The organism is Dyella solisilvae (assembly GCF_003351225.1).
Taxonomy (GTDB): domain Bacteria; phylum Pseudomonadota; class Gammaproteobacteria; order Xanthomonadales; family Rhodanobacteraceae; genus Dyella; species Dyella solisilvae.
In genome coordinates, this window is sequence record NZ_QQSY01000002.1 from 57,120 (window position 1) to 147,990 (window position 90,871).

The following is a 90,871-nucleotide window of genomic DNA, read 5'->3' on the forward strand; positions in this document are numbered from 1 at the left end:
CTTGCTCCAGGTGGGGTTTACCGTGCCATGCGGCGTTAGCCCCGCACGCGGTGCGCTCTTACCGCACCCTTTCACCCTTACCACGCGCACCCGAAGGCGCCGTTCGGCGGTCTGCTCTCTGTTGCACTGGCCGTCAGCTCGCGCTGCCCAGGCGTTACCTGGCACCTTGCCCTATGGAGCCCGGACTTTCCTCGACGCGCTTGCGCGCGACGCGACTGTCCGGCCGACTCCGGCGCGCATTGTAATGGAACGGTGGGCTCAGGGGGCCTGAGAAATGGACAATCGACTCCTGCGGGAACGCACCTTGCGCGCGACCGTGAGGCCGTATCGTCGCTGTCCTGCAGATCTTTCTCGCACGGCGCGCGCTCGTACAGCCGGGCTGGAGACTGGGGCTAGCCCTCGTACAACAGCTTGCGCGGCGCGCCGCTGATGGCGGCAGCCAGCTTAGCCGCCTTCGCCGGCGGCAACTCCTCGCGGAGGATGGCGAACACGCGCCGTCCCTCCGCCTCGCGTGCATCGGCCTCCTCGCCCCGCCCCGCCACCAGGATCACGCACTCACCGCGCTGCTGGTCGGGATCGTTCGCCACGCGCGCGGCCAGCTCGCCGAGCGGCACGCCGATCACTGTCTCGAACAGCTTGGTCAGCTCGCGCGCCAGCACACCCTCGCGCGCCTCGCCGAAGACATCGCGCATGTCGGCCAGGCTGTCGGCCACGCGGTGCGAGGACTCATAGAAGATGAGCGTGCGCGCATCACCCGCAAGTTCCTGCAAGCGCGTGCGCCGCGCCGCCGCCTTGGGCGGCAGGAAACCCTCGAACACGAAGCGGTCGCTGGGCAGGCCCGCCACCGACAGCGCGGCGATGGCCGCGCAGGCGCCAGGCACGGGAACGCAACGAATGCCAGCCGCGCGCGCTGCACGCACCAGGCGGAAACCCGGATCGCTGATCAGCGGCGTCCCGGCGTCCGAAATCAACGCCACGGATTCGCCGCCCTGCAGCCGCCGCACGATCTGCTCGACGACCTCGCGCTCGTTGTGCTCGTGCAGGGCCACCAGCGGCGTGCCGATGTTGTAGTGCATGAGCAGGGGACGGCTGTGCCGCGTGTCTTCCGCAGCGATCACCGCCACCGAGCGCAAGGTTTCGACGGCGCGCGCGGAAAAGTCATCGCGATGACCGATCGGGGTGGCGACCACCCATAGCTGACCCGGCTGAATCTGTGACATCTTGCTGTTTCCTGGACAATGAGGCGGCAACTCAATGGGCTATCATCGCCCATCCGCCGACCACGTCGTCAAAAAAAGCTCGAAGGGATTTGGCCATGCGCTTTACCCGCGCCGCAGGTGTCGCCCTGCTGATTTCTCTGGCACTCACCGCCTGCGTACCCCCGACCGTGGAGCGGTCTCCCGCCGAAATCGCCGCCAGCCAGCAAGCCGACGCGCTGCAGCAGCAAGGCAAGTACGACGATGCGGCGCAGTCGTACCTCGCGCTGGCACAAACGGGCAGCAACCGTGACCACTATCAGCTGCTCGCCGCCGAGGCCTACCGCCAGGAGGGCCAGCTCGAGCGCGCCACGCCGTTCATCGACACCATCCGCCGCCAGCGCCTGAGTGGCGACGAGCCGTCGCGACTGGACCTGTTGCAGGCGGAGCTGGCGCTCAAGCACAACAACGCGCCGCGCGCCCTGCAGCTCACCACGCAACCCAACATCAGCGTGCCGCCCAGCCTGCAGCTACGCCTGCTGGAATTGCGCTCGCAGGCCATGCAGCAGACCGGCGACCTCTGGGGCGCCGCGCGCACGCGCGTCGAAATGGACGGCCAACTGCGCGGCCTCGACCAGGCGCAGAACCGCAAGGAGATCGTCACACTGCTGACCCAGCTCGGCGCCGATCCGCTCAAGCAGCGTGCGGCCGCCATGCAGGCAAGCGACCGCATGTTGCCGTGGGTCAACGAGGCGCTGAGCCAGCTTGGTGTCGCGGTGGCGCGCCCGGCGCCGACGCTTGAGCAGGAAGTCGGCACGATGATGCCGGGCGAAGGCGCCAACGTGCGCGAAGGCTTCAAGATGCCGGCGCATGTCGCGCTGATCCTTCCGGCCAGCGGCAACCTCGCCGCCGCCAGCGCCGCGGTCGCCGAAGGCTTCTTCGCCGCGTATGCCGACTCCGGACGCAACCACACGCCGCGTCCGCCGGTGCGCGTGTACGACACCGGCGGCACGCCCGCCGGCGCCGTCAAGGCCTACCAGCAGGCTGTGACCGATGGTGTGCAGCTGGTCATCGGCCCGCTGACCCGTGGTGAAGTGTCCGCCCTGTTCGGCCTGCCGCAGCTGCCGGTGGCGCTGCTCGCCCTGAATCACCCGGACGACAAGAGCTTGCCCGCGAGCGGCGTCAGCGAGTTCGGACTGCTGCCGGAAACCGAAGGCGCCCAGGCGGCCGACCACATGGCAGAAGGCGGTCTGCTCAATGCCTACGTGATCGTCAGCAACGACGACTTCGCGCAGCGCGCGGCCAAGGCGTTCCGCGCCGAGCTGGAGTCGCGCGGCGGCAAGGTCGCCGGCATGGGCAACCTCGCCGCCAGCGGCGTCAACTACGCCAGCACCATCAGCGGCCTGGGCATGCCGACCGACACGGGCGATGCCGGCGCCAACAACAACACCGGCGTCTTCATCAGCATGCGTCCGCAGCAGGCCCGCCTGCTGCTGCCCCAGCTCAAACTCGCGCGTGTGAACCTGCCGGTGATCGGCACCTCGCACATCTATGCCGGCACGGACGACGCAGGAGCCAACCGCGACCTCGAAGGCGTGGAGTTCTGTGACGCGCCGTGGCTTTTCGACGTGCAGCCAGGCCTGCCGAACCGTAGTGACATCGCCGCGCAGCTGCCGACCGCGCGCGGCACCTCGGCGCGCCTGTTCGCCTTTGGCATGGATGCGTGGAACCTGGCGCCCTACCTCGACTGGCTGCGCGCCCACCCTGGCAGCTACCTGCCGGGCGCCAGCGGCCAGCTCACCGCGGACCAGTTCGGCCGCATCCGCCGCGTGCTGGTGTGGGCCCGGTTCCAGGACGGCCTGGCCCGCCCGCTCAACGGCAGCCTGCAGATGGACAACGCGCCGGCGCTGGCGCCGCCTGTGGATGACAAGCAGCCAGCCACCAGCGATCAGCCCACCGGTCACTGATGCGCGCCGCGGGCGCCGTCTTTGAGCAACGCGCCTGCACGGAGCTGCAGCGCGCGGGCCTGAAGCTGCTCGCGCGCAACTACACGACCCGCTACGGCGAACTCGACCTGGTGATGCTCGACGGCGGCGCCGTCGTATTCGTCGAAGTCCGACATCGCCTGACCGCCACGCGTGGCGATGCGGCCGCCTCGGTCAATCGCAGCAAGCAGGCGAAACTGATCCAGACGGCCGAACTCTGGCTCGCCAGCCAACCCCAGCACGCCCATCGCTCCTGCCGCTTCGACGTGGTGACCTATGATGGTCCCGCCGAGCAGGTCACCATGGCCTGGTGGCGCAACGCATTCGAAGTCGGCTGATCGTGAACCGCGCCGCCGCCCGCGAGCGCATGTCATGACGCGCACCTGTTGATCCAGGCGGAATCGGTGGAACGGCAAGCGCCAGGGATCGGGAGGGACCGGCGCTCAGGCCGAACATGGGCGCCTGAGCCGACGAGAACCCCTGTTGGCAGCCTGGGATCGAGTGCACCAAGCCACGGACATGCAGGAAGGCCGATGACGTCCGTACACATAAGAAAGGCGAACATCGATGACGCGCCGGCGGTCTTCGCGATCCGCCGCGAGGCCATCCTCGCCCAATGCCGCGACCATTACCCGCCGGGCGACCTGGCGATCTGGACGTCAGGCGAGCTGTCCGCGGCGTTCGCCGCACGCGTCGCTGATCAGTTCCTGGTCGCGCTCGTCGACGGCCAGGTGGTTGGCAGCGGAATGATCGACCTGTCGACGGGCAAGATCGACGCGGTATTCGTGCACCCGGCCTGCATGCGGCATGGCGTCGGTCGCGCCGTGATGGAGCATCTGGAAACCCTGGCTCGCGGCGCCGGGCTTCCGGCCATTCACCTGGAGTCCACGCTCAACGCGGCGCCGTTCTATCGGGCACAGGGTTTCGAAGGGGAAAGCCAGTCCCTGTACCAGTCGTCCCTGGGCGTGAGCCTTGCCTGCGTGTGCATGGTCAAGCACCTGTAGGGGCGCCCGGAACCACGGTCCCATTCGTCATACGGCGTCACCTGCCCCCAAGCAGTTTGGGCAGGACACGAGGCTCCGGCTTCTACGGGCGCGGGCCGCTTCTCGACGAATTGCACATGAATCGTCATGCACACTGACCCGCGTCACCGGGCGCCAGGGGAGTCGCCATGCTTCGGGCTCTGCTCAAGTTGGGCAAGTGGACGTTTCTCGTTGTCCTGATTTTCCTGGTCTCCCTGCTGGCCATCCGCGCCTGGGATTCGCAACGCGGGGCGCCGCTGGCGACCTGGCAGACCTACGTGCCGCACGAGCTGACGGCTGCCCAGATCGATGCCACCGACTGGCCCGGCTACCTCGCTGCTGAGCAACGCGTGTTCGACGAAGTGCGCCGCCAGGTGACCGAGAAGCTGAAGCCCTCCGAGCGGGTCCTCACCAACCGCTACTACGAAGGCGCGCCGATGTACCCCGGCCACTTTGTTCACGACTGGAATCGCTCCTACGTGCTCGAACCGGCGGGCAAGCCGGTGGGCGCCGTCGTGCTGATCCACGGCCTCACGGATGCGCCGTACAGCCTGCGCAACATCGCCGAGCTCTATCGTGCACGCGGCTTCGTGGCGATCGGCCTGCGCGTGCCGGGCCACGGCACGGTGCCCGCTGCGCTGACCAAGGCGCAATGGCCCGACTGGATGGCCGCCACTCGCCTTGCCATGCGCGAAGCTCGCCGGCGCGTCGGCCCACAAGCGCCCATCCACATGGTCGGTTACTCCAACGGCGGCGCGCTGGCGGTGAAATACACGATGGACGCCATCGAGCAGCACGATCTGCCGATGCCCACCCGACTTGTGCTGCTGTCACCGATGATCGGGGTGACGCGCTTTGCGCGCTTCGCCGGACTTGCCGGCTTGCCCGCCGTGTTGCCGGCGTTCGCCAAGGCCGCCTGGCTCGATCTGCTGCCGGAATACAACCCGTTCAAGTACAACTCGTTCCCGGTCAACGCGGCTCGACAGACTTATCTGCTGACCGATGTGGTCCGCCGCCAGCTGCAACGCCTGGCCCGTGATCACCGCCTGTCGGCCCTGCCACCCATGCTCACCTTCCAGTCCGTGGTCGACGACACCGTGAGTGCGCCGGCGGTGACGCGCACGCTTTACGCGCAGCTGCCGGACAACGGCAGCGAGATCGTGCTGTTCGACGTAAACCGCAACCGTCGCTTCGACTCGCTGCTCAGCGAAAGCTCGCGGCAGGCCTTGCAGAACCTGCTGCCGCCCGCGCCGCGCCTCTACCGGACCACCGTGGTCACCAACGCGGCCGAGAACGACAGCCACACGGTGGCGCGCATTACCGAGCCGCGACAGGTGCAAGTGATGGTGACGCCGCTTTCCATCCTGTACCCGGACGACATCTTCTCGCTGTCGCACATCGCCCTGCCGTTTCCACCGAACGATCCGCTCTACGGCACCAAGCCCGACCCATCCGAGAACTTCGGCATCCATCTCGGCACCCAGGCGCCGCGCGGCGAGCGCGGGGCGCTGGTTCTCGACCTCGACGCGGTGCTGCGGATTTCGTCCAATCCGTTCTACCCGTATGTGCATGAGCGCATCGATGGCGTGATCCCCAGCTCCACTGCCGGCCAGACCCCATCGCCAACGGCTGCCCGCTGAGTCGCGGGCCAGGCTACGCCCGAGGACGGCCCGCAGTGGGATACTTCGGGCCATGAAGCTACCCGACGCCCTGCTTGCCGCCCTTCGCTCTCATTTTGCCGAGGGCTCCTTGACGACCGACATGGCCGAGCGTCTCGCCTACGCCTACGACAATTCGCGACGCAACGCGCTGCCGGATGCCGTGGCCTTTCCCACCACGCACGAACAGGTCGAAGCCCTGGTAGGTCTCTGCCGCGAGCATCGCGTGCCGGTGATCGCCCGTGGGCGCGGCACCAACACTACCGGCGCCACGGTGCCGGTCGATGGCGGCGTGGTGGTGAGTTTCGAGCGCATGAACCGCATCGTGCGCATCGACCCCGACAACCGTCTGGCCGTGGTGGAACCCGGCGTGCTCAACGGCGACCTGCAGCAGGCGCTCAAGCCGCATGGTTTCTTCTGGCCGCCTGACCCGACCTCATCCCCCTGGTGCAGCGTCGGCGGGAACCTCGCCTGCAATTCAGCCGGCCCACGCACCGTGAAGTACGGCAGCCCGCGCGAGAACACGCTGGGGCTGCGTGCAGTGGCCGGCACAGGCGAGGGCTTCCGTTGCGGCACCTACACCAGCAAGGGCGCCACCGGCTACGACCTGACGCGCCTGCTGATCGGCTCGGAAGGCACGTTGGCGCTGATCACCGAGGCCACGCTCAAGCTCACGCCCAAGCCCTCGGGCCTTCGCACCATGCGCGCCACCTACCGTGACGTGGGCGCCGCCGCCCGCGCCGTCGCGCGCATCATGGCCCAACCGGTGACGCCCTGCGCGTTGGAGTTCATCGACGACGTGGCATTGAAGCTGGCGCGCGACCATGGCGGCGACAGCGTGCCGGTGGCTGGCGCGATGCTGATGATCGAGGTCGATGGCGAGCCTGATACCTTGCCCAGCGCGGTCGAGGCCGTGTCGCGCGCCGCGCGCGGTGAAGGTCTGGAAGAACTGAAGGTCGCCCAGACCGCCGAAGAGACACAGGCGCTGTGGTCGGCACGCAAGGCGTTGTCGCCCGCGCAACGCACGATTTCGCCGAACAAGATCAACGAGGACGTGGTGGTCCCCGTGAGTCGTCTGCCCGAACTGGTGGATGGCATCAAGGCGCTCGCGAAAAAACATGACGTGCTGATCGTGAGCTTCGGCCATGCCGGCAACGGCAACCTGCACGTTAACCTGCTGCCACGCGACGACGCGGAGCGCGAGCGCTCGCACGCCTGCCTGGCCGAGGTGTTTGCCCTGGTCATCGCACTGGAGGGCACGCTGTCCGGTGAGCACGGCATCGGGCTGGTGAAACGGGAGTTCATGCCGCTCGCGCTGCAGCCGACGACGCTGCACCTGATGCGCAACGTGAAGGCCGCCTTCGACCCGGACGGCATTCTCAATCCGGGGAAGTTGTTGCCGTAGCCGCCTTCCTTTTAGCAGCGCACAGTTCGAGGGCGTCGCCAGTTTGGCCCCTCACCACCCTGAAGGTGGCAATGCCCTGCCCTCTCCCCAGAGGGGGAGGGAAAAAAGGCGGCACATCGTGACGCATTTTTTTGGGGCGAGCCGCAGTCCCTACCTCCCTCTCCCCTGTGGGGAGAGGGTTGGGGCATTGCCACCTTTACGGTGGTGAGGGGAGAGTGCTTGCGAAGGAAGCGATTCGAAGCGCGCTCTGAAACGGTATTACGGCAAGACCACCCCCTCACCCTGCCCTCTCCCCAACGGGGAGAGGGAAAAAGCGGGTGCTACCCCGCGCGCCTGGCGAAGATCAGATGCAGCCCGAAGGCCACGAACACCGCGCCCGCCAAACCATCGATCCAGCGTGAGAGCCTGAGGTAACCGCGGCGCATCGCCGGCAGCGCGAACACGCCGGCCACGAAGGTGAACCACAGCAGGGTTTCCACCACCACCATGCTCCACAGGCCCCAGCGCGCGGCCCGGCTCACGCGGTCGCCGACGAAGGCGGAGAACACGCTGCCGAAGTAGATCACCACCTTCGGATTGGACAGGTTGGTCAGCAGACCGGCGCGCAGGGTCGCCAGGTCGCTCTGCTGGAGCACCGCCCGCGGTTCGGCGACGCCGGCGGCAGGGGCGCGCCACGCGCCGCGCAACATCTTCAGGCCCATCCAGGCCAGGTAAAGGCCGCCGGCCACGCTGATCAGGCGCTCAAGCCAGGCCAGCCGCTGCAGCACCAGCTGCAGGCCCGCCAGCGCCAGGGCCGACCACACCAGCACACCGAGGGTGATGCCAAGCACGCCGAACATGGCCTGCCGGCGCGTGCGGCTCACGGCCGTCTGCGACACGAAAAAGAAATCGGGACCGGGGCTCAACAGCGCCACCAGATGCACCACGGCGATGGTCAGGAACAGGCTCACATCTCTCTCCACAATGACGGAACCGCAACTTTTCGCGGCGGCGCAGCTTGTCGCCGCCACGGCGGTTCCTCTAGGCTGCCGCTATTTTGGCATGGCCCTGGCGCGCCCAAGGCCTTCTGCAGGGGATCCCCGGATCGCCAGCGGGCCTGGCGCATGCCGGGCCTGGCGGCGGTCGCGCGTTCTCGGCTCGACATCCACCGCCCCGAACCAGACAAGCACGCTGATGAGCCTTCGACTTCGCCTGATTGCGATGAACTTCCTGCAATTTTTCGTGTGGGGGTCGTGGCTGCTCACCATCGGCGCGTACTGGTTCCAGACCAAACAATGGTCGGGCGCCCAGTTCGGGGCGATCTTCTCGACCATGGGCATCGCCTCGCTGTTCATGCCGTCCATCGCCGGCGTGATCGCGGACAAGTACGTCAACGCGGAGAAGCTCTACGGCATCTTCCACCTGTGCGGCGCGGCGGTCCTGTTCTGCGTGCCGATGATCCAGTCGCCCGGCCTGATGTTCTGGGTGATGCTGGTCAACATGATGTTCTACATGCCGACGATCTCGCTCTCGATCGCGGTGGCGTACAACGCGCTCAAGAGCGACGGCAAGGACATCGTCAACGACTATCCGCCGATCCGCGTGTGGGGCACGGTGGGCTTCATCGCCGCGCTGTGGACAGTGAGCCTGCTGCGCCTGGAAACCTCGTCGGGCCAGTTCTACGTCGCCTCCGGCGCCGCGCTGCTGCTGGGCCTCTACGCCTTCACGCTGCCGCCCTGCCCGCCGCGCTTCGAGCGCAAGGCCAACCAGTCGTGGCTGGACACCTTCGGCCTCACCTCGTTCAAGCTGTTTCGCGACACCCGCATGGCGGTGTTCTTCATCTTCGCCATGCTGCTGGGCGCGGCGCTGCAGCTGACCAACGCCTACGGCGACACCTTCCTGCACGACTTCGCCAAGATGGATGAGTTCAAGGATCTGGTGGCGGTGCGCTACCCGGCCATCATCATGTCCATCTCGCAGATCTCCGAAACGCTGTTCATCCTGGCCATCCCGTTCTTCCTGCGCCGCTTCGGCATCAAGACCGTGATGCTGATCAGCATGCTGGCCTGGACGCTGCGCTTCGGCCTGTTCGCGTTTGGCAACCCGGGGCCGGGGCTGTGGATGATCGTGCTGTCGTGCATCGTGTACGGCATGGCGTTCGACTTCTTCAACATCTCCGGCTCGCTGTTCGTGGAAGGCCAGAGCGATCCCTCGATCCGCGCCAGCGCGCAGGGCCTGTTCATGCTGATGACCAATGGCGTCGGCGCGGTGCTGGGCAGCTCGATCAGCGGTCTGGTGATCGAGGCGTTCTTCACGCACCCGGACCAGAGCAAGGACTGGCCTGGCATCTGGATCACCTTCGCCACGTATTCACTGGTGGTCGCGGTGCTATTCATGCTGCTGTTCAAGCACCGGCACGACCAGGGCGAGGCGCAAGTACTGGCGGCCAACGCCGGTCACTGAACCGGCGTTCCTACAAGGGTCCGGATAGCCCGGTACAATGGGCGGATGCAGATCGGCCCCTACCGCATCGACCCGCCGCTGGTGCTCGCGCCCATGGCCGGGGTCACCGACAAGCCTTTCCGCCTGCTGTGCAAACGGCTGGGCGCAGGCTTGGCCGTGTCGGAGATGACCAACGCCGATCCGCGCTTGTGGCAGACGCGCAAGTCGCGGCAACGCATGGATCACGCCGGCGAGCCCGAACCGGTGAGCGTGCAGATCGCCGGCTACGATCCGGTCATGCTGGCCGAGGCGGCGCGCTACAACGCCGACAATGGCGCGCAGATCATCGACATCAACATGGGCTGCCCGGCCAAGAAGGTATGCAACGTGTGGTCCGGCTCCGCGCTGCTGCAGGACGAGCCGCTGGTGGCGCGCATCGTCAAGGCGGTGGTGGATGCGGTGGACGTGCCGGTGACGCTGAAGATCCGCACCGGCTGGGATCGCCAGAACAGGAACGCGCTCACCATCGCGAAGATCGCCGAGGATGCCGGGATCGCCGCGCTGGCCGTGCACGGCCGCACGCGCGCCGACAAGTACGAGGGTGAGGCCGAGTACGAAACAATCGCCGCGGTGAAGTCGGCCATTCGCATTCCCGTGCTCGCCAATGGCGACGTGCTCACGCCGCCACAGGCGAAGCACGTGCTCGACGTCACTGGCGCCGACGCGGTGATGGTGGGTCGCGGCGCACAGGGCCGGCCATGGATCTTCCGCGAGATCGCGCATTACCTCGCCACTGGCGAAACGCTTCCGGAGCCAACTCCGGCGGAGGTCTGCGACATCCTCGTGCACCACCTGGAACAGCTCTATGCCTTCTACGGCGAGCTGCAGGGTGTGCGCATCGCGCGCAAGCACCTGGGCTGGTATGCCAAGGATCGCGCCGAGAACGCGGCCTTCCGCCATGTGGTGAATCGCGCGGAAAGCGCCGTCGAGCAATTGCTGCTGACGCGCGAGTACTTCGCCGCCCTGGCCGACGACGCGCGCCTGGCCGCCTGACCACGCGGCCGCGACCACGGTCGCAAACCCTTGCGCGCCAGCCTGGGGCATCATCGGTATCCCGTCGATGGTCACCCAGCCCATGGCCCTGCCACGCCGCCTGCCATTTTCGCGTTCCGTGTACGGCTTGCTCAGCCGCGTACTGCTGGTCGCGACCCTGCTGCCGCTCGGAGGCTGCGAGGCCACGCTGTTCGCCGGCCTCAACGCCACCGACCAGCACCACGACATCAGCGAACGGCACGCCATCCCGTTCGACCCCGCGCACGGACTGGCGCTCGACGTCTATGCGCCCGCCCATGCCAGCCACGCGCCGGTGGTGGTGTTCTTCTACGGCGGTGACTGGGCCCGCGGCCAGCGTGCGTGGTACCGCTTCGTAGGCACGGCGCTGGCGGCCCAGGGCGTGGTGACCGTGATTCCCGACTATCGCAAGGTGCCGCAGGTGACCATGGACGGCTTCATGCAGGACGCCGCTGAGGCCGTGGCCTGGACGCACGCGCATGCCGGCGAATTCGGCGGCAGCGCGGACGATGTCTTCGTGATGGGGCATTCCGCAGGCGGCCAGATCGCCGCGCTGCTCGCCACCGACGCGCGCTGGCTTGGCGCCTACGGCATGCGCCCGGCGCAACTGGCCGGTTTCATCGGCCTCGCCGGCTGCTACGACTTCGTGCCGGTGCCGCCCGATGACAAGGACATGATCGCCGCCTTCGGCCGCAGCGCCGACCAGCAGCGCCTGGGGCAGCCGGTGTCGTTCGTGCACGGCGAGGAACCGCCGATGCTGCTGTTGCAGGGCACGGAGGACCATGAGGTTGAGCCCTCCAACGCGATCTCGCTGGCCCACGCCATGCAGCTGCGGCACGAAGACGTGACCCTGCGGCTCTATCCCGGGGTCGGCCACGGTGCGGTGCTGTTTGCCCTGTCGCGACCAATGCAGGGCGATGCGCCCACCCTGCAGGACGTGCTCGACTTCGTGCTGCTGCATCCAACCCCCCGCAGCCTGGCCCTGGGTGACATCGGCGAACGCTGATCGCGACTACCCGTCCACGCTCGCGGGGGTAAGCTCGTTCCCCCGGATGCGGACCGCGGAGCGCCATCGTGAACAGCATCGTGACCGGCGAATTCCCGTATATCCACGGCTTCTCTTCCGAGGAGCAGTCGCGACTGATGCGCCAGGCGCGCATGTTCGAGACCGTCCTGTTCAGCCGCATCGACTACAGCGAATCCACGCGGCTGCTGGAAGTGGGCTGTGGCGTCGGCGCACAGACGGAAATCCTGCTGCGCCGTTTTCCGAACCTGGACGTGACCGGCGTGGACCGCTCGGAGGCGCAGCTGGCCGCCGCCGAACAAAACCTCGCCCAGACCGCCTGGTGCAGTTCGCGCTACACGCTGCAACAGGCGGACGCCACCGACCTGCCCTTCCCCGACCGCAGTTTTGACGCGGCCTACCTGTGCTGGGTGCTGGAACACATGCCCAGCCCCGCACGGGTGCTGAGCGAACTGCGCCGCGTGATGAGTCCCGGCGCCGTCGTCTACGTAACCGAGGTGCTCAACTCCTCGTTCTTCCTCGATCCGTATTCGCCCAACCTGCTGCGCTACTGGATGGCCTTCAACGACCACCAGTACGACAGCGGCGGCGACCCGTTCATCGGCGCCAAGCTCGGCAACCTGCTGCTGGCCGGCGGCTACCGCGATGTGCAGACCGAGGTGAAGAGCTTCCATCTCGACAACCGCCAGCCTGGCAAGCGCAAGCAGATGATCGAGTTCTGGGAGGAACTGCTGCTGTCGGCGGCCGACCAACTGGTGGCCACCGGCAAGGTGGACACCGCGACGGTCGAGGGCATGCGCCAGGAACTGCAGGCCGTGCGCAACGATCCGAACGCGGTGTTCTTCTTTGCCTTTGTGCAGGCGCGGGCGCTGGTCTACTGAGCGGCGGGCATCGCCACGGACTTGCTTTCGGCCTGGACTAGGCGGGCCACGCGGCCCGGCGAGAGCCGAGCCCCGTCCATCCCCCCAGGCCCTCCACTCGTCCCCGAGGAGCTTCGGCTCATCACCGCACGCTTGTACTGTCCTGAAGGGAGCGCACAGTGACCGCTCCCCACCGATCAGGAGCCTGCCATGCGCCGCCGCGATCTGCTCAAGGCCGCCATCACGCTGCCGCTGTTGCCCTGGCTGACCACGCCGGCCTTTGCATCCGGCGGCAAGCCGCAGGCGCTGGCCGGTCTGCGCGCACGTGTCCGTCCCGGGCAACCGGGCTGGCCCTCAGACGCGCAGTGGGCCCAGCTGAATCAATCCGTGCATGGCCGCCTGCAACGGCTGCGCTCACCGTTCGAGGGCTGCGCCGGCAACGACGACGCCTGCCGCGAGGCGCTGGCGCAGATAAAGAATCCCTTTTTCCTTGGCGACGAACCCGCCCTCACCCAAACCAGCGGCTGGGTCGACGCCTGGACCTCGCGCCCCAGCGTCTACGCCGTGGCAGCGCAGGACGCCTCGGACGTGGCCGCCGCCGTGAACTTCGCCCGGACACATCACCTGCGCCTGGTGGTGAAGGGTGGCGGGCACAGCTATCAGGGTACGTCCGACGCGCCCGATTCCCTGCTCATATGGACCCGCCACATGAATGCGGTCACCCCGCACGATGCCTTCGTACCGCAGGGTTGTGAGGGACGACAGGCGCCGCTGCCGGCCGTCTCCGTGCAGTCCGGCGCGATGTGGATCGATGCCTACGATGCGGTGACCACCCATGCGGGTCGCTACGTGCAGGGTGGCGGCTGCACCACCGTCGGCGTGGCTGGACTGGTGCAGAGCGGCGGTTTCGGCAGCTTCTCCAAGAACTTCGGCACCGCCAGCAGCAACCTGCTCGAAGCCGAAGTGGTGACCGCCGACGGCCGGGTGCGCGTGGTCAATGCCTGTCAGGATCCCGAGTTGTTCTGGGCCATCAAGGGCGGTGGCGGCGGCAGCCTGGGCGTGGTGACGCGACTGACCTTGCGCACCCACGACCTCCCCGACACGTTCGGCGCGGTGTTCGGTGCGATCCAGGCCGAGTCGGACGACGCATATCGTGCGTTGATCGCGCGGGCCATCGGTTTCTATCGCGAGGCTCTGTTCAACCCGCACTGGGGCGAGCAGCTGGTGTTCCGCGGCGACAACGTGCTGCGCCTGTCGATGGTGTTCCAGGGTCTGGACCAGGCGACCGCCGAGAAGATCTGGGCGCCGTTCCTGGCCTGGGTCCGCGCGCGAAAGGACTGCCACTTCAAGGAGGAGCCGCGCGTGATCACGCTGCCCGCCCGCCATTTCTGGGACGCGGAGTTCTTCCGCCAGCATGCGCCGCAGCTAGTCGTGTCCGACAGTCGCCCGGGCGCGCCGCGCAATCACATCCTCTGGGCCGGGGACCAGGGCCAGGTCGGACAATTCCTGCACGGCTATCGCTCGGCGTGGTTGCCTCAATCACTCCTGGGCGAGACCCGCCAGGCTGCGCTGGCGGACGCCCTGTTTAACGCCACCCGCCACTGGGGCGTGTCGCTGCACTTCAACAAGGGCCTGGCCGGCGCGCCCGACGAGGCGCTGTCGCGCTCGCGCGACACCGCGACGAATCCGGGCGTGCTTGACGCCTTTGCCCTGGCCATCATCGCGAGCGAGGGAGACCCCGCCTTCCCGGGCATGCCCGGCCCCGGTCCGGACCTGGCGAACGCCCGCGCCGAAGCCGCCCGAATCGACCAGTCGATGGATGCCCTGCTCAAGGCAGCCCCCAGCGCGGGTTCCTACGTCTCGGAAAGCAATTTCTTCGAGCGCGACTGGCAAACCGCCTTCTGGGGCTCCAACTACCCCCGACTCGCCGCGGCCAAGCACCGTTACGACCCCGAGGGGCTGTTTTTCGTGCGCCATGGCGTCGGCAGCGAAGGCTGGAGCGAGGACGGCTTCACCCGCACGTCCTGAGCGCATCCGCGTGCGGCGGCGGATCGGCGACCCTGCGCCACGGGCCGCTGCGACCAGCGTGCGCTATGCTCCGCCCGCGCCAGCCGTCCAAACAGTGGTTGGCGCATCCGCAAACCGCCCCCAGATAGGGCCGCAAAGCCTTCCAAATGGCTGAATCGGCATGAAATCGTCATGTCCGCCCACCATGCTGAGGCTGCAAAGCGGGGGTGGGCCGTGTATCATGCGCCACCCCCTTTATCTCTTTATCCGTAAGGAAGGATATAACCCGCGATGAGCAACTTCCTCTTCACCTCCGAGTCGGTCTCCGAAGGCCATCCGGACAAAGTCGCCGACCAAATCTCCGATGCCGTCCTCGATGCGATCATCGCGCAGGATCCGCGTGCGCGCGTGGCCTGCGAAACGATGGTGAAGACGGGCGTGGCGATCGTCGCCGGCGAAATCACCACCAGCGCCTGGATCGACCTGGAAGCGCTGACCCGCAAGGTCATCACCGACATCGGCTATGACTCCTCGGACGTCGGCTTCGACGGCGAGACCTGCGGCGTGCTGAACCTGATCGGCAAGCAGTCGCCGGACATCAACCAGGGCGTGGACCGCAAGAAGCCGGAAGAACAGGGCGCTGGCGACCAGGGCCTGATGTTCGGCTACGCGACCAACGAGACCAAGGACTACATGCCGGCCGCGATCTACTACTCGCACCGTCTGGTCGAGCAGCAGGCCAAGGTCCGCAAGAAGAAGAACTCGCCGCTGCCGTGGCTGCGCCCGGACGCCAAGAGCCAGGTCACCCTGCGCTATGAAGACGGCGTGGCCACCGCCATCGACGCCGTGGTGCTGTCGACCCAGCACGACCCGAACGTGAAGCAGAAGGACCTGATCGAGGCCGTGCGCGAGCACATCCTCAAGCCGGTGCTGCCGGCCAAGCTGCTGCACAAGGGCACCAAGTTCCACATCAACCCGACCGGCAAGTTCGTGATCGGCGGCCCGGTGGGCGACTGCGGCCTGACCGGCCGCAAGATCATCGTCGACACCTACGGCGGCTGGGCCCGTCACGGTGGTGGCGCGTTCTCGGGCAAGGATCCGTCGAAGGTGGACCGTTCGGCCGCCTACGCCGCCCGCTACGTGGCCAAGAACATCGTGGCCGCCGGCATCGCCGACCGCTGCGAAGTGCAGGTGAGCTACGCCATCGGCGTGGCCGAGCCGACCTCCATCTCGGTCACCACCTTCGGCACCGGCAAGATCGCCGACGAGAAGATCGAGAAGCTGATCCGCAAGCACTTCGACCTGCGCCCGTACGGCATCATCAAGATGCTCGACCTGGTGCACCCGATGTACCAGCAGACCGCCAGCTACGGTCACTTCGGCCGCACCCCGTACGAAGTGAAGGGTCCGGACGGCAAGACCTACACCGCGTTCTCGTGGGAAAAGACCGACAAGGCCGAGGCGCTGCGCGCCGATGCCAAGCTGAAGTAAGCGACACGCTTGCCTCACACGAAAACGGGCCGCGCAAGCGGCCCGTTTTCTTTTGCAGGCTTTGTGGCAGAAGCACACCCGGAGTTCGAAAAGCCTATCGTCCCGGGAACCCTGCGCCGCTGTGAAGCCACCCCGCTGCGGTTACCCACAACGCGCGCATCAACGGGGCACGCATCATCGCGTGTAACGCATCGATCCGCCCGTGCCCTCAGTGCGTCCCGCCACGGCAGGACACCAGCTCGGGCCGTACCGCCGCGAGCCTGGGCTCAGGGCTCCTTGGGGATGCTGCGCGAACTGGCGGACGCCAATGGCTTCTTGGCGGCGCTGCGCTTGGCGGAGGTCGGGCACTTGGCGCCCTTGCGCGGGGTGCAGGTGGTGGCGGCAACCGTGCCCACCTTGCCGTGGCGATGATGACGACGCGCCGTTTCCGGCACTGTCTCCGCTTCGGCCGTACCGATCGGCGACAGCGCTTCCAGCACCCGCTTCGTACGGCTGGCGCCCGCAGGCGTACCGGCCGCCTGCGCGACCAATGCCGCCGGCGTCTCGTGGTCCTCGAAGCCGTCGTCGAGCAGTCGCGCCATCAGACGGTCACGCGTGGCAGCGGTATGCCCGCCCATCACCACACCGAAGATACGTTGGCCGTCGCGCACCGCCGTCGAGGCCAGATTGAAGCCCGAGGCGTTGGTGAATCCGGTCTTCAGGCCATCCATGCCCGGATACTTGTCCATCAGGTTGTTGTGCCCGCGCACCAGGCGGCCACGGAACATGAATTCCTTGGTCGCAAAATAATGCGAGTACTGCGGGTAATCGTGGTACAGCGCCATGGCCAGCTTGGCCATGTCGCGCGCGGTGGTGGTGTCGTTCGGATCGGGCAGGCCCGACGCGTTCGCGAAATGGGTGTTGCTCATGCCAAGGCGGAGCGCCTGCGCATTCATCGACTCGACGAAATCGCCCTCGGTACCACCCAGGCCCTCGGCCATCACCGTGGCCGCGTCGTTGGCCGACTTGGTGATCATGCCCAGGATGCAATCTTCGACGCTGATGGTCTGGCCGTTGCGCAGATCAAGCTTGGTCGGCGCCTTGGAGGCGGCCCAGGCCGACACCGGCAACTCCTGGTCGAGCTTGAGCTTGCCCCCTTCCAGCGCCTGGAAGGTGAGGTACAGCGTCATCATCTTGGCCAGCGAGGCCGGGTGGTTCTGCTCGTCGGGATTGACCGCGGTGATCACCTGGCCGTCGGCCTCGTTGATCACGATGGCGCCGTAACCGGTGGCGGCATGGGCTACGCCCATCAGGCTGCCGGCGCCGCACAGCGCCAGCACGGCCATCAGGCTGCGTAGCCAGGGCAACGCCCGGCCCGCTGTTTTTGACTTGATAGCCACCGTGTTTCCTCGCTCCCGGCTGCCGCCTGACACGCGCTGCGCGACCTCGACACGCAAGCACCCGTCACCGGCAGAGACAATACTTGAATTACCCAACCTAAGTCCATGTTTCTATGGACGATAAAAACAGCAACGGCGCCCAGGGCGCCGTTTGTCGTCGATTTGACCGTGAAGGTTGTGTCTACGATGCCTTGGAGTTTGCCCGCAAAAGGCTGACGGTGGAAGTGTTTTTTCCCGTCAGAACAACAACTTTTTGCGCTCAAGAAATCCTGACAGCTGCCGACGGCTCCCCGGCGACATCCGCCCTTCGCCTACAATGGGGGTATGTCCCTGATCCAACTCCAGCGCGTCGATTTCAGCATCGGCGGCCCGCTCCTGCTCCAACAAGTCGACCTCTCCATCGAAGCCAACGAGCGCGTCTGCATCGTGGGCCGCAATGGCGAGGGCAAATCCACCCTGATGAAGCTGATCGCGGGGGAGCTCAAAGCCGATGACGGCGAAGTGCGCGTGCAGAACGGCATCGTCGTCGCGCGCATGGCGCAGGATGTGCCGCAGGCCACGGCCGGCAGCGTATTCGACGTGGTCGCCGAAGGCCTGGGTGACCTCGGCCAGTTGCTGGCGCGCTACCACCACCTGCTCGCCGAGGGCGACCTCGACGCGCTGGGCGACGTGCAGGCGCAGATCGAGGCGCGCCATGGCTGGGATCTCGACCGCCGCGTCAGCGACGTGATCGAACGGCTGGAACTGCCTGCCGAGACCGACTTCGCCGCGCTATCCGGCGGCATGAAGCGCCGCGTACTGCTGGCGCAGGCGCTGGTGCGCAAGCCGGACGTGTTGCTGCTCGACGAGCCCACCAACCATCTGGACATCGAGGCGATCGGCTGGCTGGAGTCTTTCCTCCGCCAGTTCGAAGGCAGCATCGTGTTCGTCACCCACGATCGAAGCTTCCTTCGTGCGCTTGCCACACGCATCGTGGAGATCGATCGCGGCCAGCTCACCGACTGGCCCGGCGACTACGACAACTACCTGCGCCGCCGCGAGGAACGCCTGCACGCCCAGGCCCAGGCCAATGCCCTGTTTGACAAGAAACTGGCGCAGGAAGAAGTGTGGATCCGCCAGGGCATCAAGGCGCGCCGCACCCGCAACGAAGGCCGCGTGCGCGCGCTGAAGGCCTTGCGCGTGGAGCGCGCCCAGCGGCGCGAACTGTCTGGCAACGTGAAGATGACGCTGGCCAACGCGCAGGCCTCGGGCAAGAAGGTGATCGACCTCGAGCACGTGCACCAGAGCTACGGCGGTCGCGTGCTGATCGACAACCTCGGCAGCACCATCATGCGCGGCGATCGCGTGGGCATCATCGGCCCGAACGGCGCCGGCAAGAGCACGCTGCTGAAGATCATGCTCGGCGAGCTCAAGCCCGAGCGCGGACACGCCACGCTGGGCACCGGCATCCAGATCGCCTATTTCGACCAGCACCGCGTGCAGCTCAACGACCAGCTCAACGCGCTGGACAACGTGGCCGAAGGCCGCGAGTACATCGAGCTCAACGGCAGCCGCAAGCACATCATCGGCTACCTGCAGGACTTCCTGTTCTCGCCCGAACGCGCCCGCGCGCCGATCACGCGCCTGTCCGGTGGCGAACGCAATCGACTCCTGCTCGCCAAGCTGTTCGCCCAGCCATCCAACCTGCTGGTGATGGACGAACCCACCAACGATCTCGACGTGGAGACGCTGGAGCTGCTGGAAGAACTGCTCACCGAGTACCAGGGCACCCTGCTGCTGGTCTCGCATGACCGCGAATTCCTCGACAACGTGGTGTCCAGCACCCTCGTGCTCGAGGGCGGTGGCAAGGTCGGTGAATACGTGGGCGGTTACAGCGACTGGCTGCGCCAGCGTCCCGCGCCTGCTGCCCCAACGGCAAAGTCTGCTGAAACGAAGCCCGTGGCTGCCTCCCTTGCCCCGGCGCCCGTCGTCGAAGCGAAGAAGAAGCTCAGCTACAAGGACGCCCGCGAGCTCGAGCAGTTGCCGGGCCGCATCGAAGCGCTGGAAGCGGACATCGCCACGCGCACCGAGGCGATGAACGACCCGGACTTCTTCCGCCAGGACAACGCCGCGGTGGTCAAGGCCAACGAAACACTGGCTGCGCTCCAGCGCGATCTCGACGCCGCGTATGCGCGGTGGTCAGAGCTGGATGGTTGACAGCATGGGTCGCGCACAGGGTGCGCGACCCACTCGCCTCAACCCGTGTTCTGCAAACCCTGCGACACGCCGTTGACGCAGGCGACCAGCGCTGTCAGCAACGCTTCGTCGTTCTCCCCGCCGGCCCGCCAGCGCTTGAGCAGGTCCACCTGTAGCAGGCTCATCGGGTCGACGTAGGGGTTGCGCAGGTCGATCGACAGCGCCAGCTTCGGTTCGTGCTCCAGCAGGCTGTCGCTGCGGCGCAGGCGCATCAGCCACTCGCGGGTGCGCTCGAACTCCTCGCGGATCAGGCCGAAGAACGGCTCGTGCAGCGGGCCGGCCAGTTGCGAGAATGCCTCGGCGATGCCCAGGTCGCACTTGGCCAGCACCATCGCCACGTCGTCCAGCATGTTGGCGAAGAACGGCCAGTCGCGGGCCATCTCGATCATCTCGGCTTCGCCGAACGCGTTGGCGCCATATTCCAGCGCCGTGCCCAGCCCGTACCAGCCCGGCAGGATCGAGCGGCACTGTGTCCAGGCGAACACCCATGGAATCGCGCGCAGGTCCTGCACGCCACGCATGCTTCGCCGCCGCGAGGGGCGTGAGCCCAGGGTCATGCGCTCGATCACATCGATCGGCGTGGCGGTGCGGAAGTAGTCCACGAAACCGTCGCGGTCGACGAACGCGCGATAGTGCTGTCGACTGCGCGCGGCCAGTTGCCCCATGCGCTCGCGCCACACATCCTCACGCGGTTCCTGCGTGCGCGGCCGCATCGAAGAGCGCAACACGGCGCCCACCGTCTGCTCCAGGTTGCGCAGGGCCAACGCGCGGATGCCGTACTTGCGGTGGATCACCTCGCCCTGCTCGGTGACACGCAGCACGCCGGCCACGGAACCGCGTGGCGAGGACATCAGCGCCGGCGCAATGCGCGCGCCGCCGCGGCTGGCGGAACCACCACGGCCATGGAAGAACGCCAGCTGGATGTCCGCTTCCGCCGCTACTTCGAGCAGCTCCACCTGCGCGCGCTGCAAACCCCAGCGCGACGCCAGCGTGCCGCCATCCTTGCCGCTGTCGGAGTAGCCGAGCATCACCCACTGGCGATCGCCACGCGACGCCAGGTGCTCGCGATACACCGGATCGTCGAGCAGGGCGCGCAGCGTCGCCGGCGCGTTGGCCAGGTCGTCGACGGTCTCAAACAGCGGCGCGATATCCAGCGGCACGCGACCATCCTCCACCAGCCCGCCATGGCGCGCCAGCGCCAGCACGGCGAGCACGTCCGCGGCCGAGCGCGCCATGCTGATGATGTACAGACCCAACGCCTCGGCGCCATAACGTCCACGCGCGTCACGCAGCGTGGCGAACACGTCGCGCAACGCGACCACCGCCGCATCCTCGCTCTGCGTCGGCGCCTCGTCGCCACCGGCCAGGGGACGCAGGAGAGTCGCCTTCTCAGCCACGTCGCGGGCGGCCCATTCGGCGTCGCCCAGCAGCGCGGCCAGGGCATCGTCGTGCACGCGCGAATCCTGCCGCACATCGAGGCGCGCCAGGTGAAAGCCGAAGGTGCGCACGCGCCAGATCAGGCGGCGCACCGCATAGGCGCCGGCATGCAGGCCGCGATGGTCGATCAGGCTGGCCGCGACCAGATGCAGGTCGTCCAGCAGCTCCGCCACCGAGGTGTAACCCTCCGGATGATCGTCGTCATGGGTAGCTTCCAGGCGCGCAGCGATGACGGTGAGCAGGCTGCGGTACGGCATGTCCGCATGGCGCGGGCGAACCTTGGCCGCCGCCTCGGGGAAGCGCACGCGGTAGTCGAACAGGCGGGTCGCCAGCGCGCTGTCGACGTCGACCCGATCCTCCGTCTGGCTGAGCAGTCGAGCCAGACCGGCGATGTCCTCGATGTAGTGCTCCAGCACGTGCGCGCGCTGGGTCGCCAGGCTCGCCGCGATGGTCGCCGCGCCCACATTGGGATTGCCATCCATGTCGCCGCCCACCCAGGTGGCGAAGCTCAGCACGCGCGGAATCGGCACGGCGACGCCGTACACCGTCTGCAGCGCATCGGCGAGCGACTCGTACAAGGCCGGCACGATGCGGTAGATCGGGTTGGCGAGGTAGAAGCCGACGTGGTGATGTTCGTCCTGCACGCTCGGGCTGATCGGCGAGGCTTCGGCCGTCTGCCAGCCGGCGCTCAGAGCCATGAAGATGCGGTCATCGTCCTCCTTGCGCTCCTGCGGCGTGCGCGTGGGGTCGAAGTTGTCGACCAGCGCGCGCACGATGGATTGTTCCTTCTCCAGCAGCGAGCGGCGCACCGCCTCGGTCGGGTGCGCCGTGAAAACCGGTTCCACTTGCAACCGTTCCAGCCATTCCAGCAACTCGCCGGCTTCAACGCCCTGCGCCTTCAGCCGCATCAGCACGTCGAGCAAGGACTCCGGCTGCGGCGCCCCGCCCTCGCGCTGGTAGTCGCGACGACGGCGGATGCGATGAACGCGCTCGGCGACGTTCACGACCTGGAAATACGCGGCGAACGCACGCGCCAGCGACTCGGCATGTCCCGTGTCCAGCCCGGTGAGCAGGCCCGCCAGCAGGTCCAGGGGCGCGTCTTCCTCGCGCCGTTCGATCGCCGCCATGCGGATGCGCTCGACTTCCTTGAGAAACGCGGGGGAGATCTGCTCGGCCAGCATGTTGCCGACCTGGGCGCCGAGGCGGCGGACGTCTTCGCGCAGGGGCGCGTCGTGCGGAGCGAACTCAGGACTGCGGTGCTGGTTCATCAATGCCACGTTTCGGATGTCTGGACGTCCAAGACTAACCGAAGCGAACACGTTTTGTGCACTGCCACAAATCAATCGGCCTTCAGGCGCCGCGATCCCTGCGGGAGCAGGAACCCGTCGTCCTTCGCGTCGACTCATTCGGATCACTTGTAACCTTTGCTCACGATCCAACCAAAGGTCGGGATCACAGGCACGGGACGAGCGGGAGCATCATCCGCGCCGCCCGTTGGCGCCGCCGCTCGGCCGCACGGCATACCCGAACTTCCTGGCGCGCAGCGTCTCGCGCCCACTGAGCCAACGCTGTCCGTGCACGGGCCACCCCCGCCCGCCCTCGAACAAAACGGCCACCGCCTGACGCTATACTTGAAGGCTCCGTCGAGGGGCGCTGCGACCGGCGAGCTGACGCGACCGCACATGCCTTGTGCCGTCCCCGCTCTTTTGGCCAGGCTCGACGGATTCTTTCTGTAACGGCGCCCGGACCACGATGCGGCCTTCAGGTCGCAACAGCCGGAGCTAAGCCATGAACGCAGTTACCAAAGATTCCGCCCAGCAGGACTACAAGGTCCGCGACATCTCGCTGGCCGACCTCGGCCGCCGCCGCATCCGCATGGCGGAAGAGGAAATGCCGGGCCTGATGCAGATCCGCGCCCGCTACGCCCAGGACAAGCCGCTCAAGGGCGTGCGCCTGTCGGGCTCCCTGCATTGCACCAAGGAAACCGCCGTGCTGGCCGAGACCCTGCGCGAGTTGGGCGCCTCGGTGCGCTGGGCTTCCTGCAACATCTTCTCCACCCAGGACGACGTCGCCGCGGCCATGGCCGCCGGCGGCCTGCCGGTGTTCGCCTGGAAGGGCGAGACGCTGGAGGAGTACTGGGAATGCACGCTGGACATGCTGACCCATCCGGGTGAGCTCGGTCCGCAGCTGATCGTGGACGACGGCGGCGACGCGACCCTGTTCATCCACAAGGGCGTGGAGCTGGAAGACGGCAGCGACTGGGTCAACACCCCCAGCGGCAACCACGAAGAGCAGGTCATCAAGGACCTGGTCAAGCGCACGGCGTCCGAGCGTCCGGGCTGGTTCAAGAAGGTGGCGGCCGAGTGGAAGGGCGTCTCCGAGGAAACCACCACCGGCGTGCACCGCCTCTACCAGCTCGCCGAGAGCGGCAAGCTGCTGGTGCCGGCGATCAACGTCAACGACTCGGTCACCAAGTCGAAGTTCGACAACCTCTACGGCTGCCGCGAGTCGCTGGCCGACGGCATCAAGCGCGCCACCGACCTGATGGTCGCCGGCAAGGTCGCCGTGGTGTGCGGCTACGGTGACGTGGGCAAGGGCTGCGCCCATTCGCTGAAGGGCTTCGGCGCTCGCGTGATCGTCACCGAGATCGACCCGATCAACGCCCTGCAGGCTGCGATGGAAGGCTTCCAGGTCACCACCGTGGAAGACACCCTCGGCATCGCCGACATCTACGTCACCACCACCGGCAACAAGGACATCATCACGCTCGAGCACATGGCGGCGATGAAGAACAACGCGCTGGTGTGCAACATCGGCCACTTCGACAACGAGATCCAGATGGACCGCCTCAACGCCGCCAAGGGCGTGACGCGCGAGACCATCAAGCCGCAGGTGGATCGCTACACGTTCGAGAAGACCAGCCACAGCATCTACATGCTGGCCGAAGGCCGCCTCGTGAACCTGGGCTGCGCCCACGGCCACCCGAGCTTCGTGATGTCTAACAGCTTCTCCAACCAGACGCTGGCCCAGCTCGACCTGTGGGCGAACAAGGACTTCTACGACAAGAAGGTCTACCGCCTGTCGAAGAAGCTGGATGAGGAAGTGGCGCGCCTGCACCTGGAGCAGATCGGCGTGAAGCTGACCCGCCTCACCGCCGACCAGGCCGCCTATATCGGCGTGCCGGTCGATGGTCCGTACAAGCCGGATCATTACCGCTACTGAGCAAAGGCTATCGAGCCGATGCAAAAGGGGTCGCCTTCGGGCGGCCCTTTTTCTTTGGGCCTCCAGGCAAGCCCCTAGCCGGGCGAGCACAGTGAGCAACGCAGGTTTCCGCACACCTTCCTACGCTTCATTCCTGGTAAGCCGGATGGTGCGTGGATCGCGGCGAACGCCCACAGGGGCACCGAAAGGCATTTCTGCCTCACGCCTCATAACCACGATCTTTGCGAAAGCAAAACGAAACACAATGTGCGCAGAACGCCCAAAGGGCCTCCCTCAAGGCCATTCCTGCCTTACGCGCCCACGCCCGTCATCCCAGCGAAAGCTGGGATCCAGTGACTTTGGCTCTTGGTTCTGTGCATGGCGTTCCCGCCAGCGTGCCGCCTACGCGGCGGGCGCTTCGACCACCGTGAAGGTGGCAATGTCGCTTGCCGGCGCTCGAGTCACTTTTCTTTGCTGGCCCAAAGAAAAGTAACCACCGTAAAGGTGGCAATGCCCAAAGAAACGGCCTGACAGGCTCGTAGCGATATGCCGGATATAAGCCTGGCCGACCAAGGCCAGCCGGATCGGCTTCGTGGTACCTCAAGGACAGCGGCTACTCCGCAACGCGCCGTAGCGGAGAAGGGGCGCAGCGCTGCATTGCCTACAAGCCCTTATGACAGCCGCGAGCCGGATTCGTCACGTGCTACCTCATGGACAGCAGCTACACCGCGGGGCGTCGTCGTACTTAGGACTTAAAGCAAGGAGCCCGACGCCTCACGCTGCACGGCTCTTGGCTCCCTCTCCCCTTCGGGGAGAGGGGTGGGGCATTGCCACCTTTACGGTGGTGAGGGCTGGGTGCTCGCGACAGCCTTCCTATCTGATTTTCCACCGGGTGCTGGAATCAAATATCGCACATTCCGTTTACCGAGCCACCGGCCCACACCCCATCATCCCCAACAACCCATGCATCACCGGCCAGTGCATCAGCCACGGCGCTGCAAGAGTTAGCACGCCTGCCCCCAGCACCAGCAGCGCCGCTCCGCGCCGCGGTCCTGGCTGCTGCAACCACCGCCCCATCCGCGCCCCCGACCACGTGAGCGGCAACATCACCGGCAAGGTTCCCGACCCAAACACCGCCATGGTCAACGCGCCATGCCAGGCGCTGGCCTGCAGCCATGCGGCCGCGAGGACCGTGGTGCTCAGGCCACAGGGCAGCCAGCCCCAGAGCATCCCCGCGGCCAACCGACGCCATGGCGTATTGGCAGGCAGCAATCGTCGCTGCAGCGGTTGCAGCCAACGCCATACGCGCGCGCCCGGCCGCGCGATCCAGGCCAGCCGGCCGCGATGGTCAAGCAGTCGCAAGGCCACGACCACCAGCACCATACCCACCAGTGCCCGCATCGTCACCGCCAGACCCGGCAGTTCCAAGAAGTGCAGCACGCCGCCGCCAATGCCACCGACGATCGCGCCGGCCAACACATAACCGCCAACGCGCCCGAGGTTGAGCTGCAGGGCGGCGCCCCAGCCGGCGCGTGGCGACCACATCGAGAACCCGGTGGCGATGCCGCCGCACATCGCGGCGCAATGCACACCGCCGAGCAGGCCGGTTAGCAGGACCGCCGAGAGCGCCAGCACGTCAACCTGCATGGTCGCGATCCTTCGCTGCGCGGCGATCAACAGGGTCGTCGCGCAGGATGTCCAGCGCCGGCGTCTCCATGTCGTCGAACTGCCCCTTGCGTACAGCCCACACGAACGCGCCGATAGCCAGCGCCAGCAACATCAGGCTCAAGGGAATCAGCATCAGCAGGATGATCATGAGGAGACCTTCGATGCCTTGAGGCGCATGAGGCGCAACGCGTTCGTGGTCACAATCAGCGATGACACCGCCATGCCCAGCGCGGCCAGCGCAGGCGTCACCTGCCCGGTGATGGCCAGTGGCAGCGCCAGCAGGTTGTAGCCGACCGCCCAAGCGAAGTTCTGCCGGATGATGCGTTGCGTGCGGCGCGCCAACTCCACCGCGGCGGGGATGCGCATCAGGGATGGGGCGGTCAGCACCATGTCCGCCGCACGCTGGGCCAGAGCCGCGCCCTCACCCATCGCGATCGACACGTCGGCGCCGGCGAGCACTGGAGCATCGTTGAGGCCGTCACCGACCATGGCGACGACGCTTCCCTTCTCCTGCAGACCGCGCACGAGCGCGAGCTTGTCCTCGGACGTTTGCCGCGCGTGCGCCTGCTCTACCGGCAGCCGGCTCGCCAGCCGTTGCACTGCCGACTCACCGTCCCCGCTCGCCACGTGAATCCGAAGCCCGAGTTGCCGCAAGGCCTGGGCCGCCTCGCGCGCTTCGGGGCGCAGACGTTCCTGCAGCATGAAGCGTGCGAACGCCTGATGGCCGTCGCCCAGCCACAGCTGGCCGTCGTCCGGGCGATCGGCGGCGAAGCGGGCGTGCCCCAGATACCAGGTTGCCTCAGCTACGCGCCCGCGGAGTCCCTGGCCTTCATGCAGCCGGATGCCAGTCGCGTGGTGCGTTACCGCCACCGCTGCGAAGGCCGCCGCTATCGGATGCCGGCTATCGCGCTCGAGCGCCGCCGCAATTGCAATCGCCTCGTCGGGATTCATCCCCGCGAACGTCTGTACGTCAACCAGCGTCGGCTGCACTTGGGTCAGCGTGCCGGTTTTGTCGAACACCACGTCCGTCGCCTTTGCCAGACCTTCGAGGCCGTCCGGCCGTAGCGACAGCACGCCCATGCGCGCGAGCGCGCCATGGGTGGCGGCCAATGCCGCCGGCACGGCCAGCGACAGCGCACACGGACAGCTGATCACCAGCAGCGACAGCGTCACCTCGAACGCCCGCGATGGGTCGTACCAGCGCCACCCCACGTAGATCAACACAGCAGCGGCCAGCAACGCAGCCACGAACAAGCTGCCAACGCGATCGGCCAGCCGCGCGATCGGCGGCCGATGTGCCTGCGCCTGCTCCACCAAGCGGGTCAGCTGCGACAAACGCGTGCCGCTTCCGACTTGGGTGATGCCGATGCGCGCCGGCGTCTCGCGGCAGATCGTGCCCGCATATACGGGTTCCCCGGCAGACTTGTCGACGGGACGCGATTCGCCGGTCAGCAAAGCCTCTTCGAACACCGCGTGTGCATCGTGCAAGGCGCCATCGGCCGGCGCCGTTTCGCCTACCGCCACACAGACCACGTCGCCCACCTGCAACGAAGTCAGTGGCACAGACTCGCGCGTGCCGTCGGCGCGTTCGCGCACCGCCAGGCTTGGTCGCGCACGCGCAAGGGCATCCACCTGCGAGCTGGCGATACCCCGCGCACGCTGTTCCAGCACACGCGCGCCCAGCAGCAGGAACACGAACATCGCCGCGGCGTCGTACCAGACATGGGCCCCGCCGCGCAGGGTTTCCACCATGCTGGCCAGGTATGCCAGCAAGGTGGAACTAGCCACCAGCGTGTCCATGCCCAGATACCGCTGCTTCAGCTCGCGCCAGCAACCGGCCAGAAACGGCCAGCCCGCGTAGAACACCACCGGCGTGCACACCAGGAAAGTCACCCAGCGGAAGAAGTCGCGCGTGGACCACGCCATGTGGTGATGAAAGTCCAGGAACAGCGCCTCGGACAGCATCATCGTCTGCATCGCGCCAAGTCCCGCGATGCCCAGGCGCAGGAGCCAGCGCCGTCGTTCCTGCAGACGCTCGCGCTCATGGACAGCGCCACCAGCGAGGTACGGGCGGTAGCCGAGCATGGCCAGACGCTGCAGCAACTGGGACAGGCGTATTTGTGAAGGGTCCCAGCCTATGCGCACGCGCCCGGTTACCGCGTTGGCGCCGGCGTCGAACACTCCGTGCTCGCGCTGCAGTGCGCGATCGATCAGCCAGGCGCAGGCGGCGCAGCGCATGCCATCGGTCAGCAAGGTGATTTCAAGACCACCCGCCACCGGGAAGGCGTGCTCGGCCAGGAGATCCTCGCGGTCCCATCCTGTCAGGTCGGGAAGGTCAACGTCGACGCGCGCCCCTGCGGCGCTACGCAAGCTGTAGTAGTCACCCAGCTCCGCCGATCGGATCCACTGGGCGGCCGCCGCACAGCCAGTACAGCAAAACGACTGGGTCGCGCCATCCACGTTCAGCCGAAGCGGCCCCGGCGGCAACCGCTCGCCACAGTGATGACAGGTCGTAGATGCCGCCCCGCCGAGGAGATCGACCGCGCAATCCACGATTACGGCATCAGGCGGATGGAGTGAGCCTTGGTGGTCCAGCGTCCCTGCAACAACCACGTCGCGTTATCCGGCGCGAGCTGCACTGTCCAATCGTGGTCGCCATCCAGCGACCCGACCCCACGCCAGCCAAGCTCGCTCGGCGTCAGCTGAAACGTGCGCCCAGCGACCGAGGGATCGGCAGACGCAAGCGTAAGGATCAATTTGCCACCGCGGGGGAAGTCTCCGTCCATCGGCAGGGCCTCGATCATGTCGCCCTTGGTGCGCAACACGAGCCCCTGCGTCGACACTGTCGTGGCCAGCTCGCTCGCTTCGGCCGAAACCAGCAGCTTGCCGACCCGCGTTACCTTGCCAACCGTTTCGTCATCCTCCCGGCCCGGATGGACCGCCGCGAACAGCAAGGCAAAGCCGATCGCTACAGAGGCCAGTGGCAAGCCCACGAGCATCCACACCGTGGGTTCGCGCCAGGCACCAGATGTTCGATTCATGGCAGTGGTCCAAAGAAGCTGCTGTTGATCGTGGTGTCGGCATCCTCGTCGACCCCACGCACGCGGAATTTCACTTCATGACGTCCTGTCACCTCCGATGAAGCGCTGACCGTGACTGGCACGGAAACCACTTCGCCGCTCTCGGCCTGCACGGTCTTGGGGCCACCGCGCAGGCTCAAGTCCTGCAGATCGGCGCTGCTGATGTCGAGGACGAAGCGATGTGGCGCCTGGTCCTTGTTGACGAGCTTGATGGTGTAGCTGTTCTCGATACGGCCGTCGGCAGCCTGGCTATACATGGCGTTGCGATCGCGCAGCACCTCGGCGAGCAATGGCGTTCGGTGGGTGACGCCATAGAGCCAGCCACCCATGAGGACGAGCAGCAGACCACCGTAGACGAAAATACGCGTCCGCAGGACGCGAGTAGGCTTGCCATCGAGGTGATTCTGCGTGGTGTAGCGAATGAGCCCATGTGGGTAGCCGAGCTTGCCCATCACCTCGTCGCACGCGTCGATGCAGGCGCCACAGGCAATGCATTCGTATTGCAGGCCGTTGCGAATGTCGATGCCGGTGGGACACACCTGCACACAGATGGTGCAGTCGACGCAATCGCCCAGCTGCTCCAGGCTGAACTTGGGCAACGGTTCGGCGCTGGCGCCGGCGCCGGCCAGCGCGATGGTCCCGCCTGCTTGCGCGCGGTTGTCGGCCGCAGACGGATGCTGGCTGGCGCGGAACACATAGTCGTAGGCCGTGATCTGATCGAGCAGGCCGCGTGCCCGCTCCAGGACACTGGCGAGACCACGCTTGCGTGGTCCACGCGGCTCGCCGCGCATCGGGTCATAGGCGATGATCAACGTGTTGCGGTCGAACATCGCACTCTGGAAGCGCGCGTAAGGACACATGTACTTGCAGACCTGCTGGCGCAGGAATCCGGCGTTGCCCCAGGTGGCGAAGCCATAGAACAGGACCCAGAAGGTCTCCCAACCGCCCCAGCCGAAAGGCGCGCGTTGCGCCAGGTCCACGATCGGACTGAAGAAGCCCACAAAGGTGAAGCCCGTCCATAAAGAGAACACCGCCCAGAGCAGGTGGCGCCCACCCTTGCGCAGGATCTTCTCGCGGCTCCATGGGCCGGCATCGAGCTTCATGCGCTTGTTGCGGTCACCCTCGCACCAGCGCTCGATCCACAGCGAAACCTCGGTCCACACCGTCTGCGGACAGGCGTAGCCGCAGAACAGTCGGCCTGCCAGCGCGGTGAAGAAGAACAGCGCCAGCGCGGCAATGATCAGCAACGTGGAGAGGAACAGGAAATCCTGGGGAAGGAACATCCAGCCGAACACATGGAACTTGCGCGCAGGCAAGTCCAGCAGTACCGCCTGCCGTCCGTTCCAGTGCATCCAGGGAAACAGGTAGAACATGCCGAGCAGCCAGACCATGGCGGCCACTCGCCATCGGTTGAAGCGCCCGGACACGTCGCGCGGATAGACCTTGCGCTCGCTCACGTAATAGGAGCTGCTGTCGTCGATGACGTGCAGCGGGATGCGACGACTCATGGGGCGTTACCCGAGTGGAATCCGCGCTTCACCCGGCAGGAAGGTCGAAGCAGGATCCAGGTGAAGAGGCTGGACGAGGCCGTCGCCAGCCAGAACAGGAAGAAGCCGAGGGAATAACCCAATTCGCGACTCAGGCGCAGCGACGGGAAGGTTATTTCCCTCAGCCGCTCGGGATCCACGATGGTGAAGAACGCTGTCGTGATGACCCCGGCGACGAAGAAGCTCGGCCAGAGAATGGCGCCGACGCGCTGCGAGGCAGGCGTCGGCTCCTGTTCCGGAGGCTTGCTGGAACGCGCGGTCATTACTCGGCAATGACCGCGCCGGCCGGCGGCGGCTCCTTGTGCGGCGACAACGTCCACACGTAGGCGCCAACCAGTCTCGTGCGGATATCACCCAGTACGGGCTTCCATGCCGGCATCGCGCCCTGCCGCCCCTCGTTCAGGGTCTTGTGCAAGGACGCCTGGCTGCTGCCGTACAACCAGTAGCTGTCGGTGAGGTCGGGGGCGCCCATCATCTGGTTGCCCTTGCCCTGCGGTCCGTGGCACGCGGAGCAAATGCCGGTGAACAGTTTGCCGCCACGCTCCACCGCATCCTGCGGCTGGCCCGGGCGGGACAACGAGAGCACATAGGCGATGGTGTCATCCACTGCAGTGGCGCCGCCCTGGGCCGTCAGTGTGGTGGCCCACGACGGCATCACCGCGTGACGACCGTCCTGGATGGTTTCCAGGATACGGCTGGGCGTACCGCCCCAATGCCAGATGTCGTCGGTCAGGTCCGGGAAGCCCGTGGCGCCGTGCCCGCTGGAACCGTGGCAGGCCGCGCAGCGATTGATGAAGATGGCGCGCCCCATGGATACCGCGGCCGGATCCTTGGCCAGCACGTCGATCGGCTTGCCGGCGTACAACTTCAGCGTGTCATCGATGCGCGCATCTTCGGCCGCCGATTCCATCGCCCACTCGGACTTGGAACTCCAGTGGCCGTAGCCCTTCAGGCTGCCCACGCCGTACCAGACCAGATAGCCACCTGCAAAAGCGATGGTCAGATAGAAAAGGTTGATCCACCACTTCGGCAGTGGCTTGTTGTACTCGGTGATGTCGCCGTCCCACACATGCCCGGTTTCGTCGGGCTTGGGATCGTTCGGTCCGCGCCGGGTGTTGCCCTTGAGCAACCAGGCGCAGCCGATCAGGTTTAGCACCGCCAGCGCCACCACGTACCAGGTCCATCCGGAAGTCATGGCGTTTCCTCCTTGTCGTCTTCGAGGGGCATCTGCGCGGCGGCGTCCAGCGCGGGCTTGTTGTCCGGGCGCCACAACCAGATGCAGCTCCCTACGAACAACAGCAGCAAAATCGCGGTTATCAAGCCAGGCACCATGTCACTCCGCTCCCTCTGCCACTTGCATGTCGGCCTGCGACACATGGGTGCCCAGCGCCTGCAGGTAGGCGACCACGGCGTCCAGCTCGGTCTTTCCTTCGACCGCCGCCGCGGCGCCGGCGATGTCGGCGTCGCTGTACGGATCACCGATACGCTTCAGCGCACGCATGTGCTGCGCCACCTCCGCGCCATCCAGCTTGGCCTTGGCCAACCACGGATAGGCCGGCATGTTCGACTCGGGCACGACATCGCGCGGATTGTTCAGGTGCGCGCGATGCCAGTCGTCCGAATAACCGCGCAGGCCGACGCGAGCCAGATCCGGCCCGGTGCGCTTGCTGCCCCACTGGAACGGATGGTCGTAGACCGACTCGCCAGCCAGCGAATAGTGGCCGTAGCGCTCAGTCTCGAAGCGGAGCGTGCGAATCATCTGCGAATGGCAGCCGTAGCAGCCCTCACGGAGGTAGACGTCGCGCCCCGCCAGCTCCAGCGCGGGATACGGCTTGATGCCCGGCAGCGGTTTGATGGTCTCGGCCTGGAACATCAGCGGCACGATTTCGGCCAGTCCGCCAAAGGACACCGCGACGGCGACCAGGATGGCCATCAGGCCGATGTTCTTTTCAATCTTTGCGTGTGTTTGGCTCATGTCTGTTCCTTCAGGCACGGGCGTCGGCGGCATCGGGCGGCATCACCGCCAGCGGAGCCGTGCTCGCTTCCGCGAGGCGGAAGGTCTTGAACACGTTCCAGCCCATGACAAACATGCCGGACAGCACGATCAGCCCGCCGCCGAGACGGAACAGGTAATACGGCTTGGTCGCGTTGAGCGCCTCGACGAACGAATAGACCAGGGTGCCGGTCTCCGGGTCGGTGGCGCGCCACATCAGGCCCTGGGTGACGCCCGCGATCCACATCGAAGCGATGTAGACGACCACGCCAACGGTGTGCAGCCAGAAGTGCGTATCGATCAGGCGCGTCGAGTACATCTTCGACAGGCCGAGCACGCGCGGCAGCATCGCGTAGATCGAACCGATCGAAATCATCGCGACCCAGCCGATGGCGCCCGAATGCACGTGGCCGATGCCCCAATCGGTGTAGTGACTGAGCGAGTTGACCGTCTTGATCGACATCATCGGCCCCTCGAACGTGCTCATCATGTAGAACGAGAGCGAGACGACGAGGAACTTCAGGATCGGATCGGTGCGCAGCTTGTACCAGACGCCCGACAGGGTGAGGATGCCGTTGATCGCGCCGCCCCACGACGGCGCCAGCAGCACCAGCGAGAACACCATGCCCAGCGACTGCGCCCAGTCAGGCAGTGCGGTGTATTGCAGGTGGTGCGGACCGGCCCACATGTAGACGGCGATCAGCGCCCAGAAGTGCACGATCGACAGGCGATAGGAATAGATCGGGCGACCGGCCTGCTTGGGCACGAAGTAGTACATCATGCCGAGGAAGGCGGTGGTCAGGAAGAAGCCCACGGCGTTGTGGCCGTACCACCACTGCACCATCGCGTCGACAGCGCCGGAGTAGACCGAGTAGGACTTGAACCAGCCCGCCGGCATGGCGAGGTTGTTGACCACGTGCAACAGCGCGATGGTGATGATGTACGCGCCATAGAACCAGTTGGCCACGTAGATGTGCTTCACCTTGCGCTTGGCGATGGTGCCGAAGAACAGCACCGCGTACGCGACCCATACGATGGTGATCAGGATATCGATCGGCCATTCGAGTTCGGCGTACTCCTTGCCCTGGGTCAGGCCCATGGGCAGGGTGATTGCAGCGGCGACGATGACCAGTTGCCATCCCCAGAACACAAACGACGCCAACTTGTCCGACAACAGCCGGACGTGGCAGGTGCGTTGCACCGTATAGAGGCTGGTGGCGAACAGCGCCGAACCGCCGAACGCGAAGATCACCGCATTGGTATGCAGCGGACGCAGCCGGCCATAGCTGAGCCACGGCACATCAAAATCAAGGCCCGGCCAGTACAGCTGCGCGGCGATGATCACGCCGACCAGCATGCCGACCACGCCCCAAACCACAGTCATGACGGCAAATTGCCGGACGACCTTGTCGTTGTAACTCCCCTCGATGCCCACCATGAGGCCCGCTCCTAGGCTGGATTGAACGCGGGGGAGTCTGGCGGTCGTTCAGATTTGTACTTTTGATCCACATCAAGCCCAGCCGGGTGCGATTTGTCGCAGATCAGGTCTGAGGTAGCTCTGCGGTAGCCCCTGGCACACGCGGCCCCAGCAAATATCTCTTTATCGCGAGGAAGAGATATATATAATCGGATCACCGCTACCCCAGGACCCGCGCAATGCCCTCCATCAGCTTTGAGTTCTTTCCGCCCAAGACCGAGGAACAGCGGCTGCAGCTCGACCAGGCGGCCGGCCTGCTCAAGTCGCTCGGACCCGAGTACGTGTCGGTGACGTTCGGCGCTGGCGGCTCAACGCTGAGCTACACCGGCGAAACCGTCGCCCGGCTGCATAGCGAGCACGGCCTGGATGTGGCGCCCCATCTGTCCTGCGTCGGCGGCACTCGCGCCGAGCTGGCCGAGCTGCTGGATAGCTACCGCGCCGCCGGCTACCGCCGGATCGTCGCGCTGCGCGGCGACCTGCCTTCGGGCATGGCCACCCCTGGCGACTTCCGTTATGCCGCTGAGCTGGTGCGCTTCATCCGCGAGCACTCCGGCGACCACTTCCATATCGAAGTGGCGGCGTATCCGGAGATCCATCCACAGGCCGACGATGCGCTGGCCGACCTGCGCCATTTCAAGGCCAAGGTGGATGCCGGCGCCAACGGCGCCATCACCCAGTACTTCTTCAACGCCGACGCGTATTTCCGCTTCGTCGAGGACGTGCGGCGGATGGGCGTGGCGGTGCCGATCGTGCCGGGCATCATGCCGATCTCCAATTACTTCCAGCTCAAGCGCTTCTCCGATGCGTGCGGCGCGGAGATCCCGCGCTGGATCAGCAAGCGGATGCAGGCCCACGGCGACGACGCCGCTTCGATCCGCGAGCTGGGCGCCGATGTGGTCGCGCAGTTGTGCCGCCGGTTGCTCGACGGCGGCGCGCCGGGCCTGCACTTCTACACCTTGAACCGTGCGCGGGCGACCCGGGCGATTCTGGACCGGCTGCACGGTTAAGGCACACGGGCGGGCGTAAGCTCGCCCGATGATCAGGTACGGGTTGGCGCTGCTGCTTCTGTTGCCGATGGGCGTGCGGGCCCAGGACGTCATCCATCGCTGCGTCAGCGCCGACGGCCATCCGGTGTTCACCGACCAGCCCTGTGCCGCGCTGCAAGCCACCCCCGTGGCCGACCCGCGCGAAGCGCCGGCTCCACCTGCAGCAACGGAGGCCTCGGCTTCACCGCCTCCAGTTTCGTGTTCCACTACCGTCGCCGACCTGCGCCAGGGTGTGCTGGATGCCTTCGCCAGCCGTGACCCGAACCGCCTGGCGGGCCTGATGCTGTGGAGCGGCTATGGCCGCAATGCGGTGGTAGCCGACATCCGCTCGCTCGGAGGACTGATGCAGCATCCGCTGCTGGATGTCGACGACGACGTGGAGCCGGCGCCAGCCCCGCCCAGTTCAAGCGACCTCACCCGCCTCCCCGATGCCCCCGTCGCGTCGCCGCCGCCCAACACCAGCGGGGAACGCCAACTGGTGGTTCGCACCGCCGCGGAAGATGGCAGCGGCGTGGCGCGCGAAACCCGATTCAGTGTGGTGAGGCGCTCCGGCTGCCTGTGGCTTCGGGGATCCGGCTAACACACCGCCACCGGGTTATCATGTGGCGATTTTGTCCCTGGAGCATCGACATGGCGCAGCAGTACCCCGACTGGATCTGGCAGAACGGCGTGATCAAGCCCTGGCCCGAAGCGACCACGCACGTCATGGCCCACGCGCTGCATTACGGATCCTCGGTGTTCGAAGGCATCCGCAGCTACGCGACGCCAGATGGCGCGGCGATCTTCCGCCTCACCGACCACCTCAAGCGGCTGTACCAGTCGGCCAAGATCTACGACATGGCCCTGCCCTACACGCAGGACGAGCTGGCCGCCGCGTGCCGCGAGGTGGTGCGCAAGAACGGCCTCAACGCCGCGTACCTGCGTCCGGTCGCCTACCGTGGCCTGGGTGGCTTTGGCCTGTCCGCCGAGACGCCGATCGACGTCGCCGTCGCCGCGTGGCCGATGGGTCCCTACCTTGGCCCCGAGGCTCTCGAGAACGGCATCGACGCGTGCGTGTCGAGCTGGCAGCGCTTTGCGCCCAACACGATTCCGGCCGGCGCGAAGGCAGGCGGCAATTACCTTTCCGGCCAGCTGATCGCGCGCGAAGCGCGCCGCCTGGGCTTCGGCGAAGGCATCGCCATGGCCTCCAGCGGCCTGCTCAGCGAGGGCGCCGGCGAGAACCTGTTCCTGGTCTTCGATGGCGTGCTGCACACGACCCCGGCCAGCGCCTCCATCCTCACCGGCATCACCCGTGACACGCTCAAGACGCTGGCCCGCGAGGATGGCATCGAGGTGATCGAGCGAGACATCCCGCGCGAGTACCTGTACCTGTGCGACGAACTGCTGATGTGCGGTACCGCCGCGGAAATCACCCCGATCCGCTCGGTGGACGGCAAGAAAATCGGCAGCGGCAAGGCCGGTCGCGTCACCCGTCGCCTGCAGGAGCTGTTCTTCGGCCTGTTCAACGGCAAGACCAACGACCAGTGGGGCTGGCTGGAACCGCTGTAAGTCGCTTTGGTTCCGGCAGGAGCGCACAGAGTGCGCTCCTGCCGCCGCGCAGCCGCGATCAGGAAAACACGAGGCTGGCGATCGCCCCGTTGGTTTCGGAACGCGGGCGCATCGACACTTCCCAGCCGTAGAGGTCGCACAGGCGGCGCACGATGGCCAAGCCCAGGCCGGCGCCGCTTCCACCGGCGCCCTCACCACGCACACCGCGCTGGAACAGCCGCTCGGCGTCCTCCGGCTTGATGCCGGGACCCGTATCGATCACCTCGATGCGGTCGCCGCGCACCTCGACCGTGACCATGCCCTCCAGCGTGTACTTGATCGCGTTGCCGATCAGGTTGGTCAGCGCCACCGCCAGCACCGAGGCTGGCGCATTCACGCTCACCCCCTGCTTGACCACCAGCTCGATGTCGAGCGGTTTGTCGCGCATCTGGGGACGCTGACTCTCGATCACGTCGCTCGCGACCTTCGCCACATCGGTGGTTTCGCCACGCGTGGGTCCACGACGCTCCGCGCGCGACAGCAACAGCAGCGCCTCGATCAGCTCGGTGGCCTGGCGGGAGGAACGCTCGATACGCTTGAGGCGTTCGCGCAACTTGTCGGTGAGGTCAGGCGAACCTTGCAGCAGCTCGGTGGTGCTGGCGATGACCGCCAGCGGCGTGCGCAGCTCGTGGCTGACGTCGGAATTGAACTCGCGGTCGCGTTCGACCATGGCGGTCAGGCGCGAGGAGTACTCGTCCAGCGCCAGCGCCAGCTCGCCCACCTCGTCGTCGGCAAAATGCGGCGCCAGCGGCTCGGCCTTGCCGTTCTTGCGGAAGTCGCGCAGGCGGCGCGCCAGCTCGCTCACCGGCTTGAGCACCTTGCGCGAAAGCCACAAGCCAAGCACCAGCGACAGCAGGCCAAACAGGAACACCGCGCCGATCACGCTGAAAAGCAGCTGCTGCTTCCCCAGTTCCTCGCGCGTCACGTCGTAGCGCAGGAAGCTGATGATGCCGTTCTCGCGGAACACCGCCAGCTTGTAGTGATGGCGCTGGCCATCGCCATCGGTTTCGTAGATGTCATGCACGCCGGTGGACAAGTTCTGCCACGACAGCGGCGCCTTGTAGAGCGTGCGGTCGCTCAGCACCGTGCCGGTGAGCAACCGCGAGCCGCTGGGCGCGCCGGGGTGATCATGCGCCTGCTGATTGGCCCAGCGCGCATCGTCCATCAGGCTGGAATTGACCAGCTGATCCTCGACGCGGGTGCGGATATTCAGCGCGGCCAGCGCAAACAACGCGCTGAGGCCAAAGCCGAACAGCGCGAAGGAGACGACCAGGCGGAACCTGAGCTTACGCCTGGACTGCATCCGGTTCGACCATCCGATATCCGATGCCGTGCCGCGTGTGGATCAGCGGCTTTTCGAACGGCTTGTCGATCGCGGCGCGCAGACCGTGGATGTGCACGCGCAGCGAATCGCTGTCGGGCAGTTCCTCGCCCCACACGCGCTGTTCCAGGTCCTGGCGGGTCACCACCGAAGGGCTGGCTTCCATCAGCGCCTGCAATAGTTTCAGGCCGATCGGGTTGAGCTGGATCGACTTGCCCTCGCGAGTCACCGTGAGCGTGTCCAGGTTGTAGGTGAGATCGCCCACCTTCAGCACGCGGCTCTGCGGACCCTTGCCGCGACGGGCCAGCACTTCCAGACGCGCCGCCAGCTCCTGCAGCGCGAACGGCTTGGTCATGTAGTCGTCGGCGCCGGATTCGAAGCCGGTGAGCTTCTGTTCCAACGCGTCGCGCGCGGTCAGCATGAGGATAGGCGTCTGCTTGTGCGCCTCGTGGCGCAGCTTGCGTGCGACGTCCAGACCGTCCATGCCTGGCAAGGTCAGGTCGAGCACGATGACGTCGAAGTCATGCACCACGGCCAGATGCAGGCCAGTGACGCCATCCCCGGCAAAGTCGACCACATGGCCGCGGTCTTCCAGATAATCGCCGATGTTGGTCGCGATATCGCTGTTGTCTTCGATCACCAGTACGCGCATGCGTCCTCCATACGCAGCCGGCATAGGGGCCGGCCGAGGGCTCAAGCTTAACAATTAACAAGCCAGCACGGGGGAAAAGGAGCCCGGCGGGGGCCGAGCTGGAGGGCGGCCGGGAACAGGCAAGAAAAAAGCCCAGGCGGGTCGACTTGACGTCGTTCGCCTGGGCCCAAGCTACTGCCCCGATACCGAAATCTGCTGTCACCAGACCTTGCGGTTGAAGTGCCAAGCAAATTGCAGTGGGGCTTTTATAGGGGCGCTGCGGTTACAGAGTAGTTAACCTGTACTCACGCCGATGTTAACTTCAGTGCCCGCCGACCGGGTTCTGTTGTTGCTTGGAATCCTGCAGGTAGCGCTGCGTCATGCCCTCTTCCTCCTGCAGCTGACGCTTGGTCTTGCACACCGTCTTGGGAATGTGGGAGCCCATTGGCTGGACTTGCTCGCAGATCTCGCGGTCGGCGTCGTTGTGCGTGAGGATCGCGTTCACCTCGGACTGGTGGTTGTAGAGCTGCACCTTGGACGCCTGGTCCATTGCGTCGACCGTGCCGAACTTGTCGTACAGGCCTTGCATGTCGCTGAGATCGCGATTGACGGTGTCCTGATCGCCCTTGCCTACGGACTCGAATCGCCCCCCGGGCGCCATCTGCTGGCGGACGTGATCGGCCACAGCGGCGAACTCGTCCTTGGTATTTGCCTTGACATCGGGCTTGGCCTCCTTGGCTTGCACGGCCGCCACCTGCACCAGAATCACCATCGCCGCCACGATCGGCAGCCAGAGTCTTTGCTTCATGCCTCCTCCCAACCTGCGGCATCCCCCCTCGGGATGCATCCCACAGGAAGGGCCGATCCTATGCGGGGGGAACGAGCAGAGCCAAGTGTCTTCGGTAGTAGGCCTGAGCGTCTCGCCGTCGTGCTGCTGACGGAGCGCCACGCAAAGCGCGGCGGGCGCACTGCGTAAGCGTTAACGCTAGACCACGCGCTGGGCGCGACGATGCACCTTGGCGCTGACGCCGCCCGCCTCCGCTTCCAGCAAGCCGATGATGGCCGCCGCCACGTCCACACCGGTCGCAGCCTCGATGCCCTCCAGACCAGGCGAGGCGTTCACCTCGAGGATCAGCGGGCCGCGCTTGGAACGCAGCATGTCGACGCCGGCAACCCCCAGGCCCAGCGCCGCCGCGGCCTGCACCGCAATCCGGCGCTCCTCCGCACTCAGCGTCGCCGCACTGGCGGAGCCACCGCGATGCAGATTCGCGCGGAACTCGCCTGGACTGGCCTCGCGCTGCATCGCGGCGACCACTTTCCTGCCGACCACGAAGCAGCGCAGGTCGCTGCCCTTCGCCTCGCCGATGAACTCCTGCACCAGGAAATTGGCGTAAAGGCCACGGAAGGCCTCAATCACGCTCTGCGAGGCGCTTTTTTTCTCCGCAAGCACCACGCCGGTGCCCTGGCTGCCTTCGTTGAGTTTGATCACGTGGGGCGGGTCGCCCAGCATGGCCAGCACGTCGGCCGTATCGTCGGGGTTGTCGCCGAACACGGTGGCCGGCATGTCCAGCCCCTTGGCCGACAGGATCTGCAGGCAGCGCAACTTGTCGCGCGCGCGCAGCACGGCGTCCGACGAGTTGGGCGTGTACACCCCCATCATTTCCAGCTGGCGCAGCACCGCAGTGCCGTAAAACGTGCTGGTGACGCCAATGCGAGGAATCACCGCATCGATCCCGTGCAGCGCCTTGCCCTTGTAGCGGATGGACATGTTGCCGGGCGCGATGCGCACGTAGCAGCGCAACGGATCGAGCACGCGCACCACATGACCACGCTCGCGCGCCACGTCGACCAGGCGCTGGGTGGAATACAGGCGGGTGTTGCGGGAGAGGATGGCAATCTTCATGGAACACCCGTCGACACGATCGGCAACGATCGCGGCTGCGTATAGGAAAGCGCGGGATCGACCGCGAAACGGCCGAGCAGCGCAGTGCGGCCCAGCAGCATGGGAAACAGCATATGTCGCCGATCGGTCAGATTGATGTCGACCGGAAAACACTCGCCCGCGAGCTGCACCTCGGTACGGATGAACCAGCGCAGGGTCCGCCGCCCCCCGGTGTCGGTGACTGCGCGCCGGTCCAGCGCTGGCGCTTCGCAGGCCACTCCGACGCGGTGCCGGCTGCCGACATTCACAGCGAACCGCAACCACGTCTCGCCATCGCGCTCGAAGCTTTCCAGAGCGTCCACGTGCAGCGAACTGCTGCGCGCTCCGGTGTCGAGCTTGGCCTTGAGCCGGGGGATGCCGAGCAACGGCAACGCCAGACGCTCCCGCCAGCCGAGGGTGATCACATCCGCCATTATCAGCGCACGCCGCAGGGTTACGTGAAAGGAGCTCGGTGGGGTCGGGAGCTTGGGAGACTGACTCTAGTGTGGAGCGGGTGAAGGGAATCGAACCCTCGTCAGTAGCTTGGGAAGCTACAGCTCTACCATTGAGCTACACCCGCAGCGCCCGGCGATGGTAACCCGGGACCGGCGGCATTTGGAACCGCTGGCCAGCCCAACACGGGATAAACCGGACATGGCGGCGCGCTGAATCGTCAGCGGCAACCGACCTGCCGGGTTCTTGCAGCCGCGCGACCGATCATCCGCATAATGTGCCCGTCGACGCCCGTACGCGCCTGCGCGTTACCACGGGGGACGATTCGATCGCGCGACGACGTCGCGCCTTGCTCTGGAGATTTTCGATGCGTGTGCTTCCTGCTTGCCCGACATCGCCGAAAGGCTGGCGATGGCTGGCTGCCGTCCTGCTGATCGGCGCCAGCTGCCTGGTGCAGGCGCAAACCCCGCCGCCGCCCGATGACGGCGGCGCCGCTGGCGACCCGCCCTCGCGCGTAGCGCGCCTGTCCTACCGCGAGGGCGACGTGGGCCTGCTGCCTGCGGGCGAGAAGGATTGGGGCGACGCCAGCCTCAACCGGCCGCTGACCACCGGCGATCGTCTGTCCACCGGGCAGAACGCGCGCGCCGAACTGGAGCTGGGCGGGGGCACGCTGCGCATCGCCGACGATTCCAACTTCGGCTTTCTCAGCCTCAACGACCAGTTGAGCCAGGTGGAGCTCACCCAAGGCACGCTCAACCTGTCGGTCCGCGGCCTGGCCGAGGGCCAGAGCTACGAGATCGACACGCCCACGGTCGCCCTGGTGGTGGATCAGCCGGGCAACTATCGCGTGGACATCAGCGAGGACGGCAAGTCGACCCGGGTCACCGCTTTCGAAGGCCGGGCCACGGTTTACGGCGAGGCCAATGCACAGCGCATGGTCGCCGGCGGGCGCAGCTACGAGTTCGCCGATTCCTCGCTCGGCGAGGTGACCATCAGCGATATCGACGGCGGCGACGACTTCGACGCCTGGTGCAACAGCCGCGACCAGCGCTACGGGCGCTCGGAGTCCGGCCAGTACGTTTCGAACGAGGTGGTGGGCTACCAGGACCTGGACCACTACGGCAACTGGCAGTCCGACCCCCAGTATGGCCAGGTCTGGTACCCGGCCGATGTCGCCGTGGGCTGGGCTCCGTATCGCGATGGCCACTGGGCCTATGTCGCGCCCTGGGGTTGGACCTGGGTGGATGACTCGCCTTGGGGCTTTGCGCCGTATCACTACGGCCGCTGGGCCTATGTGGGTAACCGCTGGGGCTGGGTTCCCGGACCGGTGGGCGTGCGTCCGGTGTATGCGCCGGCCCTGGTCGCCTTCGTGGGCGGTGCCGGCATCGGCGTGTCGGTGGGTGTCGGCGGCGGCCCAGTGGGCTGGTTCCCGCTCGGCCCGGGCGAGGTTTACAACCCCTGGTACCACGCCAGCCGCAACTACTACACCAGCGTCAACGTCGCCAACATCTACGCGCGAAACGACCGCAACCTGGTGATCAACAACATCAACAACCATTACGGCTACTTCCGCGATGGCCGGCCGATGCCGAACGAGCGGTACTTCAACCGCGAAGCGCCGCATGCCTTTACCGCCATGTCCAGCCAGGATTTCGCGGCCGCGCGCAACGCGCAGCACCACATGATGGCGTTCGATCCCGGCCGTTTCGCCGCCGCGCCGGTGATGCCCCGTGGCGCCGGCGTGCAACCCGTGCACACCAGCTTCGCGCCGCCCCGCGCGGCGGGCGAACGCAGCCTGCCGGCTGGCGGGTTCCAGCGTGACGTCGTCGCACGCAATGCGCCGATGGCGCCGTATGCCGGTCGCACGGCTGGCGCTCCCCGCCCGACTCAGGGACCGACCAACGTCCGCATGCTCGACCCATCCAACGGGGGCGGCCGCCCGGCCATGGCCGGGCGCACCGAGATGCCGGCCATGGAGCGCGCCCAGCCCGACATGCGCAATGGCGGCAGCGTCCGCCAGCCGATGGCGCAGGACAACGAGCCGCCGGCCGTGCGTCAGGGCGAACTGCCTTCGGCGCGCTACGCCCGGCCGCAGTCCTACGCTGATCGCCCGGCGCCATCTGACCGTGCGGGCTCCGGCAACCAGCCGCGCCCGGGCGTCAGCTACATCCCCAGCGCCGAGCAGGACCGGGCGGTCCGCGCGCAACCGCAGCCCGGCAACCTGCCCAGCACACCGCGCTTCGAACGGGCACAGCCGTCCCAGGGCGGCGAGGACAACGCTCAGCGCTACCAGCGTGAAAACGCCAGCCCTCGCCAGGCGCCGCAGGAGTCACGCTATGTGCCGCCCCAGCGCGAAGCCCAGGCGGCAGGTGGCTATCAGCCGCCGCAACGCAGCTACGAGCCGCCCCGTGGTTACGAGCCTCCTCGTGGCAACCCCACGCCTCAGCCTCAGGCCCAGCCACACCCGGCCCAGAACGGCGGTCAGCAGGCGCATCCGCAGGCCAACCACGACGACCATCGCGCCCAGCACAAGGACGATCAGCACAACTGATCGTTCTGCACCACCAAGAGACCCCGGGAACATCCCGGGGTCTTCTTTCCCCCGCAAGCGGGAGTCCCGTGCCATCGCCCGCCGTGACGTGAAAGACGGCTGGCTCGCGCTTTTCGGGGGGATGGCGCACGGCGGCGCGGACATTTCATAAACCGGGGCCCGCCGTGGGCCGGCCCCTTCACTCTATGCCGGCAAGCCGGCCGCCAGCGGCTACAATAGGCGAATGCATATCACGCTCAACGGCAGCCCCAGGGACTGCGCCACCGCCACGACCGTCGCCCAGTTGCTTCAGGACGCCGGTTACGGCGCCCGCCGCGTCGCGGTGGAAGTGAACCGCGAAATCGTCCCTCGCAGCCTGCACACCAGCCATGAGCTGGCCGATGGCGACCAGGTCGAGATCGTCCACGCCATCGGCGGCGGCTGATCGCCCCGCTCCCATCACGGCGTCAAACTCGCTGGCGCCCGCAGCCCAAGACACCACGATGAACACCAAGACGTTCGACACCGCCGATCCGCTCGTCATTGCCGGCAAGAGCTATGGCTCGCGCCTGCTCACCGGCACCGGCAAGTACAAGGACTTCGACGAAACCCGTCGCGCCACCCAGGCCGCCGGCGCCGACATCGTCACGCTGGCGATCCGCCGCGTGAATATCGGCCAGGACGCCAGCCAGCCGAACCTGCTCGACGCATTGCCGCCGGAAGAGTTCACCCTGCTGCCGAACACCGCCGGCTGCTACAACGCCGTCGACGCGGTGCGCACCTGCAAGCTCGCCCGCGAGTTGCTGGACGGCCACAAGCTGGTCAAGCTCGAAGTGCTCGGCGACCAGCGCACGCTGTTCCCGGACGTGGTGGAAACGCTGAAGGCGGCCGAGACGCTGGTGGCCGACGGCTTCGACGTCATGGTCTACACCAGCGATGACCCGATACTGGCCAAGCGCCTGGAAGAGATCGGCTGCGTGGCGGTCATGCCGCTGGCGGCGCCGATTGGCTCGGGCCTTGGCATCCAGAACCGCTACAACCTGCTCGAGATCATCGAGAACGCCAAGGTGCCGATCATCGTCGACGCCGGCGTGGGCACGGCCTCGGATGCCGCCATCGCGATGGAGCTTGGCTGCGACGGCGTGCTGATGAACACCGCGATCGCCGGCGCCAAGGATCCGGTGCTGATGGCCCATGCCATGAAGCTTGCCATCGAAGCCGGACGCGCCGCCTTCAAGGCCGGTCGCATCCCGCGCAAGCGTTTTGCGTCTGCGTCCAGCCCGATCGACGGCACGATCGGCTAAGCACGACCACACACGCTAGCCATCCCCGCCCAGGCGGGGATCCAGCGACTTTCCCGGCGTCCGAGACGCCGGACTCAGGCCATTGCAGGAATGATGCGGGGAGATGCAACATCTCTCAACGTGCGCGTCATCGCCCTGCCCTCACCCGCCTCGCGGCGGGTGGAATGTACGTTGACGGACTACCCATGAGCCACGACCACGACGACGCCAGCAAGCCCGAATACATGCGCCGCATCCGCAGTTTTGTGCTGCGCGAAGGCCGCATGACGCCGGCGCAGCAGCGCGCCTTTGACGATCATTGGGCGCGCTTCGGCATTGATTACGCCGGGACCCCGCAAGATTTTGGCGAACGTTTTGGCCGCACCGCGCCCCTGGTGCTCGAGATCGGCTTCGGCAATGGCGAGGCCCTGGCCTGGGCCAGCGAACACGACCTCGAACGCAACTTTATCGGCGTGGAGGTGCACGGTCCTGGCGTGGGTCGCCTGATGAATGCACTGGCTGCCCGCGACGCGCGGAACGTGCGCCTCTACAAGCACGACGCGGTCGAGGTGCTCGAGCATGAGATCCCCGAGGGCTCCCTCGCCGAAGCGCGCATCTGGTTCCCCGATCCCTGGCACAAGAAGCGTCACAACAAACGGCGCATCATCCAGCCAGAATTCGTCGCCCTGCTCGCTTCGCGCATGGCGCCAAACGGCCTGCTGCATCTGGCGACCGACTGGCAGCCCTACGCCGAGCACATGCTCGACGTGATGGAAGCGGCGCCCGCATGGCGCAACGCCATCGGCGCCGGCCAGTATGCGGAAAAACCCGATTGGCGCATCGAAACCCATTTCGAACGCCGCGGCCTGAAGCTTGGTCATGGCGTGTGGGATCTGCTCTATAGAACCTGATCTCCTGGCTACCGCATTCCGGATACCACCGGAAACGGGCGCCCCCACAGAGGCATGAATGAAGAAGGCCGCGAAAGCGGCCTTCTTCATGTCAGCGTCAAATCCGTCCCGCCATCAGTCGTAGGCCATGGTGAATGTGACGGACGTATTAGCCTTTCCGGCGCCCACCCTGTCACCTGTCTGGTAATAGCGGGCCTTCAACGGAATGCTGTAGTTGCCACCGACGTTTTGGTTGTACCCATGGAACGTGATTGGCGTACTCAGAGGCAACGCGGCCGTACCCTTGTTGTCGAGCAACTGGATGCCGACGCCGGTGGCAGTCGAACTTCCGTCCAGCGCCACGACCGAGTTCGCGCTGTTGACCACGCTGGTCACCGGATCGATCTGGTACTGAATGCTATCCATGCCGGCCGGGCAATCATTCAGGCTGATGGAGAACCCCGTAGCGCTCGTGAACGTGTCCGGCCCGGTCATTTCCGAGTTCATGTGCGTGCCCATGGGAACCACCACATCCGGTGTGACGCAGGCGAGTGACAACGTCTTGACGCTCGTCTGGGTCAGCACCAGCTGAGCTGCGTTGAGGCTGTCGTACCAGACATCGATCGTCGGACTGGTGAATACCTGCGTGCCGTTTCTGATCGGTCCGATGGCAATCAATTGGACACTAAGGAACGATCTCAAGAGATACGGCTGCGTGCTGTTGGCTGTCCGCCAGTCGGGCTGCCCCACATATGCCCAGGCTTCAGGACTGCCCGTGCTTCCCCAATACCAGGCGCCACGGATGCCCACCCCGGGAAGATTCGGCAATGCGTAGATGTTGGGCATGCCGGAGGGCTGCAAACCCGGAATGTTCCATTGCCATTTCATATAGAACTGGGCGTCGCAAAGAATGCTCGCCGTCCCCGCGCCGCCCTGCACCCAGCCGGAATCCCAAAGCACGGAGCCACGGCTAACATTCCTCGGAACGGTGATTTCGGCAGGCAGCGCCACGGTGCTGATCAAGGTGTTGCCCGCCACGAATGAACAGGCGGCTTGTGTTTCGCGGCCGAAGCCGATCAAACCCATGAGGGCGACAATGAATAAGACCATGCGCCGGATGCGTTTGGCCTTGGGGGCAGATGCTGAGTGCGTCTCCGCATCCATTGGCGATGGAGCACCCGCGTGCCTCCCCGCCCTGTTATAACCATTGAAAAGTACGATGCTCATGGCGCTCCTCAGCCTCAATGACCCATGGCATCGATCGATGCCATGACCGACTTCCTGTCACGTTTTGTGCGAACCGGAGGGGTGTACTGGTCCGGTATTGCACATCCTCGGTGTCGCCCCAGCGCACCACGAGCGCACCGCTGGCCTGTTGTCCCGGACAAGGAATTTCGAACCCTGCCCCTATCCTTCTGCCGCCCACTCCGGGGATCACTGCGTCAGCTGGCAAAGCTCTTTGGTCTCGAGCCCGACCGTCCGTACGGGCGCCCACGCCAATCAGAGCTGCGTCATTCGTAGATCATGGTGAAGGTCATTGATGTGTTGGCTGGCCCGACGCCGACGCTGCTTCCGGTTTGGTAGTAGCGGGCCTTCAGCGGAATGCTGTAGCTCCCACCCGCATGCGGATCGTAACCTTCGAAATTCACAGCTCGCCCCAAGGGAAAGCTAGTCGTGCCTGAACCATCGAGGAGCTGGACGCCCACACCTGTAGCCGAGGAGCTGCCGTCGAGCGCGACCACGGATTGCGTCGCGTCAAGTACCGTTGTCGCGGCATCGATGCGGTAAGCGATGCTCGTCATGCCTGCCGGACAGTTGTTGAGATCAATCTGAAAGCGAACCGCCGCGGTCGTGTATCCCTCGCCCATGAATTCCGATTGCATGTGTTTGCCTAGCCGAACCACGACATTCGGCGTCGTGCACGCCCGCGGAACGATGGCCGCGGACGTAATGACCAGCGAATCCCGGACGACCCCTGGAAGGTCCAGCGCCATGGCGCCGTCGGTGGTCACTCCCAGGGTTGCTTGCGCGATTTCGCCATCAAACATTCCTGTCGTCGTAACGGCATCCGTCTTGACGACCGCAACCGCGAACTTCCCTCCCAGCCTCACGACCCCGTGTGAGCCCGACTGGTTCGTGCACCCCCAACCAACCCAGGGAATGGGCCTGGTTCCGCCGTCCGGCGTCAGCACGTCTTTCCAACCCAAATAGCCGCAACCACCAGCCAAGGCATTGAACGCAATGGCGATACCGATGCCTGGCACGTTGGTTTGATATACCTTGTATGCCGTGGCCCCATTACCCGGAGTCGTGCCATATGACACGGGACTGAGAGTTCCGCCACTCAGAGTCGGCAAGGCGTAACTGCCCACAGTCTCCAAGTCAAAGTCACACGTAAAAGAACCAATGTCGCTCGACATCGTCCACGGAACCAGGGTCGCACCGACAGGAGCATCGCGAGGAACGGCAACAGTGGATGGCAAGGTCACGATGGTTGTTACGCCACCACCAGAACAATGGCTCGCGGCAGCCCACGCCGACTTCGCCCCACCCAGGAAAAATGCGAAAGCCAGGAGGGAAATCAGAAGAGAACGGCACACTAGTTTGCTTTCACGAAAACGCATATGACCCGACCTGGTCCCGTTATGGGCTCGCCTGAGCCCATGAGACGACCTCAACGACACACCGCATCCATGCTTTCAACGGTTAACGACTTCTCACCCTTATCGCGTTCCGGCAACTGGTAATTCACCCGACACTGGCGCGCCTCCTCGTCCCCCCAACGCACCGTCAGCTCGCCTCCCCGCTCACCACCGCGCACGAACAGCTGACCGCCCTGGCCGACCGCACCTATTTCCCGGCCCTCTGGATCGAGCACTTGCGCACCAAATGGGACTCCCTCCCCATCAACCCTTGAAACTCGGATGAGCACCGCCCGGCCGCTGGACGTCTCAAACTTGAGAGGAACGACCGCACCCGCGCGGGGCGCCGTCTGCAGGCGCGTCGTCTGCAATTCCACGTCGTTCGACGTGCCGGTGGGATCAAGCGTGACGTCATTCAGCCGATAGGGGGTGAGGTTGGCGGCGATTGCGTAGCCACGCGCATCAACCTTCGCCTGACCACTGCTCGATACGCGAGCTCCCTTGGCATCGCGAGCTTCGACCACACCGATGGCGCCATTGAGATCCAGCTGCGGCGACAACGTAAGTCCGCCGGGATGCGCCACGAGGCCACCGGAAGCGCTTATCGAAGCCTGCTGGTAATGACCTGAGTAGGAGTACCCGGCATTGAGGTTGGTGCGTGGCCCCTGCCAACTCAGCGTGCCGCTCGCGGTACTCCGGCTGCCGGCGCCGCTTTGATCGGTGTAGGACGCGTTGGCGCCGTAGTTGAACTGACTGTCCTTACCAAACGTCCCCGTCACACCCACGCGATCGTTGTTTCCCAAGGCATCATCGTAAGTCGCGGAGAACTGCAACATCGGCGCCCGGCGCGATGACGGACCGCCCAGCGGCACCGAGAGGTTGATGCCGAACTGACTGTCGTAGTGCGATCCGTTGTACATCGGACCGGTCGTGTACGTGCGGCCAGCCGTGATGCCGAAGTTAACGCGCCGATAGGAGTTGCTGTAGCCAAGCTGGTACGTCGTAGCGCTCGGCATCCCGTTCCAGTACGAATTTCGCGATCCGTTGAAGTAAAGCTGCCCGTACCTGTTACCGAAATTTTGACTGACGGTGACATTGAGGCGCTCCCTCGCCCGCATCATGTGCACCGTATCAAGGCGACCGGCTTGCTGCGATTCCAGCATGTCCTGCGTGACGACTGCATCGGCCAGCGACAAGAAATTGCCATTGGAATAGCGGTACGACGCAAGCGCGAACGTGGTTCCTGAGCTTTGGATGGCCTTGGAGTACGAGAAGCGGGTGCTATATCCGGACAAGGATTCCGTGCCCTGGAACGAGGTTCGCGATCGCGTGACATCCAGCGCAAAGGCCCCGACAGGCGTGTTGACCGCGGCGCCGCCAAGGTACGCGTGATAGAGATTGAGATAGGTCGACTGCACGCCACCGTACAGCGTCATCCAGTTGTTGATGCCACGCTGATACGTCCCCTCCACGAAGTAAGGCTTGTCATGGCGAAGCGCTGTGTTATGCACCTGGCCATCGGTGATCGACCAACGACCGATGCCCGGCCTCAGCAGCATCGGCACGGCCGAATAGGGTACGAGGAAGCTGCGAACACTGCCGTCCGCTTCAAACACCGTGACGGTGAGGTCGCCGCCGTAGCCAGTGGCGTAAAGGTCGTCGATGACAAAGGATCCCGGCGCCACCGTGGCCTGGTACAGCAAATTGCCGTTCTGTCGCACTTCCACGCGCGCCTGTGTATTGGCCGTGCCACGCACTACCGGCGCATAGCCCTGCTGGGAATCGGGCAACATGCGGTCATCGCTGTACATCGTGATGCCTCGAAAGGGCGTGGTGTCAAACACAATGCCCTGCGTGTAGCCGTCGCCAATGGTGAGCTGTGCCTTCCACAACGTGATGTCGTGGGTGGCGGTGGTGTTGATGTTGGTCCAACGCGTACGTGCCGCTCGCTGGTCCCATTGCCCCGTTTCCTGGCTGCGAAGACGCCATCCCTTGACGTTCATGCCGAGGTTAAGGCCGAGAAAGGCGCTGATGTCATGACTGCTGTATCCGCCGGATGGCGCTGAAACAAAGGTTCCGCGCTGCACAGGCACATACCTGCCGTCGGCCGTCAGCATGTAGTTGCCCATGCTGTCCGCCACGTAACTGCCACCGGGACCCGCCAGGTAGTACTGCGCGCCTTGCACCTGGACCCGGCTTCCATCGTAAGCGATGGCGGAGCCACCATTCGTCAGGCGGACTCCACCGTAGCTCTGATCAAGCGAATACGCGTTGAAGCTGTAACCCATCAAGAAGGCGGATTCGCCGTGGTCCCATAGATCCTGGCTCACATAGCCACGCGCATGGCGCAACATTGCCTCCTGAGGGATGGAGACATCGAGCCGCAGGTCGCCCACGTCCATCCTGACCATGGCGTCGGGACTGATCTGATTGATGGTGATGCAAGCGCTCTGCGCGTTGACAACCCCGGGGTCCAACCGGCCCGTTTCAACGCCCATCTGCAGCAGCGTGGCGTAGTCGAAGCAGGGATATGCATCGTTGCTGTTTTGGGTGGCGCGGAACTCAATGTCCTTGCGCGCCACGCGGCCATCATTGACGAAAATATCGACGTTGTAGTGGCCAGGCAGAACGGGGTTGCCCCTTTCAAAACGTGACACGTCGATTGTCTGGCTTGCACCGGTGAATGCGGTGCTGAACTCCACGACCGCGGCGCCAGATGCAGGTTCCAACGCCGGACCGACCAACGAAGAAGCAGCCCGCACGGCGACCGGCGCCGTACCCAGCGCCACCATCACAAATCGCGCCAGGGCGTGGACGCGAGGCAATGACGAGCGTCGAACGCCCACTTGATAGGCGCGTGCTTGCTTGTCGCGGATCGCATTCATCAGTGTCACTGCTCTTCTTTGGGCAAACAGCTCCTGTCCGGACACGCGCATCGCGAACCCGGAAAGAGTCTTGTTGGACGGAAGCCCCTAGCTGGCGGGCTTCAAAGAACGACGTGAGTCAATTGAAATTTGACCTTTCAAACAGCGCAGGCCAACGCGGCCCACTTCTACTCCAGGCATCAGCGCGTGAGACTGACCTCGCGCGGGTTGAATCCCCCGAAGTCGTTGATCACCGTAACGACCAGCTTGCCGCTGGCATCAGGCGATCCCGCCACGGGAAAGGTTCCCTTACCCTTGGCGGGGCACATGCCGCCTTTGTTGACCGCCTGCAACGGCTGCGCGCCCTTGAAGGACATATCGCTGAAGGACACGTTGAACGCCGTGTCATTCGTGCATTCCACTGTGTAGCCCTTGGGACCGGGCACGAGACGCCATGTGACCTGGTCGGGCGCTGAGTCGGACGACCCTTGAAGACCCTTAGGGCGATAGAACAACTTCAAGCGCGACCTCACGGCGAGCTGCATGTAGTTATCCCCAGCGTCGCTGCCGGCCTTGGGCTTGGGCGGAATTTCGAGGACGTTGAGCCAGAAGACCGACTCGCGATCCTGAGGCAAGCTGTTGGCCCCGGTGAACATGATGCGGAGCGTCTGGCCCTTGCCGGGATCGACGCGCGCCATAGGCGGCGTGATGAGAAACGGCGCCTTGCTGGATTCGGCGCGCTCGCTCGCATCGCCGCTATCCACCCAGGCCTGGATGAGGCGAGCCTCTTTGCCGTCATTGACCAAGCTTAGCGATACCTCGCGCTGATCGGCGGGATACACCACGCGCGTACCATTGATGGTCACGCCAGCATTAGCCGAGCTGAGGCTCGCAGCAATAGCTGTCATGGCGCCCACGGCGCGGCTGAAGGCTTTCATTGCACTGCTCTCGGAGCTTGTAAGTAACGGAGTCCACCCAGTAGTCCGACAAGGCCGGCGCACCAGCCTTGCCGCTAACGCGCGCGCAGACCAATCAGTTGTACTGCATCGAATAGGTCAGGTAGGTGTTGACTTCGCCGGGGGTGGCTGCGCCGCCGACAGCGAGGTATTGGGCGACGTAGTTCAGTGTAGCGCTACGGGTTGGGTTGATTTTCGCAGCCGGTTGGTTGTTCTCGTCGATTAGAGTCTTTCCGGGGAGCACATTGCCGTCAGTGGCCAACTTGATCGGCAGCATGTTTTCAGGATTGACGAGACGTACTTCCACATTGGTCGCGCCGCTAGCGGCCTGGTTGATGAGCGCACCAGTCTCCGTGTCAAGCGGGGTTTGCGTGCTCTCGATCCATAGGGCGGCGGTCTTTCCCGCCGTGCAGTTGGGGCCTGCGAGGTTGAGTGAGAAGTTGGTATCGCCGGCAGTCATGCCGCTCTCGGACAAAGAAGAGCTGCTCACTGTCGGAAGAGCCACGGCAATGTTTTTGGTGCCAGTCGCGGCTCCACCACCGGTTACTACGCACGTGGTGTCTGTAATAAGGCCTGTGAAGGTAATGGTTCCGTCCTCGGCACTAGCGACCACCGGGGCAAGCGTCACGAAGCCGAGCACGGCAACCATGGCAGTTTGGATGAGCGTCTTCTTCATAACCTTTGTTGATCCTTCACATAAGTAATGGGGCAGTGGATTCGCAGACGAGCCAAACGAGGGAAGTCCGAAATTTGCCGGACTTCCATGTCGACATCGTGGGGTTCTCTTCCTGGCGGCCCCGAGCGGGCTACGTCGCCATTTCGCGGTCGCTACCACGAAACATGGCCATTGTTCATTGATTGGCCAACGGGTTCTTTAGGACGAATCTGAGATATGCGTTTGATTTCGAAGCACCCAGGGCTTTTGTGCGCTCGCGCAGGGGTACCGGCAGCCGGCCCGAGTTCACGCCCTGCGGGCTGCCGCGCTTATACTCGGCGCATCTCAATGAGCATCGTGCCGCCGCGTGAGTGAGCCTTCGCGCCATCCCATCTCATGCCTCCCTCCCGGGGCAGCCCTGACACCAGGTGCAAGCGAAGGAGACGCCTGCTAGTGGGACTCGCACTCACCCCCGAAATGATCCTGGTGCTCGGGCTGGTGGGCTTCACCATGCTCATGCTGGTGCTGGAGTGGATCCGCGCCGACATGGTGGCCCTGCTGGTGGTGGTGGTCATCGGCCTGACCGGCCTGATCCCGTCGGACCGGGTCTTCAACGGGTTTGCTGGTAACGCCGTCATCGCGATCATCGCGATCATGATCATGGGCGCCGGGCTGGACCGCGCCGGCGTGCTGACCCTCACCGCCAGCTTCGTGATGCGCATGGCGCGGGGCGTGGAGTCGCGCCTGGGCGTGGTGATCAACCTGGTGACCAGCCTGTTCAGTGCGGTGATCCCCAGCCAGGCGCTGGCCGCCTTGATGATCCCGGTGACCAGCCGCCTGGCCGCGCGCACCGGCGTACCGCTGTCGCGCCTGCTGCTGCCGATGGCCTTCTGCATCCTCACCGCGACCAACACGACGCTGATCGCCAACTCGCCGTTGATCGTGCTCAACGACCTGGTGGCAAGCGCCAACGCCAATCTGCCGGCCGGCGCGCACACCATTCCGAAATTCGGCCTATTCAGCGTGACCCCGGTGGGCTTGGTGCTGGCCTTGGCGGGCGTGGGCTTCTTCTACTTCTTCGGCAAGAAGCTGCTGCCCGAACGTGAGGACGAGCGCCTGAAGGTGACGCCCGGCCGTACGGAGAGCTACTTTGCCGATACCTATGGCATCGTCGGTGAGACGGCCGAGCTGACGGTGACGGCTGAGAGCCCCCTGGTCGGTATGAGCATCGGCGAAGTCGAGCAGTTGTATGGCGCGCCCTTGATCCTGGCCATCAAGAGCGGCAACGACGCGCGCATGGCGCCGCCCGCTGACCACGTGATTTGGGTGGGTTCCGTGCTTGGCGTGCTGGGCCCCCGCGAACAGCTGGGCCAGTTTGCCAACAACCAGCTATGCAAGCTCAGTCCGCGCATGCGTCAGTTGGGTGAGCTGTTCAACCCGAGCCGGGCGGGCATTTCCGAGGCGGTGATTCCGCCCAGCTCACGCTTTCTCAAGCAGACCGTGGGCGAGCTGCGCCTGCGCAAGCGCTACGGCATTTCGGTGCTGGCGGTGAACCGCGGCGACCAGGTTTATCGCGACGACGTGCGCTCGGTGAGCTTGCGCGCCGGCGACACTCTCGTGCTGCACTCGAGCTGGCGGGACCTGGGCCTGGCGAGCGAAGACCGAGATCTCGTGGTGGTCACCGACATCCCCAAGGAAGAACAGCGCCCGGGCAAGATCTGGCAGGCCGTGTGTTTCTTCCTGTTGGCCAAGGGTCTGGCTCTCTTCACCCACCTCGACCTTTCCGTGGCGATGATGACCGGCGCCATCGGCATGCTGCTGACCGGCGTGCTGAACATGGACGAGGCGTACCGGGCGATCAACTGGAAGACCATCTTCGTCACCGCCTGCCTGATTCCCCTGGGCTGGTCGATGGACGCCACCGGCGCCGCCGCCTGGCTGGCGCAGGGCGTGCTGCAACACCTCGGCCACACCTCCCACTGGGTCCTGCAGCTGGCTCTGGCCGTGCTCACCTTGATGTTCTCGCAGGTGATGTCCAACGTCGGCGCCACGGTGATGATGGTGCCTATCGCCATCAGCGTGGCCGTCGCCACAGGTGGCAATCCATCGGCCTATGCGCTGATTGTCGCCGTGTCGTCGTCCAACACGTTCCTGCTCAGCTCGGGGCATCCGGCGTTGATGATGGTGGCGGGTCCTGGCGGCTATCGCGGAAAGGATTTTCTGCGAGTCGGTTTGCCGCTTACCGCCATGATTCTGGTGTTGACGTTGGTGGTGATCAATTTGATGTATCACTAAGCCCACGCTTCGACTTGTCTCTTGTTCTCTCCAAGAAACGGCCTCGCGCAAATCAGCTGCCCCGTGGTTAGTCACTGCGCCACCGATCGCTGTCCGGAGTCCGAACGGAACAAGAGTCCGTAAATCAGGAATGGCCGAACCATCCCATGCAAGGTCGAGTGCCCGCAAATGCAGTCGAATTCGACTGAGCGAACCCTACGCTCCAAGCGATATGGGACGACCTGTTCCTAACCACCAACGCGGCGCACGCCGCAAGCAAAGCAAGCCAGCCTAGCCTCGACCCGTACCGGTCCATCCCTAACGTTACGACCATGATTCGAGAGCAATGCAGAAGAATCTCGGCCACCAAACGCACTGATTTATCTGCGACTTCAGCCGGTCAGTGCAACACATCGCTGGAAACTTTCGGCCGGTGTTTCAAAGTTGAGCGTCTGCCTCGGTCGCTCATTCAACTCCCGCGCCACAGCATCGAGTTTAGCCTGGGAGTAGACCGAGAGGTCCGTCCCTTTCGGAAAGTATCGGCGCAGCAGGCCATTGGTGTTCTCGTTCGCACCCCGTTGCCACGGATGTTGCGGGTCACAGAAGTAAACCTGGATGTCGGTCGCCAACGTGAAGCGTTGGTGGTCGGCCATCTCCTTGCCGCGATCCCACGTCAGCGACTTGTAGAGTTCCCTAGGCAGCTTGTGGGCGTGCTTGATCAGCCCGTCGATCACCGTTTGTGTGTTTCGGCTTTCGACCCTCACCAGCATGACCAAACGCGTGTAGCGCTCGACCAGCGTGGCGATCTGGCTGCTGTGGCTCCCCATCAGCAGGTCGCCCTCCCAATGGCCAGGTACGGCCCGGTCCTCGACTTCGGCTGGACGTTCGCGGATCGAGATCATGCCAGTGAGCTGGCCGTGGTTCGGCGTCTTCTGCGAGTGGTGGCGTGAGCGGCGCATCGCGCGAGTACGTCGCAAATGGGCCTGCAGCTCTTTTTTCAGGGCGCCGCGGGCCTGAATGAAAAGGGTGCGATAGATCGTCTCGTGCGAAACCCGGTGCTCCTCGTCGTCGCCAGCACGCTGTTGGAGCCAGCCCGCAATCTGCGCCGGTGACCATCGCCGTTGCAACTTGGCGGCCACCACCTTAGACAGCACGCGATGCTTCTTCAGCATGCAGACCTTGGGCCAACGGGCGCGCTCCCATGCCTGTTGATCGGCCTGGGTGGCCCGGGGTAGCTGTCCCGACCGCCGTTTCGATGCAGTTCGCGGCTTGTCGTCGATGGCGCGCGATGAAGCTGCGAGGCGATAGTCCTGAGCGAGTGTCCCAGCACCACGGATCGTGAGATCTCTTCGCGTTCGGTCAGCGTCAGGGTGCGGGCGGAACGATGGCGCGGAACCGGTCGAATGCCACCGGTTTGCGCTAGCAACCGGCGGATCGAAGAATGCCTCCGGTCCAGCAGCCGGGCGATCTGATGAAGCGACTTGCCCTTCTGCCAGAGGTCCCACAACAAGGACATCTGGCCTTCCGTAATAGGCCTGCGAGGTCTGCGTGCCATGCAACACTACTTCCGCTTGGCGCCTATAGTGTGTTGCGTTGACCGGCTGAAGTCGCATCTCTTTGAGGACGTGGGCGCTGGCTCGTGTCGAGCTTGACTACTTACAAAGCATGCGTGCAACTGGACGTCAGAACGCCGGATTCGAATGCCAACGCCATGCACTTTCAATAATCGTATCCAACCCACTATGTCGAGGCTCCCAACCCAGCTCCGTCTTAGCTTTGGCGCTGGCGGCGACCAAAACGGCTGGATCCCCCGAACGACGAGCACCCATTTCAAACGGCACATCACACCCAGTGACACGCTGCACTGTAGCTATAACCTCGCGCACGGAGAAACCTTGGCCGTTGCCCAGATTGAAAGCGTGTGCGCCGTCGTGCCCATTTAGATAATGAAGGGCCCGTAGATGAGCATCCGCGAGATCATCAACATGTACGTAGTCCCTGACACATGTACCGTCCGGGGTGGTGTAATCGCCTCCGAACACCTTTAGCCTGCCGCCTTGGCCGAGCACGGATCGAAGAACATTCGGTATCAGGTGCGTCTCGGGATGATGGGCCTCACCAATATCGCCGTCCGCGCTGGCTCCGGCAGCATTGAAATATCGGAGCGCCGCAGATCTCAAGCCGTAGGCAGCCGCGGCGTCGGATAGCACACGCTCGACCATTAGCTTGCTCGCACCGTATGGACTCATCGGCAACTTCGGGTGATCCTCATCAATCAGAGGGCTTTGAGGTTGCCCGTAGACAGCGGCAGTCGATGAAAACACCAAGCGTCGGACGTCGCGCGCGCGCATGGCCCGCAAAAGGTTAACCGTTCCTGTTACGTTGGTCGCGTAGTATTCATACGGCATGGTCACGGATTCGCCGACCAAAGAGAGGGCACTGAAGTGCATTACTGCATCGAACTGCGTTCGCGAAAAAATTAGACTAAGTGCACGCTCGTCGAGCAGATCCGCAACCGCCAAATCTCCCCACTTCACTGCCTCGCGATGACCGGTTCGCAGATTGTCGAGGACGGTCACTTCGTGCCCGGCAACGCTGAGGCACTTGGCCATATGACTACCTACGTAGCCAGCGCCGCCGCATATCAATACATGCATGGTCTCGCTTCTCCCCTGCCCTCGTACGCGAAGCGTGGTCGGGCCAAGCTGCCTGCCACATCGCAGGCACGACGATGATATTTCTTCTTGCCTTTCTTGGCTCTATGCGACGCACTCGCCCCTCCACCAGCCGCGTGGGCTACATCTTGGAACCGTCGATCAGCGATGGCGGAGCCCGCTTTGTCAATCGCTACGCGCCGTACTCGCTAACCAGCGATCGCGACCTCAACAGCTTCAACGACAGAGTGGGCAAGGTAGCCGAGCAAGAGCCAGTCGTTGACCGCGGCCCGGCCGGATGGGTGGAGTCCATTGGACCTGAGCTGGCTTCTGCTGCCCACACCTCGACATGGCTGCGTGAGCAATCACCTTGCCACGGACGCTTGGCGAACCAAAAGGCGCCGGATGCCAGTGTTCGCCTTCGTGGCGGTGGAGATGAACAGCCCTGGAAAGATGGCTAGGCAGCGCTACAGCCAGAACGAGGCTATTGGTCCAGCCACACCTCGCCGTCGGTGACGCGCACCGGCACCGTGCGCAGGTGTTCACCACGACACGGACCACCAGTGCACAGGCCGTCGAGGTCCTGGAATGTGGCGCCATGCGCCGCGCAGATCAGCAGGTTGTCCTTGAGCAGGAACTTGCCCGGCGCCCAGTCGAGGCGACGTCCGGCGTGGGGGCAAATATTCATATAGGCGCGCACCGCGTCATGGCGTCGCAGCACGATCACGCTTTCTTCGCCGTCGCGCAGGGCGGCATCGACGGCGATCGCGCCGCCATCGGGAATATCGTCCAGTCGGCAAAGCGCCTGGTCGGGAGTTGCTGTTTCCATTGGCACTTGCCTCTTGAGCCCTGAGGCTCCATCGTTACGCACGTAAGTCGTTGATTTTACCACACGGATTTTTAACACATGCGTTTCTCGCTGCCCATGCCGCGTCGCTCTCGCCATCCGCTGGTCCGTGCCCTGTCCCTCATTTTGGGGCTCGCCATGGTGGGCGTGCTGATGGTGTTTGGCTTGGTCGTGGCCGGGGTGCTGCTGGTTGGCGGCGCCGTGGTGTTCAGCCTGCGTCATTGGACGCGCAAGCGCGCCACGGTAGCGGCTGCCGCCAACGGTCGCCAGCACCAGCCCGAGGTGATCGAAGGCGAGTTCGTGGTGTTGCGCCACACGCGCCACGCTACCCGCTGAGCCTCGTTGCACGCCCTTGAGTAGCGCACTCGGTGCGCGAAAGGGTTGCGGGCGCGCCGAAGAACGACCGTGTGGCCGCGCGCAGGCTGCGCTCCTGCCAGGAAGCAGGCCGACATCGCGCAAGAACCGGATGGTGACTGTGACGGGCGGACCGTAGGCTAGCCCTGTCGCATCACGGATACCGCCATGAATGCCCGCATCGCTACTGAGTCTGTGCTGGAGAAAGTCCGCCTGCTGATCGAGGGGGCGGACGAGACGCCTACCCTGCAGGTGCTGGCCGATGCCGCCAGCCTGAGCCCCAGCCATTTGCAACGTGCCTTTCGCCGCCGCTACGGCATGAGTCCGGCCGAGTACCATCGCGCGCGCCGCTTTGGTCAGTTGAAGACGGCTCTACGCAATGGGGCGGCAGTAACGGATGCGGTCTATGACGCGGGCTTTGGTTCGGGCAGCCGCGTGTACGAACACAGCGACCGCCTGCTCGGCATGACGCCGGCCAGCTATCGCGCCGGCGGCGCGGGCGCCGACATTCGCTACACGACCACCGACACGCCGCTGGGTCGCCTGCTGGTGGCGACCACCAGCCGTGGCATCTGCTCGGTGACGCTTGGCGATACCGATGCCGAGCTGGAAGCGCGCCTGGCCGGGGAGTTCCCACTGGCAAACCGCCAGCGCGTCGATGCGGGCCGCGAGGAGTGGCTGGATGCGGTGATCGCACGCATTGCTCACGATCTCGGCTGGAGCCAGGCCGACGCGCCCGAACTGCCACCGCTGGACGTGGCCGCCACGGCCTTCCAGTGGCGCGTGTGGGAGGCGCTGACGCGGATACCCAGCGGCGTCACCAAGAGTTACGGCGCACTGGCCACGGAACTGGGCATGCCCAAGGCTGCGCGTGCGGTGGGCCGGGCATGTGGCAGCAACCGCCTTGCACTGATCGTGCCTTGCCACCGCATCGTGCGCGAGGACGGTTCGCTCGGCGGCTGGCGATGGGGCGTGGAGCGCAAGCGTGAGCTGCTTGCCGGAGAGCACCAGCACAGCCGTCCGGTGAGGCGCTCTGTCGCCTGAGGAGGCCATGCAGACTCGACGAGGCGACTCAAGGCGTTGACCGGCGCGTCGCGCCCTGCTGCAGAATGGTTTGAAAGCTGCTCAACGCTGCCTTGCAAACGCCTCGCTTCCGCCCCTGGCGTGGCCGGACTAACGTGGCTCTCCCTGTAAACTATGGCCGGCATCCGTCCCCGCGATGCGTCCCCTGCGCACCCTGTCATGAACGACTCTGCCACGACCACCGCCACTGCCGCGGCGCCCGCCGCTTTTGCCGACACTCGCGTGATGGTGCCGCTGGCGCTGTTCGCGCTGTACATCATCTGGGGCTCGACGTATCTGGGCATCCGCATCGCGCTGGAGAGCTATCCGCCCTTCCTGCTGGCGGCCATCCGCTTCCTCGGCGCAGGCATCGCCCTGTTTGCCTTTCTGCGCCTGCGCGGCGTGGCGCTGCCGACGGCGCTTCAATGGCGCAATGCGGCGTTCACTGGCGTGTTGCTGCTTGGATTCGGCAACGGCCTGGTGTGTTTCGCCGAACAGCATGTGAGCTCGGGCATCGCCGCCGTGGCGGTGGCCAGCATGCCGTTGTTTATCGCCGTGTTTGCCGGCATGTACGGTGAATGGCCGACGCGGCGCGAGACCATTGGCCTGGTGATCGGCTTCATCGGCGTGGTGGTGCTCAACCTCGGCGCCGGGCTGTCGGGCTCGCGCATCGGCGCGCTTGCACTGTTGGTGGCGGCGATGAGCTGGGCGTTCGGTTCGGCGTGGAGCCGTCGCCAGGACATGCCCGCTGGCCCGATGAACACGGCCGCACAGATGCTCTGCGCCAGTGTGGCGATGCTGATCGTCGGCTTCGCGACGGGCGAGCACCTGCCCGCCCATCCCACGCTACGGGCCACCGCCGCCCTGCTCTACCTGGCGGTGTTCGGGTCGATCGTCGCCTTCAGCGCCTACCTGTATGTGCTCAAGCACGCCCGCCCGGCGCTGGCCACCAGCTACGCCTATGTGAATCCTCCGGTCGCCGTGTTGTTCGGCGTATGGCTGGCCGGGGAAAGCGTCGGCCCGTTTGACCTGGTCGGCATGGCCATCATCCTGCTGGGTGTGGCCGCCATCACCCTGGCGCGGCAGAAGCGCACTCACTGAGCCCCGCTGAAAACACGGTCGTCACTCCAGCGTCCCTCCAAGACAGGGCCAAGGGCTGCGGTCCAGAGCCTCAAAGGCGCTGGATTCCGGCCTTCGCCGGAATGACGAGCTTGAGTCGTCGCTACCTTTTGTAAGCGGCTCAAGGCCTCGCCGGCTTTTCGCGACCCCAGCGTGAGCGACCGCGCCGTTTCGACTTAGGTAGGCTTGCCTCGCTGGCAGGCGGGCGCACACCATGGGTCCATCCTTGGCCGGGGGATGCCCATGAACGCGACGAACGAAGGTGTGATGGCGCGCGCCGCCCTGCGCAGCGCGGCCTGGTCGGAACGCTGGTTTCCTGATGCCTGGGTGTTTGCGGCGTTGGGCGTGGTGATTGTCGCCATCGCCGCGCTGGCTTTCGGCGCCACGCCACAGGTGACGGTGAACGCGTTCGGCGACGGATTCTGGAGCCTGATTCCCTTCACCATGCAGATGGCTTTCGTGGTGATCGGCGGCTATGTGCTGGCCACCGCGCCGGTGGTCGCGCGCTTCATCGAATGGCTCGCCCACGTGCCACGCACCGGGCGAGGCGCGATCTGCTACGTCGGACTGGTGAGCATGCTCGCCTCGTTGCTGTCGTGGGGTTTCTCGCTGGTTTTCGGTGGCTTGCTGGTTCGCGCACTGGCGCGACGTGAAGAGCTGCGGATGGACTACCGCGCCGCGGGCGCCGCCGCCTATCTCGGTCTGGGCGCCGTGTGGGCGATGGGGCTGTCCTCGTCCGCCGCACAACTGCAGGCCAACCCCAAGAGCATGCCGCCTGGCCTGATCAACATCACCGGCGTGCTGCCCTTCAGCCAGACCATCTTCCTGTGGCAGTCGTTCGTGCTTACCGCCGTGCTGATCCTGGTGTCGTTGCTGATCTGCTGGCTGACCGCGCCATCCGGACAGAATGCGCGCACGGCGCAAGACTTTGGCGTCACCGAAACGCCGACTCCTGTCTTGCCGCCGCGGCAGCGGCCCGGCGAGTGGCTCGAGTACAGCCCGGTGCTGTCGGTGCTGATCGGCCTGATGGGACTGGGCTGGCTGGGCTACGAGTTCGCCACCAAACCGGCGGTGGTCGCCATCGCCAACTTGAATACCTACAACTTCCTGTTCCTCACCTTGGGCCTGTTGCTGCATTGGCGTCCCCGCAGTTTTCTCAACGCCGTCGCGCGCGCGGTGCCAAGCACGGCCGGCGTGCTGATCCAGTTTCCGCTGTATGGCGGCATCGCTTCGCTGCTCACCCATGCTCCGGGTTTTGCCGACGTGACGCTGGCGCACCGGCTGTCGGGGCTGTTCGTGCAGGTCGCTTCCACCGACACGTTCCCGCTGGTGATGGGCGCGTATTCGGCGATCCTAGGGTTCTTCGTACCGTCGGGCGGCGGCAAATGGCTGGTCGAGGCGCCTTACGTGATGCAGGCGGCGACCAACCTGCACGTGCACCTGGGCTGGGCCGTGCAGATCTACAACGCGGCCGAGGCGCTGCCGAACCTGATCAATCCGTTCTGGATGCTGCCCTTGCTCGGCGTGCTCGGCCTGAAGGCGCGCGACGTGGTCGGCTTCACCTTCATCCAGCTGGCGGTGCACCTGCCGCTGGTGCTGGGTTTGCTGTGGGCATTGGGGTTGACCCTGGCTTATGTGCCGCCCGTGATTCCCTGATCGATCGAGTGCGGCCCTGGTGCAGCGATCGCTGCACCAGGGCCGCATGATCACAACTCGCGCAGCGCCGTCGTTACCGGCAGACGTGCGGCGCGCATGGCCGGGAACAGGCCGCCGATGAAGCCGATCGCCAGAGCCCACTTCAGACCGGTCCACAACAGTTCCGGCGACACCTTCAGCTCGAAGCTGAGCTTGCCGACGGTGCCCGCCGCGAGGGTCGATGCGCTGTAACCGTTGAAGATCAGCCAGGCCAGCAATCCGCCCAGCAGGCCGCCGATCAGCGCCAGCAGCATGGTCTCCAGCATCACCGCCACGACGACCGGCAAACCACGGAAGCCGATCGCGCGCAGCGTGGCGATCTCGCGGGCACGCGCCGCGACCGCGGCGAACATGGTGTTGAGCGCGCCGAACATGGCGCCGATCGCCATGATCACGCCCACGGTGATGCCGATCACGCGGATCACCTTGGTCATGCCCTCGGACTGCTTGTTGAAGTAGTCGATGGTGGTGCTGACATCCACCTTGAGTTGCGGGTTGCCGTCCAGCTCGGCCTTGAACGCGTCGTAGGCCTTGGGATCGGTCAGCCGCACGACCACTGAGGCGCGGCTGCTGCCGCGACGATAAGTATCGGCCACGACACTGGCGTCGCCCCACACCTCCGAATCCATCGCATCGCCCGACGAGAACACGCCGACCACGTTCCACTGCTGGTTACCCAGGCGGATGGTGTGGCCGGGCACGAGTCCGTCGAACTGCTTGGCCGCGCCCTTGCCCACGATCAGCTCACGCATGCCCGGCTGGAAGTTGCGCCCCTCGATGATCTTGACGTTGGGACGCACCGCCCATGCCTGGTCGCTCACGCCGCGCAACTGCACGCTGCCTTCGTCATCGGCCGTGCCGCCCTTGAGCGGGAGATTGGCGGCCACCACAAGTTCCGGCGAGGCGATCGGCTGGCCCTTGGCGTCCTTGGCGATGCCTGGCGCCTGCGGAATCAGTACAACGCTGTCGTGGTCGAGCACGGACATCACTTCGGACGCGGACGAACCGCGCATCACGATGGCGGTATCCGCGCTGCCGGTCTTGCGCAGGGTCTCGGCGTAGCCTTCGCCCATCGCCAGCAGGGCCACCAGCACGCCCACCACGCCGGCAATGCCGATCACGATCACCGCCGACGAACCGAGGCGCTGACCGAGCGTACTGATGCCGACGCTCGCCACCGACGCGGCCTGCCTGCCACGCCGGGTGAACAGCATCCATGCTGCGAACAGCAGTACCAACAGCACCGCCCCCTGCCAGGGCAAGGCGATCCATGCCGCCAGCACCAGCACGATGAGTACCAGCAAACCGATATTGATCAAGGCATTCATGGTGTGATCCTCAGCGTCCAGCCAGGGCGTCGACGATATTCAGGCGCATGGCGCGCAGCGCCGGCAAAGCGCCCACCAGCAGACCGATGGCGATCATCAGGACTAGTCCCAGCGCCCAGCTGCCACCCCTTACGCTTGGCAGGTTGAGCATGCCGCCGCTGCCGGCACTGACGATGGGAATGATCAGCGTCGCCAATCCCAGCCCAAGCACACCGCCGATCAGCAGCAACAAAACCGACTCGGCCAGCACGATCGCCAGCACCGCATGGTTGGAGAAGCCGATGGTCTTGAGCACCGCCAGTTCGCTGGTCCGCTCACGCACCGCCTGCATCATGGTGTTGCCGGACAGCAGCAGCAGGGTGAAGAACACCGCGCCCATGATCGCGCCCACGATCAGGCCGATGTCGGCCAGCTGCTTCATCCAGTTGGCGGTGGCGGCCTGTTCGGTCTGCGTGCGCGTCTCGTGGTCGGAGTTCGCGGAAATGGCATCAATCGCTTTCGCCACGCGATCGGCCTGGTTCACATCGGCCACGCGTGTCACGTACCAGCCCACCGTGCCGCGGTTGAACGGCGTGGTTTCGTCGAAGTACTTCCAGTGCAGCAACAGCAGCTGGTCGTAGAAGCCACCGGCCTTCTTGTCCTTGGAATGCAGGATGCCTACCACGTCGAAGGTCCAGTTCTTGCTGCCCTGGTGGTTGGGGAAGATGGTCGACTGCATCGGGATCTTGTCGCCCACCTTCCAGTGGAAGCGCTGCGCCAGCTTCTCACCAACCAGCACGCCGGTGCGTGTGTCGTCAAACGCCTTGCGCTCGGCCGGGCTCACCTCGATCTCCGGATAGAGGTCGATGTAGTTCGGCTCCACCGCAAAGCTGAAGACCTGGTTGTGCGGATCCTGGTAGGCGCCGCCGAACCAGTTCGCATAAGTGACCATCTTTACGCCCGGCACCTGTGCGATCTGCGATTCCAGCGATTGCGGCAGGGTCTGGATGAAGGACAGTTTGGAGCCCGTCTGCAGGCGCTGCGCGCCGTTCGCACTCTGGCCCGCCTGGTTGAAGGAAGTGCGCACCGCATCGAGCATGCCGAACAGCAGGAACGCGGCGATGATCGACACGAGCGTGAGTATCGTGCGGGTCTTGCGCCGGAACAGCGCCGCCCAGATGAGATGGAGATATTTCATCGCCGCATCCTCACGCGATGGCCTGTTCGACCAGGGTGCCCTTGTCCAGATGCAGGGTGTGGTTGGCGTACTCGGCGGCCTTGGGATCGTGCGTGACCATCACGATGGTCTTGCCGTGCTCGCGGTTGAGCACGCGCAACAACCCGAGTACTTCCTCTGCTGACTGGCGATCCAGGTCACCGGTCGGCTCGTCGCAGACCAGCAGGGTCGGGTCGGACACGATCGCGCGCGCGATCGCCACGCGCTGTTGCTGGCCGCCCGACAGCTCGCTGGGCTTGTGCGAGGAGCGATCGCCCAGCCCCACCAGTTGCAGCGCGATGGACGCATTCTTGCGTCGCTGCGCGGCCGAGAGCTTGGTCAGCAGCAGGGGCAGCTCCACGTTGCGCTGCGCCGAGAGCATCGGCATCAGGTTGTAGAACTGGAACACGAAGCCCACGTGGGAGGCGCGCCATTTCGCAAGCGCGCCACCGCCGAGTTGGTCCAACCGCTGTCCGGCCACCGTGATGCTGCCGCCGCTGGGCGTATCCAGCCCGCCGATGAGGTTGAGCAGGGTGGTCTTGCCGGAACCGGAGGGGCCCATCAACGCCAGGAAATCGCCTTCGGCAATGTCCAGGTTGATGTGGTGCAGCACTTCGACCTTCTGCTTGCCGCGCTCGTACACCTTGGACAGATCGCGGGTTTCGATCAACGTACTCATGCCTGTGCTCCTGAATCGTTGGTTGTGCATCGCCCGACGCGATGCATCCGATCATGCGCAGCGGTGGGACAACCCGCTCATTCCTTGGACTTGGATGGCACGCTCACGCGCGCGCCGTCCCTGAGTTCCGCCGGTGGCGACACCACCACCGTATCGCCTGCTTCCACGCCCGCCGGCAGCAGGCGCTGATCCACCTGGGGCGCCGCCGACGGCGATACCGTGCGTTGCTGCACCTGCTCGCCCGACAGCACGAACACCACCGGATGCCCGTCGCGCTGCGCGATCGCCGTAGCCGGCACCAGCACACCCTTGAGGCTCGCCTCGCTGGCCTGCGTCGCCTGCTTCTGCTCCAGGAACGACACGCGCACGCCCATGTCCGGCACGATGCGTGCGTCCTTGTGCTCCAGCGCCACGCGCACCTTCACCGTGGCCTTGCCTCGATCAGCCGCCGGCACGATCGCGATCACGTGCGACGGAATCCGCCAGTCGGGGTAGGCATCCAGCACCGCCTCGGCGGGCATGCCGGGCTTCACGCGTCCGATGTACGCCTCGTTGACGTCCACGTCCACTTCCAGCGAATCCATGTCCACCACCGTGCCGATGCCGGTGCGGGTGAAACCGCCGCCAGCGGAGAACGGCGAGACGATTTCGCCTACCTGGGCGTCCTTGGTGGTGATCACGCCGTCGAACGGCGAGCGGATCACGCAGTAGTCGAAGTTGACCTGCGCCTCCACCACCTGCGCGTCGGCCGAGTCCGCACTGCGTTGCTGCGACACCAGCTGGGCGCGCGTGCTGTCGGTCAGTGTGCGCGCCTGTTCGGCGGCCTGAGCGGGTACGAGGCCCTTGACGGCCAGCGCCTCCTGCCGCGCCTGGTCTCGTATGTTCTGCGCCAGCTGCGCCTGGTATTGCGCCACAAGGGCATGGGCGGCGGCAGCCTGGGTCCGCGCGGCTTCCAGCGCGGCCTTGTATTGCGAGTCGTCGAGGCGGGCGACGATCTGGCCTTGCTTGACGTGATCGCCTTCCTCGATCAGCACCTGGGTCAGCGTGCCGGTGATCTGCGCCGACACCGTGGCCTGCCGGCGCGCCGTCACATAGCCGGTGGCCTGCAGCACCGCGCCGGCCGCTGCCTGGGAAGCGGCCGGTTGCGCCTGCGCCGTTTGTACGTCAATGGCTCGCCGGCCCGTGATCAGCCAGACCGCACCGCCTGCCAGCGCCAGCACCACGACCACGCCGGCCACGATCCACGGCCAGCGGCCCGGTCCCTGGCCGTGCGCTTCGCGCTGGTGCTTCTCGATGCGCAGTTCCTTCAGTAGATCCGCATTTGACACACGCACTCCCTGCCGGCGTCCGCCGGTTCCGCGATGCCGCAACGATGCTGGAGCGGCCCTGCCGCCACCAGACGCCCCCATCAACTGTTGATGATGACAGCTGTCACCTCCGCGGGGCTGAAACGGGGCGGTTGTACCCGCGAGCGGTGGTCGAATAAAAGCTGACGTGACATGTGACTGGCGCCCCAAGGCGGCGGTGGTACCCTTGCGGGACTATGTCCTACGCCATCACGCCTCCCGCCATTCCGTCCCTTCCCGTCATCGGCAGCGACCAGCGCTTCCCGGTGCGCCGCATCTTCTGCATCGGCCGCAACTACGCCGAACATGCCCGGGAGATGGGAGCTACTGTCGACAAGGATACGCCGCTGTTCTTCTGCAAGCCCGCGGACGCCGTGGTGACCGACGGCGCGGACGTGCCCTATCCGCAGGCCACCAGTGACCTTCATCACGAGGTGGAAATGGTGGTGGCGCTGGGCGGCGGTGGCCGTGACATCCCGGTCGAGCAGGCCGCCGCGATGGTATGGGGCTACGGCGTGGGGCTGGACCTGACCCGCCGCGACCTGCAGGCGGTGGCCAAGGCCAAGAGCCATCCGTGGGACGTGGCCAAGGCGTTCGACCACTCCGCGCCGGTGTCGGCATTGCGCCCGGCCAGCGAGGTGCACCTCGATGCTGACAGCACGCTGACACTGAGCATCAACGGCCAGACCCGTCAGCACGGCCGGCTTGGCGACATGGTGCATCCGGTGCCCGAGATCATCGCCATCCTCTCGACCTTATTCGAGCTGAAGGCGGGCGACCTGATCTTCACCGGCACGCCGGCGGGCGTATCGGCGCTGCAGCGCGGCGACCGCTTCCATGCCGAGCTTGCGGGCGTGGCGGTGCTGGAAGGGCGTGTGGCCTGAGGCCAAATTCGCCGCTGTCATCCCTGCATGGACAGGGACACCTTGCTTTCACCAGGCACGGAAGACACTGCATGACTCGCCCCTTCGGGGCGTTCTGCGGGCAACGCGCTTGCTCCGCTTTCACAGGGATGACCGGAAGCTGTCGGAAGCTGGCATGGGCCTCGCTGCGCGCCTGACGCACCCCATCCCGCTGCGCTAGAGTTTCCCTGTCGTCCAGCCCAGGGAGAGAAGCATGAGCATGTTCAAAGAGTTCAAAGAATTCGCCATGCGTGGCAACGTCATCGACCTCGCGGTCGGTGTGGTCATCGGCGGTGCCTTCGGCAAGATCGTCACCGCGCTGGTCGACCAGCTCATCATGCCGCCGATCGGCTACATCACCGGCGGCATCGACTTTTCGGACATGAAGTGGGTGCTCAAGCCCGCCGACAACAGCAACCCGGCGCACAAGATCGCCGAGGTGGCGATCGGCTACGGCACCTTCATCAACACGCTGATCCAGTTCATCATCATCGCCTTCGCGATCTTCCTGGTGGTCAAGGCCATCAACAAGCTCACCCGTCGCCAGGAAGCCGCGCCCGCGCCGCCGCCGGCCGACGTGGTGCTGCTGACCGAAATCCGCGACCTGCTCAAGGCGCAGAATCAGAAGTGAGTAAAGAGGAGTGAGTAGTGAGAGAAAAGCACCAAGCTCTCTCTCATTTCTCACTCCTCACTTCTCACTCCTCGCTCTCCCCCCATGACTTCTGGCCTAAGCGGCCGCTCCCGGGCACGCGATAATCGCTGTTTCCGCCCAAGGAGCTTCCCCATGCGTCGCCTGCCCCTTTCACTGCTCGCCGCCAGCCTGATGCTCGCCATCGGCACGGCCAACGCCGCCACCCAGACCACGGTTCCCGCCGCCGCGGTGAAGTCGGCCGAACAGCTGCGCGACAAGGCGATGAGTGACAACACCGGCTACCAGATCGTCGAGTCGCTCACCACCGAGGTGGGCCCGCGTCTGGCCGGCAGCCCGGCCGACGCGCGCGGTCGCGAGTGGGCCATCGCCAAGTTCAAGGCGCTGGGCTTCGACAAGGTCTACACCGAGGAAGTGAGCTATCCGCTGTGGGAGCGCCGCAGCGAGCACGCCGAGATCGTCGCGCCGTTCCCGCAACCGCTGGCGCTGATCGCGCTGGGCTACTCGGCCGCCACGCCCAAGGGTGGACTGACCGCCGAAGTTGTGCGCTTCGACAGCCTCGATGCGCTGAAGAAGGCCGATCCGGCCAGCGTGAAGGGCAAGATCGTGTTCGTCGACGCGCACATGACGCGCCAGAAGGACGGTCGCGACTACGCCATCGGCTCCGGCGTGCGCGTGGGTGGCCCGGTGATCGCCTCGAAGATGGGCGCCGCTGCCTTCCTGTTGCGCTCGGCCGGCACCGATGCCCACAGCCGCACGCCGCACACGGGCGTCACCGGCTTCAAGGATCCGAAGGACGCCATCCCGGCGGCCGCGCTGTCCAATCCCGACGCCGACCAGCTCACGCGCGTGCTCGCCTACGGCAAGCCGGTCAGCATCAAGCTCGATCTCGATTGCGGCATCACCGGCACCTATAAGGGCGCCAATGTGATTGGCGAAGTCACCGGCAAGAAGCATCCGGATCAGGTCGTGGTCATCGGCGGTCACCTCGATTCGTGGGACCCGGGCACCGGCGCGATCGACGACGGCGCGGGTGTGGCCATCGCCATGGCCGCCGGCAAGCTCATCCATGACATGCCGCAGCGTCCGGACCGCACCATCCGCGTGATCGCCTTCGCGAACGAGGAAATGGGCCTTTGGGGCGGCCGCGCCTACGCCGAGAAGCATGCGGCCGAGGTGTCCAAGTTCCAGCTCGGCAGCGAGTCGGACTTCGGCGCCCGCAAGGTGTGGCGCATGGGCGCCAGCGTGAAGCCGGAGGCGCGCGGCGCCATCGACCAGATCGCCAAGATGCTCGCCCCGATCGGCGTGGACTACGACGGCAAGATGCCTGGCGGCGGCGGTTCGGATCTGTCGCAGATGCATGCCAAGGGCATGGCGGCGCTGAGCCTGACCCAGGACGGCACCGACTACTTCGACTTCCACCACACCGCCAACGACACGCTCGACAAGATCGACCCGAAGGAACTGGCGCAGAACGTGGCGGTGTACGCGACCTTCTCGTACATGGCGGCCCAGGCCGACGGCGACTTCGGCTCGGCGCCGGGCGCATTCGCGAACGACGGCGCGGAAGAGTAATCGCCCGCCGCGGCGGACATGAAAAGGGCGGCCTCAGGGCCGCCCTTTTTTTGCGTGCACTTCCTGTAGCAGCGCACCCTGTGTGCGACCTCGCAGCGAAACCACGACGCTCTACGCTGCAGCAGCGCACAGGGTGCGCTGCTGCAACACGGCGGAGGTCAGTGCGCCTCCAGCGGCTCGACCTTCCGCTTGCGCGAGAAGCGCTCGTGCAGCCGATCCAGGTACAGGTAGATCACCGGGGTCAGATACAGCGTGAGCACCTGCGACACCAGCAGGCCGCCCACCACCGCCAGGCCGAGCGGGCGTCGCGTCTCCGCGCCTGCGCCCAGACCAAGCGCGATCGGCAAGGTGCCGGCGAAGGCCGCCATGGTGGTCATCATGATCGGGCGGAAACGCACATGGCAGGCCTCGACGATCGCCATGGCTGGCGCCATGCCCTCGCTGCGCTGCTTCTCCAGCGCGAAGTCGATCATCATGATCGCGTTCTTCTTCACGATGCCGATCAGCATCACGATGCCGACGAAGGAGAACAGATCCAGCGGCGCCCGGAAGATCATCAGGGTGAGCAGCGCGCCCACGCCCGCCGACGGCAGGCCGGACAGGATCGTCAACGGGTGGATGAAGCTCTCGTACAGGATGCCCAGCACCAGGTAGATCACGAACAGGGCCAGCACCAGCAGCAGGCCCATGCCCCGCATCGAATCCTGGAACGCCTGCGCCGTGCCCTGCACGCTGCCGGTGATCGACGGCGGCAGGTTCATCTGCTTCATCGCGCCGTCGATGCTGGCCACCGCTTCACTCAGGCTCACACCGGGCGCGAGATTGAACGAGATGGTGACGGCGGGGATCTGGCCCTGGTGATTGACCGTGAGCGCCTGCGGCTTGCGTTCGAAGCTGGCCACCGCGTTGAGTGGCACCAGGTTGCCGTTGCTGGAAGTGACGTACAGCTGCGACAGCACCTCAGCGTCGTTCTGCAGTGCGTAGTAGACCTGCAGGATCACCCAGTACTGCGAGGACGCGCCATAGATGGTGGAAATCTGGCTCGCGCCAAAGGCCGAACCGAGCGCGGTCTGCACCTGATCCATGCTCAGGCCCAGCGTGGCGAGCTTGTCGCGATCGACATTGACCACGATCGAAGGGCCGTTGAGATCAAGGTCGCTGGTGACGTCCTGGAATCCGGGCAGCTTGCTGAAAGCGGTGATCACCTTGCCGGACCAGTCGTACATCGCCTGCATGTCGATCGACTGCAAGGTGTACTGGTACTGAGCCTTGGACTGGCGGCCGCCGATCTGGATCGATGGCGGGTTCTGGATATAGGCGCGGATGCCCGGCACCTTGGCGAACTTCTGCCGCAGCTCCTGGATAATGCCATTCGGATCGAGCGCGCGCTCGCTGGCGGGCTTGAGCCGAAGCAGCAGCGAACCGTTGTTGGTCGTCGTGCGCGAGCCGCCCGGGCCCACGGACGACATGTAGCCCTCGATGTTCGGGTCGGCCTCGACAATCTTGGCCAGCTCCTGCTGTCGCGCCGCCATGCCGGCCACCGAAATATCGTCCGGCCCTTCCACGTTGACGTTGAGCTGGCCGGAGTCGCCGGAAGGAATGAAGTCCTTGTCCACCACCACGAACAACAGGCCGGTGAGCAGGAGGCTGCCAAGGAACACGCCCATGATGCTGCGCGGATGGTTCACCGCCCAACCCAGCGAGCTCACGTAGCCGCGCCGCACGCGTTCGAAGCCGGCATCGAACCACAGCACCACGCGCGCCTTCTTCTCATGCTCGGCATGACGCAGGAAGCGGCTGCACAGCATCGGCGTAAGCGTGATCGAGACGAAACCGGAGATCAGGATGGCCACGCTCAGGGTCACCGCGAACTCGTGGAACAGGCGACCCACGATGCCGCCCATGAACATCACCGGCAGGAACACCGCCACCAGCGACAGCGTCATCGAGAAGATGGTGAAGCCGATTTCGCTGGCGCCCTTGAGCGAGGCCTCGTACGGGTCCATGCCGTCCTCGACATGACGCACGATGTTCTCGAGCATCACGATGGCATCGTCCACCACGAAACCGACCACCAGGGTCAGCGCCAGCAGCGAGAGATTGTCCAGGCTGTAGCCCAGCGCGAACATCGCGCCGAAGGTGCCGACGATCGACACCGGCAGCGCGAGGCCGGGAATCAGCGTGGCCGAGGCATTGCCGAGGAACAGGTAGATCACCAGCACCACCAGGACGCCGGCCAACAGCAGGGTGAACTGCACGTCGTCGACCGAGGCGCGGATCGAATCCGAGCGGTCATACAGCACCGCCATCTTGATCGACGGCGGCAAGGTGGCTTCGAAGGTCGGCAGCACCGCGCGGATGCGGTCGATGGTCGCCACCGTGTTGGAGCCCGGCTGACGCTGGATGGCGAGCACGATCGCGCGCTCGCCGTTGTACCAGCTGGCGACCTGGTCGTTCTGCACGCTGTCCTCGGCCTTGCCGAGGTCGCCAAGCCGCACCGGCGCGCCGTTGCGGTAGGCCACGATGATGTTGTTGTAGAGGTTGGCCCGCTGCAGCTGGCCATCCGAACGGATCTGCAGCAGCTGGCGATTGCCGTTTAGCGAACCGGTGGCGAGGTTCACGTTGGCGTTGGACACCGCGTTCTGCACGGTATCGATGCCGATGCCGCTGGCCGCCAGCTTCTGCGGATCCACGCTGATGCGCACGGCGTACTTCTGCGAGCCGTACACGCTCACCTGCGCCACGCCATCAATCATCGACAGGCGCTGGGCCAGCTGCGTCTCGGCGTAGTCGTCGACCACGGACAGCGGTTGCGTACTCGAACGCAGCGTGAGGTAAAGAATGGGTGCATCGGCCGGATTGACCTTGCGGAAGGTCGGCGGCGTCGGCATGTTGGTCGGCAACTGGCGCAGCGCGGCAGAGATCGCGGCCTGCACGTCCTGCGCCGCGCCGTCGATACTGCGGTCGAGGTCGAAGGTCAGCGTGATCGAGGTCGAGCCGAGCGCGCTGGTCGAGGTCATCGACTGGATGCCGGCGATGGTCGACAGCTGGTTCTCCAGCGGCGTGGCCACCGCCGTCGCCATGGTTTCCGGCGCCGCGCCCGGCAGGCTCGCGCCCACTGTGATGGTGGGGAAGTCGACGTTCGGCAGTTCGTTGACGGGCAGCTTGGGATAGGCCGCGATGCCGAACACCAGCAGTGCCACCATCAACAGCGTCGTCATGACCGGCCGCTGGATGCACAGCGCAGGAAGGTTCATCGGTGGACGCCCCTCAGCCGTTGTCGCTGACGACGTGCACGTGCGCGCCGTCGACGAGCAGCAGCTGGCCATCGGTGACCACGTGCTCGCTGCCGGTCAGGCCCTTCTCGATCACCACCTGCGAACCGCTGCTCGGGCCCGCGGTCACCATGCGCTGCTGCACGGTGCCGTCGGCGTTGGCGACGAACACGAAGCTGCCGAGCGGCGAATTCTGCAGCGCCACCACCGGCACGGTCACCACGTTGGTGAGGCGCGTGGTGGGCAGCAGCACTTCCACGAACTGGCCGGGCGTGAGGCGGGCATCATCGTTGGCGTAGCGCGCCTTGAGCTGGATGGTGCTGGTGGTGGCGTCCACGGCGTTGTTGATGAACTCGAGCTCCGCCTGCATCGGCGTCGCCTTGGCGCCGGGGATACTGGCCGTCACCGGCACGGCGCCACGCGCCATGCTTTCCTTGATGCCGGCCAGGCCGGTTTCGGGGATGGCGAAGGTGATGCGGATCGGACGGATCTGGTTGAGCACCACGATCGAGGTGTCGTTGGCCGTCACCTGCGCGCCGGGATACACCAGCGGGGCGCCGGCGACGCTGTCGAACGGCGCCTGGATCTGCGCGTAGCCCAGCTGGGTGCGCGCCAGTTCGACAGCCGCCTGGTCAGCCTTCACCGAAGCGGAATAGACACCCTGGTTGGCCTTGTAGGTGTCGTAATCCGACTGCGCCACATAGCCCTTGCCCAACAGCGGCTGATAGCGCTTGAGCATGGTCTGGGCGTTGTCGAGCTGAGCCTGGTCCTTGGCTAGGTTGCCCTGCGCCTGGTCCAGCTGCGCCTGCAACAGGCTGGGATCGATGCGCACGATGGTCTGCCCGGCCTTCACCTGCCCACCTGGGGTGAACAGCAGGGCCTGCAGCTGGCCGTTGACGCGCGCCTGCACGTTGACCGTGGAATAGGCCTCGGCGCGACCGATCACCTTCAGGGTGAGGTCGAGGTCGCCACGGTGCGCGCTGGCGACCTTGACCGGCACGCTCGAAGGAGCGACGGCCACCTTGGCCGAGGCGCGCTCGTTGCCGCGAAACAGGGGAACGGCTATGACCGCCGCGATCACCACCGCGCCGAGCAACAAGAGTTTCTTCCGGGACGTACGCTGCATGATTTCTCCGACCATCGACGGCGGGCGGACGTCCAGACGCCCGCCCTGCAGCCACGCGTTCGGCCGCAAAGGCAGGTCACTGGAGCCACCCCGCACCTTGTCTCACCCCGGTGCGTTGCACCGGGCATTGTGAATGCAGAGGGCGCCGTTGCTCCGCACGACCAACAGCACTTGGCAAATGCGTCGCCATGCGGCAGGAAGCAAGCTACATGTCAGCTTGATGACGGCGCAGCGCATGCCGCGTCGGGGTTTCCGGTGAATCGTCGTAGGCCCTGCACGGGCACGGCCGCGGGCCCGCTTAGGGTTCAGCGTCCTCGGCGAGCCCGGCGCCGTCGAGCGCCTGCAGGTTTTCCTTGATCCGGTTGAGCACTTCCAGTGCCTGCTGCATCTCGTCCACGGCGATGCCGCGGGTGGCGTCGCGACGCAGGCCGCGAGCGATCAGCTCCATGTCGGCGATGACACCGCGCGCCTGGTCGGTGACGTACAGACGCCAGGCGCGGCGATCCTTCGGGTCGGGACGACGCTCGACAAAGCCGGCGGCCTGCAGGCGATCGATCACTCGCCCGACGGCGATCGGCTCCATCTCAAGCAATTCGGCCAGCTCGGTCTGCCGCAGCCCTTCGCGGTGGTAGAGCATCTTGGTGGCCCGCCATTGCGCGCGGGTCAACCCGAACTTCACGGCGCGTCTGTCGAAGTGCTTGCGGAACAGCAAGGTCACATCGTTGAGCAAATAGCCAAAGGAAATGTCTTCTGCCTTGGTCATAGATGTGCTGTCAGTTCGCGCCTGGCTATTCTAGCGTCAAGCATACGTCGCACGATTTTACGAATCCATGCCCATCGAGATCATCACCGCCGACATTACCGGGTTGCGCGTGGATGCCATCGTCAACGCCGCCAACAGCAGCCTGCTGGGTGGCGGCGGCGTGGACGGCGCCATCCATCGCGCCGCGGGCCCGGCGCTGCTGCAGGCGTGTCGCGCCCTGCCCCAGGTCCAGCCCGGCGTGCGCTGCCCGACCGGCGAAGCACGCATCACGCCGGGGTTCGCCTTGCCCGCGCGCCATGTCATCCATACCGTCGGCCCGATCTGGCACGGCGGCACGCACGGTGAACCGGCGCTGCTCGCCAGCTGCTACCGCGAAAGCATGGCGCTGGCCCGCGCCCATGACGTCCTCTCCATCGCCTTTCCGGCGATCAGCTGCGGCGTCTACGGTTACCCGCCCGAACTGGCCGGCGGCGTCGCCTTGCACAGCCTGCATGAAGCGCAAGGCCGGGATGACGCCTTGCAGATCCTGCTGTGCTGCTACAGCGACGCGATGGCGGCGATCTGGCGGGAGGCGCTCAGCGCTCGAGGTTGAACGGATACAACGGCGGCAATGGGGAGGCGTTGGCGACGCCATCGGCCGGCCGCCAGGCAAATCCGCCGCGGAAGGCGTCAGCCAGCTGGTCGTTCAACCGTGGAGCCTCGTCCTCGGCGTACAACCTGCGCTGGAGCGCCGCGATGGAGGCGCACTGGGGCTCCGACGCCAGGGCCTCCGCCAGTTCGCCCAGGTTTTGCAGCGCAGGGCGCTCGGCCCTCGCCCAGGCCAGCAAGCTGCGCGATTTCGCCGCCTCATCGCCGCCGCGCGCCGCCGCAAGAAAGGCCGCACGCAAGTGCGATGGCGAGCTTGGCGCCGCCTCGCCCTGCGTGGGTACAACCCTGGCCCGGCGACGACGCCACCACAGAACGACACTGAGCACCCACAGCCCCAGGCTGCCCAGTGCGATCCACCGCCACGGTGTTTCGCTGATCGTGGTTGGCGACGGCGCGGAGGCCGGAACGGTTGCGGGCGCCACCGGCGCAGCCGTGGTGGCCGGCGGAGGATTCGTGGCCCCTGCCGTGGCCGGCAGCACCGTGAATGTCTGTGCAGGGATGCGCGCCACTTCGGGGCGGTCGGTCACCACGTTCCACCAGTGCAGCGTGGTCTCGGGAATCGTCAGCGTTCCGGCTCTGCTCGGCACCACGGCAAACCCCTGTTGGCGACGCCCCTGCAGCCATTGTCCGTCCACGTGCGTGCCGTTGACCGGCTTGTCCGGGTAGACCGTGGCGCCGTCCAGCGCGGGCATGCTGAGGGCGGGCAGCGCTTCATACGGCAGCCCGGTCGCTTGCAGACTCATCACCAGGTTGAGCGGCTGCCCCACGCGAAGTTCGCCGCCGCCCGGGCCACCGTCGAGCTTCAGGGCGATCTCGCGTGCAGGCAGCCAGGCGCCCTGCGCGGTGCCTGCAGGAGCCGGCCGCGCGTCGAGCGAGACCGCGGGCGAGGCGGCCGAGACCGGCGTGGAATGCCCGAAGAATGCATCGGGGTCGGCCATATCCACCATGTCACCCTGGAAGGCGACCGGGGGGATCACGAGGTGTCCCTCGCGCTGCGGGATCAGCGCGTAGCGCCGCTCGATGACATTGTAGCGGCGCCCACCACGCTCGGCCTGGTAGTTGATCTCATTGCCCAGGCGGGGTGCGTCAACGCCGGCCAGTTGCGGGTCCTCCAGCGAGCCGTTGGTCAGATCCGCCGCGAAGTACAGGCGCACGGTGTAAACGCGCTGCTGCCCCACGTAGCCGGCGACCGGGTCGACCTGCGCCTCCAGAAAGACGTCCTTACGGCCATCGGCTGCTGCTGATGGATCGGGCGCCACCACCTCCAGGTTCAGCGGCGCGGTGACGCCACCGGCAAGCGGCAGCGGTGGAATTTGCAGCGTACCTACATGCAGCGGCCGCAACGCCACGCCGATGGTGACCTGGGCCGAACGGGCGCCATTGACGATGCTGATGCTGGAGTTGCTCGAGGTGCCGAGCACGGCGAAGTCCTTTGACAACGCGCTGAGATCCGGCGTCTGCACCATGCCGCCGCCATTGACGCGCAGGTTCAACGTGACGGTCTCGCCCAACGACACCCGGGTGCGGTCCAGCGTGGCCTGCACATCGGCCGCACGGGCAGACAACGGAGACCATGCGACCAGCAGCCATAGCACAGTGAACAGGTGGCGCATCTTCACGGCGAATCATCCTCCGCGGCCACGTTGCCATGGCGCTGCCGGTACTCGAGTTCAAACTTGCGTCGCAACAGGGCGCCCGGATCGTCGGGCACGCGCAACAACGCCTGGCGCACGTCGGCGGGGAGCTTGGACTGTGCGTCGTCCGCTTCCATCCTGCCCAGCTCGTGGGTCGCCGATTGTCGTGTCTGGCCGGACTTGCCCAGCGCCTGATCCATCTGCCTTTGCAGCGCCTGCTGCGCCTGTGCCTCGCGCGCCTGCTGCTCGGCCTGCTCCTGTGCGCTCGGCGGACTGGCGGAGGCATCCGCCGACTTGCCCTGATCGCGCGACGAGTCGCGCCCCTGTTTGTCGTTGCCGCCACCCTGCGCGTTGCCCTGCGTCGACTGCGAAGGCTGACCCTGGCCCTGATCCTGCGCGGCGCCCTTGTCCGCCTGTTGCGCCTGGCCCTGCGCGCCATCCGGCGGGGTGCTCGATTTGCCCTGACCGTTCTTGCTGTTGTCGTTGCGCGCGCCACCGCGTTGCGGCGGCGGCTGTCGCTTCATCCAGTCTTCCACCGCCTTTCGGTTCGCGCGAGCGTCGGTATTGGCGGGATCCTGCTTGAGCGCTCGGTCATAGGCCTGCAGCGCGCCCTGGTAGTCACCCTGGCGCGCCAACGCGTTGCCGAGGTTGTATTGGGTCGCGGATCCCGGCAGATCATGCAGCGCTTTGGCGGCAGCGGGGTAGTCGCCAGCGCGATACGCGGCAGCGCCGCGCCACGCCGGATCGCGGGCGATCTGCTGCGCCTGCTTGGCGTCGCCCTTCTGCAAGGCGGCGGCGGCCTGCTGGTCCGGTCGGCTCCACAGGTCACTCCAAGTGCTGGCGTGCGCCGCATTGGGCAGGCATGGCAGCAGCGCAAGCGGCATCAGCAGGAGCCAGCCGCGACGGAACGACAGCGCCACCAAGGGAAGCAACGGCAACAGCAGCCAAGGGCCGCGGTCCTGCCATTCGTCGCCGTGCAGGTCAGCCGCCACCATGGCCGGACCCTGCGCCTGCAATTGGCCGCGCAGCGCATCGATGTCCGCATGGTCATCGGTCATCGGCGCATAGCGTCCGCCACCCGCCTCGGCGAGCGCCGCCAAGGCCGCATCATTGCGTTGCGCCATCACCAGGTCGCCGTGGGCATCGCGCAGAAAGCCTTCGCCCGCCTGCGGCACCGGCCCGCCCTGCGGGGTGCCCACGCCGAGCACCGATACGCGCACGCCGGCGTCGTACGCCTTGCGCGCGGCCGCCTGGGCCGCCGCATCCGCGTCATCGGTCACCAGCACCAGCGCGCCACCGACCATTTTCGCGTCACCGATCAGCGCCACGCCGCGCTCGATGGCTTGGGCGGCGTTGTCACCGTCAACCGGCATGGTGTCCGGCGCCAGCGCGTCCAGCAGGTCGCGCAGGCTGCCGGCATCGGAAGTCAGCGGCGCCACCACGAACGCTTCGCCGGCGTATGCCACCAGGGCGTTGAGCCCATCATGATTGGCCGCGAACAGGTCGCGCACTTTGTAGCGGGCGCGGTCGAGCCGGCTGGGCGCCACGTCACGCGCGAGCATGTGCTGCGACAGTGATAGCGCCACCACCTGGGCGGCGCGCCTGGCATACAGCGGCTGGGCCACGCGACTCCAGGTGGGACCTGCCATGGCCAGGGCCGCGAGCACCCAGCCGATGGCGAACAGCCATGCCGGTGTGCGTCGCGGCTGCGCCTTGCCACGCAGCAGGTGCGGCAACAACTCGGGGTCGACCAGCTGGCCCAGCGCTTCCCGCGCGCGGTCGCGACGGACGGTGAAGGCAAGCAACAGCGGCAAGGCCAACAGCGCCAGCAGCCATTCGGGTCGCAGGAAATGAAACTGCTGCACCGCCTCGCTCATGCGGCAGCCTCCCGGCGACGCGCACGAGGCGCCAACGCCAACAGCCACGCGATCACGGCAAGCGCGAGCGGCCAGCGAAACAACTCATGGCGTGGCCTGAGCGTCGGCCCCTGTTGCGGCATCGGCTCCAGCGCCTCGATGGCGCGATAGGCGTCGGCCAATTGCGACGAATCGGTCGCGCGGAAATACCGCCCGCCGGTTTGCGTGGCGAGAGAGCGCAACATGCCTTCGTCCAGATCCGCGGACGGGTTGACGGTATGCGTGCCAAACAGGTCCGGAACGCGCATCTCCGTGGCGCCGATGCCAATCGTGTAGATGCGCACGCCGGCCGCCTTGGCCGCATGTGCGGCATCCAGCGGCGCGATGCTGCCGGCGTTGTTCACGCCATCGGTCAACAGCACCACCACCCGCGCTTGCGAAGGCTGGCCCGCCAGGCGCTTGACCGCCACCGCAATGGCGTCACCGATCGCCGTCTCGGTGCCAGCCAGCCCCACCGTCGCTCCCTGCAGCTGCGCACGTACGGCGTCCAGGTCATAGGTGAGCGGCGTCACCAGGAAAGCACGGCTGCCAAACAGAATCAGCCCCATCTCATCGCCGCTGCGGCGCGCGATAAAGTCGCCCGCGATCGCCTCGACGGCGCCGAATCGGCTCACCGGCTGACCGCCAAGTTCCATGTCATCGGTGCGCATGCTCCCCGAGAGATCCACGGCGAGCAGCAGCGCGCGGCCGCTGCGCAGTTGCGACTGTGGTGGCCCCACCCACTGAGGGCGCGCCGCCGCCAGCAACAGGCATAACCAGGCCAACACCAGCAGCCACGACCGCCAACTCCGCTGTGACTGGCGCTCCGCAGCGGCCAGCTGCAGTCCGGGGTGCGGCAAATGCAAGGCGACGCCAGGCGCTGCACGGCGCAACCAACGCCGTAGCAACCATGGCAGCGGCAGCAGGACGGCCACCCACGGCCAGGCGAACTCAGGCATCGCCATGCTCCTGCGCAGGTGTCTGCGTGGGTACCGACGAGCGCGCCCTTCCCGGGCTGATGCGCCAGGCCTGTTTCAGCCATTGTCGTGCGGCTGCGATGGTCGCCTCGGTATCCAGCGGTGCATCAGCGCGGTACATGGCCAGTTCGAGGGCCGCAAGCCGGTCCACGATATCCGGCGCCACCGGCGCCTGCGCCAGCGTGCGCCGCCATGCTTCACCCTGATGCTGTCCCGCGCTCACATCGAAGCGCAAGGCTCCACGCCGGAGCAATTGATGGATGGACGCCGCCAGACGCGAGGTTTGTCCCTGCCATCGTTCGGCGAGGGCATCGAGCTCGGCCAGCAGGGCTTGCTCTTCCCGGTTACGAAGGCGCTTGCGGCGCCACAACCATGCGCAGGCCAGCACCATCACCACGATCAGCGCGGCGAGGATCCACCAGCCCGGCGCCGGCGGCCACCAGGAGGGTGACGGCGGCAAATGGATGTCACGCAGCACCAACCCTGGAGTCGTGGATGTATTGGCTGGCGCGGTCATCGACGCGCTCCCGGGGCCAGCAACGCCAGCAAGGCCAGCAAGGCATCGAGCGGATCGGCCGCCGTGTCGATAGTGCGATGGGGCACGCCCAGGCTCTGGGCGATTGCGTTGAGCCGCTGCTGGCCGGCGCCCAGCCGCTGCTGGAATTCCCGCCGCTGCCGCTCACCGAACAGGGTGACCTCGCGGCGCTCGCCCTTGTGCTCCAGGGGATAGTGCCCCGGCGGCGGCAAGCCCAGCTCCAGCGCATCAGCGACCACCAGCACGCGCACATCAGCCTTGCCGGTCAGATCGAGCAGCCGCCCCTTCGCGGCTTCGTCGCAGCTGAGTCCATCACTGACCACCAGCACACGATTCGTGCCATGCATCAGGCGGCCCGCGCGCTGCAGCGCGTTGGACAGCGATTCGCCGCGCGAGGACTGGCGGCGTGCATCCCAGTCGACCAGGGCGCCGCACACCGCCAAGGCTCCTTTGGGGCCACCCTGGGGGCGCAGCAGGCGATGGCCATCGCCAAATTCCATAAGTCCCACGCGCTCACCGGCGCGCACGACATACCACGCTGCAAGCGCAACCACTCTTGCAGCCTGCACCGCCTTGAAGCGCACGCGCGTGCCGAAACGCATGCTTTCATGGGTGTCCAGCAGGATCAGCAGACGTCCCTCGCGTTCCTCTTCGAACAACTTGGTGTGCAACCGCCCACTGCGCGCGGTGAGTCGCCAGTCGAGCCGGCGAACATCGTCGCCTGGCTGGTAGATGCGCGACTCGGCGTAGTCCATGCCGCGACCGTACAGGCGGCTGCCCTGCTGCCCTGCATGCAGGGCGCGACTTTCCAGCCGGGGCAAGGCCGCCTTGGCGACGCGGCTGCGCAATGCCACCAACTCGTCGAGCCGGACGCGGGTCCTTCCGTCGCCCTCGGAATCAAGGTTGACGAAAGCGTTCACGGCAAGGGCACGAGATCCAGCACGCGGCGAACCACCTGGTCGCTGCGCACGCCCTCGGCTTCGGCCTCATAGCTGAGCAGCACGCGATGGCGCAGCACTTCGTGCGCAATGGCATGGACGTCCTCGGGCAGCACGAAGTCGCGGCCGCTCAACCAGGCGTGCGCACGGGCGCAGCGATCGAGCGCGATGGTGCCGCGCGGACTGGCGCCCCAGGCAATCCACCGCTTGAGCTCCTTGCCGTAGGCGCCCGCGTCGCGGGTCGCCAGCACCAGCTGCGCGATGTACTCCTCTAGCGCGGGCGCCATATGCACGGCGAGCACCGCGTCGCGCGCGCTGAACACGTCCGCCTGGGTGAGCAACGGCCGTGACGACTGCACAGGATGAAGGGTGCGCCGCGCCTGCTCGCGGGCCAGCTTGAGGATCGCCAGTTCCGCCTTGGCATCGGGATAACCGATGGTCACATGCATGACGAAGCGGTCCAGCTGCGCCTCGGGCAACGCAAAGGTGCCCTCCTGCTCGATCGGGTTCTGCGTCGCCATCACCATGAACAGCTCAGGCAGCCGCCAGGTGCTGCGACCGACCGTAATCTGCCGCTCAGCCATCGCCTCCAGCAGGGCCGACTGCACCTTGGCCGGCGCCCGGTTGATTTCATCGGCCAGCACGATGTTGTGGAACAGCGGGCCGCGCTCGAATTCGAAGCCACCGGTCTGCGGCCGGAACACATCGGTGCCCGTGAGGTCCGCCGGCAGCAGGTCCGGCGTGAACTGCACGCGATGGAAGTCCGCCTCGACACACCCTGCGAGCGCCTTCACGACGGTGGTCTTGGCCAATCCCGGCGCCCCTTCGACCAGCAGGTGGCCATCGGCAAGCAGGGCCACGAGAAGGCAATCGATCAGGTGTGGCTGACCGATCACGCTGCGCTGCAGTTCGTCGCGCACCTGCAGGAAAGCCGCTTGCAGGCGTGATGTCGGGTTGGCTTCGGGCATGTCCATCGGGTCGATCGTCTCAAATCGGGTGCGGTACGACAGACCTTAACGCGTCGGGAAAGTTTACTCTCCATGACTTCTGGCCCGGCAAAGTCATCCGGCCGGGCAAGAAAAAGGGCGGCCGAAGCCGCCCTTTGTCATCCGACGAATCCGTCGGTTTATTGCAGGCTATCGCTGAGGATGCGCGGCGTCACGAAGATCAGCAGCTCGGCCTTGTCGCTTTCCCGTTGGGTGTTGCGGAACAGGATGCCCAGACCCGGGATGTCGCCCAGACCCGGCACCTTGCTCGCCGTGTTCTGCTTGGTGATCTCGTAGATGCCACCCAGCACCACCGTCTGGCCGTTATCGACCAGCACCGAGGTGTTGATCTCGCGGGTGTCGATCTGCGGCACCTGGCCACTGCCCGGCACGGTGATGAACTGGGCCAGCGCATCCTTCTTCACGTTGATCATCAGGTACACGCGGTTGTCGGCGGTGATGGTCGGGGTGACCTTCAGCTCCAGCACCGCGTCCTTGAACTGCACGGTGGCGGTACCGCTGCCGGCCGCGCCGGTGGCGCTGTTCTGGTAGGTCACATAGCCGATTTCCTGGCCCTGGCGGATCACTGCTTCCTGCTGGTTGGCGGTGATGACGCGCGGGCTGGAGATCACCTCGCCACGACCTTCGGTCTGCGCAGCAGACAGTTCCAGATCCAGGGCGTAGTTCTTGCCGAGAATGCCCAGGGCAAAGCTGCCCGACGGGTTGGTCGCCGGAAGATTGACGTTGATGCCGCTGGCCGTGCCATCGCCATTGGATGAGCCGCCGGTCGACAGGACCTGCCCACTCGGATTGGTCTTGTTGCCCTGAAGGCCCAGCTTGGCGCCCAGCTCGCGGGTGAAGTTGTCGGTGGCGATTACGATGCGCGACTCGATCAGCACCTGCTGGACCGGGCGGTCGAGCACCGCAATCAGGTCGCGCAGCTCATGGATCTTCTGAGGATTGTCGTTGATCAGCAGGGTGTTGGTACGTTCGTCGAAGGAGACGCTGCCGCGCGAAGACAGGAATCCGTGAGAATGGTTACCGGCACCACCGCCGCTGCCCGAACTTTGCGTACTGCCCGTGGTAAGCAGCTTGGCAATGTCCTTGGCCTTGCCATAGCTGATCGGCACATAGTCGGTCACTAGTTCGGCATTGTCCTCTGCCTTGATGCGGGCCTCGGCGACACTCTCCTCGTACTTGGCGAGTTCTTCTTGCGGCGCGATCCAGATCACGTTGCCGTTGCGGCGCTTGTCCAGACTCTTGGCGCGCAGCACCACGTCCAGCGCCTGATCCCATGGCACATTGACCAGACGCAGGGTGACGCTTCCGCCCACTGTGTCCGAAGCCACCAGGTTGAGGCCGGAAATGTCGGCCAGCAGCTGCAGGGCCGAGCGCACCGGGATGTCCTGGAAATTGAAGGTCACGCGGTTGCCGCTGTAGACCGGCTCCTGCCCCTTGGCCAACTTCGGATCGGTCGCCTTGGGATCCTTCTTCTTGGCGGCGATCTCGACCACGTACTGGTTGCCGCTCTGGTAGGCCGAGGTATCCACCGGGCCCTTCACAGCGATCTCCATGTGGGCGCCGCCGCGCACGCCGGCCTTGGTGTTGATCGACTGCACCGGCGTGGCGAAGTCGAGCACATCCAGGCGCTGGGCGAGGTTGGCCGGCAAGGTCGCGTGATCAATGTCGATCAGCACCTTGTCGCCCTGGTGCTTCATGTCCGCATTGGCGCCAGCGCCGCTGAAATCGATCAGCACACGGCCTTCACCGTTCGGGCCACGGCGGAAGTCAATGTTGGACACCGCCGGACCGTTGGCCATCGAAGGCAGCGCCTTGGACGGATCGATCGTGGCGGCCGTGGTGGTGGTTGCAGCCTCGGTGCCGTTGTTGACGGTCAACACCAGGCTGTTGCCTTCCACGCGGGAGCGGTAGGTGGAATCGCGCAGCAATTCCACCACGACGCGGGTGCGTCCGCCCGCCGAGACGGCGGATACGCCCGTGGTCGAGCCCTTGCCGATATCGATGTGCCGCGGCGCGGCGTTGTCGGTATCGGCGAAGTCGACCGCGATGCGCGGCGGGTTTCCGGTGGTGAAGATCTTCGGTTCCGGCACCGGCCCTTGCGCGAAGTTCAGATGCAGCTCGACGCGGCCACCAGGCAGCAGGTCGTAGCTGATGTCCTTCAGGGTGCTGGTGGCGGCGGCCGCGGCGTTCGACCAGGCGGCGCCCAGCGTCAGCAAGCCGACGACCACAAAGCGGCTAGCCTGGCGCAGGACACGGCCTCGGACAGTTTTCATTTGCTTGGTCATTGCATCAGCCCCTGTTTCTTATTTCTCGCCGAGCGCGATGCTGGCGGGACGTTCCATCCAGCCACCATTTCCGTTGGAAACCAGTTCCACCAGGTCGATGTGGTCCTCGTTGATCGAGGTGACCCGCCCGTAGTTTTGGCCCATGTATTCGTTGCGATGGACGCGGTGGATGACGCCACCTGGATCCTTCACCAGCACTTCCAGCCCACTGCCCGTACCGACCGTGCCGACCATCTTCAGGCTGTCGAGCGCGAACATCTCCAGCGGTTCCTTGGAGCGGTTCTCATCGGGGCGCGGCCCGGCATTGGCGTTGTTCTGCTGCAGCTCCGCCGTGCTGGGGCTGAACGGATCGCGCTTGTCCTGGTCGTTGTACTGAAACGTCTCGAAGGTCTTGATGACAGGCAACGCCGGAATCGGCGCGCCCTTCTTCTGCTTCTCCTGCGCGACCCACTGGTGCAGGTCGTCCTGGCCGCTGCAACCAGCGAGGGTCAGGAGCGCGCAGCACACCAGCAGCGCCTTTGCCGACTTGGCAGGCATGTTGGGAGCCCACTTGCTCATTTCTTGCCCCCCGTCTTCGCGGCCGGCTTGCCGTTGGCCGACTTGGCATTGGCTGCCTTGGCCTCGGCGCTCTCATCGTCTTCCAGATAGCGGTAGGTCTTCACCGTGCCCTGCAGGACCAGCAGCCCGCCGGCCGGCACGCCACTCTTGGCGTCCTTGGTCTTGGGCGTCAGGGACACGTCGTGCATGGTCAGGATCACCACGCGCGGCAACGAAGCCACGCCACTGATGAAGGCGCCAAACTGGTGATAGGTGCCCACCATGCGCAGCTGGATTGGCTTCTCCGCGTAGAAGTCCTTCGGCGACTCCGGGCCGGGCTGGAACAGCTCGGTTTCCAGGCCGGCCGACAGCGCCGTCTGCGAGATGTCGATCAGCAGTTCGGGCATCTCGGTCTTGCTGGGCAGCTGGCGCAGCAGCTGGCGCAGCATGTCCTGCATCTCGTCGAGCTGCTGCTGCAAGGCTTCCAGGTTGACCGACTTGGCCTGCTTCTCGGAGAACTCCTTCTTGAGCTGCTCTTCCTTGCTGGCCGACTGCTCCAGCGTCGTCTGCTGGTCGCTCACATAGAGGTACCAGCCAAGAAACATGACGAGGACGAACACCAGCGCGGTGAAGAACACCTTGATCGACTGCGGCCAGCCGCCGATGTTGTTGCGGTCAAGACTTTGCAGGTCGTTGAGGAACTTCATGGCTTGGCTCCCCCGTTGCCTGCAGGGCTGGTCGGCTGGCCCCCGGTCGATGCGTTGGCGGCTGCGGCGGGCTTGCCCGGTTCGGCAGCAGCGGCCGGCGCCGGGTGAGCGGCTGCCGTGCCTGCCGTGGCCGGCGCAGAGTTCGGAGCAGCGGCCGGCAAAATTGGCGCACGGTCGTCGGAGCCGTCGCTGTTCTCATCCGACTTGGGCCGGCTCAGCGCGACGTCGAGACCGAACGCATACGGCAGGCGGCTGTCGCCATGCGTGTTCTCGGTCTTGCGCAGGTCCGCGTGACCCATCCACGGCGACGCCTCGATGTTGCGCATGTACTCGGCGACGCTCGCGTTGGACTGAGCCACGCCTTCCAGCGTCATGGAGTCGCCGACCTGCTTGAGGCCGCCCAGGCGCGCACTGGCCGGGATGGTTTTCACCAGTTCATCGAACAGGTGGACCATCTGCGAGCGGTTCGCCTGCAACTGCTCAATGATCTGCTTGCGGGCCAGCAGGCGTTCGCGCACCTTTTCCAGGTCCTTGATCTTCGCGATGCGCTCGTCGAGCTGCTTGATCTCGCCTGTCAGGTAGGTATTGCGCTCGTTCTGGGTGTCGACGCGCTGATCCATCCAGAACGCCCACACGAACAACACCAGCACCGCCGCCACAAACGCGGCGGCCAGTTGCATGAAGAACTCGCGCTCGCGCTGTTTGCGGCGATCAACGCGCCACGGGAGTAGGTTGATGTGTGCCATCAGTCGAAGCTCCTGAGCGCGAGGCCGACTGCAATCATCAGCGCGGGGGCATCCTGGGCCAGCGACTGCGCCTGCACGCGCGGCGACAGCGACATGCGCGCCAGCGGGTTGGCCACCACGCACGGCACGCCCAATTGCTGCTCGAGCATCGGGCCGATGCCTTCAATGGAGGCGCAACCGCCGGCCAGCACCACCTGGTCGACCTTGCTGTACTCGCTGCCGGCGAAGAAGAACTGCAGCAGGCGGCTGATCTGCTGGATCAGCGATTCCTTGAACGGTTCCAGCGCCTCGCTCTCGTAAGAGTCCGGCAGGCCGCCCTTGCGCTTGGCGCGACCGGCTTCCTCGTAGGAGAGGCCGTAGCGGCGCATGATTTCGTCGGTGAGTTGCTTGCCGCCGAACACCTGCTCGCGCGAGTAGATGGTGCGCTGGTTGCGCAGCACCGACAGCGTGGTCATGGTGGCGCCGATGTCCACCACCGCCACCAGCGCATCGCGCCCGACGTTGAGCTGGTCGGCGACCATCGCGAAGGCGTTTTCCATCGCGAAGGCCTCGACGTCGACCACCTTGGCGCTGAGGCCACCGAGGTCGAGCGCAGCCACGCGCATGTCCACGTTCTCCGTGCGGGAGGCCGCGAGCAGCACGTTGTTCATTTCCGGGTTGTCACGCACTGGCCCGAGCACCTCGAAGTCGAGGCTCACTTCCTCGATCGGGTACGGGATGTACTGGTTGGCCTCGACCTGGATCTGACCCTCGAGGTCTTCCTCGGACAGTTCACTCGGCATCGGGATGATGCGAGTGATCACGGCCGAGCCGGCCACCGCCGCCGCCGCGTGCTTGAGCTTGGAACCCGACCGCGCCATGGCGCGTCGAATGGCCTCGCCCACCGCGTCGACTTCGACGATGTTCTTTTCGACCACTGCGTTGGGGGGCAGTGGCTCAACCGCGTAGTGTTCCACGCGATAGCGACCGCCGGCCTGGCTGAGCTGCAGCAGCTTGACGGCAGTCGAACTGATGTCGACGCCAACAAGCGGCGGCTTCTTGGGTGTAAAGAGCCCCACGATTTTCCCCCTTGCCCCTGGGCGCCCGCACCTGTGTCGGTGGGATGCGCGTTGGCATTAAAACCAAAAATTAATGTATTGGCAACGGCCTACGAGCTTTTTCTCGACTCTTTCGCGTGACGGTATCCACACTTGGGCCATTACGTTGGGTGGTCCACTTCTTGCTGTGACGCACCCGGTTCATGCCGGGGATACTCCTACATCTATACTCTGTCTTGTTTTGACTTACGTCTCGCAAACACCCTTACCATGCAAATTCTCAAGCGGTTGCTGCGCTGGATCCTGGGCCTGGCATTTACCGGCCTGCTATTGGGGGTCGCGGCGATCGGCGTGGCCTACTGGCTGGTCTCCCCTCGCCTCCCCTCGGTGGCCGTCCTCAAGGACTACCACATGCAGGTGCCGCTGCGGGTGTTGTCCGCCGATGGCAAGCTGATCGCAAGCTTTGGTGAGACGCGCCGGATCCCGGTCGCCATCGGGGCCGTGCCCGATCGCCTCAAGCACGCCGTGCTGTCCGCCGAGGACGCCAGCTTTTACAAGCATCCCGGCGTGGACTGGCACGGCATCGCCCGCGCCGGCTGGCACGTGGTCGTCTCCGGCGGCGACAAGGGCCCAGGCGGCTCCACCATCACCCAGCAGGTGGCGCGCAACTTCTTCCTGAGCCCGGAAAAGCTCTATTCGCGCAAGCTGACCGAGATCTTCATCGCCCTGCGCATGGAGAGTGAGCTGACCAAGGACCAGATCCTGGAGCTCTATCTCAACAAGATGTTCCTCGGCCACCGCTCCTATGGCGTGGCCGCTGCAGCCTCCTACTACTACGGCAAGACCCTGGGTCAGCTCAGCGTGGCCGAATGCGCCACCCTGGCCTCGACCTTCCAGCTGCCCTCGGTGGTCAACCCGCTGAACAACCCCAAGCGCATGCTGGCCCGCCGTAACTGGGTGCTGGGCCAGATGCTGGAGAACCACTACATCAACCATGCCGAGTACGAGCAGGCCGTTGCCGAGCCCAACAATGCCTCGCCACATGAACCGCCGATCGAGGTGGACGCCCCCTACCTGGCCGAGATGGTGCGCCTGCAGGTGCTCGACCGCCTGGGCAATGACGCCCTGACCGAGGGCTATGTGGTCAAGACCACCATCCAGAGCGGCCGCCAGCAGGCCGCCGTGGATGCGGTGCGCTCGGGACTGGTCGAGTATGACCACCGCCACGGCTGGCGCGGCCCGGAAGCCCACCAGGACCTGGCCGCGGATGCGAGCCCGGAGGAACTGGAGCGCGCCTTGGCCGGCTATACCGACATCTCCGGCATGGAGCCGGGCATCGTCACCCAGGTGTCTCCGGGCGAGGCCAATATTTACCTGGCCAATCGCCAGTCGGTGAAGCTGGGTCTGGATGCCATGAGCTGGATCCATCCCAAGAGCGTCGCCAGCCTGCTCAAGCGGGGCGACATCGTGCGCCTGGCTCGCGACGACAAGGACCACTGGCAGCTGACCCAGATCCCGGCCGCCCAGGCCGCTCTGGTCTCGGTCAACCCCGAAGACGGCTCTCTGCAGGCGCTGGTCGGTGGCTTCAACTTCCTACGCAGCAAGTTCAACCGCGCCGTGATGGCTGCCCGCCAGCCGGGCTCGAGCTTCAAGCCGTTCATCTACTCGGCCGCGTTTGAGAGGGGTTTCACCCCCGCCTCCATCGTCAACGACGCCCCGCTGGCCCTGCCCGATCCGTCCCGCCCGGGCGGCCTGTGGACGCCGTCCAACGACGATGACAAGTTCGACGGCCCGATGCGTCTGCGTGAGGCGCTGGTGCAGTCCAAGAACCTGGTGTCGGTGCGACTGCTGGACGCCATCGGCGTGCGCTATGCGCGCGACTACGCGACCCGCTTCGGCTTCAGCCTGGACTCGCTGCCCAACAACCTGTCGATGGCGCTGGGCACCGCCTCGGTCTCGCCGATGAGCATGGCCCGCGGGTACTCGGTGTTCGCCAACGGCGGTTACCTGGTGACACCGTATTTCATCAGCGAGATCGATGACCGCGACGGCAAGCCGGTCTACCTGGCCAACCCGGCCAGGGCCTGCCGCACCTGCGCCGAGCGCCTGCTCGACACCCGCCCGCCCGGCCCGCCGCCAGCCGGCA

74 protein-coding genes, 1 tRNA gene, 1 other RNA gene, 1 pseudogene and 1 riboswitch (1 of these 78 running past the window's edge) are annotated in these 90,871 nt (G+C 65.7%); of the genes and pseudogenes, 30 read left to right on the forward strand and 47 right to left on the reverse strand.

Features of this window, described 5'->3' with window-relative positions:
• Both rnpB and rsmI read right to left on the reverse strand, forming a co-directional pair.
• Nucleotides 1–231, reverse strand: an RNA gene (gene rnpB, locus DVT68_RS07585) — RNase P RNA component class A (it extends 136 nt beyond the left edge of the window).
• A gap of 161 nt (nucleotides 232–392) precedes the next feature.
• A complete protein-coding gene (gene rsmI, locus DVT68_RS07590; protein ID WP_114824492.1) occupies nucleotides 393–1,220 on the reverse strand; it encodes a 16S rRNA (cytidine(1402)-2'-O)-methyltransferase in 828 nt (275 codons plus the stop codon).
• 95 nt (nucleotides 1,221–1,315) lie between these two features.
• Here rsmI and DVT68_RS07595 point away from each other — a divergent pair, with 95 nt between their 5' ends.
• From DVT68_RS07595 to DVT68_RS07615, 5 genes are all read left to right on the forward strand, one after another.
• The gene (locus DVT68_RS07595; protein WP_114824493.1) at nucleotides 1,316–3,163 is read left to right on the forward strand and encodes a penicillin-binding protein activator; all 1,848 of its coding nucleotides are present in this window, start codon (nucleotides 1,316–1,318) and stop codon (nucleotides 3,161–3,163) included.
• Complete coding sequence (locus tag DVT68_RS07600; protein ID WP_114824494.1) at nucleotides 3,163–3,519, forward strand: YraN family protein; 357 nt, start codon at nucleotides 3,163–3,165, stop codon at nucleotides 3,517–3,519. Before DVT68_RS07595 ends, DVT68_RS07600 begins: the two co-directional genes overlap by 1 nt.
• Before the next feature lie 195 nt (nucleotides 3,520–3,714).
• Nucleotides 3,715–4,185 carry a GNAT family N-acetyltransferase gene (locus DVT68_RS07605; protein WP_114824495.1) on the forward strand — a complete coding sequence of 157 codons (471 nt, stop codon included), beginning with the start codon at nucleotides 3,715–3,717 and terminating at the stop codon, nucleotides 4,183–4,185.
• 167 nt (nucleotides 4,186–4,352) lie between these two features.
• Complete coding sequence (locus tag DVT68_RS07610) at nucleotides 4,353–5,843, forward strand: alpha/beta hydrolase (protein ID WP_114824496.1); 1,491 nt, start codon at nucleotides 4,353–4,355, stop codon at nucleotides 5,841–5,843.
• A 52-nt stretch (nucleotides 5,844–5,895) separates the two neighbouring features.
• Complete coding sequence (locus tag DVT68_RS07615) at nucleotides 5,896–7,266, forward strand: FAD-binding oxidoreductase (protein ID WP_114824497.1); 1,371 nt, start codon at nucleotides 5,896–5,898, stop codon at nucleotides 7,264–7,266.
• Between the two features lie 320 nt (nucleotides 7,267–7,586).
• On the opposite strand, the gene rhtC is transcribed toward DVT68_RS07615, so the two are convergent.
• The gene (gene rhtC, locus DVT68_RS07620) at nucleotides 7,587–8,216 is read right to left on the reverse strand and encodes a threonine export protein RhtC (RefSeq protein ID WP_114824498.1); all 630 of its coding nucleotides are present in this window, start codon (nucleotides 8,214–8,216) and stop codon (nucleotides 7,587–7,589) included.
• A 223-nt stretch (nucleotides 8,217–8,439) separates the two neighbouring features.
• Between rhtC and DVT68_RS07625 the strand changes: the two genes are divergently transcribed.
• The 6 genes from DVT68_RS07625 (at nucleotide 8,440) to metK (ending at nucleotide 16,140) form a co-directional block, all read left to right on the forward strand.
• Nucleotides 8,440–9,708 (forward strand): nucleoside permease, encoded by a 1,269-nt coding sequence (locus tag DVT68_RS07625; RefSeq protein WP_114824499.1) that lies wholly within the window; start codon nucleotides 8,440–8,442, stop codon nucleotides 9,706–9,708.
• A 45-nt stretch (nucleotides 9,709–9,753) separates the two neighbouring features.
• Nucleotides 9,754–10,740 (forward strand): tRNA dihydrouridine synthase DusB, encoded by a 987-nt coding sequence (dusB, locus tag DVT68_RS07630; RefSeq protein WP_114824500.1) that lies wholly within the window; start codon nucleotides 9,754–9,756, stop codon nucleotides 10,738–10,740.
• 82 nt (nucleotides 10,741–10,822) lie between these two features.
• On the forward strand, nucleotides 10,823–11,764 hold the full coding sequence (locus tag DVT68_RS07635) for an alpha/beta hydrolase (protein WP_199536004.1): 942 nt from the start codon (nucleotides 10,823–10,825) through the stop codon (nucleotides 11,762–11,764).
• A 77-nt stretch (nucleotides 11,765–11,841) separates the two neighbouring features.
• Nucleotides 11,842–12,663 carry a class I SAM-dependent methyltransferase gene (locus DVT68_RS07640; protein ID WP_114825295.1) on the forward strand — a complete coding sequence of 274 codons (822 nt, stop codon included), beginning with the start codon at nucleotides 11,842–11,844 and terminating at the stop codon, nucleotides 12,661–12,663.
• A gap of 189 nt (nucleotides 12,664–12,852) precedes the next feature.
• Nucleotides 12,853–14,670, forward strand: coding sequence for an FAD-binding oxidoreductase (locus tag DVT68_RS07645; protein WP_114824502.1), 1,818 nt, complete (start codon nucleotides 12,853–12,855; stop codon nucleotides 14,668–14,670).
• Nucleotides 14,671–14,940: 270 nt separating this feature from the next.
• Nucleotides 14,941–16,140 (forward strand): methionine adenosyltransferase, encoded by a 1,200-nt coding sequence (gene metK / locus DVT68_RS07650; RefSeq protein WP_111980972.1) that lies wholly within the window; start codon nucleotides 14,941–14,943, stop codon nucleotides 16,138–16,140.
• Between the two features lie 266 nt (nucleotides 16,141–16,406).
• Here the strand turns inward: metK and DVT68_RS07655 are convergent, their stop codons facing one another.
• Nucleotides 16,407–17,519 (reverse strand): D-alanyl-D-alanine carboxypeptidase family protein, encoded by a 1,113-nt coding sequence (locus tag DVT68_RS07655; protein WP_114824503.1) that lies wholly within the window; start codon nucleotides 17,517–17,519, stop codon nucleotides 16,407–16,409.
• 324 nt (nucleotides 17,520–17,843) lie between these two features.
• Here DVT68_RS07655 and DVT68_RS07660 point away from each other — a divergent pair, with 324 nt between their 5' ends.
• Entirely contained in the window at nucleotides 17,844–19,715 is a 1,872-nt protein-coding gene (locus tag DVT68_RS07660; RefSeq protein ID WP_114824504.1) for an ATP-binding cassette domain-containing protein, read from the forward strand.
• Between the two features lie 38 nt (nucleotides 19,716–19,753).
• Here DVT68_RS07660 and ppc read toward each other — a convergent pair whose 3' ends face one another.
• Nucleotides 19,754–22,459, reverse strand: a complete 2,706-nt coding sequence (gene ppc, locus DVT68_RS07665) for a phosphoenolpyruvate carboxylase (RefSeq protein WP_114824505.1) — start codon at nucleotides 22,457–22,459, stop codon at nucleotides 19,754–19,756.
• Nucleotides 22,460–22,830: 371 nt separating this feature from the next.
• A riboswitch (S-adenosyl-L-homocysteine riboswitch) is annotated at nucleotides 22,831–22,942 on the forward strand.
• 37 nt (nucleotides 22,943–22,979) lie between these two features.
• Here ppc and ahcY point away from each other — a divergent pair.
• Nucleotides 22,980–24,413, forward strand: coding sequence for an adenosylhomocysteinase (gene ahcY, locus DVT68_RS07670; RefSeq protein ID WP_114824506.1), 1,434 nt, complete (start codon nucleotides 22,980–22,982; stop codon nucleotides 24,411–24,413).
• A gap of 900 nt (nucleotides 24,414–25,313) precedes the next feature.
• Here the strand turns inward: ahcY and DVT68_RS07675 are convergent.
• The 10 genes from DVT68_RS07675 to ccoN are packed head-to-tail and all read right to left on the reverse strand — an operon-like array spanning nucleotide 25,314 to nucleotide 34,118.
• The gene (locus tag DVT68_RS07675; protein WP_114824507.1) at nucleotides 25,314–26,039 is read right to left on the reverse strand and encodes a sulfite exporter TauE/SafE family protein; all 726 of its coding nucleotides are present in this window, start codon (nucleotides 26,037–26,039) and stop codon (nucleotides 25,314–25,316) included.
• Nucleotides 26,029–26,208 carry a cbb3-type cytochrome oxidase assembly protein CcoS gene (gene ccoS, locus DVT68_RS07680; protein ID WP_114824508.1) on the reverse strand — a complete coding sequence of 60 codons (180 nt, stop codon included), beginning with the start codon at nucleotides 26,206–26,208 and terminating at the stop codon, nucleotides 26,029–26,031. Before ccoS ends, DVT68_RS07675 begins: the two co-directional genes overlap by 11 nt.
• Complete coding sequence (locus DVT68_RS07685; RefSeq protein ID WP_114824509.1) at nucleotides 26,205–28,613, reverse strand: heavy metal translocating P-type ATPase; 2,409 nt, start codon at nucleotides 28,611–28,613, stop codon at nucleotides 26,205–26,207. The genes ccoS and DVT68_RS07685 overlap by 4 nt, the downstream gene beginning before the upstream one ends.
• 2 nt (nucleotides 28,614–28,615) lie before the next feature.
• Nucleotides 28,616–29,101 carry a hypothetical protein gene (locus DVT68_RS07690; protein WP_147281683.1) on the reverse strand — a complete coding sequence of 162 codons (486 nt, stop codon included), beginning with the start codon at nucleotides 29,099–29,101 and terminating at the stop codon, nucleotides 28,616–28,618.
• A complete protein-coding gene (locus tag DVT68_RS07695; protein ID WP_114824511.1) occupies nucleotides 29,098–30,648 on the reverse strand; it encodes a 4Fe-4S dicluster domain-containing protein in 1,551 nt (516 codons plus the stop codon). Before DVT68_RS07695 ends, DVT68_RS07690 begins: the two co-directional genes overlap by 4 nt.
• Complete coding sequence (locus DVT68_RS07700) at nucleotides 30,645–30,950, reverse strand: hypothetical protein (protein WP_114824512.1); 306 nt, start codon at nucleotides 30,948–30,950, stop codon at nucleotides 30,645–30,647. The genes DVT68_RS07695 and DVT68_RS07700 overlap by 4 nt, the downstream gene beginning before the upstream one ends.
• Nucleotides 30,950–31,882: a cytochrome-c oxidase, cbb3-type subunit III gene (ccoP, locus tag DVT68_RS07705; RefSeq protein WP_114824513.1), complete on the reverse strand. Its 933-nt coding sequence runs from the start codon at nucleotides 31,880–31,882 to the stop codon at nucleotides 30,950–30,952. Before ccoP ends, DVT68_RS07700 begins: the two co-directional genes overlap by 1 nt.
• On the reverse strand, nucleotides 31,879–32,016 hold the full coding sequence (locus DVT68_RS07710; protein WP_233523393.1) for a cbb3-type cytochrome oxidase subunit 3: 138 nt from the start codon (nucleotides 32,014–32,016) through the stop codon (nucleotides 31,879–31,881). The genes ccoP and DVT68_RS07710 overlap by 4 nt, the downstream gene beginning before the upstream one ends.
• A gap of 4 nt (nucleotides 32,017–32,020) precedes the next feature.
• Nucleotides 32,021–32,662 (reverse strand): cytochrome-c oxidase, cbb3-type subunit II, encoded by a 642-nt coding sequence (gene ccoO, locus DVT68_RS07715; RefSeq protein WP_114824515.1) that lies wholly within the window; start codon nucleotides 32,660–32,662, stop codon nucleotides 32,021–32,023.
• A 10-nt stretch (nucleotides 32,663–32,672) separates the two neighbouring features.
• Complete coding sequence (gene ccoN, locus DVT68_RS07720) at nucleotides 32,673–34,118, reverse strand: cytochrome-c oxidase, cbb3-type subunit I (RefSeq protein ID WP_114824516.1); 1,446 nt, start codon at nucleotides 34,116–34,118, stop codon at nucleotides 32,673–32,675.
• Nucleotides 34,119–34,336: 218 nt separating this feature from the next.
• Between ccoN and metF the strand changes: the two genes are divergently transcribed.
• The 3 genes from metF to DVT68_RS07735 are packed head-to-tail and all read left to right on the forward strand — an operon-like array spanning nucleotide 34,337 to nucleotide 36,751.
• A complete protein-coding gene (gene metF, locus DVT68_RS07725) occupies nucleotides 34,337–35,164 on the forward strand; it encodes a methylenetetrahydrofolate reductase [NAD(P)H] (protein ID WP_114824517.1) in 828 nt (275 codons plus the stop codon).
• 28 nt (nucleotides 35,165–35,192) lie between these two features.
• Complete coding sequence (locus DVT68_RS07730; RefSeq protein ID WP_114824518.1) at nucleotides 35,193–35,783, forward strand: DUF4124 domain-containing protein; 591 nt, start codon at nucleotides 35,193–35,195, stop codon at nucleotides 35,781–35,783.
• A gap of 50 nt (nucleotides 35,784–35,833) precedes the next feature.
• The gene (locus DVT68_RS07735; RefSeq protein ID WP_114824519.1) at nucleotides 35,834–36,751 is read left to right on the forward strand and encodes a branched-chain amino acid transaminase; all 918 of its coding nucleotides are present in this window, start codon (nucleotides 35,834–35,836) and stop codon (nucleotides 36,749–36,751) included.
• 58 nt (nucleotides 36,752–36,809) lie between these two features.
• Here the strand turns inward: DVT68_RS07735 and DVT68_RS07740 are convergent, their stop codons facing one another.
• The 6 genes from DVT68_RS07740 to DVT68_RS07765 form a co-directional block, all read right to left on the reverse strand.
• Nucleotides 36,810–38,093, reverse strand: a complete 1,284-nt coding sequence (locus DVT68_RS07740; RefSeq protein ID WP_114824520.1) for a sensor histidine kinase — start codon at nucleotides 38,091–38,093, stop codon at nucleotides 36,810–36,812.
• Entirely contained in the window at nucleotides 38,077–38,763 is a 687-nt protein-coding gene (locus DVT68_RS07745; RefSeq protein ID WP_019466282.1) for a response regulator transcription factor, read from the reverse strand. Before DVT68_RS07745 ends, DVT68_RS07740 begins: the two co-directional genes overlap by 17 nt.
• A gap of 301 nt (nucleotides 38,764–39,064) precedes the next feature.
• Nucleotides 39,065–39,550: a hypothetical protein gene (locus DVT68_RS07750; RefSeq protein WP_114824521.1), complete on the reverse strand. Its 486-nt coding sequence runs from the start codon at nucleotides 39,548–39,550 to the stop codon at nucleotides 39,065–39,067.
• Nucleotides 39,551–39,727: 177 nt separating this feature from the next.
• A complete protein-coding gene (gene rimK, locus DVT68_RS07755) occupies nucleotides 39,728–40,645 on the reverse strand; it encodes a 30S ribosomal protein S6--L-glutamate ligase (RefSeq protein WP_114824522.1) in 918 nt (305 codons plus the stop codon).
• Nucleotides 40,642–41,097, reverse strand: coding sequence for an ATP-dependent zinc protease family protein (locus DVT68_RS07760; RefSeq protein WP_114824523.1), 456 nt, complete (start codon nucleotides 41,095–41,097; stop codon nucleotides 40,642–40,644). The genes rimK and DVT68_RS07760 overlap by 4 nt, the downstream gene beginning before the upstream one ends.
• A gap of 72 nt (nucleotides 41,098–41,169) precedes the next feature.
• Nucleotides 41,170–41,243: transfer RNA gene (locus DVT68_RS07765), tRNA-Gly, on the reverse strand.
• A gap of 240 nt (nucleotides 41,244–41,483) precedes the next feature.
• Between DVT68_RS07765 and DVT68_RS07770 the strand changes: the two genes are divergently transcribed.
• The 4 genes from DVT68_RS07770 to trmB all read left to right on the forward strand — a co-directional run bounded on the left by DVT68_RS07770 (nucleotide 41,484) and on the right by trmB (nucleotide 45,840).
• Nucleotides 41,484–43,667, forward strand: coding sequence for a DUF6600 domain-containing protein (locus DVT68_RS07770; RefSeq protein WP_114824524.1), 2,184 nt, complete (start codon nucleotides 41,484–41,486; stop codon nucleotides 43,665–43,667).
• Nucleotides 43,668–43,890: 223 nt separating this feature from the next.
• Nucleotides 43,891–44,091, forward strand: a complete 201-nt coding sequence (thiS, locus tag DVT68_RS07775; RefSeq protein ID WP_114824525.1) for a sulfur carrier protein ThiS — start codon at nucleotides 43,891–43,893, stop codon at nucleotides 44,089–44,091.
• Nucleotides 44,092–44,149: 58 nt separating this feature from the next.
• Nucleotides 44,150–44,950 carry a thiazole synthase gene (locus DVT68_RS07780; protein ID WP_114824526.1) on the forward strand — a complete coding sequence of 267 codons (801 nt, stop codon included), beginning with the start codon at nucleotides 44,150–44,152 and terminating at the stop codon, nucleotides 44,948–44,950.
• 185 nt (nucleotides 44,951–45,135) lie between these two features.
• On the forward strand, nucleotides 45,136–45,840 hold the full coding sequence (gene trmB / locus DVT68_RS07785) for a tRNA (guanosine(46)-N7)-methyltransferase TrmB (RefSeq protein ID WP_114824527.1): 705 nt from the start codon (nucleotides 45,136–45,138) through the stop codon (nucleotides 45,838–45,840).
• Between the two features lie 114 nt (nucleotides 45,841–45,954).
• Here the strand turns inward: trmB and DVT68_RS20675 are convergent, their stop codons facing one another.
• The 5 genes from DVT68_RS20675 to DVT68_RS07810 form a co-directional block, all read right to left on the reverse strand.
• The gene (locus DVT68_RS20675; protein WP_233523394.1) at nucleotides 45,955–47,046 is read right to left on the reverse strand and encodes a fimbrial protein; all 1,092 of its coding nucleotides are present in this window, start codon (nucleotides 47,044–47,046) and stop codon (nucleotides 45,955–45,957) included.
• Nucleotides 47,047–47,330: 284 nt separating this feature from the next.
• Nucleotides 47,331–48,443 (reverse strand): fimbrial protein, encoded by a 1,113-nt coding sequence (locus DVT68_RS20680; protein WP_233523395.1) that lies wholly within the window; start codon nucleotides 48,441–48,443, stop codon nucleotides 47,331–47,333.
• Nucleotides 48,444–48,493: 50 nt separating this feature from the next.
• Entirely contained in the window at nucleotides 48,494–51,346 is a 2,853-nt protein-coding gene (locus DVT68_RS07800; protein WP_114824528.1) for a fimbria/pilus outer membrane usher protein, read from the reverse strand.
• Nucleotides 51,347–51,525: 179 nt separating this feature from the next.
• Nucleotides 51,526–52,263: a fimbrial biogenesis chaperone gene (locus DVT68_RS07805; RefSeq protein ID WP_233523396.1), complete on the reverse strand. Its 738-nt coding sequence runs from the start codon at nucleotides 52,261–52,263 to the stop codon at nucleotides 51,526–51,528.
• Between the two features lie 94 nt (nucleotides 52,264–52,357).
• Nucleotides 52,358–52,957: a fimbrial protein gene (locus DVT68_RS07810; protein ID WP_114824529.1), complete on the reverse strand. Its 600-nt coding sequence runs from the start codon at nucleotides 52,955–52,957 to the stop codon at nucleotides 52,358–52,360.
• 456 nt (nucleotides 52,958–53,413) lie between these two features.
• On the opposite strand from DVT68_RS07810, the gene DVT68_RS07815 reads away from it, so the two are divergent.
• Complete coding sequence (locus DVT68_RS07815) at nucleotides 53,414–55,231, forward strand: SLC13 family permease (protein WP_114824530.1); 1,818 nt, start codon at nucleotides 53,414–53,416, stop codon at nucleotides 55,229–55,231.
• Between the two features lie 371 nt (nucleotides 55,232–55,602).
• On the opposite strand, the pseudogene DVT68_RS07820 reads toward DVT68_RS07815, so the two are convergent.
• The 3 genes and pseudogenes from DVT68_RS07820 to DVT68_RS07830 all read right to left on the reverse strand — a co-directional run bounded on the left by DVT68_RS07820 (nucleotide 55,603) and on the right by DVT68_RS07830 (nucleotide 58,693).
• Nucleotides 55,603–56,765 (reverse strand): annotated as a pseudogene (locus DVT68_RS07820) (IS30 family transposase).
• Between the two features lie 127 nt (nucleotides 56,766–56,892).
• Nucleotides 56,893–57,867 (reverse strand): UDP-glucose 4-epimerase GalE, encoded by a 975-nt coding sequence (gene galE, locus DVT68_RS07825; RefSeq protein WP_114824531.1) that lies wholly within the window; start codon nucleotides 57,865–57,867, stop codon nucleotides 56,893–56,895.
• A gap of 481 nt (nucleotides 57,868–58,348) precedes the next feature.
• Nucleotides 58,349–58,693 (reverse strand): Rieske (2Fe-2S) protein, encoded by a 345-nt coding sequence (locus DVT68_RS07830; RefSeq protein WP_114824532.1) that lies wholly within the window; start codon nucleotides 58,691–58,693, stop codon nucleotides 58,349–58,351.
• A 78-nt stretch (nucleotides 58,694–58,771) separates the two neighbouring features.
• Between DVT68_RS07830 and DVT68_RS07835 the strand changes: the two genes are divergently transcribed.
• The 4 genes from DVT68_RS07835 (at nucleotide 58,772) to DVT68_RS07850 (ending at nucleotide 62,902) form a co-directional block, all read left to right on the forward strand.
• Nucleotides 58,772–59,047 carry a hypothetical protein gene (locus DVT68_RS07835; protein ID WP_114824533.1) on the forward strand — a complete coding sequence of 92 codons (276 nt, stop codon included), beginning with the start codon at nucleotides 58,772–58,774 and terminating at the stop codon, nucleotides 59,045–59,047.
• A gap of 186 nt (nucleotides 59,048–59,233) precedes the next feature.
• The gene (locus DVT68_RS07840) at nucleotides 59,234–60,109 is read left to right on the forward strand and encodes a methylated-DNA--[protein]-cysteine S-methyltransferase (RefSeq protein WP_114824534.1); all 876 of its coding nucleotides are present in this window, start codon (nucleotides 59,234–59,236) and stop codon (nucleotides 60,107–60,109) included.
• 198 nt (nucleotides 60,110–60,307) lie between these two features.
• Nucleotides 60,308–61,228 (forward strand): drug/metabolite exporter YedA, encoded by a 921-nt coding sequence (gene yedA, locus DVT68_RS07845; protein ID WP_114824535.1) that lies wholly within the window; start codon nucleotides 60,308–60,310, stop codon nucleotides 61,226–61,228.
• Between the two features lie 285 nt (nucleotides 61,229–61,513).
• Nucleotides 61,514–62,902, forward strand: a complete 1,389-nt coding sequence (locus tag DVT68_RS07850; RefSeq protein ID WP_114825299.1) for a short-chain fatty acid transporter — start codon at nucleotides 61,514–61,516, stop codon at nucleotides 62,900–62,902.
• Nucleotides 62,903–62,952: 50 nt separating this feature from the next.
• On the opposite strand, the gene DVT68_RS07855 is transcribed toward DVT68_RS07850, so the two are convergent.
• From DVT68_RS07855 to DVT68_RS07870, 4 genes are all read right to left on the reverse strand, one after another.
• Complete coding sequence (locus DVT68_RS07855) at nucleotides 62,953–64,269, reverse strand: ABC transporter permease (protein ID WP_114824536.1); 1,317 nt, start codon at nucleotides 64,267–64,269, stop codon at nucleotides 62,953–62,955.
• Nucleotides 64,270–64,279: 10 nt separating this feature from the next.
• Entirely contained in the window at nucleotides 64,280–65,446 is a 1,167-nt protein-coding gene (locus DVT68_RS07860) for an ABC transporter permease (protein ID WP_114824537.1), read from the reverse strand.
• Between the two features lie 10 nt (nucleotides 65,447–65,456).
• On the reverse strand, nucleotides 65,457–66,143 hold the full coding sequence (locus tag DVT68_RS07865) for an ABC transporter ATP-binding protein (protein WP_114824538.1): 687 nt from the start codon (nucleotides 66,141–66,143) through the stop codon (nucleotides 65,457–65,459).
• A gap of 77 nt (nucleotides 66,144–66,220) precedes the next feature.
• On the reverse strand, nucleotides 66,221–67,471 hold the full coding sequence (locus tag DVT68_RS07870) for an efflux RND transporter periplasmic adaptor subunit (RefSeq protein ID WP_114824539.1): 1,251 nt from the start codon (nucleotides 67,469–67,471) through the stop codon (nucleotides 66,221–66,223).
• 215 nt (nucleotides 67,472–67,686) lie between these two features.
• Between DVT68_RS07870 and DVT68_RS07875 the strand changes: the two genes are divergently transcribed.
• From DVT68_RS07875 to DVT68_RS07885, 3 genes are all read left to right on the forward strand, one after another.
• Nucleotides 67,687–68,373, forward strand: a complete 687-nt coding sequence (locus DVT68_RS07875) for a fumarylacetoacetate hydrolase family protein (RefSeq protein WP_114824540.1) — start codon at nucleotides 67,687–67,689, stop codon at nucleotides 68,371–68,373.
• A 232-nt stretch (nucleotides 68,374–68,605) separates the two neighbouring features.
• Nucleotides 68,606–69,022 carry a large-conductance mechanosensitive channel protein MscL gene (mscL, locus tag DVT68_RS07880; protein WP_114824541.1) on the forward strand — a complete coding sequence of 139 codons (417 nt, stop codon included), beginning with the start codon at nucleotides 68,606–68,608 and terminating at the stop codon, nucleotides 69,020–69,022.
• Nucleotides 69,023–69,175: 153 nt separating this feature from the next.
• Entirely contained in the window at nucleotides 69,176–70,615 is a 1,440-nt protein-coding gene (locus DVT68_RS07885) for a M20/M25/M40 family metallo-hydrolase (RefSeq protein WP_114824542.1), read from the forward strand.
• Nucleotides 70,616–70,773: 158 nt separating this feature from the next.
• Here the strand turns inward: DVT68_RS07885 and DVT68_RS07890 are convergent, their stop codons facing one another.
• From DVT68_RS07890 to DVT68_RS07900, 3 genes are all read right to left on the reverse strand, one after another.
• Nucleotides 70,774–73,872, reverse strand: coding sequence for an efflux RND transporter permease subunit (locus DVT68_RS07890; RefSeq protein WP_114824543.1), 3,099 nt, complete (start codon nucleotides 73,870–73,872; stop codon nucleotides 70,774–70,776).
• A 13-nt stretch (nucleotides 73,873–73,885) separates the two neighbouring features.
• Nucleotides 73,886–75,016: an efflux RND transporter periplasmic adaptor subunit gene (locus DVT68_RS07895; protein WP_199536005.1), complete on the reverse strand. Its 1,131-nt coding sequence runs from the start codon at nucleotides 75,014–75,016 to the stop codon at nucleotides 73,886–73,888.
• Nucleotides 75,017–75,314: 298 nt separating this feature from the next.
• Nucleotides 75,315–75,779, reverse strand: coding sequence for a MarR family winged helix-turn-helix transcriptional regulator (locus DVT68_RS07900; protein ID WP_114824544.1), 465 nt, complete (start codon nucleotides 75,777–75,779; stop codon nucleotides 75,315–75,317).
• Between the two features lie 67 nt (nucleotides 75,780–75,846).
• Here DVT68_RS07900 and DVT68_RS07905 point away from each other — a divergent pair, with 67 nt between their 5' ends.
• Entirely contained in the window at nucleotides 75,847–76,371 is a 525-nt protein-coding gene (locus DVT68_RS07905) for an O-acetyl-ADP-ribose deacetylase (RefSeq protein WP_114824545.1), read from the forward strand.
• Here DVT68_RS07905 and DVT68_RS07910 read toward each other — a convergent pair.
• From DVT68_RS07910 to DVT68_RS07960, 11 genes are all read right to left on the reverse strand, one after another.
• On the reverse strand, nucleotides 76,355–78,040 hold the full coding sequence (locus DVT68_RS07910; RefSeq protein ID WP_114824546.1) for a BatD family protein: 1,686 nt from the start codon (nucleotides 78,038–78,040) through the stop codon (nucleotides 76,355–76,357). The two genes, DVT68_RS07905 and DVT68_RS07910, sit on opposite strands and share 17 nt — an antisense overlap.
• A 2-nt stretch (nucleotides 78,041–78,042) precedes the next feature.
• Complete coding sequence (locus tag DVT68_RS07915; protein ID WP_114824547.1) at nucleotides 78,043–79,938, reverse strand: VWA domain-containing protein; 1,896 nt, start codon at nucleotides 79,936–79,938, stop codon at nucleotides 78,043–78,045.
• The gene (locus DVT68_RS07920; RefSeq protein WP_114824548.1) at nucleotides 79,935–80,915 is read right to left on the reverse strand and encodes a VWA domain-containing protein; all 981 of its coding nucleotides are present in this window, start codon (nucleotides 80,913–80,915) and stop codon (nucleotides 79,935–79,937) included. The genes DVT68_RS07915 and DVT68_RS07920 overlap by 4 nt, the downstream gene beginning before the upstream one ends.
• The gene (locus tag DVT68_RS07925) at nucleotides 80,908–81,450 is read right to left on the reverse strand and encodes a DUF4381 domain-containing protein (protein WP_114824549.1); all 543 of its coding nucleotides are present in this window, start codon (nucleotides 81,448–81,450) and stop codon (nucleotides 80,908–80,910) included. The genes DVT68_RS07920 and DVT68_RS07925 overlap by 8 nt, the downstream gene beginning before the upstream one ends.
• Nucleotides 81,447–82,388, reverse strand: coding sequence for a DUF58 domain-containing protein (locus DVT68_RS07930; RefSeq protein WP_114824550.1), 942 nt, complete (start codon nucleotides 82,386–82,388; stop codon nucleotides 81,447–81,449). The genes DVT68_RS07925 and DVT68_RS07930 overlap by 4 nt, the downstream gene beginning before the upstream one ends.
• The gene (locus DVT68_RS07935) at nucleotides 82,385–83,380 is read right to left on the reverse strand and encodes an AAA family ATPase (RefSeq protein ID WP_114824551.1); all 996 of its coding nucleotides are present in this window, start codon (nucleotides 83,378–83,380) and stop codon (nucleotides 82,385–82,387) included. The genes DVT68_RS07930 and DVT68_RS07935 overlap by 4 nt, the downstream gene beginning before the upstream one ends.
• 152 nt (nucleotides 83,381–83,532) lie before the next feature.
• Nucleotides 83,533–85,686, reverse strand: a complete 2,154-nt coding sequence (locus tag DVT68_RS07940; protein WP_233523397.1) for a type IV pilus secretin PilQ — start codon at nucleotides 85,684–85,686, stop codon at nucleotides 83,533–83,535.
• A 30-nt stretch (nucleotides 85,687–85,716) separates the two neighbouring features.
• Nucleotides 85,717–86,256, reverse strand: coding sequence for a pilus assembly protein PilP (locus DVT68_RS07945; protein WP_114824553.1), 540 nt, complete (start codon nucleotides 86,254–86,256; stop codon nucleotides 85,717–85,719).
• The gene (locus DVT68_RS07950) at nucleotides 86,253–86,942 is read right to left on the reverse strand and encodes a type IV pilus inner membrane component PilO (RefSeq protein WP_114824554.1); all 690 of its coding nucleotides are present in this window, start codon (nucleotides 86,940–86,942) and stop codon (nucleotides 86,253–86,255) included. Before DVT68_RS07950 ends, DVT68_RS07945 begins: the two co-directional genes overlap by 4 nt.
• Nucleotides 86,939–87,688 carry a PilN domain-containing protein gene (locus DVT68_RS07955; RefSeq protein ID WP_114824555.1) on the reverse strand — a complete coding sequence of 250 codons (750 nt, stop codon included), beginning with the start codon at nucleotides 87,686–87,688 and terminating at the stop codon, nucleotides 86,939–86,941. Before DVT68_RS07955 ends, DVT68_RS07950 begins: the two co-directional genes overlap by 4 nt.
• A complete protein-coding gene (locus DVT68_RS07960; RefSeq protein WP_114824556.1) occupies nucleotides 87,688–88,746 on the reverse strand; it encodes a pilus assembly protein PilM in 1,059 nt (352 codons plus the stop codon). Before DVT68_RS07960 ends, DVT68_RS07955 begins: the two co-directional genes overlap by 1 nt.
• Before the next feature lie 249 nt (nucleotides 88,747–88,995).
• Here DVT68_RS07960 and DVT68_RS07965 point away from each other — a divergent pair.
• The coding region (locus DVT68_RS07965; RefSeq protein WP_233523398.1) for a penicillin-binding protein 1A at nucleotides 88,996–90,871 on the forward strand (1,876 nt) is incomplete at its 3' end.

Bases quoted from the DNA above. Each gene is read 5' to 3' on its own strand.
- rsmI (WP_114824492.1), bottom strand. From the start codon at position 1,220: ATGTCACAGATTCAGCCGGGTCAGCTATGGGTGGTCGCCACCCCGATC.
- metK (WP_111980972.1), top strand. From the start codon at position 14,941: ATGAGCAACTTCCTCTTCACCTCCGAGTCGGTCTCCGAAGGCCATCCG.
- DVT68_RS07780 (WP_114824526.1), top strand. From the start codon at position 44,150: ATGAACACCAAGACGTTCGACACCGCCGATCCGCTCGTCATTGCCGGC.
- DVT68_RS07955 (WP_114824555.1), bottom strand. From the start codon at position 87,688: ATGGCACACATCAACCTACTCCCGTGGCGCGTTGATCGCCGCAAACAG.
- mscL (WP_114824541.1), top strand. From the start codon at position 68,606: ATGAGCATGTTCAAAGAGTTCAAAGAATTCGCCATGCGTGGCAACGTC.
- DVT68_RS07800 (WP_114824528.1), bottom strand. From the start codon at position 51,346: ATGAATGCGATCCGCGACAAGCAAGCACGCGCCTATCAAGTGGGCGTT.
- DVT68_RS07895 (WP_199536005.1), bottom strand. From the start codon at position 75,016: ATGCAGCGTACGTCCCGGAAGAAACTCTTGTTGCTCGGCGCGGTGGTG.
- DVT68_RS07625 (WP_114824499.1), top strand. From the start codon at position 8,440: ATGAGCCTTCGACTTCGCCTGATTGCGATGAACTTCCTGCAATTTTTC.
- DVT68_RS07860 (WP_114824537.1), bottom strand. From the start codon at position 65,446: ATGAAATATCTCCATCTCATCTGGGCGGCGCTGTTCCGGCGCAAGACC.
- DVT68_RS07610 (WP_114824496.1), top strand. From the start codon at position 4,353: ATGCTTCGGGCTCTGCTCAAGTTGGGCAAGTGGACGTTTCTCGTTGTC.
- DVT68_RS07840 (WP_114824534.1), top strand. From the start codon at position 59,234: ATGAATGCCCGCATCGCTACTGAGTCTGTGCTGGAGAAAGTCCGCCTG.
- rimK (WP_114824522.1), bottom strand. From the start codon at position 40,645: ATGAAGATTGCCATCCTCTCCCGCAACACCCGCCTGTATTCCACCCAG.
- DVT68_RS07645 (WP_114824502.1), top strand. From the start codon at position 12,853: ATGCGCCGCCGCGATCTGCTCAAGGCCGCCATCACGCTGCCGCTGTTG.
- DVT68_RS07740 (WP_114824520.1), bottom strand. From the start codon at position 38,093: ATGCAGTCCAGGCGTAAGCTCAGGTTCCGCCTGGTCGTCTCCTTCGCG.
- DVT68_RS07615 (WP_114824497.1), top strand. From the start codon at position 5,896: ATGAAGCTACCCGACGCCCTGCTTGCCGCCCTTCGCTCTCATTTTGCC.
- DVT68_RS07690 (WP_147281683.1), bottom strand. From the start codon at position 29,101: ATGAATCGAACATCTGGTGCCTGGCGCGAACCCACGGTGTGGATGCTC.
- DVT68_RS07905 (WP_114824545.1), top strand. From the start codon at position 75,847: ATGCCCATCGAGATCATCACCGCCGACATTACCGGGTTGCGCGTGGAT.
- DVT68_RS07605 (WP_114824495.1), top strand. From the start codon at position 3,715: ATGACGTCCGTACACATAAGAAAGGCGAACATCGATGACGCGCCGGCG.
- DVT68_RS07910 (WP_114824546.1), bottom strand. From the start codon at position 78,040: ATGCGCCACCTGTTCACTGTGCTATGGCTGCTGGTCGCATGGTCTCCG.
- DVT68_RS07855 (WP_114824536.1), bottom strand. From the start codon at position 64,269: ATGAATGCCTTGATCAATATCGGTTTGCTGGTACTCATCGTGCTGGTG.
- DVT68_RS07885 (WP_114824542.1), top strand. From the start codon at position 69,176: ATGCGTCGCCTGCCCCTTTCACTGCTCGCCGCCAGCCTGATGCTCGCC.
- DVT68_RS07595 (WP_114824493.1), top strand. From the start codon at position 1,316: ATGCGCTTTACCCGCGCCGCAGGTGTCGCCCTGCTGATTTCTCTGGCA.
- ahcY (WP_114824506.1), top strand. From the start codon at position 22,980: ATGAACGCAGTTACCAAAGATTCCGCCCAGCAGGACTACAAGGTCCGC.
- DVT68_RS07890 (WP_114824543.1), bottom strand. From the start codon at position 73,872: ATGAACCTTCCTGCGCTGTGCATCCAGCGGCCGGTCATGACGACGCTG.
- DVT68_RS07675 (WP_114824507.1), bottom strand. From the start codon at position 26,039: ATGCAGGTTGACGTGCTGGCGCTCTCGGCGGTCCTGCTAACCGGCCTG.
- DVT68_RS07900 (WP_114824544.1), bottom strand. From the start codon at position 75,779: ATGACCAAGGCAGAAGACATTTCCTTTGGCTATTTGCTCAACGATGTG.
- DVT68_RS20675 (WP_233523394.1), bottom strand. From the start codon at position 47,046: ATGAGCATCGTACTTTTCAATGGTTATAACAGGGCGGGGAGGCACGCG.
- DVT68_RS07925 (WP_114824549.1), bottom strand. From the start codon at position 81,450: ATGACCGCGCCAGCCAATACATCCACGACTCCAGGGTTGGTGCTGCGT.
- ccoS (WP_114824508.1), bottom strand. From the start codon at position 26,208: ATGATCATCCTGCTGATGCTGATTCCCTTGAGCCTGATGTTGCTGGCG.
- ccoP (WP_114824513.1), bottom strand. From the start codon at position 31,882: ATGACTTCCGGATGGACCTGGTACGTGGTGGCGCTGGCGGTGCTAAAC.
- DVT68_RS07875 (WP_114824540.1), top strand. From the start codon at position 67,687: ATGTCCTACGCCATCACGCCTCCCGCCATTCCGTCCCTTCCCGTCATC.
- DVT68_RS07815 (WP_114824530.1), top strand. From the start codon at position 53,414: ATGATCCTGGTGCTCGGGCTGGTGGGCTTCACCATGCTCATGCTGGTG.
- DVT68_RS07660 (WP_114824504.1), top strand. From the start codon at position 17,844: ATGTCCCTGATCCAACTCCAGCGCGTCGATTTCAGCATCGGCGGCCCG.
- thiS (WP_114824525.1), top strand. From the start codon at position 43,891: ATGCATATCACGCTCAACGGCAGCCCCAGGGACTGCGCCACCGCCACG.
- trmB (WP_114824527.1), top strand. From the start codon at position 45,136: ATGAGCCACGACCACGACGACGCCAGCAAGCCCGAATACATGCGCCGC.
- DVT68_RS07735 (WP_114824519.1), top strand. From the start codon at position 35,834: ATGGCGCAGCAGTACCCCGACTGGATCTGGCAGAACGGCGTGATCAAG.
- galE (WP_114824531.1), bottom strand. From the start codon at position 57,867: ATGCATGTATTGATATGCGGCGGCGCTGGCTACGTAGGTAGTCATATG.
- DVT68_RS07915 (WP_114824547.1), bottom strand. From the start codon at position 79,938: ATGAGCGAGGCGGTGCAGCAGTTTCATTTCCTGCGACCCGAATGGCTG.
- yedA (WP_114824535.1), top strand. From the start codon at position 60,308: ATGAACGACTCTGCCACGACCACCGCCACTGCCGCGGCGCCCGCCGCT.
- DVT68_RS07950 (WP_114824554.1), bottom strand. From the start codon at position 86,942: ATGAAGTTCCTCAACGACCTGCAAAGTCTTGACCGCAACAACATCGGC.
- ccoO (WP_114824515.1), bottom strand. From the start codon at position 32,662: ATGAGCCAAACACACGCAAAGATTGAAAAGAACATCGGCCTGATGGCC.
- DVT68_RS07695 (WP_114824511.1), bottom strand. From the start codon at position 30,648: ATGAGTCGTCGCATCCCGCTGCACGTCATCGACGACAGCAGCTCCTAT.
- DVT68_RS20680 (WP_233523395.1), bottom strand. From the start codon at position 48,443: ATGCGTTTTCGTGAAAGCAAACTAGTGTGCCGTTCTCTTCTGATTTCC.
- DVT68_RS07635 (WP_199536004.1), top strand. From the start codon at position 10,823: ATGGCCCTGCCACGCCGCCTGCCATTTTCGCGTTCCGTGTACGGCTTG.
- DVT68_RS07810 (WP_114824529.1), bottom strand. From the start codon at position 52,957: ATGAAGAAGACGCTCATCCAAACTGCCATGGTTGCCGTGCTCGGCTTC.
- DVT68_RS07940 (WP_233523397.1), bottom strand. From the start codon at position 85,686: ATGAAAACTGTCCGAGGCCGTGTCCTGCGCCAGGCTAGCCGCTTTGTG.
- DVT68_RS07760 (WP_114824523.1), bottom strand. From the start codon at position 41,097: ATGGCGGATGTGATCACCCTCGGCTGGCGGGAGCGTCTGGCGTTGCCG.
- DVT68_RS07945 (WP_114824553.1), bottom strand. From the start codon at position 86,256: ATGAGCAAGTGGGCTCCCAACATGCCTGCCAAGTCGGCAAAGGCGCTG.
- metF (WP_114824517.1), top strand. From the start codon at position 34,337: ATGCCCTCCATCAGCTTTGAGTTCTTTCCGCCCAAGACCGAGGAACAG.
- DVT68_RS07835 (WP_114824533.1), top strand. From the start codon at position 58,772: ATGCGTTTCTCGCTGCCCATGCCGCGTCGCTCTCGCCATCCGCTGGTC.
- DVT68_RS07770 (WP_114824524.1), top strand. From the start codon at position 41,484: ATGCGTGTGCTTCCTGCTTGCCCGACATCGCCGAAAGGCTGGCGATGG.
- DVT68_RS07745 (WP_019466282.1), bottom strand. From the start codon at position 38,763: ATGCGCGTACTGGTGATCGAAGACAACAGCGATATCGCGACCAACATC.
- ccoN (WP_114824516.1), bottom strand. From the start codon at position 34,118: ATGGTGGGCATCGAGGGGAGTTACAACGACAAGGTCGTCCGGCAATTT.
- DVT68_RS07805 (WP_233523396.1), bottom strand. From the start codon at position 52,263: ATGAAAGCCTTCAGCCGCGCCGTGGGCGCCATGACAGCTATTGCTGCG.
- dusB (WP_114824500.1), top strand. From the start codon at position 9,754: ATGCAGATCGGCCCCTACCGCATCGACCCGCCGCTGGTGCTCGCGCCC.
- ppc (WP_114824505.1), bottom strand. From the start codon at position 22,459: ATGAACCAGCACCGCAGTCCTGAGTTCGCTCCGCACGACGCGCCCCTG.
- DVT68_RS07600 (WP_114824494.1), top strand. From the start codon at position 3,163: ATGCGCGCCGCGGGCGCCGTCTTTGAGCAACGCGCCTGCACGGAGCTG.
- DVT68_RS07920 (WP_114824548.1), bottom strand. From the start codon at position 80,915: ATGCCTGAGTTCGCCTGGCCGTGGGTGGCCGTCCTGCTGCCGCTGCCA.
- DVT68_RS07750 (WP_114824521.1), bottom strand. From the start codon at position 39,550: ATGAAGCAAAGACTCTGGCTGCCGATCGTGGCGGCGATGGTGATTCTG.
- DVT68_RS07700 (WP_114824512.1), bottom strand. From the start codon at position 30,950: ATGACCGCGCGTTCCAGCAAGCCTCCGGAACAGGAGCCGACGCCTGCC.
- DVT68_RS07730 (WP_114824518.1), top strand. From the start codon at position 35,193: ATGATCAGGTACGGGTTGGCGCTGCTGCTTCTGTTGCCGATGGGCGTG.
- DVT68_RS07935 (WP_114824551.1), bottom strand. From the start codon at position 83,380: ATGGACATGCCCGAAGCCAACCCGACATCACGCCTGCAAGCGGCTTTC.
- DVT68_RS07830 (WP_114824532.1), bottom strand. From the start codon at position 58,693: ATGGAAACAGCAACTCCCGACCAGGCGCTTTGCCGACTGGACGATATT.
- DVT68_RS07865 (WP_114824538.1), bottom strand. From the start codon at position 66,143: ATGAGTACGTTGATCGAAACCCGCGATCTGTCCAAGGTGTACGAGCGC.
- DVT68_RS07850 (WP_114825299.1), top strand. From the start codon at position 61,514: ATGGCGCGCGCCGCCCTGCGCAGCGCGGCCTGGTCGGAACGCTGGTTT.